The organism is Neobacillus niacini (assembly GCF_030817695.1).
GTDB classification, from domain to species: domain Bacteria; phylum Bacillota; class Bacilli; order Bacillales; family Cytobacillaceae; genus Neobacillus; species Neobacillus niacini_F.
In genome coordinates, this window is record NZ_JAUSZQ010000002.1 from 460,172 (window position 1) to 575,514 (window position 115,343).

A 115,343-nucleotide genomic window follows, 5' to 3' on the forward strand; every position below is an offset into this window, starting at 1 on the left:
GGGAATTTCTTCTCTCTTACTGGTCTCTAGTGAAATATACATTTCCTCTACCCGATTTTCAAGTTTTACAAGCGGGAAAAAATAAAACTGTAAAAACATACGGGCAGGGACAGTGAGAATAGAATTGACATGCTGTTCTATTAAAGAATCTTGGCTGTAATTGAGTATCCTTAGCAAAGTTTGATTAATCTCTATAATAAAACCATCTTCTGACAGAGTGAGAAATCCACAAGGTGCATGATTTAATTGTTCGTCCATTAAAGATGAACTCCTCTACCCGCTGGGCTGCTTTCTACAAATACAGATTTTTCGTTCAGGTATTGGGTGATTAGACGAATAGTCTCCTCGGGATGACTCATATGAGGGCAATGTCCCGTTGCATCCATTATTTTTAGAATACTATTAGGAAGCTGATGATGAATATACTCTCCCACTGCTAATGGAGCAATAATATCATTTGAACACTGTAAAATAAGTGCTGGTACTGTTACTTTTTTTAAATCGGAGCGGTTATCGGCGAAAAAAGCAGCCTCCGCAAATTCACGTGCAATAATAGGGTCAGTGGAACAAAAACGTTCTTCCAGTTGGCGTTTGACCTCTGGCAGCTCCGGATTATTGGTTACTGCCTGAGCAAAAACATTTGCCCAGCCTATGTAATTTTTCTCCATCATATCAATTAAGCCTAAAATCTCCTCTTTTTCAAAGCCGCCGTAATAATGCGGAGGATCATTTAGGTAGCATGGAGAAGGGCCGATCATAACGAGTCGAGAGAAGTACTCAGGATGACTCAACGACGCCAGCATACCAATCATACTCCCAACAGAGTGACCAACAAATACAGTATCTTTTAATTCTAAGGCTGTACAAACATCAAGTACATCTTGTGCGTAGCCTGCAAGACTACTATATCGTTTCGAGTCATAAGCATGTATGTCTGAACGACCCGAACCTACGTAATCAAGTAAAATGGTTTGGTAATCCTTTTCGAATGCTTCGGCAACTGACTTCCAAACAGTTTGGTCACAGCCAAAGCCAGGAGCAAAAATGATTGATTGTATACCTTTGCCTTTAATACTCACATTATTCCGAAATAGAATGTTCTGGTCCATCCTGATGTTCCTTCCTATTATTATATACATATATCATATCACTTACCTCCAAATAATGGGGTTTTCTCTCGTAGTACTTAAGACCTCACTTTAAATAAAGTTAAAGTTACTGCTCGTATTTGAAATATAACCAGGACAAGCTAAATGCTATAATCAAAATAGTAAAATGGTTAAGATGCCACGATGCGTATGGTAGGTGTTAATATTGGTTACGTATATAAGGACAAAGGACATATTGGAGAAATTTGATATTACGAGGCAGACGCTTCATAACTGGATAAAAAGTGAGAAAGTAACCCCGCCTGTAAAAGATTGGAGAGGTTGGAGAATGTGGACAAAGCAACATATGAATGACATAAATAACACTATAAATAAAAGAGAAGAACAATTGAGTCTGCCTGTAGTGGAAGAAGCAAAGCTCAATATAAAAAATCGGCGATATTTAGGCAGTAAGTATAAAATGTTAGAGTTTATATGGGAAGTAGTTAAAGAGAATTGTAGTGATGTTGAAACAGTAGCCGATATATTTGGAGGTACGGGTGTTGTAGCTGATCGTTTCAGGACCGAAGGCAAGAAAATACTGATTAATGACATCCTATACTCGAATTACCTTTCATATTGGACATGGTTTAGTGATGAAAAGGTTGATTATAAAAAGATAGAAAAAATGATCAACGAGTTTAATGCGGTAGAAGTAACCGAAGACAACTATATGTCAATTCATTTTGGTGATACCTACTTTACTATGGAAAACGCAAGAAAGATTGGATTTATTAGACAAAGAATTGAGGAACTTAATGATTCTTTGGGTTTCAGAGAGAAAGCGATTCTCATTACTTCTTTGCTGTATGCAATGGATAAGGCAGCTAATACCGTAGGACATTATGATGCATATAGAAGAAAATTGGATAGTACGAAGCAGATAAAACTGCTTGTACCTGAATACAAAGATACATTAAATACAGGAAACATTATTTTTCAAGAAGACGCAAATCAATTAGTGAGAGTGATAAAGGCAGACTTGGTATATATAGATACTCCATACAATAGTCGCCAGTATGGTGACGCCTATCACCTATTAGAAAATGTGGCTGAATGGAAAAAGCCCACTGTAACAGGTGTAGCTAAGAAAATGATTGATCGCCTGCAAATTAAAAGTGATTACTGCACGGCTAAAGCACCCACGGCCTTTGCTGACCTAATATCTCACATCGACAGCATATATATCTTAGTTTCTTTCAATAACATGGCTCAAAAAGGTGTGGGAAGATCGAATGCGAAGATATCAGCAGAAGAAATAATTGAAACTCTTGGTACAAGAGGTGATGTAAAAACATTTGACCTTGCATTTAATGCTTTTACAACGGGAAAAACAAAAATTGATGATCATAAAGAAATATTGTATCTTTGCAAAGTGAACAGAGGGATTCAAAATGATGGGACAAAAGGAAAGATATTATAAATCATGTTTTAATTATACAGGTGGAAAGCACAAACTTTTAAAGCAGATTGAGCCATTGTTCCCAAAACATATTGACCATTTTGTTGATTTGTTCTGCGGTGGAGCTAATGTCGCCATCAATGCAAATGCTAAAAGTGGAACAATGTGCATAGATAATCAAAAAGAAGTTATACGGCTGTATAATACATTAAAGGAAATGCCTATTAATGAGGTGTTTGAAACAATAGATTCAACCATACAGAGATTTGGATTATCAAATACATTCCGATTTGGATATGAAAAGTACAACTGTATGTCAGGAATTAGACTTTCCGAATATAACAAAGAAAAATACTTGGAGTTACGAGAGTTTTATAACAAAAGACAAGAAGACAGCCCATTTTTTGATATTGTTTTTTATGTATTAACTGTTTTTGGGTTCAATAATCAAATTCGCTTCAATAAAAAAGGGCAATATAATATACCTGTTGGAAAAAGGGACTTTAATGAAAATATCCGTACAAAATTAGAAGACTTTATTCAGATAATAAAGGATAAATCTATTGAGTTTAACGGAATTGATTTTAGGGATGTTGAAACAAGTCATTTAGTTGAAGGAGATTTCCTATATGCAGATCCTCCCTATTTAATTTCAACCGCTACTTATAACGAACAGAATGGTTGGACTGAAAAGGAAGAAAAGGATTTGTTATGTCTATTGGATAAGTTACACCAAAGAGGAGTAAAATTTGCTCTATCTAATGTCTTGGAACATAAAGGGATGGAAAATACCATCCTGATTAATTGGGCAGATGAACATAAAGATACCTACTTTGTGAACCATTTGGATTACAATTACACCAATTCTAATTACCAAATAAAGCAAAAGAAAACAAAGACTTCCGAAGTTTTAATCACAAACTATAATCCTTTTTAACAGGTAAATACTCTGAATATACAGGGTGTTTTTTTGCGATGGAATTTAGGCCGCATTTCTTAAATGGATGACGTTTCCAATAATTTTAAGTATAATGGCTAGTATATTAGGCTAATAGGACGTGAGTATAGGTTGAAAAAAGTAACAATAGAAAGCTTGGTTCAAAGGTTTTCATTAAAAGTATTAGCTGGAGAAAACCACTTGCAAAAGATTATTACACAGCCGCGGGTGCATCGTCCGGGATTAGAATTTGTCGGTCATTTTGATTTTTTTCCTACAGAACAAGTTCAAATTTTAGGAAAAAAGGAAATTACCTATTTACATAAGTTAAGTAGAGAGGAACGTAAAATTCGAATTGGAAACATTGTTCACTACCATCCACCATGTTTTATCATAACGGCAGGCGAAGAAGGACTAACCTATTTAATTCACCATTGTACTGAGCAGGGTATCCCTTTGTTAGTAACAAACCAGCCAGAGACAACATCGGAGTTTATCCCAAAATTAGATGCGTTTTTGGTAAAGGAACTAGCACCAGAGATTTCTATTCATGGAGTCTGTATGAATGTGTCAGGGATTGGAATTTTACTTCGTGGTAATTCGGGGGTAGGAAAAAGTGAGACGGCCCATACACTAATTCGTCGTGGACACCGGCTAGTATCGGATGATATTGTTGTCCTAAAGAAGCTCAGTAATCAAACCATTTTGGGTACTCATGATGGGAAAACAAAGGAATTTTTGGCGCTCCGGAGTATTGGATTGCTAAATGTGGTCCGCTTATATGGTCGTAAGGCTTTCCAGGACGAAACACGGATTTCACTTGATATTCATTTGACGAAGTGGGAAAAGGACGCTTTATATAATGATTTAGAACAAGAATATTATTATACCGACTATATGGGGGTTAAAATTCCTTCAATGGAAATTCAGCTGCAGCCCGGACGTGATGTGGCAGGGTTAATAGAGGCAGCAGCAAACAACTGGTATTTAAAGCAGCAAGGATATAGTGCAGTAGATGAATTCATGAGCCGGGTTGAGGCAGATATCATGAAATCTAGCGATAAGAAATGATTAGTGACAAAAAGAGGGAGAAATACCGGATGGTATTTCTCCCTCTCTCATTTTGAAGTGAAGATTTTACTCTTCCCCTACATCTGCCCATTTATATTCGTATGTTGCACCGAATGGGTTTACGAACACACCTTTAACTCTAGGAGAAATCAATTGTGCCCTAGAAGATTGGTAAACAGGTGCAATTGGTGCGTCCTCAAATAGCACTTTTTTTCAGCCTCTAAGAAGTTGTTATAACGTGCCACATTATCTGTAGCAAGTTTTGAAGCTGTATCAAATACTAATTGGTCGTATACCGGACTTGAATATCCTGTCCAGTTGTTTCCGCTATCCGTTGTCCATAGGTTCATGAAAGTAAATGGATCTAGGAAGTCAGGGCCCCATCTAGAAAGTTGAAGTTCATATTCCATATTGGAATCTAAATCAAGACGCTGCTCTTTTGGAACTTGTTTAATGTTTATCTTTAGTCCCTCTAAATTCGTTGAAAGTTGGTTGGCAACATATTCAACTAATAATTTAGTTGTTTTGTCATCGTCTGCTAAGAACTCAAGTTCAACAGAATCTGTACCTAACTCTTCCAAACCTTTTGCCCAGAATTCTTTTGCAGCTTCAAGGTCATATTTAACAAGGTCGCCGCTAACTTCGCGGAAATCCTTACCTGTTTCAGGCATTGGAGTAAAGTCTTTTGGAACCAATCCATTTGCAACAATGGAACCGTTGTTTAAAATTTCGTTTACTAAACCTTCTTTATCAAATGCTCGGCTGAGAGCCAAACGAATATTTTTATTTGCTAAAGCATCTGAAGTTGTTTGGTTAAATTTCAGGAAGTAGACAAATGTATCTGCTGAAACCAAATAATCATCATTTGAAGAATATTGGTCAACTAAATCGGATGTTAAATCCATACGATCAACTGTACCTTCTTCATATAAATCTAAAGCTGTTTGTGGATCTTTTACGACTTTGAATGTCAGTTTATCCATTTTTACTGTATTTGTATCCCAATAATCCTTGTTCTTTACAAGTTCCCATGTATCACTAGTACTAGACCAGTTGGCAATCGTGTAAGGACCGTTGGCTAATAAATTCTCTGAGCTAGTTGCGAAACTATCTCCCTTTTCTTCGACAAAATTTTTATTTAATGGAAGGAATGTTCCAAATGTCGTTAATGTTTCAAAGTATGGTGTTGGATTTTCTAATTGAACAACAAGAGTAAAATCACCTTCTGCTTTAACTCCAAGTTCTTCTACTGCTAGTTCACCCTTGCTTATTGCAGCAGCATTTTTGATTACGCCATTCATCATATATGGTCCATATTCGGATGCTGTATCAGGATTAACCGCACGCTGCCATGAATAGACGAAATCATGAGCAGTTACTGGGTCTCCATTTGACCATTTAGCGTCCTCTCTTAATGTAAAGGTCCAAGTCAGACCATCCGGACTTACTTCATGCTTTGTAGCAATCCCCGGAGTTGGTTGTGTTTTTTCATCTAAACGATATAAACCTTCCATTGTTGCAGCTAAATAGATGAAGGAAGACTCATCTGTAGCTAACGCTGGATCCATCGAAGGAATAGCTTCTGGGTTTAAAAAGTTAAGAACTTTTTCCCCCGTTTCCTCCTCCTTTGTATCTGTACCTGCTGGTTCCTTCGACTCATCGCCGGAACACGCTGCTAGTACACTTAGAAATAAACCAAATGTTAACAGCAATAACCAATGTTTGACCTTCATTCGTTTTTCCCCCTAATTAATTTAATTCTGAATATTATCTATCTACTGAAAATTGAGACTCTAAAATTGATTATACTTATTAACTTGTTTACTTGTAAAGTTTTTGGGTAATTTTTGAAATTACTTTTTAAAAGTCTCTCTATCTATCAAGTTGGATTTTTCTCTCTATGGAAGTTGCAAATAATAAGGAAATTTGTCAAAAAAGGAAGAAAAATATTTTGATAATTTTCAATTTTTAATCTTTAATTATTTCCGTATAGTTAGTATGATGAATACGTCTAAGAAGAATAAGGAGGAAAAAACATGAATCAAGGGTTTGACTTTTATGATATGTGGAAGGATTATTATTCACAAAGCAGTAAATTGTTTGATGAGCAAATCGGCAAGGACTTCCCGTCTGAAGGGATGGGACAAGTTTTGGAGATGAATCTCCAATTTAAAAAAATGATTGATGAATCAACTTTGAAGTACCTGGAGTTTATGAACGTACCATCTCGTAATGACATTGCTAACATTTCCTCATTGATCGTGAATGTGGATGCAAAGGTTGATGATTTAGAAGAAAGATTAGAAGAGAAATTGGATCAAGAAGGTAATCAGGAATCCGTTAGTAGAGAATTGTCGAATTTAAAAAAGGATATGAGGAGTTTAGACAATAAAATGACTCAAATTCTTACCTTATTAAAATCACAAGAAGTAACAAAATAGAAACGCATTACCTATTTTCATTAAAACTAGAAGGTCTTTAAAAATTAAATAATATATTGAGAGGATGGATAATATGGTAAGTTTAAAGGATAAAGTAGCAATCGTAACAGGAGGAAGCAGAGGAATCGGTGCAGCCATTGCATTGGAACTGGCTAAAAATGGCGCAAAGGTTGTCATCAACTATAATATCCGTAAAGAACTAGCAGATAAAGTTGTTGCAGAAATAAATGAATTTGGCGGAGAAGCATACGCAGTTCAAGCTGATGTTTCAGAAAGTAATGAAGCTACATACCTTGTACATGAAACAATCAAGCATTATGGCAAATTAGATATCTTGGTTAATAATGCAGGGATTACCAGAGACAGCACATTTAAAAAGTTGAACGAAGAAGATTGGAGAAAAGTAATTGATGTTAACTTGAACAGTGTTTACAACAATACATCTGCAGCTTTACCTTATCTTCTTGAATCAGATGCAGGACGAATCATTAACATTTCATCCATTATTGGACAAGCTGGAGGATTTGGCCAAACAAACTATGCTGCAGCAAAAGCAGGGCTAATTGGATATACTAAATCCCTCGCACTTGAATTGGCTAAAAGTAATGTAACCGTTAATGCCATTTGTCCAGGATTTATCGGAACAGAAATGGTCCAAGCCATTCCTGAAAAAGTTCTTGCAGGGATTGTCGAAAAAGTTCCTCAAAAACGCCTAGGTAAGCCAGAAGAAATTGCTCGTGGTGTTGTGTTCCTATGTAAAGATGGAGACTATATTACTGGACAGCAGTTAAATATTAACGGCGGACTTTACATGTAATTGTCATGAAGGTTCGGATTTATTAATAAATTGATAGAGTAAATAAATTATGTAAGGAGTGAACAGTCATTAGCGTACTGATGCCAACAGATTTGAATGAGTTGATCGAATTTACACCACAGCAATATAAAGAGGTGTTTCAACGTACAGTAAGGGCAAGTCAAGTACTAACCACTGATGCCGAGCCGGAAGTAGCACCTACTCCAAAAGAACTTGTTTGGACAAGAAATAAAACAAAGCTTTATCGGTATATTTCAGAAAGTCCAAAAAAACATAAGATTCCTCTTCTTTTGGTTTATGCCCTCATTAATAAACCATATGTATTGGATTTAACAAAGGGCGGGAGTTTAGTAGAATATTTGGTTAATCGCGGGTTTGATGTCTATCTCCTTGACTGGGGTGAACCAGGTTACGAAGATCGAAATATGAAACTAGATGATTACATTATGGACTACATACCGCGTGCAGTTCGTAAGGTACTGAGAAAGTCGAATGTTGACGAAGTTTCGATCCTTGGTTATTGCATGGGAGGAACGATGACGTCTATCTTTGCAGCGCTGCACCCAGAATTGCCAATACGCAATCTTATTTTTATGACAAGCCCTTTTGATTTTGAAAACACAGGGTCTTATGGTGCTATGTTAGATGAACGCTACTTTAATATTGATAAAGTAGTAGATACCTTAGGGGTTATTCCGCCTGAAATGATTGATTTTGGGAACAAAATGATCAATCCAATGGCAACGAACTATGGACCATTTATTAGTCTGTATGAACGTGCCGAAAATGAGAAATTTATTAAGAGTTTTAAACTATTGCAAAAATGGCTAAACGACGGTATTCAGTTCCCAGGTGAAGCGTATCGTCAGTGGATTAGAGATTTCTATCAAACGAACAAATTGATAAAAGGTGAAATGGTTATTCGTGGTAAGAAGGTCAAGCTTGAAAATATTAAGGCAAATGTCCTTAATTTAGCGGGTAAAAATGACCTTATCGCCCAGCCGCACCAAGTAGAAGCATTGATGAATGCCATTTCTAGTGGAGATAAAGAATATAAATGTTTACCAGTTGGGCATACTTCGATTACATTTGGCAGTCAAGCTGTAAAGATAACCTACCCAACGATCGCCGACTGGCTGGAGAAACGATCTAACTAATAATCTGAGGTAAATGAGGCAGTGTCCCAGGATATCATTTGGGGCACTCTTTTTTATTTACAAATAACACAAGAAAAACAAGGCAGAGACAGTGGTAAAGCTAATTATATTAAATATTCTGAATTTGGACAAGTATAATTGATAAAATGGTTATTTTTCCCTATTTTGATTACAGTGAATGGAGCAAAATTTCCATATTATGGGGCGGTATTAGAAAAAAAGAGACCGTTATCTAAATACGGTCTAATAGCTTCTCCCCTACATAAGGTAAACTTAATTTTCAGATATATTAAGTATAACCATATTTTACATAGTATAGTATAGGACAAGTAAAATGATTAGAAGAACAAGCATTGAAATTGCTTGGAATTTAAGGCGTTGATAGAGAGAAGCGTTAAACTTTTCCGAAGGCAATGGTTTATCACGCCATGATTCTAAATAGTCGTTTTTTTTAAACATGAGATTATTGAATCTTCTAAAGCCGAAGGTAACACCATCGAAAAATCCCCCTTTAGCCGTGTACATAAATAAAACGATAATGAGATAAAAAAAGCTAAGATAGAAAATTGAATTGATAAAGTTAAGGAGATTATAGGCTGATGAATAAATAAAAAAGATCAAAAGGACAATTAAAAGATTGAGTAAGAAAAACTTCCATTTATTTTTAAACATTTAATTTCACCTTATCTTTATAATATTATTTTAAACATGTAATAAAGAATAAGGGTATTTTAACCTAATACGCTGACAAAGTATACTTTATCCAATTTCCCCCAAATATTAAGAAAGCGCATTCTAATTTTAGAATAATTTTTTTGTTAAATAACCTGACAAAAAGTATTGATAAATCAACTGTAATGTTATTGTAATCTATAATGATATAATAATTTTTTGACTCTTTAATATATTTGGTCTTTACAAGGGTGGTAGAAAAATAGTATGCTTTCTATAGCTTCTTTTTTAAGAAGAAATTGACAGAAAAATAAAATAATAGGAGGTCATTTTTTTATGAAGAAAAAGTATGCTTGGCTTTTAGCTCTAAGCCTTGTACTAAGCATGTTCTTAGCAGCATGTTCAGGCGGCGAAGAGAAAACTGCTGATGATTCAAAAGACACAGCAGATAAGCCAAAAGTTGAACAAGTATTAAACTTTATCAATGGTGATACAATCCCTTCTATGGACCCATCTTTAGCTACTGATGAATATGGTTTCCAATTCTTAGGTGCTACTATGGAAGGTCTATATCGACTTGACGAAAATGGGAAAGTTTCTGAAGGTATTGCTACAAAACATGAAGTAAGTGATGACGGTAAAACTTGGACATTTACTTTACGTGAAGATGCAAAATGGTCAAATGGTGACCCTGTAACTGCAAACGATTTCGTTTATGCTTGGCAGCGTGCAGTTGACCCAGCAACTGGATCTGAATATGGTCCATACATGATGGGCGGCGTTATCAAAAACGCAACTGCTGTTAACAAAGGGGAAGTTCCTGTTGATCAATTAGGTGTTAAAGCTGATGGCGATTACACTTTAGTTGTTGAACTTGAAAATGCAACTCCATACTTTGAATCTTTAACAACTTTCGGTACATTCTTACCATTAAACCAAAAGTTTGTTGAAGAAAAAGCTGATACATTCGCAACTAGCGCTGACACTTTATTATCTAACGGACCATTCAAGTTCTCTAACTGGACTAGTACTGCTCAAGAGTGGGAATTAGTTAAGAACGATACTTACTGGGATGCAAAAACTGTAAAGTTAGAAAAAATGACATATGTTGTAGTAAAAGAATCACAAACAGCTGTTGACTTATATGAAAAAGGTGAAGTTGACCGTGCTGGTTTATCATCTGACCTAGTTGACCAATACTCAACTCATGATGATTACACAGTAGAACCTGATACTTCCGTATTCTATATTAAGATGAACCAAACTAGAAACCCAGCTCTTAAGAACGTAAACGTACGTAAAGCAATCTCTAGAGCATTTGATAAGGAAGCATTAGTAGATGAAATCTTGAACAACGGTTCTATCGTTGCTAACGGTTTAGTACCAAAAGATTTCGTTTCAACTCCTGATGGTAAAGACTTCCGCGAAGCAAGTGGGGATCTTGTAAAGTTTGATGTTAAAGAAGCACAAAAGTTCTGGGAACAAGCTAAAAAAGAACTAGGAACTGATACAGTAGAAGTCGAATTCCTAGGCGGCGACACAGAAGTTTCTAAAATGATGAACCAATACCTTGCAAACCAATTATCAACTAACCTGCCTGGTTTAAAAGTTACTTTAAAAGAAGTACCATTTGAACAACGTCTAGAATTAGACACAGCTATGGATTATGACATGCAGTTTGCAGGATGGGGACCAGACTTCCTTGATCCATATACTTATATGAATCTTTGGTTAACTGATGGCGGAAACAACAAGATGGGCTACTCTAACCCAGAATATGATAAGTTAGTAAACGAAACTGCCACAACTTTAGCTCAAGATGCAGAAGCGCGTAATAAAAACTTCTTAAAAGCAGAAAAAATCTTATTTGAAGATGCAGCAATTGCGCCAGTATATCAAAGAGCAACTGCTCTATTAGTTTCTCCTAAAGTACAAGGTGTGTTTACAAACGCATTCGGAGCAACTTACGAATACAAGTGGGCTAGCGTTGGTGCCGAAGAATAATAGTAGTAAAAAAATAGTATTAAAATTATAAAATTGAAGAGAGTGTATGCTTTTAAAGCATATACTCTCTTTCGGCTTCTGAACATGAATGTTCCGATTATAACAAAAATTTATAATCGAATCGATATAACATATAATAGAGATAAATTTAGGAGGTGCAAACATGACTCGATATTTACTCCGTCGCGTATGGTATATGTTAATAACATTATTTATTATTGCGACTTTCTCGTTCTTTCTTATGAAAATTTTGCCGGGTAGTCCGTTAAACGCTGAAGATAAATTGAGTGAAGAACAAAAAGAAATTATTCTAGAAAAGTATGGATTAAATGATCCAATACCTGTTCAATATGCCAAATATCTTGGCGGACTTGTACAAGGTGATTTAGGTGTGTCATTTAAATTTGATAATACACCGGTTACAACAATTTTGTTTGACAGAATCGGGCCATCTGCACTTTTAGGTTTTCAAGCGTTAGTGGTAGGTTCTATCTTGGGAATATTCCTTGGATTAATGGCTTCTATATTCCGGAATAGTCCGATTGACTTTTCATCGACGATCATTGCGGTTATAGGAACGTCGATTCCTTCGTTTGTATTTGCAGGATTATTGCAATATGTGTTTGCTGTAAAGCTAGGATGGTTCCCGGTAGCTCTTTGGGGTGAATTTGAACATACCATTTTGCCTACAATCGCGTTGGCTATCCACCCGATGGCAACTGCTGCTCGTTTTACCAGAACAGAAATGGTAGAAGTGTTACACTCCAATTACATCACAACTGCACGTGCTAAAGGTGTTTCTGAAACTGGAATTATATTAAAACACGGATTACGTAATGCACTCATTCCGTTAATTACAGTATTGGGTCCAATGGCAGTTGGTTTGATGACAGGTTCTATGGTTATCGAACAAATTTTTGCGATTCCTGGTATTGGTGAACAATTTGTTACATCTGTTATGGTAAATGATTACCCAACCATTATGGGTACAACATTGTTATTTGCGTTCGGCTTTATTGTGATTATCTTAATCATTGACCTCCTATATGGATTGATTGATCCTAGGATTAGACTAGCAGGAGGTAAATAAAATGGAAAAAAATAACCTGAATAATAATATACCAAAAGAGTTATTTGTTCCTCTGGTTCGCAAAGAGGATACAAGCGATAAAATTTCAGCTCCGAGCAGAACATTTTTTCAGGATGCGAAAAGAACACTTTTAGGTAATAAGCCTGCTGTTTTTAGTATGATTCTTATCCTGTTTATCATTATCATGAGTATCGTTGGTCCATGGATGAATGATTTTGGTTCAGATGAACAGGACTTAAAAAGGGCAAAAATGCCTCCGCGTGTACCAGTTTTAGAGAATGTCTCTTGGCTTGGTCTTGATGGAACATTATCTGCAACTTTCCAAGGGAAAGATGTTCAGCAGGCTACTGCCAAGGCGAATGCAAGATTTGATAATAAAGAAGAATTTATTGATATTGAAGTCATAAATAAAGGTGACGGCACTAGAAATTCTGCCGAGGTTGAAGCAACTTATCGTATATATGAAGCGAAAGATATGAAAGACACCTATTTCTGGTTTGGAAGTGACGCCTTAGGCCGTGACCAATGGACAAGACTTTGGGAAGGTACAAGGGTTTCTCTAATCATCGCTTTTGTTGCCGCAGTACTTGACCTTGTTATTGGGGTCGCTTATGGTGGGATTTCTGGATTTTATGGTGGAAGAGTCGATAATGTCATGCAGCGTATTGCTGAGATTTTAGTTGGTATTCCAAATCTAGTTATTATTCTATTAATGATGCTCGTTCTTAAGCCAGGTATTATTTCGATTGTCATTGCTTTATCGATCACTGGCTGGATTGGTATGTCCCGGATTGTCCGTGGTGAAGTATTAAAGCTAAAAAACCAAGAGTTTGTTTTAGCTTCAAGAACATTAGGAACTTCCAATGGTACGATTATTAGGAAACACTTAGTTCCAAATATTAGTGGTATCATCATTATTAACACGATGTTTTCAGTCCCAGGAGCAATCTTTTTTGAGGCATTCCTAAGCTTTATTGGACTAGGTATTGTTCCTCCAAATGCTTCACTGGGATCTTTAATTGACCTTGGGTTTGATAACCTCAGACTTTATCCATACATGCTTGTGTTCCCGGCAATTGTAATTTCTGTGCTTATGATTGCATTTAATATTGTTGGTGATGGTTTGAGAGATGCATTTGATCCGAAAATGCATAAATAAGAAAGTAGGTGTTTAATAAATGAGTAAATTATTAGAAGTCAAAGATTTAAAAGTATCATTTAACACCTACAATGGTGAAGTGCATGCTGTTCGAGGTGTTACCTTTGATTTAAATAAAGGTGAAACATTGGCGATCGTAGGGGAATCTGGATCTGGGAAGTCAGTAACCTCTAATGCCATCATGAGACTCCTTCCAGAACCGCATGGCTATATTAAAGAAGGTCAAATCCTTCTTGAGGGAGTAGACCTAGCCAAGAAATCCAGCAAGGAAATGCAAAAAATTCGCGGTAAAGACATTTCGATGGTTTTCCAAGATCCAATGTCATCTTTAAATCCAACAATGAAAATTGGAAATCAGATCATGGAAGGTCTGATCAAGCACCAAAATATGAGCAAACAAGAAGCAAGAAAAACAGCTCTTGAACTTCTAACTCTTGTTGGAATTCCAAGACCGGATGTACGTATAGATCAATACCCTCATCAATTTTCAGGCGGTATGCGTCAACGTGTGGTTGTAGCGATTGCATTAGCTTGTAATCCAAAGATTCTAATTGCAGATGAGCCAACTACTGCGCTTGACGTAACCATTCAAGCTCAGATCCTAGAGTTGATGAAGAGTATTCAACAAAAAACGGATAGTGCGATTATTTTTATCACGCATGACCTCGGTGTTGTTGCAAACGTTGCAGACCGAGTAGCGGTAATGTACGCAGGAAAAATTGTAGAAATTGGGACAGTAGATGATATTTTCTACAACCCTAAGCACCCTTATACTTGGGGATTAATAGGTTCTATGCCTACATTAGATAGCAGTGACGAAGAGCTTTTTGCTATCCCTGGCAGCCCGCCTAACATGCTTACTCCTCCTGTAGGGGATGCATTTGCTCCAAGAAACCAATTTGCTTTAGAAATTGATACGGTCATGGAACCGCCGATGTTTAGGGTTTCAGACACACATTATGCAGCAACCTGGCTGCTGCACCCAGATGCGCCTAAAATTGAGCCGCCTGAAGCTGTTAAGCACAGGATGCAAGGTTTTGCTCAAACAGGTACTAAAGGTGGTGGAAAACGGTGACAAGAGAAAAACTACTTGAAGTAAAAAACTTACAAAAACATTTTGCCGTTGGTAAAAATAATTCAATCAAGGCTGTTGATGGTGTAAGCTTTGATGTATATAAAGGTGAAACCTTTGGTCTAGTTGGCGAGTCTGGTTGTGGAAAGTCTACAACAGGGAGAACCATCATTCGACTTTACGATGCAACGGGCGGTGAAGTTAAATTTGCTGGTGAAGATGTTCACGGCAAGAAAAATAAGTCCGAACTGCTTAAGTTTAATCGTAAAATGCAAATGATTTTCCAGGATCCATCTTCATCCTTAAATCCTAGAATGACGGTATTAGATATCATTGCCGAGGGTCTAGACGTGCACAAGCTAGTAAAAAACGATGCTGAGCGTAAGGCGAAAGTTGAAGAATTACTAGAAGCCGTGGGTCTAAACAGAGAGCATGCTACTCGTTTTCCACATGAATTCAGCGGCGGGCAAAGACAGCGGATCGGTATTGCAAGAGCACTAGCCGTTGATCCTGAGTTTATCATTGCCGATGAGCCTATCTCTGCATTGGATGTATCTATTCAAGCACAGGTAGTCAATCTGCTTAAGAAGCTGCAAAAAGAACGTGGATTAACGTACTTATTCATTGCTCATGACCTTTCAATGGTTAAATATATTTCTGACCGTATTGGCGTTATGTATATGGGTAACTTGGTAGAACTAGCGGAAAGTGATGAATTATACAATAATCCTATTCATCCATATACAAAATCATTGTTATCAGCTATTCCTCTTCCAGATCCAAGATACGAGCGCACACGTAAACGTATCAGCTATGATCCAACTGTACATGACACAGATGGTGAATTTGGGCTAAGAGAAGTTACACCTGGCCATTTTGTACGTTGTACGGCAAAGGAATTTGAAAGATACCAAAATGAGCAAAAAAATAAATAAGCAGCAATTAGAAAAGAGTTTTTACCAATCTAACGAGTTCCGTTAACTATCGTAAACATTAAAAATGTAATGCAAAATGACCTTCAAATTGTATGTAATTTGGAGGTCTGTTTTTGTTGATTATAAAGGGATTTCGATCATTATTTTGGGAGAATTTATAGTGCAATTTTTATATTATAATGTGGGGGTACATAGCCTGTTACCGCAGCGCTACATTTTTACGTCAAATTGATATACATTGTTTTTTTTATTTAAGGTTAGGCTCTGTATAACTGAATGTTGATTTCGGCGCGTATGAAAAATAAACGGAAAAATTCCGGCTAAATTGGGAAATACCCATATTTCCTTTAAAATAAGGGGAGTTTTTCCGTTTATATCATCCAAAACTTTGGAATTTGTCTTATTTAGAGCAGTTAATCGGAATATCTCCGCTTATATCCGTTTCTTAAGCTTCCCCTATATACATTAGCAGGAAATTCTCCGCCTAAGAAATCGCATACCTACACAAAAATAGATACGGTGAGGGCGGAAATGGTTTGCATTTTCCTGTGCAAATTGACGTTTTGTGATAGGAAACGGAACCCGTTATGACGGGTCAATACTCTTTTTAATGACTAAAAATGTTTTATCTCGACACTTGCATTTTTGTCCTTTAGCACTTTATAAAGCATATCAATATGTTCGTTGTTTTTTGTTTCTACGGAAATATCAAGACCGGCATATCCAGGATAAATATTTTTGCCCATGCGATTAAGATTAACAGATTGAATATTCGCCTCTAAATCTGTTAGAGAGCTTAACACTTTTTGAAGTTCACCAGGTTTATCCTTTAAAGTGATTGTAAAAGTAGCATACCGTCCGGACTCAACTAAGCCGCGTTCAATAATCCTCGAAATAAAATTCATATCGACATTTCCACCGCTTAAAACCGCAACTACCTTCTTTTCCTTCAATTTTACTTTTTCATATAATAGTGCCGATAGTGAACAGGCACCAGAGCCTTCTACTAACAGTTTGTTTCTTTCTAAAAGCATAAGCATCGTTCTTGCAATTTCCATTTCATCGACACAATAAATATCATCCACATATTTTTGAATGATCTCAAACGTTCTTTGTCCTGGTTTTTTAACAGCAATCCCGTCTGCCATGGTTGGTGTGGATTCTACCATCACGGGTTTCTTCTCTTTTAAAGACGTTTTCATGCTTGGGCATGCCAGTGCCTGAACGCCATAAACAGAGATATGAGGGTTTTTCTCCTTCACTGCCATAGCAACTCCCGCAATCAGTCCGCCGCCTCCTACAGGGCAAATAATAGCCTCTACGTCTTCGAGTTGATCAAGTATCTCCAATCCGACAGTGCCTTGGCCGGCAATTATTGCCTCATCATCAAAGGCGTGAATAAAGGTGGCGTCCCTTTGCTCTTTAAGTTCCAAAGCATAGGCAAGTGCATCATCAAATGTAGCTCCTTCTAAGAGGACCTGTGCACCATATTGTTTTGTAGCCAACACCTTACTGAGGGGTGCTCCCTTTGGCATCACAATCGTACAGTCTACACCGAGCATTTGACTTGAATAAGCTACACCTTGAGCATGATTTCCCGCAGAAGCAGCCACAACCCCTTTTTGGAGCTCCTCCTGTGAAAGGGAAATGAGTTTATTGTAAGAACCTCTCGCTTTAAAGGACCCCGTTTTTTGGAGGTTTTCAAGTTTCAAATATATTTCATTATGAGAAAGCTGACTAAAAGTTTTAGAATAGTCCAAAGGTGTTGTATGGACAATCCCCTTCATCTTCTCCCGTGCAATGATAATATCATCTACATTCACATTTCTTCCTCCTGTTTACATAGTTTTCCTTAGGATGTGCTCCAAAAATTAAACTATGAATTATTTCCCAGAAATAATTCAATTGCAAAAATATCAGTGATTTTACCCGGATATAGGAGTATGGTGCTTTTGTTAGAGAGAAAACCTCCTAGAATATTCCTTTTATGAGTAAAAAGAAATAAAAAAAGTACATAAAAATCAGAACTTTAGGAGTAGATAGTTGTATCCAATTAACTATATATTCCAAAAATTCAATATGTTACTATTATTTGGAAAACATATAGATAAAAGGGAGGAATCAGAAGTTGAAAAAGAAAAAACTATTATCAATTCTATCGACTGGTGCATTAGCTCTATCACTTTTTGCTCCATTATCAGCTAATGATTCAAAAGCAGCGGCTGCTGAAGCTACAACACCAAAATGGGATGTTGAGCGTTATGGGGATCGAGTGGATATTGATGGTCAACTAAATCTACTAAGTAACGATTCTTCATACCTAAAGCAAGCTGAAAAGAAGATTGTTGAGCAAGGTGCACAAATTAATTTTAATAAGGTTGAAGCAGCAGAGGATAATTCAGCAGAAAGTACTTTTACATATGATGGGGGAACAAAGTACTTTTTAAACAGATTATTAGAATTTAAAACATTTACTCTTCGGAGTGTTGGAGAAAACGTTGAAATTTGGGTTGCTAATGATTTATCTTTTCCTGATGACCGTCCTGCGCATGTAGTTACACAGGAACAAGTAGATAAGCTTCGTGACGAATTCGACTCGAATATATATCCAAAAGCTACATCTTTCTTTGGTACACCAGATGTTCATGATGGATCCCATTCTCCTTTACCAGGTATGGTTGGACTTCCAGAGGGATACTATGAAGGCAGCGACAAAGTAATCATGCTAGTAGATAACATTATCGATGAAGGTTATACTAACCCTTCTTACCCATTCTTTGTTGCTGGTTTCTTCTGGCAAACACTAGAAAACTATATTGATAGAAATATCATTACCATCGACACAAATAGCTGGGAGACTCGTTTAGAGTCTACATTCTTTGGAACTACTATTCATGAGTTACAGCATTTAATTCATGCTGACAACGATGGTGCTGAAGAAACTTGGTTAAATGAGGGAATGTCTACTTTCTCAGAATATCTTGGTGGGTATGGGCATGATGATAGGTCTATTAACTTTTACTTAGATCATCCTGAGAATTCACTAGTAAATTGGGATGAGCACGTAGGTGCTAAGACAGGACCAGAAACAATTGCCGACTATGGTCAGGTATATCTATTTACGTTATATATGAATGACAAGTTCGGTCAGGAGTTTATTCGTGACTTAGCTTTGAAGGATACACAAGGGATTAATAGTGTAAACGAAGTTTTAAAGGCACATGGTTATGATCTTGATTTCACTCAAGTTTATCAAAACTTCATTACTGCATTAGCTTTAGACTCTGATAGAGTGGGTAATGGAGTATATAAGTTTGATAGCATTAACCTTCGGGATCTAACTGTTGATAATAATGGTACAAAACGTGGTAAGACGGTAGATTATGAAGATGCAGTTGAATTTGAAAAAGAAGGCGTTCCAGCATGGGGCGGAGATTTTAAAGAATTAGATTTCCAAGATAAGATTAGAAGTATTTCCTTTGATGGAGTGGATTTCCTTTCAACTCCATGGAAATCAGTTGCAGATCCTAAAGATGCTACAAACAAAGTATTATGGGGCAACGCGGGAGACGAAGCAGATAATGCAATTATTCTTGAAGCGGATTTATCAAGTGTTGATTCAGCTACATTAAACTTTGACCATTACCTTGATATCGAAGAACAATGGGATTTCGGAGTGGTTCAAGTATCAACTGATGGCGGTGATACTTGGAAGAGCTTAGCAAATGAAAATACCCGCACTGATGTTGTCGAAGAAGGCTACCCGAAAATTAAAGAAAACGTACCTGGTTTTACTGGTAATATCAAAGAATGGCAAGAGGAATCGTTTGATTTAAGTGAGTATGCTGGTCAAAAGATATTGGTTTCCTTCCGATACTTAACAGACTGGGGTCACACTGATAGTGGCTGGTTTATTGATAACATTGAAATTCCAGAAATCGGTTATACCAATGATGGGAGCTCTATCGACAGCTTCAAATCTTTACAAGAGATTGCTGGACAATATGTAAACTACACCGTAACATTTATCAACGAAAAAGAAGTTGGTAATAAAAAGGGTGCAAAAACAAATTACAAAGTAATCACAGTTGATCCCTTCAATGTAACAGAAGAGGATGCATTGACTCTAAGACAGTTATTCAAAGATGGAAAGAACTATATGATTACTTCTTACGCAGCACCTGCAGATGATAAAAATCCAGTAGCCTTTTCATATGAAGTACATTTGAAAGAGAAGTCTGCAAAGAAGAAATAAGATAAAGGCCGGATAATGACTTTAGAGTAGTCATTGTTCGGTTTTTTTATTATAAGGCTCTGTTATTATTTATTGTTGATTTTCGTGTAGGGTTGAGAATTCATAGGCGGAGAATTTCCGGCTATTGTATATAGAGGAAGCTTAAGAAGCTGATATAAGCGGAGATATTCCGGTTAACTGCTTTAAATAAGACAAAATCCAAGGATTTAGATACAATAAGCGGAAACGCTCCGCCTATTTTTAAGGAAATATGATTAAGTCCGTATAATTGTGTAAAAAGAAAAGGGGTCATTTTTATCCTACTTGGCTACAATGTTTAACAACGACGATAAACATAGAAAAGAGGAATAAAAATGACCCAATTACAGTTTAGCCTAGATATGGAAATTTTAAAAGACTCAGTAATGAATTCAAATATAGACAACGTTGTTAAATCAGCTGTTGTTCTGGTTTTGAATGAGTACATGGAGAAAGAAAGAAATGATTATTTACACGCTGCCGCGTATGAACGCTCTGATGAGCGTCGTGATTACCGAAATGGCTACTACGAACGTGACTTAACGATGAGTATCGGTAAAATAAAACTTAAGGTTCCTAGGACTCGAAATGGTGAGTTTTCACCTTCGGTTTTTGAGAAATATGCACGTTGTGACCAGGCATTAGTTCTCTCTATGCTAGAGATGGTTATCAATGGCGTTTCTACACGTAAAGTTACACATATTGTGGAACAACTTTGTGGTGAAAGTAAGTCAAAATCGTTTGTTTCTTCACTTACTCAGAAGCTTGATCCTATTATTAATGACTGGGCCAAACGGCCCTTAAATTTAAGGTATTATCCTTTTGTTTTCGTAGATGCAATGTACATAAAAGTGCGTGAACATCATCGTGTCGTCTCTAAGGCTGTTTATATCGCAACTGCTATCACTGAAAGCAAAACACGTGAAATTCTTGGGTTAAGTGTGGATCATGCGGAGAGTTATGAAAGTTGGAGTCGCTTTCTCCAACAACTTAAATCACGTGGTCTTCAATCCCCAAAGCTAGTCATTTCAGATGCTCACCAAGGGCTTCAAAAAGCGATTCAACGTGAATTTATTGGGACTAGCTGGCAAAGGTGTAACGTCCATTTTAAACGTAATATCATAGAAAGGCTTCCAAAAAAGGATTCAGCGGAAATACGTATGATGATTAAGCGTATTTTTGAAGCAGTCACAATTGAGGATATGCGGAATTTTAAAGGTGAACTGATGAGTCAGTTTGGGGATAATCCTAAATACGAACAAGCTCTGAAAATATTAGATGAAGGTTTCGAAGATACCATACAATACATGGAATACCCAGAAGAAATCCGGTGTCATATCCGTAGTACAAATTCTCTTGAGCGATTAAATCAGGAAGTCCGAAGAAGAGAAAAGGTAATTCGTATTTACCCAAATACACAATCTGCCTTTCGTTTAGTAGGAGCTGTTTTAATGCATTATCAAGAAACCAATTATTCAAAGCAGAAATCTATTAAAAGGTAGTTGTTTAATTTTCAACGTACTTCCATTTATGGATTATTCCATATCCAGTCAAGGCTATCAAAGGAAAAACCGCCTTTGACACCCTTGACTGGATATGGAGATTGAAACCCATGGAAGTAACGCTCGAAAAATGTTAAGGGGATAAGTCGGCTGATCATATATATTTGACATAACAAAATTTTGGTTGAAAACATTGTTTAGCAAATTTACACAAAATCAAGGACTTGACTGGAAATATGGGTATTTCACAATATAAACGGAAATTCTCCGCTTATTTTCCAAACACAGTGAAATCAACATTCAGTTTTAACAGAGCCTATTATAAAAATGACCCCGGCAAGCACCGGAGTCACCTAAAGTAGATTTTCAATTTTATTTAAAGATTAACACTTTACCAACAGTACCATCAGAACTTTCACCAACAACTCGGAATTTTAAACCGTAGTTTGGTACGTTACGTCCTGCGTCAACTAGACCAGGGTTACTGTAGTCTGCACTGTCATCGAATAGTGGGTTAAGTTGAGTATAGTTATCGGTCAAAGTAAATTGACCTGGATAGTTAATAAACATAGTATCCGCTTTGGTTAGACTGAAAGCAGCATCATGTACTTGGTAGCGAGTGGATGCAAGGGCCTTATTGCTCCAAGAAAGTGTATGTTGATCCGCGTCGACAACGCCTAAGAATCCATCACCAGGGTGCATTCCAGTCCAGTTATCACCATATGTTTCATCCACATACCAAACAACTAATCCTTGGTTATAGCTCATTAAGCTGGCACCACGGCGGATATGTGCTAAACCAGCATCAACTCCGTTGTGTGATCTCCATTCTAATAGGTAATAGTGAGCAGCTGTAGTTTTACCACTATCCTTTTTAAACCCATTAAAAATAAAGTTAGAATCTCCTTCAGCGCCATCAAAGAGTACTTCTTTTCCATCAGCGGTTATTAATATATTGTCAACATAGAAGCCTTCTAAATTAGCTCCCCAGTCTGACATAGAACGGAATTGAAGTTGAATTTTTTGCCCTGCGTATTTGCTAATATCAATAGTCTCATGAATCCAGCCGTTACTTGAGCCTGTGTAACCCGGGAGATTTTCGCTAATTGCTGGATATCCACCTTCAACTAAAGAAGAGGTAGTATTTGGTGATGATAAGGATTTCCATGTTGTTCCACCATCTGTTGACACTTGGACCATTGCAAAATCCCAATCTTCTTCAATATTATACCAAGCGTCAAAATCGAGTGAAGCTGAAGCAGTACCTGTTAAGTCGACAGTGGTAACCATTTTATGATCGACTTCATCACCTTTACCGCCATGGTATTCAAATTCACCCGCTGCTGGTATGTTTACCATGGTAACCTTTTTAGGTAAATCAATCCGTACAGCGTCATTATTTGTACCTTTGGAGTTTGCTTGGTCAAGCAGGATTTCTGTACCTTTACTAGAAACATCGTTAACATTTATTGTTGTTCCCGTTAGCCAGTTGCTTCCAGGCATAGAAGCTTGTAAAAATTCCCTTGCATACGGACTAAATCCAGTAGGTTCTGTTCCGGAAACATCACCTGCCCAGCTGCCGCTTGACATAATAGACCAATACTCTACAGGCTCACCTGCACCAGAGTAGATGGTATCATATTCATCAGGAAGACCTAGGTCATGACCATACTCATGTGCGAATACACCTGCAGCGCCATCTGCTGGTTCAATTGTATAGTCATAGGCGGCCATATTACCTCCCCAGTAACGTACGTCTGCTTTTGTACGAGGAAGTGTGGTTACTGCCCCAAGATCCCATCGGTGGGACCAAATGGCATCAGCCCCTAGGGAACCTCCTCCTGCTTCTTCACCAACACTAGAATGAACAATCATTAAATGATCGATTAATCCATCTGGCTCTCGCAGATTCCCGTCTCCATCCAAGTCATACCGATCTTCTTTATCGTAATTTTTTAGATTTACGCTTTTGTCATTTGCAACCGCTAGTAGTGCTTCTTTAACCAGCCCACGGGGATTTTTATCATTATCACTTGAATCATTTCCACCATAGTAGGCAGCTGGTTGAGAGGCTTTATACCAACCTGCAACTTGACCATTAATTGTATAACTGCCCCCAGATTGCTGCTCGTAATATTGTTTAACAGATACTAGAGTTTGACCGTTAGGTCCTTTATATCCATTGTCACCAAAAATCATATCTTCATAATGCTGTTTTGTATAGTCTTCATAGAACATATCTGTCTCATCTGACGTAATTCGACTTGCAGGAAAATCAGGATATTCAATAAGTAAAACTAATACATTATCAGTTCGTTGACTCCCATTCCAAGCTTCCTCTATAACTGGTTTAACTGTATTTGTTTGACCCAACTTATTACCTTTTCCGCTAACTAAGCCTGTATTTGTGAGGTTTTCCTTTAAAGTGCTTTGTAATTCCTTTTCGTGCTTATGGAGTTCACCAGTATCCTTTGAAGCACCGGCAGCTTTATTTTTAAGATATTTTTGTAATGCTATTTCAGCTTCTGCTGGGGTTGCATTAGTAGCTATTGTCCCATTCTTTTTTAACATTTCTATTAATCTCTCATCATTTGCAATTCCTAGGTCGATTGGGGCACCTGATGATGTAATTTTTCCAGTTATATCATTTGCTTTTACACTTGGTGAAAATGAAGCGACATTAAACAATCCTAGACCGAGTGATAGTGTAAGTGCAGTGGATAGTATTTTTCTCTTCTTCATATAGAACCTCCCTTTTTTGCTTGTACCCCTTTAAAAGACTGGTTATTCTATGTATTAATCCCTCCTTATCAAAAAGAATCTACTAATCTTAAAATGGTTCGAGTCCCTAAGAATATAGTAGTGTACTATGATGATATAATTTAGATTGAATATTGTAAATATTAAAATAACTAAATACAAAAATAGAAATAATACTACTTAAAACGACAACAGTATACGAGTATTAATGTGTTTATTTTACAAAAATTCGTTTTATAAACATTAGTGAAGGGGTTTACATCTGGTGAGAAAGGTAAAAACCTGAGCCCAAATCGACTCAGGTTTTTGTAGAATAATATTTTTGGTTAGCTTCACTTAACATTATAGACATTTTGCATGGTGCGATCTGGTGGAGGCTTAACACCGTTATATAATTTCTAGCATTTTTTTGTAATAGTGTTGAGGAATAGACTAAAGTGATGGAAGGTTGTAGATACTATAATAATGTTCTAAAAACGCGCCTATGCTAAGATAGAGAGTAAATAGAATGGGAGGAAGGTTACCAATGACAGAAGCATCTCCTGTATTGAAAAAGTTGAATTTTAAGGATCAGGGACAGCCCGTTTTAGTTATTAATGCTCCAAAGTCTTATGATGATATTAAGGCAGCGTTCGAAGGGGAGGTCCATCAACAGGCTGAGCTAGAGAAGTATGACTTTGTTCAAGTATTTGGAACAAGTAATCAAGAACTTCAATCACATGCCAAAAACGCAGTATCATACGTGAAAGAGGATGGTTTACTATGGCTTTGTTATCCTAAGAAATCATCGAAAGCCTACAAAGGATCAGATTGCAGCCGTGAAACAGTTATGTATATGCTCTCTGAAGAAGGTTTTGAGCCAGTACGACAAATCGCCATTGACGCTGACTGGTCTGCACTAAGGTTCCGAAGCACTGAAAAAATTAAGAAAATGGTTCGAACCTTTGCTGTTACAGAGGAAGGTAAAAAACGGACGGAGCAGAAATAGACTCTCTTGAATGGGGGGTCTATTTTTTTGTTTACAAAAAACGTTTACGTGTTTACGGTAATCGTACACATGTTTACAATCTTGTATACTTTGTGTTTACAAAAATGTTTACAAGTATACAAACCTGTACACATGCCGTTTTTAAGCTATGTGTACAGGTTTGTAATCGTTGTATACGAAAAATGTATACAACGATTACGTATTGTTTACAATTTTACACTTTGATTTCTTTAGGACTTCATGATTGAAGAATCTATCAAACTCCTATAATCTAAAGCTAGAGTGTTAAATACATATCTTCATTAACATCTAAAATTAGAGAATGAAAGGATGACAATTTTGAATAATACTAGAATTGCAGCCGTTGATGTTGGAAATGATTCGATTAAGGCAATATTTGGAGAAATGGAATATGAACTTAATATCCCTAATATTATTGCTAGAGATACGGAGGACCGCCCTGTAATTGGAATTGAAGAATTAGATGACAAAGATCCTCTTGATGGCATTCATATCAAAGTCCACTCCCCTGCTTTGAAGGACAACAATGCTATTTACCGTGTTGGTAATCTCGCAACTAAAAGTCCTAATGGAACAGAATTAGACCCTGGCAGCAGCAAGTCCGAGGAAGACCAAACTCTAGTGCTTCTTTTTACTACGCTCGCTTTGGATGCTGTTAAGGAAGGGAATAAAAATAATTTCCGTCAAACGAAAAACGTCATTGATGCGAACTACACGCTTGGAACGGGCCTTCCTCTTCGTGAAGTTAAAGAAGGTAAGGATGCAGGCTATCGTTCAAAGTTAATCGGGTCTGTTCACCAAGTCGAGTTTCTTGTCACACCTAAATACCAAGGTTTAAAGGTAAACATTAAGTTTGATGAAATAAAGGTATACCCTGAAGGATTTGCGGCTTACATTAACCTAGTTATGGATAATAACTCAAAAATCATTAATAAGGACTTAATCGATAAGCGTATCTTGATTCAAGATATCGGTGGATTATCAACAGATATCGCCGTTATAAAAAATAGAAATGTCGATGATGATAAAGCGCAGGGCTTTAATCTTGGGGTTTCAGAATCATTAGAAGCAATCCGTGAAGAAATTAGGACAAAGCACGGTGTTGAACTAGACAGCCGCCGAGATGTTGTTGAAATCATCACGAAGAAAAACGACCGCAATCATATCATGGTTAAAGGAAGCAGGACTAGTGTTCACGATATAACGGACCGTATTCTGCTAGATTTGGCAAAGAAACAATATCGTTTATTGCGAAATGTTTGGTCAAAGAATTCCCAAACAGAAATTTGCTATTTTGTTGGCGGCGGTGCGACCGTATTAAAGGATTATCTTAAAACATTAAATAATAATCTCGATGGCTTTAATATTGACTTCTTTGAAGATGAAAAAGAGAGTATTTGGATGATGGCAAATGCCTATTACAAGCTCATTATGGATTATGCGAGAAAAGCAGAGAAACAAAAAGTTGAACAAACGCAAACGAAAAAACCTGTTACCAATTAATAGGGTGATGATATGAAGAAGGCTGGTTCAACTGAAATTCAGCGGGGACAGGCTATTTCCTTCCGTGTCCCTTCTGACACACCTGACCATTTAATTAAGCAGCTGCAAAAATTAAAGGATACCGAAAGAAGAAATTTTTCAAGCAAAATCGCTGAGTTTGTGATGGAAGGTGTCAGTAATGTAAATGCAAGAGAACGCGAGATGATTACCGTTCCTCTGCCGAAAAAGCTGACGAAAGCACAACGCGACTGGTTGAAGCACGAACATTCAGAGGCGTTATTAGGAAGTATTATCTATCAATTGATATCGGATCCTGTCCGTTCTACTTCTCTGCTTGCAAGTTTAAATAGCAGATCTGTCGATATTGATGAAGCTTTATACCTGCAAGAAGAAATATTTCCTGAGAAACCTGAAATCAGCTCCTATCCAGATAACGATAGTGCTGTAGAGGAAATTGCTGCTTCTATTGATTTATCCGATATGGATGATGATTTAGATGAGTTTGATTGGGAAAATGCCAAACCTTTGTTACAAGAAGAAAAGGTTGAGGAAGAGCCTGATTTAGATGACCTGCTGGGTGGATTTTTAGCCAGTATGAATAAGTAAAAAAATATGGACCCCGTGACAAGGGTCCATATTTTTATTGAATCCAAAGTTTAAATAATCCTTCCGTTACTCCTAAGTTGTACATGTAATAGATACCAAACACTGTACTAATTAAACCTGTAACCTGAGTTAGGGTTCTATTTAAGCTAAACTTTTTCGCACTAAACACAAACGGAATTCCAATTAAGGTAGTAAAGAAAAGCATTCCAATTACCGTTCCGGCTCCAAAAATCAGGATATAAACAGCCGCTTCCCAAGGACTCTTTACTGAGCTCATTGTTAAAACAATCATTGCACCACTTCCTGCAAGTCCATGAACTAAACCAATCAACATAGATTTTAGGTAGGAAACTTTTTTATGCTGATGGTGATGTTCATGTGTCCCGCTATGTTCGTGAGAATGGAGATGTTTATGTAACTCACCATTTTGTTCGTGCTTATGTAAATGAATATTTTTAAAGGAAAGAATCGTAGTAATACCAAGATAAACGAGCATAATTCCTACTAAAAACTCTAATGACATCGCCCATTTTTCTGGAATTTCACCTTTCATTAGAATAAGGACTATTCCGATAATAAATAATGTTGCAGTATGACCGATCCCCCAAAATACACCAGCTAAAGACGACCGCAATAACTTTTTACTTTGACTGGCGATGGTGGATACAGCAATAACATGGTCCGGTTCAATGGCATGTTTGATACCAAGAACAAATCCAAAACCAAGTATGGAAAGTAAACCGATTTCCATCCATTCTCCCCCTTTATTTTTAGAAAACTGAAGTTAGGCTAATTATAGCATAGAAAAGGAATGATCTTATTTTTTAACTATTTGAACTTTAAGTAATTTCCTCTTCTATTGCAAATATAAATCGAGCAAAAAGATTCCTATATTAAAGCCGGTATCACGTATTATATGGTCTCGATTGATAATTTCTTTGTGGCCTTTATAGTTTATGTGTTCATGGCCGGTAAAGGTAAAGGAATTGAGTATGATGGAGCAATCAACACAAGCGGAGATAATGTTGCGGAAATGATGGTTTCTAGAATGGTTGAAGGCAGGAATTGGCTTAAGAAAACGGCATAAAAGAAGGGTGCCCCACTTTCGGAGCACCCTTACTATTATTTAGATAACACCTTGTGCAATCATTGCGTCTGCTACTTTAATGAAGCCTGCAATATTCGCACCGACAACAAGGTTGCCTGGATAGCCATATTCCTCGGCTGCATTCATGCTGTTACGATAGATGTTGATCATAATTTGGTGTAATTTCGCATCCACTTCTTCAAATGTCCAAGATAGTCGCTGGCTATTTTGAGCCATTTCAAGAGCAGATACTGCTACACCGCCAGCATTTGCTGCTTTCCCAGGAGCAAACAAAATATCATTTTCTAAAAATACCTCAACAGCTTCAAGAGTAGATGGCATATTAGCACCCTCTCCAACAGCTTTTACACCATTAGAAACGAGGATTTTTGCTGAAGCCTCATCAATTTCATTTTGAGTTGCACATGGTAAAGCAATATCACAAGGAATCGACCAAATGCCAGAACAGCCTTCGTAGTACTGAGCTTCTGGGTGCTCAAGGACATATTCACTGATTCTCTTACGTTCTACTTCTTTAATTCGTTTTACAGTCTCAAGCTTAATGCCAGATGGATCATATATATATCCATTAGAATCACTGCAGGCTACAACCTTTGCACCAAATTGAGTAGCTTTTTCAATCGCATAAATGGAAACATTTCCTGAGCCGGAAACTACAACCGTGCTTCCTTCAAAGCTATAACCTTTGTCAGCAAGCATTTCGTTTACAAAGTACACAGTACCGTAACCAGTAGCTTCTGTACGTCCTAAACTTCCGCCATAGCCAAGACCTTTCCCCGTTAACACACCTGCTTCATAGGCACCGCGAAGTTTCTTGTACTGTCCGAACATATACCCAATTTCACGGGCACCTACGCCAATATCTCCCGCTGGTACATCAACATCAGGTCCAATATGTCTGTAAAGCTCTGTCATAAAGCTTTGTGTAAAGCGCATTATCTCATTATCGGATTTACCTTTAGGGTCAAAGTCAGAACCGCCTTTGCCGCCGCCAATAGGCTGACCAGTTAAGGAATTCTTAAAGATTTGCTCAAAACCTAAGAATTTAATAATGCTGGCATTTACAGATGGGTGGAAACGTAATCCGCCTTTATAAGGACCGATTGCACTGTTAAATTGGACACGGAAACCGCGGTTAACTTGAACTTTACCTTGATCATCAACCCAAGGAACACGGAAGTAAATGACTCTTTCAGGCTCTACGATTCTTTCAAGAATATTGTGCTGGATGTATTTTGGATGTTTCGCAAAAACAGGAATTAGGGAGTCAAAGATCTCCTTTACTGCTTGGTGAAATTCGGATTCATATGCATTTCGGCATACTACCTTATTAAACACTTCATCCACATATTGAAGTGCTGTGCCTTCGGCATCTATTTTTAACTGTTCAATTGTTTTCAAGCTATCCACCTCTTTAATGGGAATGATTATTTTTTTAAATAATTAGATTATTAATATCAATTATTCTATAATTAAATAATAATCTTAACAATATTAATAATAGATAACATTCATCTCATAATGAGATGAATCGAGGTGGGTCATTTGGAATTACGACAAATTCAATACTTTATGGAAGCAGCCAAACGTGAGCATGTTACCGAGGCCGCGACGGCACTCCATATGGCACAATCACCCGTAAGTAGGCAAATCTTTAATCTCGAAAAAGAACTCGGCGTTAATTTATTTATCCGCGAGGGTCGAAATGTCAAATTAACCATGATTGGGCAGATGTTTCTAGAGCATATGGAACAAGCGATGAAAGTAATTAATGAGGCACAAAGAGAAATTGAGGAATACCTAGACCCAAGCTTCGTGAGGAAGCCTTTGTCTTGTTTCCAGAAGATTACATCCTAAGAGAAATTATTGTCCAAGCTTATGAACAGCTGGGTTTTCAACCAAAGGTGTCCTTTGAGGGTGAGGATATTGATTCGATAAAAGGGTTGGTTTCAGCTGGCCTGGGAATCACACTCATTCCGGAAATCACGTTAGTGGATGGGTTCCCTCGTTCAACCATAAAGGTACCGATTGTTGAGCCTGATGTTAACCGTACGGTTGGGGTCATAATTCCAAGAGAACGTAAAATGCTCCCCACGGTCAGGCTTTTTTATGACTTTTTAAAGGATTTCTTTTCAATATTGGATCGCTACCAAATGTAAAAGCCCAACCTAAACAGTTGGGCTATATTTTATGCTTTTTGTTCGAAAAGTTTCGTAATTTCAATGACAGTGTTGGTTGCTTTAATCATATTATCGACGGAAATAAACTCAAACTTACCGTGGAAGTTTTCACCGCCAGTAAAAATATTCGGGGTTGGCAGCCCCATATAAGAAAGCTGAGAGCCATCCGTACCGCCGCGGATTGGTTTAATAAGCGGTTTAATATTTAAGCTCTCCATTGCCTGTTGGGCAATGTCGACGATTTCCATAACCGGTTTAATTTTTTCACCCATATTGTAATATTGGTCTTTCATATCTAATAGCACGGTATCTTTTCCGTATCTTTCATTTAGCAGATCAACAATATCGTTGATTCTCTTTTTTCGAGCTTCGAAGATTTCTTTGTCATGATCCCGGATAATATAGTACAATTTCGTTTGCTCAACATCACCGTTGAAGGAGATTAAATGGTAAAAACCTTCGTAACCTTCTGTGTGTTCTGGTGCTTCTAGGGCTGGCAGCTGGCTATGTAATTCCATGGCAATCTTCATTGAATTCACCATTTTATCTTTTGCTGAGCCTGGATGGATATTAGTGCCATTAATCGTGATTTTAGCAGCCGCAGCATTAAAGCTTTCGTATTCTAACTCCCCTAGCGGTCCTCCGTCCACGGTATAAGCATATTTGGCGTTGAATGCCGCAACGTCAAACTTATGCGGACCTCTGCCAATCTCCTCATCCGGCGTGAACGCAACGCGGACCTTACCGTGTTTAATTTCTGGATGTTGAATGAGGTAAGACATGGCGGTCATGATTTCAGCGATGCCGGCTTTGTTATCGGCACCAAGAAGTGTGGTACCGTCCGTGGTAATCAGCGTATGCCCTTTATAGCTAGGCAGGCTTGGGAAATCCTTCGTTGTCATGGTGACGTTTGCATTAAGAGGGATATCGTTCCCGTCATAGTTTTCAATGATTTGCGGGTTCACGTTCTTGCCTGTGAAATCGGTTGCAGTATCGACGTGGGCTAAGAAGCCGATTGTTGGCACATCCTTATCCGTATTAGATGGAAGGGTAGCCATCACATACCCATTTTCATCGATAGTTACCTCTTGCATGCCAATCGACTTTAACTCCTCAACGAGCATATTCGCTAACGTAAGTTGTCCAGGTGTAGAAGGACAGCTTTCACTACTCTCATCCGACTGCGTATCCACCTTCACATAAGAAGTAAATCTTTCAATGATCTCGCTTTTCACTATTGCAGCACTCCCCTTTCAATTATTTACCACTTAATAATATCATGCCAGGTACGGTGGTGGAAATTGGAGGTTAGGGGTGTTGAAATAGGTATCTTTGGTTTAACACTTGCGGATAGCTGAGAATACTTGCGGATAGCTGAGAATACTTGCGGATAGCTGAGAATACTTGCGGATAGCTGAGAATACTTGCGGATGGCCGAGAATACTTGCGGATAGCTGAGAATACTTGCGGATGGCCGAGAATACTTGCGGATAGCTGAGAATACTTGCGGATAGCTGAGAATACTTGCGGATAGCCGAGAATACTTGCGGATGGCCGAGAATACTTGCGGATGGCCGAGAATACTTGCGGATAGCCGAGAATACTTGCGGATGGCCGAGAATACTTGCGGAATAGCAAGTATCACTTATTTTTCCTGAAGTCCATTCTATAGACTCTGTCTTTGAATGTTCCTTTGCTTACTAAATTCATGCTATTAAGTATCCGATTTGCTGTATAGATATCCACCCCCAAAAACTCCCTACACTCCCGATTGGTAATCGTTCTCTTTACCACTAAAAACCACTCGACCAAAGTCCCCCGATGGGCTAAATGGTTATTTACCTTACAAACCGGACAATGCCAGGTCCGAGGTAATTTCTTCATCCCTATTTTCCCGCATGATTCACACCTCACACCTGGTTGAATATCACTGGTTGGAACTTGATAAGATTCACAAATGGGTTTTGGAATGTAGGTTTGATGACACCTTAGAATTTCACCAGACAGTTTGTTAAAAGTAGAAGTATCCAGCCTCTTCCCTTGCTGTGGAAGTCCTTTGATAAAGGGCGGGATCAGGTTCGGGAATAATATCTTGGTATTGGCAGGGGGGATTTCCACATGTTGTTTCGGATAGGCTAATACAATGGCGCCATAAAGAGGTAAGTCAATATCTCTCTCTTCCAACCATGCCGAAAAAAGCTCGATATTGCGTTCGAATTGAACGACAGGGCTTTCGTAATATTTTATTTGTCCGTCTTCCCGTTTTTGGATAAGCTGTGGCGGATTATCCCTGTATTCTAAACTTCCTGCCATATTTTTGGTTTCTAAGATTACGCCATAATTGGGTGTTTTTAAAAGATGGTCAATTTGGAAGTAACTGTCTGAAGAGAGTGATAAGTCGTGGAATATATTATTTCTGAATGGGAACTTATACCTGTCGAGGACTTCTGCTACTTGTTGCTCCCCGTCAATCCCGGCCTCTATAATCGATTGTTTTGAAGCCAGTACTACTATCATTGGATGATTCGCAGGTAATCTACTTTGAGCCGCAATTAGGCCCCTTAATGTAAGTGAGTCGGATTGTTCTTTAGTAGTAATATTTTTCACCTCCACACGTATCCTAGCACATCCCTCACCCAAATTATATAAGGTTCATAATTTTGTAAAAAACATAACTTGTCTAATAGGGACCAGGTCATTATTATCAGGTGCCCTGATTGCTGCGCTGACAGCCGCGACATTTATTTTTTTAAATGTGTAAACATTTTTAATAACATGGTTATAGTGTTAAAATAGTGAAAGTGCAATTGGAAAAAGGAGGATAACAGTATGAGCCAAAATGAAAACACTACACTACCGCCAAAAACATGCTCGATTGAAAAATTAGTAACGATGGAGTCTGATGTAAAAAAGGTGCTTGCAGGAGAAAAGACAGCGACCCGCAGAAATGGAAGATATGCCGATCCAGGTGAAATCATGACGCTTGAAGGACGTCAATTTGTCGTTGAGCGCGTATATTCACAAAGCTTAGGTGAATTAACGGATGATGACGCTCGCCGCGAGGGCTACCCTACGGTCGAAGAATATAAGCAATCGATTCTATCCTACCATCCTGGGATGCCATGGCTGCCACAAATGCGTGTTTGGGTTCATGAATTTCGCCCGCTGGAAGATTAATTAAAAGTATGAGTTCTTATCATAGAACTCATACTTTTTTTTGCTATAATAGCTTTATCCATAAATTTGAAAAGATTTCCTCGAGGTGAAGGTTCATGGGGTTTTTAGCAAAATACATAAAGAAATATTGGAAGTCTTTTAGCTTAGCTGTTTTATTTTTAACCTTTGAGGCGATAAGTGATTTGTTAATGCCAACGATCATGGCAAAAATAATAGATGTGGGTGTCGCAGGCAGAGATTTAAACTACGTATTAAAAATGGGCGGATTAATGCTCCTGATTACCCTTTTTGGCGCAATAGCAGCCTCTACCAGAAGTATATTAGCCAGTATTGTCTCGCAAAGCTTTGGGTCCGAGTTACGGTCCGACTTATATAAAAAAATCCAAACGCTGTCATTCAAAAATATTGACCGTTTTGAACGCGCGTCGCTCATCACAAGGCTGACCAATGATGTGACACAGGTACAAGTTTTTGCCAATGGTTTAATGCGGATTTTTGTAAAATCACCGCTTTTAGCCATCGGCGGCTTAATCATGGCAACTCGGTTAAACCTTCATCTATCTGTTGTATTGGTAGTCGTTGTCCCCATTGTCGCGCTATTTATTATCCTAAATTTAAGACTAGGATTCCCCAAGTTCTCAAAAGTACAAAAAGCGTTAGATCGTGTTAACGGCGTCATGCGGGAGTACTTATCGGGCGTTCGCGTAGTGAAAGCTTTCAACCGTTTTGATGTGGAAGTGGACAAGTTCGATCAGACAAATGAAGAGTTTAAAAAGCAATCGATTTCTGCCATACGGTTAATGGCGGTATTCAGCCCAGCGATTATGCTGACAGTGAACCTTGGCATTGTCGCCGTCCTCTGGATTGGCGGTTACGGGGTGTCGAATGGCAATGTTCAGGTTGGGCATATTATTGCTTTTATTAACTACATGACGCAAATTTTGTTCTCATTAATGATGATTTCGATGGTATTTAATATGTTTGTCCGTGCGAAAACCTCTGCCGTCAGAATTAGTGAGGTTTTTTCCCAGGAGGATGATCTAACCTGGGAAAATGGACTAATCCCTCCTCCAATTGAAAAAGGAAGAATAGAGTTTAACAATGTCTCCTTTTCTTATGAAGGAACCAGCGGTGAACCCGTTTTGAAAAATATTAATCTATCAATCTCACCAGGTGAGACAGTCGGAATTATTGGCTCAACAGGCTCTGGGAAAAGCACCCTTGTTGGCTTAATTCCCCGTTTTTTATGATGTGAGTGCCGGAAGTATCAAGGTGGATGGTGAGGCGATACACCTTGTTGATCCTAAAAGACTGCGGGAAAAAATTGCCTTCGTTCCGCAAAAAACAATTCTTTTTACCGGAACTGTCGAGGAAAACATTAGATGGGGAAAGGAAGACGCTTCACCCGAAGAAATTATAAAAGCGGCAGAGATTGCCGGTGCGCATGACTTTATAAGTGCCTCACCTGAAGGGTATCAAACTAGAATTGGGCAAGGCGGAGTCAACTTTTCAGGTGGTCAAAAGCAGCGTCTTTCGATTGCAAGGGCATTAATTAAATATCCCGAAATTTTGATATTAGATGATAGTACCAGTGCGGTTGACGTCACCACAGAGGAAAGAATTAAAAAGGGTTTAAAAAAATATGCTAAAGGTCTTACCTGCCTTCTCATTGCCCAGCGGATTACCTCGATTATCGATGCCGATAAAATTGTTGTCATGGACCATGGGGAAATTGTTGGAATTGGAAAACACGAAGAACTTTTAAGTGACTGCAGGGTTTACCAGGAAATCTATCAATCACAAGTCGGTAAGGAGGTGGCCCTCTAATGTCGAAAACAGCCAATCAAACAAACAACACTCCTCCTCCTCTGTCCATCCCGGGAAGACCTGGCGGCTTTGGAGGCCATCGCCGGGGAGCACCGATTGTAAAACCAAGGAACTTTAAGGAAACTATTAAAAGGTTATGGCATTATTTTGGTAATGAACGAAAAATGCTGACCATTGTATTTTTGTTTATTTTATTGAGTTCAGGATTATCATTGCTTTCTCCGTTTTTAATTGGAAAAGCCGTTGACGCGATAAGCCTTGAAACACAAGTAGATTTTAATTTTCTTGAAATTTTGGTGATGATTCTAATATCGGCATTTATTTTAGATGGTGTGTTGACGTTTTTGCAGGGCTGGCTGATGGCTGGTGTATCGCAGCGCATCGTTAAACGGCTGCGTGATGCACTTTTTAAAAAGCTGCAAAAACTGCCCGTTGCCTTTTTTGACAAGCGGACACATGGAGAATTAATGAGCAGGCTTTCAAATGATATCGATAATGTTAGTAGTACCATCTCACAATCCACGACACAGCTGATGTCAGGTGTAATTGTTATTAGCGGTTCGTTGATTATGATGCTGATCCTAAGTCCGATTTTAACGGTGGCAAGCTTAGTAACAGTTCCGCTTGTCTTTTTGTTAACCAAGACGATTGCAAAAAGAACTAGTGTACTGTTTAAAGATCAGCAAATCCAGCTGGGAAAACTAAATGGACAAATTGAGGAAACCATTTCAGGCATAGAGGTAGTGAAAGCTTTTAATCATGAAGAAAAAGTGATTTCAGAGTTTGAAGAGGTTAATCAGAAACTGCGTGAGGTCGGTCTTAAGGCGCAAATTTGGTCCGGCTTTCTTATGCCAATCATGAACGTAATCAACAATTTAGGCTTTGCCATTGTGGCCGTAACAGGGGGATTTCTTGCTGTTGAAAACATGATTACTGTAGGTGCGATTGCGAGTTTTATCACCTACTCTCGACAGTTTGTCCGGCCGCTGAATGATCTTGCACAAATTTTCAATATGCTCCAGTCAGGTGTTGCCGGTGCGGAGCGTGTATTTGAAATACTCGACGAGCAAGAGGAGCCAGATGATGTGCAAGGTGCCGTTGTGCTAGACAATCCAAAGGGACATGTTGTGTTTGAAAATGTCAGCTTCGGCTACCGCGACGATGTACCGATATTAAAAAATATTAGTTTTGAAAGTGATATTGGCAGCAGTACGGCGTTAGTTGGACCAACTGGAGCGGGAAAAACGACCATCGTTAATTTGCTGACAAGATTTTATGATGTGACAGAGGGCAGGATTTTGTTAGACGGCCGTGACATTCGTGACTACACCCGCGATAGCTTAAGAAGCTGTTTCGGCTTTGTTTTGCAGGATACATATCTTTTTTCAGGGACGATTAAGGAAAATATTAAGTATGGAAAACCTAGTGCAAGTGATGAGGAAGTCATTACTGCTGCGAAGATGGCAAATGCCGACGCTTTTATTAGACGGCTGCCTAATCAATACGAGACAATTCTCTCAGAAAACGGCGGAAACCTTAGTCAAGGGCAGCGCCAGTTGATTGCCATTGCCAGGGTAATTCTCGCAAAGCCTGCAGTATTGATATTAGATGAGGCCACAAGCAGTATTGATACCCGTACCGAGCTTCATATTCAAGAGGCACTGCTATCTCTAATGGAAGGCAGGACAAGTTTTATTATCGCCCATCGTTTAAACACTATTCGAGACGCGGATAGAATTATGGTGATTGAAAATGGGAAGATTGTAGAACAAGGTAATCACGGGGAACTGATGGAGCGGAAAGGCAGATACTATAATATGTTCTTTAATCAATTTAAAAACGTGGAAATAGCAGTAGATAAATAATGAAAAATCATTAGGGAATAATGACACTAATGGTATTCAAAAAGGGGGCTGGTTATGAAAAAAGAGATTTCTACCCGGAGATTGCTCTGGGTTTCCGGTACAGGATGGATGTTTGACGCAATGGATGTTGGGATGCTTTCCTTCATTATTGCGGCATTAAGTGTGGAGTGGGATTTAACAGCCCAACAAATGGGCTGGATCGGCAGCATTCAATCGATTGGAATGGCTGTCGGGGCATTACTTTTTGGCTTAATGGCAGACAGAATTGGCCGTAAAAATGTTTTTATCATTACCTTATTATTATTCTCAATTGGAAGCGGAATTTCCGCATTTGCTACGTCGATTACCATTTTTCTTATCTTAAGATTTTTTATTGGGATGGGCCTGGGCGGTGAGCTTCCTGTTGCCTCGACACTTGTTTCGGAAAGCGTCCCAGCAGAAAAACGAGGTCGAATTGTTGTATTACTCGAAAGCTTTTGGGCAGCCGGCTGGCTGATTGCAGCAGTCATTTCTTATTTTATTATTCCGAAGTTTGGCTGGCAAACGGCCTTGTTAATTAGTGCAACACCTGCACTGTATGCCTTATATTTGCGTGTTGGATTACCGGACTCACCTAGATTTGAAACGATTAAGAATAAAGAGAAGATTTCCGCTTTCCAAAGTATCGCGAATCTATGGACCAATGAATATCGCCGCAGAACAACTATGCTATGGATTGTTTGGTTCTGTGTCGTCTTTTCCTATTATGGAATGTTCTTATGGCTCCCGAGTGTGATGGTGTTGAAAGGCTTTAGCCTTATAAAAAGCTTTGGATATGTTTTGATTATGACGCTTGCTCAATTGCCTGGTTATTTTACAGCTGCCTGGTGTATTGAAAGATTCGGACGCAAATTTGTTTTAGCTGTATATTTAATCGGAACAGCTATTAGTGCTTTTCTTTTTGGAAATGCAGAGTCGACAGCCCTGTTAATCACATCGGGTATTCTTTTATCGTTCTTTAATCTTGGGGCATGGGGCGGGTTATATGCCTATACTCCAGAACAATACCCGACTATAATCCGTGGGACTGGTTCAGGCTCAGCAGCGGCATTTGGCCGGTTAGGCGGGGTGCTTGGTCCGTTGTTAGTAGGATATCTAGTTGCACAAGGTACACCAATTTCCACCATTTTTACAATCTTTTGTATCTCGGTTTTCATCGCTGCATTTGCTGTTATCTTTTTAGGAAAAGAAACAAAAAATAAAATATTAGTATAATGTTTAGATGAGAGAGATTTCTTTTGAAGAATCTCTCTTTTACTTTTTAATACTGTACGGGTTTATCCCTTTAACGTGAGAAAGCCTTCAAAATTGACTGTTTAACCCTATGATTATAGTAGGAATTAAGAACTATATTAGATTTTTCAGAATTATATTAAAATAATGCAGTTCCTACTAGACGTATAGGAGTTTATTTTGTACAATGTTTTCAGAATATTATCTTTTTTTAAACATCTTGAGGATAATCATCGGTCTAAAGGAACTATACAAATTAGGGGGTATAGACAGTGAGGAAAGAAAAAGTTAGCAGGTATTTTTATGTCGTTTATGATGGCGGCAGGCGTTCTAGCAGGCTGTAACTCATCTAGTACAAGCGGTGAAAAGGATGGAGAAACGATCAAAATCGGTGCCAACCTTGAACTTTCAGGCGGGGTAGCTTCATATGGCCAGTCCATTGAAGAAGGTCTGAAATTGGCTATTGAAGAAATTAACAAAGACGGTATTGATGGCAAGAAGCTAGAGCTAGTAACCTTCGATAATAAATCAGACGCAGCGGAAGCAACAAACGGTGCCATTAAGCTGATTAGTCAAGATAAAGTTGCAGCTATTATCGGCGCAGCTACTAGTACGAATACATTGGCACAAGTAGAAATTGCACAGAAGAACAAGACTCCATTAATCACACCAACTGGAACGAACTCAACGATTACCTTCAAGGATGGGGTTCTAAATGATTTTGTATTCCGTACTTGCTTTATCGACCCATTCCAAGGGACTGTAGCGGCTAATTTTGCCTCGAAAGATCTTAAGGTTAAAAATGCAGCCATCATTATTGACAGCTCCAGTGACTATTCAAAAGGTCTTGCAGCATCTTTCCAAAAATCATTTGAAAGCAGCGGCGGCAAAATTGTTGCTGAGGAAGCTTATGTAGCAAAGGATACTGATTTCAATGCAATCCTAACAAATATCAAAGCTAAAAATCCAGATTTCATTTTCCTTCCTGGGTTTTATGAGGAAGTTGGCTTAATTATTAAGCAGGCTCGTTCACTTGGCATTGACGTTCCAGTTATGGGCGGCGATGGCTGGGATTCTCCTACTCTAGTAGATATTGCTGGTGCTGGTGCATTGAATAACACATTCATCACAAACCACTATTCTTCTGGAGACTCTGATCCAAAAGTACAAGACTTTGTAAAAGCATTCCAAGGTAAATATGATGGTAAATCTCCAGATGCTTTTGCAGCATTAGGTTATGATACTGCTTACTTCCTTGCAGATGCGATTAAGCGTGCTGGCGGCGGTGACCCTGAGAAAATCCGTAAAGCTCTAGAGGAAACAGATGGACTTCAGGTTGTATCTGGGAATCTAAAAGTTAACGAAAACCATGATCAGGTTAAAGCAGCCGTAATCCTTGAATACAAAGAAGGTAAACAAGAATTTAATACAAAGGTTAATCCGTAATTTTATAGAGAAAAAGAATAGGGAGAATGAAAGTCTCCCTATTCCTAATTAGATAATAGTTTCCTAATTTTAGGAGGGTCAAGACATGGAATTTTTACAACAGTTGGTTAACGGGGTGTCATTAGGCAGTATTTATGCATTGATAGCCCTTGGTTATACAATGGTCTACGGAATTGTAAAATTAATTAACTTTGCCCATGGAGACGTCTTCATGGTCGGTGCATTTATCGGTTTTTATTCTATTACTATATTAGATTTAGGATTTTTTCCTTCCCTTCTCATTTCCATGGCTACTTGTGCCATCTTAGGGGTTCTAATTGAAAGAATCGCGTACAAGCCTTTGCGTAATGCCACAAGGATTGCGGCTCTTATTACCGCAATTGGGGTATCACTGTTAATTGAATATGGAGTAATTTATGTACGAGGCGCACAGCCAGAAGCTTATCCTGGTGACCTTATCCCGGCAACAAGCATCGATTTCTTGGGTGTGAAGGTTAGCAGTCAGTCCTTGATGATTTTAGGTACTTCTGTAGTATTGATGATCTTATTGCAATTTATCGTTCATAAAACCAAAATTGGAAAAGCAATGCGTGCAGTTTCCTATGATATGGATGCTGCAAGATTAATGGGTATTAACGTTAACAATACAATTTCTGCAACTTTTGCGATTGGTTCAGCATTAGCAGGTGCAGCGGGTGTTGCTTTTGGAATGTACTATACAAAAATTGAGCCATTAATGGGGATTATTCCAGGTCTTAAGGCCTTCGTTGCGGCCGTACTCGGCGGTATTGGAATTATTCCTGGGGCCATGGTTGGCGGCTTGTTATTGGGTGTCATTGAGTCACTTGTAAGTGCTGCTGGCTTCTCCTTATGGCGGGATGGCGTAGCGTTTGTGGTACTAATCTTAATCCTGATTTTCCGTCCAGCCGGTTTATTCGGTAAAAATGTACGGGAAAAAGTGTAAGGGGGCTATAGCGATGAATATTCTCAAGAATGCGAAAGGTTTTTGGTCATCAATCGTTTTAGCCATTGTTTTTGGTGTGGTCATGCAGTTTTTAATTACCGGAGAAATAATTAATTTCTTTTATGTAAACACACTTTATTTTATCGGTATCAACATTATACTTGCTGCGAGTCTACATCTGATTATTGGAATTACCGGACAGTTTTCGATTGGACATGCAGGCTTCCTTGCTGTAGGCGCTTATGCCTCTGCAATTATTACAATGAAATTAGAGCTTCCTTTCTCGCTTGGATTAGTGGCGGGAGGAGTTGCGGCTGCGATTGCAGGCTTAATTATTGGAATTCCTACACTTCGGCTAAAAGGAGATTATCTAGCAATTGCCACACTTGGGTTTGGTGAAATTGTCCGGATTGTCTTTTTAAATATTGAATATGTAGGCGGGGCAAGCGGAATGACCGTCACGCAGCTCACTACATGGCCATGGCTTTTTGGAAGTATCCTTTTAACACTTCTTGTCATCAGGAACTTTACAAATTCAACTCATGGACGAGCTTGTATCTCTGTTAGAGAAAATGAAATTGCGGCTGATGCCATGGGAATTAATACAACTTACTATAAAGTTATTGCGTTTGTCATCGGGTCCTTTTTTGCTGGTGTCGCGGGTGCTTTATATGCACATAACTTTTTCATTATCCAGCCGACAAACTTCGGTTTCTTAAAATCTTTTGATATCTTAATCTTCGTTGTGCTTGGCGGGTTAGGAAGCATGTCTGGTGCAGTATTGGCAGCGATCCTTTTAACGATTGTTTCTACCTTCCTGCAAAGCTATCCTGAATTACGAATGATTATATATAGCTTAGTATTAATCATTATGATGCTTTATCGTCCACAAGGAATCATGGGAACAAGAGAATTAACCTCATTCTTTAAGATTGGAAAGTCTGCAAAAGGAGGAGTCAACGATGGCAGTAAAAACACCGTTGCTTAAAGTAAATAATGCAGGCATCCGTTTTGGCGGGTTAAAGGCCGTTTCTGATGTGAATCTCGAGTTAAAGCAAGGTGAATTAGTCGGCTTGATTGGACCGAATGGTGCTGGTAAAACGACATTCTTCAACTTGTTAACAGGTGTATATGTACCAACTGAAGGCAGTATTGAGTTGGATGGTGACAAATTAAATGGATTAGCACCCTATAAGATTACCAAGAAAGGAATCAGCAGAACCTTTCAAAACATTCGTTTGTTTAATGAATTGTCAGTGCTTGATAATGTAAAGGTGGCCTACCACTCTCTTGCAAAGCATTCGATTATGAGCTCGATATTCCGTCTCCCTAAGCACTTTTCAGAGGAAAAGTATATGGAGGAAAAGGCAATTGAGTTTTTGAAAATCTTTAATTTAGATAATGTCTTACATGAAAAGGCAAAGAATCTGCCGTACGGTCAACAGCGCCGTCTAGAGATTGCTAGAGCCTTGGCAGCGAATCCAAAGTTATTGCTGCTGGATGAGCCGGCCGCGGGTATGAATCCACAGGAAACAGAAGAATTAATGAATCTAATTGCCTTAATTCGTAAAAGGTTTGATTTAACCATTCTCTTGATTGAACACGACATGCTCCTTGTCATGGGTGTATGTGAGCGAATTTATGTGCTTGATCATGGTCAGCTTATTGCAGACGGGACTCCTGAACAAATCAGAAATAATCCAAAAGTCATCGAAGCGTATCTTGGGGAGGAAGTTTCGTAATGCTGAAAATTGAAGATATCAATGTATTCTATGGTAATATCCATGCCTTAAAGGGCGTTTCTCTCGCTATTAATGAAGGGGAAATCGTTACCTTGATTGGAGCGAATGGAGCAGGAAAAAGTACGCTGTTAAAAACAATCTCCGGGTTACTAAAGCCAAAAAACGGCAGCATTTTGTTTGAGGGTCAATCGATTTCAGGTAAGGTAGCACAGTCGATTGTGAAACAAGGTCTTTCACATGTTCCCGAAGGACGTCGTGTGTTTGCCAATATGTCTGTAGAAGAAAATCTTGAATTAGGGGCTTATTTACGAAAAGATAAACAAGGGATTAAGGAGGACTTCGAAAAAGTCTACAACCTGTTCCCGCGTCTGCTAGAGCGGCGTAAGCAGCTGTCTGGTACACTATCAGGCGGTGAGCAGCAAATGCTTGCAATGGGCAGAGCGTTGATGGCACGTCCGAAGCTTTTACTATTAGATGAGCCGTCTATGGGACTTGCTCCCCTTTTAGTAAAAACGATTTTTAGAATCATTGAAGAGATTAACAAGTCTGGTACTACCATCTTGCTGGTGGAACAGAATGCAAATATGGCATTATCAATTGCAGACCGGGCCTATGTTATTGAGACAGGAAAGATCGTCCTTTCAGGCTCTTCCGATGAACTAAACCAAAGCGACCAAATAAGAATGGCCTACCTTGGCGGACATTAAAAAGACGTGTGAATCACACGTTTTTTTTATTTTCTAACTGCCTTTATCTTACTATAATGATGGATTAATAGAGTGACGAACGGGTGACAACAACAATGTGGAGATTCCGTGGAAAACTATGTAATACAAAAGTAGTAAGGAAGAATAATCCTTTAGATGAATAGGAAATGAACCATTCCTTTGCCATAATAGTAACAACAAACCAAAACGGTTTGTCCCAGTATCGGTCAGTGAAAGTCATTGGACCGGTCTGGGCTTTTTTTGCTATTAATAATTTCCCAATTACACCTATAAAAAATAACTTGTTAACGAAGGGTGTATTAGATATATTGTTAACAGAATATTAAAACTTTTTGGCAATAGGGAGAGGAATAAATGATTGAGTCTTCAGCCTTACAGATAAAAGAACGTCGGTCTAAACTATTTTTACTGGTCATCTCGTGTGTCGGCGGCTGGTTTTTTGTAAAGCATGGTTTGTTAAAATTAGCAGAAACAAATGAGCTGATAATTTTGGTACTTCTAGTCATTTTCCTATTCATTGTGGAACTGTTTCCCCTTCCGGTATGGAAGGGAACGATAACCATTTCCTTCCCTCTTGTCTATGCTATTTATGTTATGGAAGGTCTTTCATATACCATTATTACCTATGCACTTGTTGTTTTTGCTGTAAATTTGTTCAGGAAACGGCCGCTTCGGATTGTTTTTTTTAATCCTGCTTTATTAATCGTCAGTTTTTATTTTGCCTATGTGATTGGTGATCAATTGTTTTCCCATTATTCTATAGATGGTAAACCAAGGGTACTAATAGGCATCATTCATTTCACCTCTATTATGGTTCCTTTTTACGTTATCAATAATTTAATTGCGGATCTCCTTTTAATTATTAGGCCGCAAACCTATAGTTTCCAGGATTGGAGGCAAAAAACAGGGCAGGAAGTTAATAGTTTAATTATTTCTTTTATCTATCTCTTTTTCTTTCATCTTTTTGGGAATCAAAACAGAGGTGATATCGATGCATTTTCATTTTTCTTCTTCTTTTTTCCACTTGTTTGCTTTGCCTTACTAAGTTCCATTATTGCAAATTTAAAAAGGGAAAAGGCTAAACTTAAAGCGCTGTTTAGTATTTCTTCAGAACTAAATAAGAAGATGGCTGCTGATGATTGGCTGGATTTTTTGAAGGACAATTTAAAGGAATTTATCGATGTAGATGCATGGGTATTGTTAAAAAAGGATAGAGAAAGTTGGAATTTAAAGTTTGCGGTAGGTTTGGCAGAAGAAAATCTATCTTTAAATGATGAAAGGACTCAGGGTTTCAATAAAATAAAAAGTTTAAGAGTTTATCCGAATACAAAAGAATCAGGGGGTCCTGCTAATGGTTTATTGGACCCTGAAATTCGTTCTTTATTATATGCGCCTTTAATGTTGGAGGAGGAGATCGTTGGACTATTTATATTTGGAAGAAGCCGGACGAAAAGTTTTGTTGAAGAAGATAAGCAGGCGGCTGCTACCCTTGCGAATCAATTAGCTGTATTAATTAAGACAAGGTGGCTGATTGCTGAACAAGAAAAAAGGTTAATCTTAGAGGAAAGAAACCGGATTGCCAGAGATATTCATGATGGTGTCGCACAATCACTAGCCGGTGCCATTATGAACCTTGATACAGCCAATCGAAAATTCACGAAAACACCGGATGAATCTCGTCAATTAATGAATGAGAGTACTCTGAAATTACGAAAGTGCCTAAAAGAAGTAAGGGAGTCTATTTATGCCCTTCGCCCATACCCAACAGAAAGAGAAGGACTTTTAGCAGCGATAGCAACAAAAATTAATGCCATCCAAAAGGAATCAAGTGTGATTATTAAGTTAGAAACAAGAGGGCCAAAGTTCCAGCTCAGTCCGATGGTAGAAAAAATTATTTTTGATATTTTCCAAGAAAGTACCCAAAACGCACTGAAACATGCAGAGGCAACAAAGATTGATATTTTAATTAGCTTCCAAAAGGAACATGTTCTCTTAAAGGTAAAAGATAATGGAAGTGGATTTTCACTTTTTCAGGCGATGATTAAAGCACGAAATCATCCTCATTTTGGGATATTACACATGAATGAAGCGGCAGAAAAAATACAAGCATCGCTGCAGGTAGATAGTAAAGAAGGGGCAGGTACGGAGATTACGTTAACTGTACCTAGAATGGGCATAGAGGGAGCGATAATCCATGATAAAGCTTATGCTGGTCGATGACCATGCCGTATTGAGGGATGGTCTAAAAAACATAGTGGGTATGGAATCAGATATTCAAGTAGTCTGTGAAGCAGTAAATGGAATTGAGGCACTTGGAAAAGTAGAAGAATTCAAGCCAGATGTCATCTTAATGGATATCAATATACCCGAAAGGAATGGGATTGAAGTTACCGGATTGATAAAAGGAATTTATCCTTCTATAAAAATACTAATCTTAACCATGTACAATCATGAAGAATATTTTCTTTCAGCCATTCGTCAGGGGGCAGATGGGTATTTATTAAAGGATGCACCCTCAGATCATGTCGTAGATGCGATTCGTGCTGTAGCGAAGGGACAATCTGTTATTCATCCTTCCATGACCAAAAAGTTTTTAAACTTTTCCTCTCCGATAAAAGAGAATGTGGCAGTGGAAAAAAAGGAGTCTTTGCTGACTGAAAGAGAAAAGGATGTACTTCTCTGCCTTGTAAAAGGAATGAATAACAAAGAAATCGCACAAAATCTATTTATTAGTGATAAAACAGTAAAAATCCATGTAAGTAATATTTTTAAAAAACTAGAAGTAAAAAGCCGCTCACAAGTAGTGATTTATGCAGTGCAAAATCAGTTAGTACCATTATCGTAAGACGACCAGTAATAGATTGGTTGTCTTATTTTTTAGCCAAGAGACTACTACCTTTGTATGAGATAAAATAGTACTTCTACCTTTCTTAAATACGCCCTTTGCGGAATAGTATGCCCTATTGAAATATTAGAAAATAGGTATATAAAGACGAGAGGGGTATGGAATTTGAAAAAATATGTATCAATTTTCCTAACTGCAGTTTTATTATTTATGTTGATGGTTCCTGGACTGTCAAAAGCCAATACAAGTACCGTTTCCGCTGTTATAGATAGCAGCCTAGTAAAGGCATTAGAAACGGCTGTTGAACCACTTCAAGTGATTGTAACATTTGAAGGAGAGGGTGCACCAACTGCGGATCATCTTAATCTATTAAAACAATTAGGGATTTCAACAGGAATCACAATGAAGTCACTACCGATTTCTGGGATTTTAGCCACAAAGGAGCAAATAAATAAGCTCGCAGCAACGCCGGGTATTAAATCAATCTATTTAAATAAAAGGTTGACGTATTCAAACTTTGACGCAAATAATCTAACAGGAGTAGATAAGGCAAGAACGGACGCAGCCATGCAAAAAGCAAATGGCGGACTGCCAGTAACCGGAAAGGGAATTGGCGTAGTCGTCAATGATAGTGGAGTAGACGGGACGCACCCAGACCTGCAGTTTGGCAGCCATCTTGTTCAGAACGTGATGGGCAGTACGAACCTAAATGCATGGTCTCCAGACCTGCTGCCAATCACTTATGTAGAAAATGTACCAAATACAGATACAAATTCGGGGCACGGTACGCATGTAGCTGGAACAGTCGGTGGAACAGGTGCTGCCTCAGGCGGTAAATATGAAGGAGTAGCACCTGGTGCAGACTTAATCGGTTATGGTTCTGGAGCAGCCCTCTTTGTTCTCGACGGGATTGGCGGGTTTGATTATGCTATTACGCACCAATCGCAATACAATATCCGTGTCATCACAAATTCATGGGGTTCCTCAGGTGATTTTGATCCAAATGATCCGATTAATATAGCAAGTAAGGCAGCTTATGATCGTGGTATTACAGTGCTGTTTGCGGCTGGAAATGAAGGACCAGGTGAAAACACTCATAATCCATATGCAAAAGCTCCATGGGTAATTTCTGTAGCGGCAGGTGAAAAAGATGGTTCGTTAGCAGACTTTTCATCCCGAGGTACAAAAGGAGTGGGCGGTACGTTTGAAATGGATGGTAAGACGTGGACATGGAAGGATGAGCCTAGCGTTACTGCTCCGGGAGTGGATATTATCTCAACGCGTGTCCTTGCTCCGGTCTCAAGCTTAGCCATCACTGCGGATGCTGAACTGATCGAGCCGGCTTATCTGCCATTTTATACATCGATGAGTGGAACCTCCATGGCAACGCCACATGTAGCTGGTATTGTTGCACTTTTACTAGAAGCGGACCCAACTCTTTCACCAGATGAAATTAAGAAGGTGTTACAAGATTCCGCGACTAATATGCCTGGGTATGAGTCATGGGAAGTAGGAACAGGCTATGTGAACGCATATGCAGCACTTGAGGGTGTTATGTTTGATAAAAACTACGGTGAAACAATCAATGCGTATCAAACCTTTAATAGCAATGCTAATGTGGAGGTAGAGCGTTCAGAGTTCCAGGTGGACTATAACCCATTGTTACTGTCATCGAACGCTTATTCATTTAATGTTGCGGAAGGTGTCGGACAAATTAGTGCAAGAATTGACGCCTCTGGTTTAATCGGGCAGACCGGGAATCCGTTAAATTTAATTCTTGTCGCACCAGATGGAACATCCTATAGCTCTGGAGTGAGCTTATTGTTTCCACTTTATTATGACCGCACCGTGTCCGTCACTTCTCCACAAGCTGGAGAGTGGCAGGTGAAGGTGGATGGGTTGCATGGGGATGCAGCTAATCCTGTCGGAGTTGGGCTTCCCGAAACGGTTCATGGTACTTTAGCATTCTCAAAGGTAGGCAGTTTTTCTGGGTTAAAAGATATCTCCGGTAATCCAGCAGCTTCCGCGATTCAAATGGCTGTAAGTGAGAGACTGATCGACGGCTATGCTGATGGAAGCTTTAAGCCAAAGCAGTATCTAACACGCAGTGAATTAGCCCGTTCCTTAGTGATGGGGACAGGTATCCGTCAAAGTCAGTCGGTTAATGTGAAGGATGTTTCAACAGGAGATTTACCTTTTGCAAAAGCGGTGGTTACAAAAGGAGCGGCAATCCGTGATGGAGTTCAAACGCAGGTCGGCGTCATGCAGCTAGACGCTTCAGGAAATTTTAATCCAAGTGGTGAGGTCGACCGTGCGGCGCTTGCATATTCACTTGTTCAAGCTCTTGGTTTAGAAAAACAGGCAAAGGATTTCACTGGGGATATTACTGTACAATATAAAGATGAGAGAATTCCTGTAAAAGATAGTGCCTCCGTTCCTGCTGCCCTTAAGGGTTATGTTCAATTAGCCCTTGATTTAAATATTCTAAATGCCAGCTTTTCAGTGACACAGGGTCCATACGATTTAGTCCCAAAGGTAGAGGCGAGTTTTAATCCAGCTAAAAAGGTGACAAGAGCGGATTATGCTGTTGCAATCACGCGCTATTACCAGGCATGGTTCCAATAAGAAGGTGGAGGAGAGTTAAAACTCTCCTCCTTTTTGGTATAATAAAGGAAAAATCTTAGGATGATGAACGTGGCAAAGGTCAAAACAAATGCAATTCGAATTCTCGATAGTAAAAAGATTGCCTATGAGGTGCTTACATACGATAATCAAGATGGAAAAATAGACGGAGTTTCTGTTGCGGTGAAGATAGGCAGAGACGCTCGTGAAGTATATAAAACGCTGGTAGCCCAAGGGGCAAGCAAAAGTATTTATGTATATGTGATACCAGTGGAAGCAGAATTAGATTTAAAAAAGGCAGCAAAGGCTGCCGGGGAAAAGAATGTTGAAATGATTCCTGTTAAAGATATTTTAAAATGGACCGGATACATTCGAGGCGGCTGCTCGCCAATTGGGATGAAAAAGGAATATAAAACATTTATCGATGAAAGTTGCTTAGAGCTTGAGAATATGGTGGTCAGCGCTGGAAAAATAGGCGTCCAAATCGTAATCGACCCCAAATTGTTAGTAGATCTGACAAAGGCTGAAACATCTGATGTTAGAAAATAATGTAATGGGCATTCACCTATAAATAGACATTGCATAAGATATGGTGAAATGAAAAGCGGAAGCGCCTTGTTCAGGAGCTTATGACCCCGAGCCCCTAGGCGCTGCAGCTAGACAAATGATACTTTGCTATGTCACGTAAAAGGGAGTGTTCGCAAGTGGCAGGAAAGATAAAAAATTATTTTGCAGGCGGCAATACAGCTAAGGGCTTTCATAACCTTTATGATTCTAATCTCCAAGGGCTAGAACGGCTCTACATTCTTAAAGGTGGACCTGGAACAGGAAAATCCTCTTTAATGAAGAACATCGGTAATGAGTGGCTCGAAAAAGGGTATGACATTGAGTTCTTACATTGCTCGTCCGATAACAATTCCATTGATGGAGTGATTATTCGTGCTTTAAAGGTAGGTATTGTAGATGGAACAGCTCCACATGTTATTGAACCCAAAGCTCCGGGTGCTGTTGAACAGTATATTAATTTAGGTGAAGCGTGGGATGCCAAAGCACTTGCTGGTGAGAAAACGAACATTCAGCGTTTAACCAAACAAATCAGTGCGTCCTTTAATTTAGCTTATTCAACCTTTAAGCAGGCATTGGATATCCATGATGATTGGGAAAAAATTTATATCGATAACATGGATTTTGAAAAGGCAGACCAGCTGACCAATAAATTAATTCAAAACTTTTTTGGTAAGTTAAAGTTAAATAAGCAATCCGATATCCGCCACCGGTTCTTAGGGGCGGCAACGCCAAAAGGTGCGGTTGATTTTGTCCCGAATTTAACGGAGGACATCGAAAAACGGTACTTTATTAAAGGACGCCCAGGTTCCGGAAAATCAACGATGTTGAAAAAGCTCGCGGCAGCGGCAGAAGCGAGAGGAATTGATACAGAGGTATATCACTGTGGATTTGACCCTAATAGCTTAGATATGGTTATTTTTAGAGAACTTGGCATTGCCATCTTTGACAGTACTGCCCCGCACGAGTATTTCCCAAGCCGTGCCGGCGATGAGATCATTGATATGTATGAGCTGCTGATTACCCCAGGGACAGACGAAATCTATGAAGATAAAATTAAGCCTATCGCAGAAAGCTATAAGGGTAAAATGAAAGAAGCGATCTCGTATTTAGCGAGAGCGAAAGAACTTCACGATCAGCTTGAAGCAATCTATGTTCCAGCAATGGATTTTGCCGTTGTCGAACATATACGGGCAAGAATCTCAGAGGAAATCAGACAAGTAGAACACGAAACAATTGAAAGTCCTCAGTAATAAAAAGGGAAAAAAGGATGTATGAGAACTGTCCCGAATAGGGGCAGTTTTTTATGTGATACTTATGTACATGGTTGGGGAAGATAACGATAATGTCCAAAAATTTTTCTGTAGAAGGAGCTATTTATCGTGAAAAGTGACGCAAATTCAGCAAATGACACAGTAGAAGCCAATATTAAAATCAATAAACAATTGGAAGATGGGAGTATTCATGAGCCCATACAATCAAAAACAGAAACGGAAAGAGCCAACATAGAGTTACAGAATCAGTTCGATAATAATGGGAATAAAGATATACGTACTTCTCCTGCAGCCATTTCTACACCTCAATAAACCTAAAAGAGTCGGCCTCCCTAAGTGGTAGGTCGACTCTTTTTTACAAAATAAGTATGAAACCTTGAACTTAGATAACTGTCTAGCTCCAGGCGCCATCGGCTCGGGGTCATAAGCTTGTCTAGTTTCGGCTCCTTGGGACTCGAGTCATAAGCCACCCCCTAGGAAAAATTGAACCGCATTTTTCCCTGAAGAAGGCAAAGAGCGCCTTCTTGCAGGGTTTGTCTTATGCCTTCGTCCCAGGGCAGTCGCCTCCACCTTTCTGACAATCCGTCAGAAAGGTTAAAAAGCAAACCTTTCCGCCGGCTCGTCTTATGCCTGTCGCCGATAAGCAGGCGCCTTCCGCTTTTCTATTCATGAGGATTGGTTTTGCTTTGCTGACCTTTATTTCGCTTATTTCCCTTGCTGTTATCTCCGCTGACAAATTCACTGGCGAATTCAGCTTCAGCATGTCCTGCGCGCGGTGAATTTTGATTTTTGCTGCCTTTATTAACCTTTTTGGTCATGATATCTTCTCCTTCCTTCAATTGGTACATTATAGTTTGGCAATTGCAACATTCTTTATGCATTTTCATAGAGGGGATAGCATGTGTTTATAGAATTACTAGGAGAGCTAAAATAGAACTATAGTAGTTTTTTTGGGGGTACCTTTTTGATTGAGAAACTGACATATTTGTATGAAAAACATCGGAATGAAGAAAATGCAGGTCCGATGAAAAAGTATATGAAGGACCACTTCCCTTTTTTAGGAATTAAGTCACCGTTACGAAAAGAGCTTGAAAAGCAATTTTTTAAAGAGACAGGGATTCTGAAAGAGGGCTTTAACAAGGACTTTGTGATAGGGCTTTGGGAAAAAGATGAACGTGAATATCAATATACCGCGATTACATATATGGGGAAATTCATAAAAAAATTGCCTAAAGACATCTTTCCTTTTTTAGAAAGGTTAATTACAACCAAATCCTGGTGGGATAGTGTTGATTCGATTGCCCCACTAGTGGGAGAGCTCGCCCAGAAGTATCCTGAAGTAATCGAAGAGACTATAGATAGTTGGTCGGTACATGATAACTTTTGGCTGCGGAGAACTGCGATTCTTTTTCAATTAAAATATAAACAGCAAACCAATGAAGACCTTCTCTATGACTACATCGTTAAGAATGCGGATAGTAAAGAATTCTTCATTCAAAAAGCGATTGGCTGGGCGTTGAGAGAATACTCGAAAACTAACCCTGTATCAGTTAAGGCATTTATGGAAGGAAACAAGCTTGCTCCATTAAGTGTAAGAGAAGGAAGTAAGTATGTTTCATGAGCAAATTGGTGAAAATGCATGTGGATATCTGATAAGATGGCAGTAACAAAAAATAGAAATAGGTGAACAGCATGATTAAGTGTATTGCGTCAGATATGGATGGTACCTTATTAAATTCGTACCAGCAAGTGAGTCAGGAAAATAAAGAATCCATTCTAAAAGCCCAGTCCCAGGGAATTGAAGTAGTAATAGCAACTGGGAGGTCTTATCAAGAGGTGCGATATATCCTGGATGAAGCAGATTTATATTGCCCAGCCATTTGTGTAAACGGTGCAGAAGTTCGCACAAAAGAAGGGGAAATCTTATCTGCTACACCAATTGAAAAGCAAGTAGCCAAAAAAGCTGCGGAAAAGCTAATGGAAAAGGATATCTATTTTGAAATTTATACAAACAAAGGTACATACTCCCTAGATCCTAATAAAGCCGTGGCCATTATAGTTGACATTGTAGTGAGTGCCAATCCTGACGTGAACCCAGAAGATGTGGTTAAACGAGCAGAGGAGCGCACTAGTCATGGTTTGGTCCATCAGGTTGAAAGTTATGATGTTTTATTTGATGATGAAACACACCAAATATACAAGCTTTTTGGGTTTGCATTGGATTCAGACAGACGTAAAGATGCAGAAAACGCACTTGAAGAATTAACAGAGTTGGCAGTTTCCAGTTCAGGCCATAACAATCTGGAAATAACTCATCGAAATGCTCAAAAAGGAATTGCGTTAGAAACGTTTGTGAAATCAAAAGGAATTGATATAGCAGAAACAATGGCAATGGGTGATAGTTTTAATGACATCTCCATGCTTGAGAGAGTCGGCAGGGCTGTTGCGATGGGGAATGCCGATTATGAAATAAAAGCTCTTTGTGATGTGATAACTGCTACAAATGATGAACATGGAGTAGCTAAGGCAATACTGGAAGTTTTATAGGAAAGGAAGAGATGGATGGTCAAAGTATGTTCCATTTTATTGTCAATACTCCTATTGATATCAGGCTGTTCTTCTTTAGAAAAAGAAAATCTGCAGCCGAAGGACCAGCAAGAGGATGAAGCGATTGTTTTGCAGCCAGAGATTGAAGTAGTTGTTGAATCGCTGCGTGTGCCATGGTCGATTAATAAGGTCAATGAGACTTTTTATGTGAGTGAACGAACAGGAAGTATCGTGAAAATTGATAATGGAAAAATGGAACGGCAGCAAGTGGAGTTGGAAAAACCGCTCGCGAAAGCTGCAGAAGCCGGCCTGCTTGGCTTTGTACTAGATCCGGAGTTTCCTGCGAATCAAAAGGCATTTGCTTATTATACGTATGAAAATGGACAGGGACAGTTTAACAGAGTGGTTGTATTGGAGCTTGAAGGGAATCAGTGGAAAGAAGAAAGGATTCTTCTTGATAGGATTCCGAGTGCCGCCTACCACCATGGAGGCCGTTTGAAGATTGGTCCCGATGGAAAGTTGTATATTACCACTGGAGACGCCACTACGCCGGAACTTTCGCAGGATACAAGGTCTAAGAATGGGAAAATCCTAAGAATGAATTTAGATGGCAGTATTCCCGAGGATAATCCCTTTGAAAATTCCTATGTTTACAGCTATGGACATCGCAATCCTCAGGGGCTGGTGTGGCTGGGTGAAACGTTATATGCGAGTGAGCATGGTCAGTCCGCACATGACGAGGTAAATCTAATAAAGCCAGGAGCTAATTATGGCTGGCCGGTAATCCAAGGGAATGAAGGGAACGCCGGAATGGAGACGCCTTTGTTTCAGTCTGGTAACGAAACCTGGGCACCATCAGGAATGGCGGTGCACGACGGTGTGTTATATGCAGCTACATTACGAGGAAATGCCATCCGGGAATTTGACCTAGAAAGAAATACGACAAGTCCAGTTATTACAGGTTTAGGAAGATTACGTGATGTGTATGTGGAGGGTGAATACCTCTATTTTGTCAGCAACAATACAGACGGCAGAGGAAATCCTGATGAAAAGGATGATAAATTGTACCGAGTATTGTTGAAGAATCTGAAGTAAAAGGGTAAAGGCTGGTGTAATTATGACGACAAAAAGCAATAAATTACAATATGGATGGACACTGATATCACATCCAACGTATCAAATCTTTACGAACAAAAACTCCTATGCCATCATTGACGAAGACAATGACGTCATGCTCAGATTTACCCTCCAAGAAAACGAAATCGAAATCCATGGCGCAAACTGGAACCTAAACTACAAAATCAACCTCGGCTTCAAAACCCTAAAAATCATAAATACACCCGAAGATTAATGGTGACAGGCACCAAATATACAAAAACCGCTGTTTATGCAGCGGTTTTTGTATATTTGGCAGTGGCGGTGGTAGTTGATGATTTAAAGGATTTTTATTTTCATTGAGTTTACTTGTGATACTAGGAGTTCTTCGTATTGCTTCTGGGCTTGGAAGTTGATTTCTTGCTGGCTCATGTTTGGGTTTTCTTTTTTTACTTTTTCGATCATGTCTTTTTGTACTTTTTGGGAGAGGACGATGAGTTGGTATTGCTGTTTTTCGGTTTCCCAGAATTTTTCTTCACCGTATTTGTTGATCATGGCTTTTGCCGATTCGAACTGGTCGTATTGGGCGCGAACCTTGTTGATTTCTGTTTCGATTTCCGCGTCGGTTGCCATGTGACCCTTTTCTTCTGCAAGCATGGCCATTGAGCGGAGGCGGATGATTTGTGTTAATAATTGATTTTGATCTTCAACCAGCTTTTCTTGCGACTCCCAGTAAGCTAATGCTTCTTTCAACTGATCGCCTGTGTAGCGCTTCTGGTCTGTTTCACGATTGATCGCAAGCTGGAGATAATTGATAAACTTATAAAAGTCAACGTCTTCATGAGTAATCCACTCCCCGTTAATCGATGCAACACCCTCGGGTTTTTCCACCTCATAACTGATTACCTTTTCATTCTTTTCGCCATCTTTTTCTAAGATAAAGAGGATTTCATATTTACCGGGCATCGGAAGTTCAACATTACCTGAATATTTCCCATCTTCACCTTCTGTTAATTCCACTTTCGTCATTCCGTGGTCCATATTGGTCATCGAGAATTCTGCTGAAACATCAAGTCCCGTTACACCCGCATCCTTTTCCTTAACTTGAATTTCAAAAGGCATTTCTTTATCCTGCTCCTGGTAGATTGGCTTTGTGATTTCAATATTGTACTCAGGGTCGGCACTACAGCCGGTTAGCAGTGCCAGTAACAGCAGTGCGGTCAACCTTATCGCTATTTTCATGATTCTATCCCTCCAAGATTATGTGTTTGTAAGAATTCCTCCACGGTGTATTTCTCCATACTTCCATTATTTAAATACGCTACATGTGTACAAACCTGTCTGATTTCATCGAGATGATGGGAGGAAAGCAGGATGGTCTTATCATGAAGCGACTTTAACACTTCTAAAATCTCCTTTCGTCCCATGGGGTCAATCCCGCTTGTAGGCTCATCAAGAATCAGAATACTAGAATCCTGATAAAGGGTGATGGCTAACCCAAGGCGCTGCAGCATGCCTTTTGGGGTTTCAACAAGATGAACGTTTTGTGAAAATTGTCACTACAAACTGTGAAGATTTTAACTACAATAGGGATATATTGGCGGAATCAGAGTATTTTCGAAAAATAGAAGGAAGGAGGGGCACGAATGAATCCCGTACATGCTTTAGAAGAACAGCCATTAGATAGAGTAAGAGAGTTGAAAATTGAGGACTTTCTACGGAAAATTGTCGTTTTTAGGGATTTATCTGAAGAGTCTCTGCGTCTTATCGCAAATCGGATTCAGCCGTTATCCGTTAAAAAAGGAGTACAAGTTATTTGTGAGGATGAAGCGGCCAAAGGAGTATTTTTTATTCATGCCGGAGCGGTAAAGCTAACAAAACAAGATGAAAGCGGAAATGAGATCATTGTTTGTATGAAGCAAAAGGGTGACGTATTTGCGGAGGCTTGTCTATTTTCAAAGACCTCTGGACTGTACCCGGCGACTGCCACGATGCTTCAAGATGGCCAGCTTTACTTTTTGGATAAGGTTGAATTAGAGAAGGGTCTTCATGAATATCCGGAGCTTGCTGTTCAAATGATTCAATATATGAGTGACTCGCTGCGCGAGATGACGTCAACATTAAGGGACGTGGCGCTGTTAGATGTTTATGCGAAGACAGTGAAGACGTTAGAGCGGTTAGGGAATAAATTTAATACCTCCGCATCGAGATGGAACATTGAAGTCCCATTGACGATACTGGAATTTGCAACTGTTGTGGGGACAACGAGAGAAAGTGTAAGCCGTGTATTTTCGAAATTGAAAAAAGAGGGAATCATCGAAATGAAATCAAGGAAAATTGTCATCCTTGATATGTGCCGGCTCTGTGCGCTGATGAATCAAACGTATTAAAAAACCCTTCGTCAATGACGAAGGGTTAGTTTTTGAATTTGTATGTCCAGAATCGTTCATTGTTGATCCAGACCATCATTTGCGGGTCTTGGTTTTTCAATTTTTCAGTTACGTCGCCAAACATTTGCTCCGTTTGGGAACGATGGGCCTGAATCGCAGCGAGCTTTTTATCGGCAACAGCACTAATATTATGGATGATGTCTGCCTCACCGAGCTCTTCAACACAATTGTTTGAAAAAGCAACACAGTGCAGTTTAGGTCTTGCGGCGGCAGGAAGCTTTTCTACTGCCCTAACAACGGCCGCACCGGTGGCGTCATGGTCAGGGTGAACAGAGTATCCTGGGTAAAAAGTAATAATTAATGATGGATTTACCTCATTTATTAACGACAACATCGCATTCGCTAGTTTTTCGTCGTCTTCAAATTCAACCGTTTTATCACGGTACCCTAACATACGCAAATCTTGAATACCGATGGCAGCGGCTGCTGCTTTTAACTCTTCTTTTCTGATTTTTGGAAGATTTTCTCGATTAGTAAAAGGGGGATTCCCCATATTGCGTCCCATTTCGCCCAAGGTTAAACAAGCATAAGTGACAGGAGTACCATTCTGTACATGAGTGGCAATGGTTCCTGACACTCCAAAAGCTTCGTCATCCGGATGTGGAAAGATGACTAATACATGACGTTCTTTTTCCATAATAGGCTACTCCTTTCTTTACTCAAACGGTGTAGCGCTGATTTCAAGAGCGACCGCGAGTTTTCCTTTGTTATCATGACCGGCTAGCAGCAAACGGTTTTGCTCATCCACTTCAAAATGAGTAAGTCCCTCTGCGTAAATCCAGCCAAGGTTTATTTTTAAGCCAACACGATAGGGATCATTTCCCGTGATTTTCCCAATTTCGTATCGTACTAATGCGTTGCGGATATAGGCACCTGCTGAAAAGAAAGTTTGATCATGATGAGATGCATAGGCACCATTGGTTGTTTCCAGGTGAATATATACATCTTGATTCGCGAATGCGTTAATCGCTTCTTGAACCTGGCGATAATCCTTAATCGGTTCCATATTCTTTCTCCTTTCCCTGTGCAAGGTATGTAATCAAAAACAAAGTTTATTTAATAATGTAACTATCATACTAAAATCACATTCAAAAAGCGAAATCCTTGCCTAAAAAAAAGCCGCTCAAAGTGAACGGCTTAGGTTTTAACAATCTGTGCAGTATTCGGTTTTTGCACCGCGGTAGGCACCGTGCCATGTAGGTCCAACGAATTCGTTTAAGCGGAAGCCTTGGCTGATAGCAGCTGAGATGAAGTCTTTTGCAACCTCAACCGCTTCAATAACAGAGCTGCCTTTTGCCAATTCTGCAGTGATAGCGGAAGAGAAGGTACAGCCAGCGCCATGCGTGAAGTTAGTCTCAATCTTGTCTGATTCAAAAATCATGAAGTCTTTACCATCGTATAAAAGGTCAATGGACTTTTCTTCTGTTAAAAGCTTGCTGCCGCCTTTAATGACAACATACTTTGCACCTAAATCGTGAATTTTCACAGCAGCTTCTTTCATCTGCTCTAACGTTTTAACCGGTCCAGTTTGAGCTAATTGGCCTGCTTCAAATAGGTTCGGTGTCACAACTAATGCACGCGGCAATAAAAGTTCACGCATTGCGTCGGTTGTTTCCGGATTTAATACCTCATCCTCGCCTTTACAAACCATAACAGGATCGATGACGACGCGCTCTAGTTTACGTTCATCAATAACCTTGGCCACTAACTCAATGATCTCAACGGTACCGAGCATACCTGTTTTCATTGCGTCAATTCCTACAGATAAGACAGTATCGATTTGTGGCTTTAAGGTCTCAACGGAGATTGGAAACACACTATGGTGCCAATCCTTTGGATCCATCGTAACGATTGTTGTAAGTGCAGTCATTCCATAAACACCCAACTCTTGGAATGTTTTGATATCCGCTTGAATCCCTGCTCCTCCGCTCGTATCCGAACCAGCAATTGTCATAACCTTTTTGATTGTCATATGTACTCCTCCTAAAAAACGAGTTGATGAATTTCACTATTCCTATTATAAAACAAACCTGAAAATATAGCAGAAATTTTACAAATGCATCGATTTTGTCAGAAAAATGACAAATGAGCGTTTTTACACTAATTAAAAGATTTTATGTGATAAATCTTACTTCAGAGAAAAAGGACTCATCGTACGATAGTACTAAAGATACAATTTATTGATTGTAACCGCTTACAAACTTATAGATAACAAGCATTCGGCAGTGCCAAATCAGTTGAGTTAGGCAAAAAATTTCAATAATTCGACACAAAATGGACCGAAATTCGTCAAAGTCATGAAGGTAAGGCATCAGTATTTATTTTAAATTTAATTACAATGGCTAATTTGTTTCGCTAAACATTGTGACAAATGTCGCTGAGAAGGCTTGGTAACATTATTACAATTGAAAAGCCTGAAAGGAGGGAAAAAAATGTACCGCAAAGGATGTCCTGATGAATATCCCATCACCTTAGTATTAAACGGTTATAAGATTGCCGTATTTCAACTAACCAAACATGATTTAGAGGATTGGGCCTATGGTTATTTGTTTTCTGAAGGATTTATTCACGGATCGGGTGATATTGGTTCCATTAGTATAAATGAAGAATCGGGCAGTATTCATGTTTCACTTTTGAATGGCTTTAATGAAGAAGAGTTGTTTTCGAAGAAAAAGCACTATACAGCAGGCTGCGGCCGCGGAATTACCTTTTTCTCAATGACAGATGTGAAAAATTTTCAAAAGGTGTCTTCTGAACATCGTTATAAATTGAGTTATTTGTTAAAAAAGCGAAGTGAATTTGCCCAAAATTCACCGTTTTACTTGGAAACCGGCGGTATGCACGGAGCCTGTATTATAGACGAAGCAGGCAATATCACCGTCCGTGAAGATATTGGGCGGCACAATGCAGTCGATAAGATCATTGGCCACACCATACGAATGGGTTTACAGCCTGAACGGTTAGTTTTATTAACAACCGGAAGGGTTTCATATGAAATGCTCTCCAAAGCAGCGAAATTTGGCTTTCCTGTTATTGGATCACGAACAGCGGCCACTAAGCAGGCTGTTCAACTGGCTAAATTCTTGAATATAGAGGTAATTGGCTATTTACGAGGGAAAATGGCTAATATTTATACCTCAACAGGTCGAGTTGAAAATGATTTAGTGGAAATAGCCGCTGTAGAGATGCATTGAAGGGGGGAATCAAAAGGACAAGGTTTATATATTAGATAAAAAAAGGGATGTTCTGATCAATAATGGGAAGGGGATATAAAAAATGGTTGAAATCAACTTAAACCGCAGGCAATTCTTGAAGTTGTCTGGTGCTACTGCGGTCACTTTAGCGGTAGTTGAGCTAGGTTTTAATGAGAAAAAAGCTTATGCCAGCACAAAAGAATTCAAAATTGCCAAATCAACTGTTACACCAACCATTTGCTGCTTTTGCGGCGTTGGCTGTGGAATTTTAGTCCATACAAAGGACAACACAGTGGTTTATACGGAAGGGGATCCGGATAACCCAATTAACGAAGGTAAGCTATGCAGTAAAGGAACAACAATCAGACAATTATACACTTCTGATAGACGTATTAAGAAACCGCTTTATCGCGCACCTGGCAGCAATAAGTGGGAAGAAAAAGATTGGGAATGGATGTATGAAACCATTGCTAAGCGGACAAAAGAAACGCGAGACAAATCATTTGTCGTATCAGAAGATGGTATGACAGTGAATAAGACCGAGGCGATTGCAAGCATCGGCGGAGCAGCTCTTGATAACGAAGAGACATACCTAATTTCAAAATTAATGAGAGGGCTTGGTGTCACTTATTTAGAGCACCAGGCACGAATATGACATAGTTCTACGGTTGCCGGTCTGGCACCTTCATTAGGTCGTGGAGCAATGACGAACAGTTGGAATGATGTGCAGTATACCGATTGTGCATTGATTATGGGTGCAAACCCTGCTGAGAACCATCCAATCAGCTTTAGATGGTTAACAAAAGCGAAAGAAAATGGCGGAAAAATAGTAAGCGTTGACCCTCGTTACACTAGAACATCGTCAATGTCAGATATTTATGCACCATTACGCTCTGGAACGGATATTGCGTTTATCGGCGGGATGATCAAATATGCACTAGAAAATAATCTTTACCACAAAGAGTATGTTGCTAAATATACAAACGCAAGCTTTATTGTAAAAGAAAGCTATAAATTTGAAGATGGCTTATTCTCTGGATATATTGCAGATAAGCGCTCTTATGATAAGACACAGTGGGCTGTTGAAAAAGACGCCGAAGGAAACCCAGTCAAAGACGCCACTTTAGAGCATCCTAGATCTGTTTTCCAATTAATGAAAAAGCACTATTCTCGCTATGATGTTGACACAGTTGTAAAAGTTACCGGAACACCAAAAGAAGATTTATTAAAGGTATATGAAGCGTTCTGCGCAACGGGTGAAGTAGGTAAAGCAGGAACGATTTTGTATGCAATGGGAACTACCCAGCATACAGTTGGTACACAAAACGTTCGTGCGTTTGCAATCATTCAGCTTCTATTAGGTAACATTGGTGTACCTGGCGGCGGATTGAACGCAATGCGCGGTGAGTCTAACGTTCAAGGTTCAACAGACTTTGGATTATTATATGGAAACTTAACTGGCTACCTAAATGCCCCTTCTTCCAAAGTTCCTGAGAACGCAACACTTGCAGGCCACTTGGAAAAAGAAACACCAAAAACAGGATATTGGAGCAATAAACCTAAGTTCATCGTCAGCTTATTAAAAGCATGGTATGGACCAAACGCACATGCCGAGAATGAATTTGGCTATCAATATCTGCCAAAAGGTAACAAGAACTACTCACACATCAACCTATTTAAAGCGATGTATGATGGAACAATAGAGGGAGCATTCCTATTTGGAACAAACCCAGTTGTCGGCGGACCAAATGTCGGAAAAGAAAAAGAAGCACTTGGCAGCCTGAAATGGTTAGTAGCGATCGATCTTTGGGAAACAGAATCAGCTGCCTTCTGGCAAGAAGAGGCTGGCAACGACCCATCTAAGGTCAACACAGAAGTATTCCTACTTCCTGCATGTTCTTCCTACGAAAAAGAAGGAAGCGTATCAAACAGCTCCCGCTGGATGCAGTACCGCTGGCAGGCAATTAAGCCGCTGGGTGAATCAAAAGCTGACTTAGAAATTGTTAATGAGTTTGCAACAAGAATTAAGGCACTTTATAAAAATGAATCAGGTCCTGCAGCAGCCCCAATCAATGCATTGTATTGGAAATTTGGTGAAGGACATCATCCCGATATCGATTTAGTATGCAAAGAAATCAATGGCTATGATGTGAATACAGGAAAATTAATCGCTGGTTTTGGTAATCTGAAGGATGACGGATCAACATGTTCAGGTAACTGGATTTATTGCGGATTCTACCCTGAAGAAGGAAAGAACCGTGCGAAAAACCGTGACAAAAAAGATACAGGAATGAGTTTATACCTTAACTGGTCGTATGCTTGGCCAATGAACCGCCGGATTCTTTATAACCGTGCTTCATGTGATCCAAGCGGTGTACCATATAACAAAGAAAAGGCTGTTGTCTGGTATGACGCTGTACAAGGCAAATGGACAGGAGTTGACGTTCCGGACTTTGTGGCAACAAGAAAGCCGGGAGATGCCGGCTTTGAAGATCCATTTATCATGATGAATGACGGAGTTGGGGGATTATATGCACCAACATTGAATGATGGTCCATTCCCTGAACACTATGAGCCATTTGAAAGCCCAACCAAGAATCTATTCTCAACCCAAGAAATAAACCCAACCATTCAACTATTTGACGGTGAATTCAACAAGCGCGGATTCAAGGCAGACTTTCCAATTGTCGCAACAACGTACCGGGTAAGTGAGCACTGGCAGTCAGGAACAATGACTCGTAACCAAGCATGGTTATCGGAGCTTGTACCTCATATGTATATTGAAATGAGCGAAGAGCTAGCCAAAGAAAAGGGCATTAAAAATAAAGACGAGGTTATTGTCAGCTCTGCTCGCGGTGAGGTAAAAGCATACGCGATGGTGACAAAACGCTTTAAGCCTCATAAGATCGATGGCAAAGTTGTTCATCAAATCGGAATGCCATGGCATTTTGGTTACAAAGGTATCGCAACTGGGGAAACAGCTAATCGCCTGACACCTCATATCGGGGATGCAAATACAACCATTCCTGAATATAAGGCATTCCTCTGTGACGTAAGGAGCTCGAATCTGTTGTAGAAAAATCATATCAAAATACATCTAAATTATATCAAAATGGAACCCAATCATTTTGTATATGGCTGGTCCGTGCTCTCTAGCCTCAGTGAGTGTAGTTTCCTGAAAAGGAAATAGCGCGATGAACTACGTTAGTGGATAAGGTAAAGAAACACCTGCGGATATGTCCACCAGTCTGCTGCTCTGTTAGCTATGAGGAAGACCGTTTCCTAGGGTTTGGAAACCAAACACCAAAATAGCATGTCCTGTCCATTGACTTTGGCAAGGAGGAAAATTCCCGTAATGGAGGCTGGTCAGAAATGACCTATTGTTTTGTGTTAGATGCACAAGGCAGCAAATTATCTCCAACAAAAGAAAACCGTGCATGGTACTTAATTCGGAAACAAAAAGCAATTTTGAAAAACAAATTCCCAATGGTTATCCAACTGAAAAAGGAAATCCCTGTTGCTGAAATCGATTCGACACCCGTTCATCTGGGAATTGACGATGGTTCGAAGTTTGTAGGTATCGCTGTGGTACAAGAATGCAAGAGAAAAAACAAACCCCTTTTCAAAGGAACGATTGAACTTAGAACAGATGTGAAAGATAAAATGACGGTAAGAAGAGGGTATCGCCGTTACCGAAGATATCAAAAAAAGTATCGGCCAGCTCGGTTTAACAACCGATCATCTTCTAAAAAAGAAGGACGGCTTGCCCCTAGTATTAGGCAAAAGAAAGATTCCATTTTACGAGTGATTAACCAACTCAATAAATGGATTCGAATTCATCATGTTTCTTTAGAAGATGTCTTAATCGATATCCGCGCATTGGAAAAGGGTCATAAACCCTATAAATGGGAATATCATCAGAGCAATCGACTAGATGAAAACATTCGAAAAGCAGCTGTGCTTCGCGACCACAACTGTTGTCAGGATTGTGGAATAACAAACACTAGAATGGAAGTTCACCATATTATTCCGAGACGATTAAATGGCAGCGATTCTATTAATAACTTAATAACTCTTTGTTCAACTTGTCATGGTCATGTAACAGGTGATGAGTTACACCATAGTGGAAGGTTACTTAAAAAAGTAAAGGGGAGAAATATTTCATATAACGATGCCATGCATGTAATGCAAGGAAAATCTTATCTCCAAAATGAGTTGAAAAAAATAGCCCCTTTATCCCTTACATCAGGAGGGGACACAGCTAATAAACGGATTGATTGGGAAATTGATAAATCGCATGCAAATGATGGGATTGTTATTTGTAATTTAAAGGTGAAGCCTGATCAATGTGAACTGAAAAATTGGACCATAAAAACAATGAGAAAACGGTCCAGTAAAAAAATAGAGTCTGCAAATGGTTTTCATCATCGAGATTTTGTTAAATATACGAAACGGAATGGTGAAACATATCTGGCATATATCACAGCTATCTATCCAAAAAAGAACCAATGTAATATGACCACGATTGATGGGAAAATTCTGAAAAGATATGGTCTTTCAAGACTATCTTTAATATGGCGCTTTTCCAAAACATATTGGTTATAAAATCTAGTAAAGGAGGTGAGGCCTGGTAACAAATAAGGAAGTGTAGCGCGTTCCTACGGATTTTTGTTACCAGTGCTGATTAATGGCTACTGAATATGTAAAATTTGTCGATGTAACCAAATGCGATGGCTGTCGTGCTTGTATGGTGGCTTGTAAGAATTGGAATGACCTTCCAGCAGAACCGCAAGATTTCCTCGGAAGCGCTCAGTCACATGCAAAAACAACCGCTGATACATGGAATGTACTGCAATATATCGAGCATGAGAACTCAAAGGGTGGTCTTGACTATCTTTTCCGTCACTCCGCTTGCTTCCATTGTACGGACGCTGCCTGTGAAAAGGTTTGCCCGGAAAATGCGATTAGCTACACGGATTTTGGAACAGTTGTCATTGATCAAGAGAAATGTGTCGGCTGTGGATATTGTGTAAATAACTGTCCATTTGAAGTCATTTCACTTAAGGAATATGTTGATAAAAATGGAGATAAATACAGAAAAGCCCATAAATGCACAATGTGTACAGACCGCCTTGAAGAAGGCTTACAGCCTGCCTGCGTAACTACTTGTCATACAGGTGCAATGGAGTTTGGCGATAAAGCTGCCATGATCAAGAAAGCAGAAGATCGTGTGAAACAAATTAAAGACCGTTACCCAAATGCTATGGTCTATAATCCACAAGGTGTTGGCGGAACCCATACGGTTTATGTACTGGCAGAAAAGCCATCTGTATACGGCTTACCTGAAAACCCTAAGGTTCCAACCTCTGCTGTAGTTTGGAAGGATTATGCACAGCCAATTGGTAAAATGATGATTGGTGCAACTACAATGGCAGTTGTAGGAGCATTTATTACCAACACGATTATTAGTAAGAAAAAGAATGGTAAAAACGAAGACGGAGGTGAGCGCCATGAGTAAACCTCAAAATTCGGCAGTAAAGGTAAGACGTTTTTCAAAGGCATTTGTTTGGGCGCATGCTGTTAACGCGATTTCATTTCTGGCCTTATATATCACAGCATTGCCAATGTACACAGAGTTTTTTGACTGGTTATATCCGATTCTTGGCGGACCAGAAGGTGCACGTCTGCTCCACAGGATATTTGCTGTTACGTTCTTATTACCAACGTTCATCTGGGTCATTTTTGACTTCAAAGGCTTTAAGCTATGGATCAAAGAACTTGTTACCTGGAAAAAACGTGATATAGAGTTCTTTACCGAGTTTGTTAAGGACCTTTTTGGTTTCAATTTCAAGCACGTTAAACAGTCATTCTTTAACGCTGGTGAAAAGATTAACTCTATCATTCAAATTTTCACAGCAATCTTAATCATTGGTTCAGGCTTCCCAATGTGGTTCCCTGAATTGTTCCCAAGAGCGGTTGTTCAGTGGGGATATTTATTACACAACGTCGGTTTCGGCCTAGCGATTGCGGTAGTAGTCGGACACATCTATCTATCTGTTATACACAAAAACTCTAAACCAGGTTATACCGGTGTCATCACAGGTGAAGTACCTGCATGGTGGGCACATGAACACTATACAGAATGGTATGAGGAAGAAGTCAAAAAGGGCAACTTCCCTAAACTAGACGACCCGCATAAACCTACTAGCCCAAACAAGAAAAAGAGAAAAGGCGCTTAATCTAGTAAAAATAAATACGATAAAGGCTGTCTCTTGCAGGACAGCCTTTATTAAAAAAATGGCTCTGTTAAAACTGAATGTTGATTTTACTGTGCTTGGAAAATAAACGGAGAATTTCCGTTTAAATTGGGAAATAACCATATTTCCTTAAAAATAGGCGGAGTTTTTCCGCTTATTGTGTCCAAATCCTTGGAATTTTTCTTATTTAAAGCAGTTAACCGGAATATCTCCGCTTATATCTGCTTCTTAAGGTTCCTCTATGCACAATAGCCGGAAATTCTCCGCCTATGAATTCTCAACCCTACACGAAAATCAACAATAAATAATAACAGAGCCAAAAAAATAAAAGAGGTGTACAGCAATGAAAAAATCTGTTGTTTCGAAAGAATATCAGAATTTGCAGAAGGATATTTTAACCCTTCAAGAGAATTGGAAGAAGAGTATAGATTCAGAATCTATTATTCCTAACCCGGATAAAGCAGCAATGTCAGCAGGAGTGCCTGCGGCGGCGTTAACGTCTATTAATTTTAAAATTACACTATTCTTACAGTGGATAGAGGAGATAAATGCACTTTTAATCAAAAGCATTCCTGAATTGGAATCAAAGTTAGCTGGTATTAGCACTCTATTAAACGAAGAAACAGCAATTCGCTGGATTGACGAAGCCTTTTCTTTTAACAGTATTTATTTTGCAAGTTTTGCTGATGAAAATGGACTTGAGGAATGGATTCCGCAATTTCTTGCTGAAACAGCACTAAGATCTTACCTGCAGCTAACAGCAGAAAAAATCCAGCACGAAATCACTCATGCAGTTCCAGGAGCAGGATGTCCCGTTTGTGGAGAACCAGCTAGACTTGCTGTTCTAGAAGACGAAGGAAAAAAAGTGATGACTTGTCCTCGCTGTCTTGCTCATTGGAATGCAAAACGGATTGAATGTGCACACTGCGGCAATGATGACCATAACACCATTCAGTTTATAACCATTGAAGGTGACACTTCCTCTCAAATTCAGGTTTGCGAAAAGTGTACAGGATATATTAAAGTGATAGATACCAGACAATATCTCAGCAAGCCGTCACCTGCTATGCTGGACTTAAATACGATTCACCTCGACTTCGTAGCCCAAGAACAGGGATATCAAGCGGTGGGAGAACCGAAAAGCGGAAGCGCCTTGTCCAGGGGCTTATGACCCCGAGCCCCTAGGCGCTGTAGCTAGACAGATAAAACAAACAAATTAAGAAGGTGCGCTATTCATGAAAGCTGGAGCTATTATTTTATCAGGTGGAAAATCAAGCAGAATGGGCACGAACAAGGCTCTCCTAAAATTAAATGAAAAAACAACAATAGAAAGAATGGTTGATATTCTTAAAGTCTATTTTGATGACATCATTCTTGTTACCAATGATATGGATTCCTATCAATCCTTAGGGGTAAAAATGGTGGCAGATCATTATCCTGGAAAGGGGCCGCTGGCAGGCTTTCATGCCGGCTTACTGGCTTCTGACTATGATGTAAACTTCATTGTAGCGTGTGATATGCCATTTATTTCTGGAGAACTCGCTTCGACACTTGTGAAAAAGATTGACCACTATGATGCCTTAGTACCAGTTATTAATGGAAAAATGCAAACCCTATGTGCAGTTTTTAAAAAGAAGACGGTAAATAAAATTGAAGAATGTATTGAAAATGGACGTCTTCCAATAAAACATCTGCTGGAGCATTTAAGCGTACTTTATGTTACGGAAAAAGAATTAGAGGTTTATAGCCACTTCGATATGGAGCGTATCTTTTTCAATATGAATCACCCGCATGAGTATGAGGACGCAAAAAAATGGCTGGCAGCTGATGAAACAGGAAGGATGTAAAACACAGTGCAATTTTTCAAAGTAAAAACAGTTGAAGAAACATTTGCAATGATTGAAGAAAACGTTCCAGCTATAAAAGATACCGAAGAGCGCTCGCTTGAAGAGGCTCTCCATTATATAACATCGGCGTGCGTCACCGCGAAGGAAAATGTCCCAGGCTTTGACCGCTCAACCGTTGATGGATATGCCGTTAAAGCAAAAGACACGTATGGATCCTCCGATTCTATGCCCGGGTTTTTAAATGTGGTTGGTGAGGTGAAAATGGGTGAGGGTGCTGCCATTCCTGTCGGACAGGGGGAGGCAGTCTATGTGCCAACAGGAGGGATGATTCCTCCAGGAAGTGACAGCGTTATCATGATTGAGCATTGTGAAGACCATGATGGTCTATTAAACACCTACAAGTCAGTCGCACCCGGTGAAAATATTATTCGCAGAGGGGAAGACATCCGTGAAGGGGAAGTTGTTCTTCCGGAAGGGACAATACTTAGACCTCAGGAGTTAGGTGCAATTGCCTCGCTTGGTATTAGTCATGTTACAGTTTATCGCAGGCTTAAGGTCGGTTATCTATCATCTGGTGACGAAATTGTTCCCTATCAAACAGAAAAACTTTCAGAAGGGCAAATCCGTGATATTAACTATTTGACGATCGCCGGCCTCGCAAAACAGTGGAATGTTGAGGTTGTTTACGGCGGAATTGTAAAGGATGACTTTCAAGAGTTCCAGCACAAAGCCCGGGAGCTTTATGATCAGGTTGACTGCTTAATCCTCTCAGGAGGAAGTTCAGTTGGTGCGAAGGATTACACTACAGACGTGATTCAGTCTCTAGGTTCGCCAGGCGTGTTCGTCCATGGTATTTCTATCAAACCGGGAAAACCTACTATTCTTGCAATGGCAAATGGAAAGCCTGTCATTGGTTTGCCGGGACACCCGGCCTCTGCGATGATTATTTTTATGCTTTTTGGCGAAAAAATCCTTCGAAAATTAAAAGGTGAGAAAATCGACAAAAAACCTAATCGGATTTTTGCTCGTATTACAAAGAATATCCCTTCGGCACCGGGCCGCTCTGATTATATACGTGTCCGCTTGTTCGAGAAAGAAGGAGAATGGTGGGCGGAGCCTATTATTGGGAAATCAGGCTTAATTACTACTTTAGTGAAAAGCGATGGAATTGTTGAGATTAGTTCAGAAAAAGAGGGTATTTCACAGGGAGATTACGTACCTGTGATTGCAACACGATGAGGGGGAAAATAGATGGACCAGAAACGCTATAAACGGAAAATATATTTAGAGGACAAGCCCCGATCGGAAGCGAAACGAGAAATCCTTGAGGCGTTTACTTTGCCCCTTGAAATAGAAATGATACCAACAAGTGATGCTCTTGGCCGTGTAACGGCTGAACCGATTTTCGCTAATGTGTCTATGCCTCATTACCATGCCTCTGCCATGGATGGAATTGCGGTAATCGCTGAAAAAACGTATACCGCTCATGAGCAAAATCCGCTTCAGCTAAAGCTTGGTATTGATTTTGCCATTGTCGATACAGGAAATGCCATTCCAGCTCCATTTAATGCGGTAATCATGATTGAACATGTCGATATGATTGATGAGGAAACGATTGAAATTATTGAACCGGCAACTCCTTGGCAGCATATCCGCCCTATTGGCGAAGATATTGTACAAGAGGAAATGCTTTTTCCGCAAGGACATATTCTTAGACCGGCGGATTTGGGCGTTCTTTTAGCATCGCAGCAACTTCAGATTCCTGTTGTGAAAAAGCCGGTTGTCGCGATCATTCCCACAGGTAATGAGCTGATTGAAGCCGATAGCGAACTTTCTTCTGGGAAAATTATTGAATTTAACGGTACGGTATTTGCAAATTTTATAAAAGAGTGGGGCGGCGAGCCAAGACTTCACCGGATTGTGAAGGATGACCCTGAAAAAATTAGGTCTGTCTTGTTAGAAGCAGCCGATAACTCCGATATTATCGTTATCAATGCCGGATCGTCGGCAGGTTCAAAGGATTATACCGTTCATATTATTGGTGAAATTGGAACCGTCTTTACCCATGGTGTGGCCGCTAGACCAGGGAAACCGGTTATTTTAGGAAAAATAAACGAGAAGATTGTCGTTGGTGTTCCAGGATATCCTGTCTCCGCCTTTTTAGCATTAGAATGGTTTGTCCGGCCATTGATTTGCAGGTATTTGCAAATACCTGAGCCAAAACGTCAAACGGTTACAGTTAAGCTTGGCCGCAGGATTGTATCAGGTATGGGTGCGGAAGATTTTGTACGAATGAATATCGGCTATGTGAATGGACAATTTGTTGCCAACCCGCTGACAAGAGCGGCAGGTGTAACCATGTCCTATGTTCGAGCAGATGGCCTTCTAGTCGTACCAGCCAGCGTAAGTGGCTATGAACAAGGCGAATTTGCCGAGGTAGAGCTTTTTAGGCCGCTTGAGGAAATTAAAAACGCCATTATGTTTTCTGGAAGCCATGATTTAACCATTGACCTTTTATCATCTCAATTAAAAAGGGTTCGTGCTGATATGAAAATAGTCTCCTCCCATGTTGGAAGTATGGCTGGTATTATGGCGATTCGAAAAGGAGAGGCCCATGTAGCGGGCATTCATTTGCTTGACCCTAAAACAAAGCAATATAATATCTCATATGTTAAGAAAATATTAGCTGGCTTGGATGTTATACTCTATCCATTTTTAAAAAGAAAGCAAGGATGGATTTTAGCAAAGGGAAATCCCCTGGGTATTGAAACGGTCACAGATATCTTTGAGAAAAAAGCAAGCTTTGTTAACCGTCAAAAAGGCGCAGGCACGCGGATTCTCTTCGATATACTGCTAGAGGAAAACGGTATTTCATCAGAAGAGATTACCGGTTACGACCGTGAAATGTTTTCACACTTAGCGGTAGCAGCAGAAGTAAACGGAGACAGCCATGGAGCCGGACTAGGAATCTATCCAGCGGCAAAAGCTATGAACCTAGATTTTGTTCCAGTCGCGGACGAAGAGTACGATTTAGTGATGACGCGGAGCTTCTATGAAAGTGAAAGCGGCAAACTGTTAATTGATATTATCCAATCACCAAACTTTAAACAGCAGGTCGAAAAGATCGGCGGCTATGAAGTGGTGGAAAAGGCAGAGCCAAAGAAATTGGTCTGAAGAGGTGCATAAAATGAATTTTCAAATTTCAAAAGAACCGATTGATATTCAATCTGTAATAGATAAGGTTGTTCAGCGAAATGCTGGTGCAATCACTACTTTTATTGGAACCGTTCGTGAATTAACGAAAGGAAAAAAGACATTATTTTTAATATACGATGCGTATGAAGCGATGGCAGTGAAAAAATTGGAGCAAATCGGCAGGGAAATCGAGGAGCGATGGGAAGGTTCTCAGGTAGCCATTACCCATCGGGTGGGCAGGCTGGATATTACCGATATAGCGGTCGTTATTGCTGTTTCTACTCCCCACCGTGCTGACGCCTATGACGCAAATCGCTATGCCATTGAGCGTATTAAAGAAATCGTGCCAATTTGGAAAAAAGAACATTGGGAAGATGGCGAAGAGTGGATGGGCAACCAGCTCGAAACCGTTGCTTATCCAAGTGGAAAGCCTGAGGAGGACGATTTAAATGAATAAAGTATTATTTTTCGCTCATTTACGCGATGCAGTCGGGGAGGAATTCCTTCGGATAGATGCTGCTGGCAAGACTGTTGCTGAATTAAAAGAAGAATTAGTTCGTAATTACAATCTTCCAAAATTAGATACCGTTATGACGGCTGTTAACGAAGAGTTTGCCCAGGATGATGAAGTGATTCAAGATGGTGATGAAGTCGCCTTTATCCCGCCAGTAAGCGGCGGTTGATACGGTTTTTGGGAAAGGGGAAAACAGCATGGACGAACGATATTCACGGCAGGTCCTCTTTCCAGGGATCGGAAAAGAAGGACAAGATAAAATAAGTGAAAAACATGTGTTAATGATTGGCGCTGGCGCCCTTGGGTCTGGTAATGCAGAAGTGCTTACCCGGGCAGGGATTGGCCGGCTTACAATCGTCGATAGAGATTATGTTGAGGCAAGCAATCTGCAGCGCCAGCAGCTTTATACCGAAGAGGATGTCGCTGAGAAGCTTCCGAAGGCGGCTGCAGCTAAAAAGCGCCTGCAGGTAATCAATTCAGACGTGGAAGTGAATGCGATTATCGGTGATGCCACTCCCTCTATGCTGGAGGAGTTGGTGAAGGATGTGGATGTTATCATTGATGCGACTGATAATTTTGAAACGCGGATGGCGATTAATGATGTTTCACAAAAATATAGGATACCTTGGATTTATGGGGCGTGTGTTGGCAGTTATGGGATGAGTTTTTCGATTATTCCAGGGAAAACGCCTTGTTTAAATTGTTTGTTGCGGACCATCCCTATGCAAGGGTTAACCTGTGATACCGGTGGAATTATTTCGCCGGCTGTCCAAATGGTAATTTCTCATCAAAGTGCAGAGGCACTGAAAATGCTTGTCGAGGATTGGGATGCGGTTCGAACTTCGTTTGTTAGCTTTGACTTATGGCGGAACCAATATACGAGTTTGAAAATGGGAAAAGCCAAATTTTCCGGCTGTTTATCGTGCGGCGAGGAAAGGACTTATCCTTACCTAGACTCGGAAAATATGACAAAGACAACTGTTTTATGCGGCCGGGATACCGTGCAAATTCGCCCGTCCACACAAGGGGAAATATCGCTTGAGAAGCTCGCAGGACAGTTGAGCACACTCGGATATACCGTAAAGGGTAATCCGTATCTGTTATCAGTTGAAATGGGTTCTGAGCGAATGGTCATCTTCAACGACGGCCGTGCTCTTATTCACGGCACAAAAGATCTAACCCATGCTAAATCTATTTATCAAAGAATATTAGGATAATGTGAAAGGAAGCTGCCAGTGATTCGATTGGCGGCTTTTATGGCTGTGCTAAAGCTAAATATTGATATTGGCACTCTGTTGATTTGTGCGGAAGGCACGAAGACTCCTGCAGGAGTACGGAGCAGGTGAGACCCCACAGGCGCGCTAGCGCCGAGGAGGCTCACCGCAACGCCTGCGGAAAGCGAAGTGCCTGGAGCGCAAATCAACAGACTAATCAACAGAGCAGTTTTTATAAATCGACATGTTTCACGTGAAACATGTCGAATTTCTATTTGGCTGGAAATTTGGTATGATGAAATAGAGAGATTGGAATAGAGGAGTTTATAATCGTGAATATATCGGTGGAAAAATTGCTAAGAAAAATCGAAGAGGAATTAACGCTGGCAAAAAACAGCACAAAGCAAGAAAACTTGCGGGAAAAAGTGTACTCTATTAAAATATTATGCGAGCTGATCCTGGATGAGAAACAAAGGCAGCAGGAAGCACCACTAAATCCTGTCCCTGCCTATCAGCCTGTAACCGTACAGCCATCCTTTCAGCAGCCAGTAACATTAAATCAACCAAAAAAACTAGAAATGGAAGACGAAGCAAACGGCGATTCGTTATTTGATTTTTAACTGAAAAGAGTAAGCGCTTTGGCGCTGAAACTAGAAAAGGGGGAGAGTAAATGAAGACATTTATTATCATCGGGGCGATAAACGCTTTTTTAGCGGTGGCGCTAGGGGCATTTGGTGCTCATGGACTTAAGGATAGGCTAGATCCCTATTACCTAGATATTTGGAAAACAGGTGTTACCTATCAAATGTTTCACGCAACTGCACTTTTAGTGATTGGAATCCTGCTAGGTAAAGTGGCAGCGAGTACATTCTTCACTTGGTCAGGCTGGTTATTTCTAATCGGCATTATTCTTTTTAGCGGCAGTCTCTATGTTTTAAGCTTAACGAAAGTAGGAGTGCTGGGTGCGATTACACCGCTTGGCGGAGTTTGCTTCTTAGCAGGATGGATCTTAATGATTATTGGTACAGTAAAAGATTTATAAAATAGTAAAAGGCATTGGACACAGGTTCCAATGCCTTTTTTACTATTATCTTGGCGGGAAAGTACTTAAACCAGGTCCAGCCCCAAAAGGATATTCGTATTCAAGCTCTTCATCAAATGTAGCGTAATCGAAAGCTACCATTGGGATGAGGGTACGCTGACCTGTTTGTGGATCACTTAAAATTAGATGATCGCGTCCTGCTGCTTCAATAATTCCAACAAAATTTTTGGCATTCCATTGGTTGTTGCCTTCAAATGTTGCATAAACAGATGCTAACTTCCCTTTGTTTAAGCGTAAAATGTTTTCGATGTACGATTGCTCAATTGGCAGCATCCCCTGCTGCAGTGAAGCTCCAGGAGTCCCTGCAGGAGCTCCTTGTTGAGGAAACTGTGGAAACCCTTGCTGTTGCTGACCAGGAAAAAATCCTTGCCCTTGCTGGCCAGGAAAAAATCCTCCTTGGCCTTGGAACTGATTTCCTCCTTGCTGTCTAACGGGATTAGGCTGATACCCTTGTTGATTATAATATTGATTCATCTTTTTCCCTCCTAAAAAATGACTAAACGAATGCCCAACAGTCTATTCATACTCCACAAACCCTTAATTGGTGACAATCGGAATGGTCCAGATATGAGCTGATTCGGAGCTAAAACTTAAGACTCGCTGTTTTATTAATATGAAGAGGAAAAGGGAAATATGACTTATGAAAATGACAAAAAAAGTCCTCAGCATAAGCTGAGAACTTTGGTATTAAACGTGTAAGAATCGAGCAACGCTTTCTTCCTCTAATAGGTTGCCGACAAAGAAGGCACCAAATTCACCGAAGCGTGCACTTACTTCATCAAAGCGCATTTCGTAGACAAGCTTTTTAAATTGAAGAACATCTTCAGCAAAAAGCGTTACGCCCCATTCATAGTCATCAAAGCCAACGGATCCTGTAATGATTTGCTTTACTTTCCCTGCATATGTACGGCCAATCATTCCGTGGCTGCGCATCATATTGCGGCGGTCTTCCATCGGAAGCATATACCAGTTATCGCTGCCCTGACGGCGCTTGTCCATTGGATAGAAGCAAACATGCGCTGTTTTAGGAAGCTTAGGGTAGAGACGAGCGAGAATTTGCGGGTTTTGGTATGGATCCTCACCGGCAGGCAGGTAGTTACTTAATTCCACTACAGACACATAAGAATGAGCAGGAATGGTGAACTCTGCTAATTTTGTTTTATTAAATTCTGTTTCAATTTCATTTAGTTCTTGCATTGTTGGGCGTAGGATCATCATCATGAAATCAGCTTTTTGACCAACAATTGTATATAAAGCATGGCTGCCTTCGTTACGTTCTTGCGTGTGATTCCATTTTTTAACTAGACTTAAAAACTCGTGAATCGCAGACTGGCGTTCGTCACTCGAAAGCATTTTCCAAGTTGTCCAATCAACTGTACGGAAATCATGCAAACAATACCAGCCATCAAGCGTTTGAGCTGCTTCACTCATTACAATCACTCCTAAATAATCATTCTTCTTATTTACAATCTTTACTATAACATAGTTTGACCAAGACACGCTTGAATAAACCACTAGGGATATTTTTTTAAAAAGAGGGAAATAGTAAGTGAGTGTGAAATTTTTTGAATAAAAGAACATTTGTCATGAAACCGCTACATAAGTTGAATTTTTCAACAGGTAAAGTATGCTAAAATAGGTAGAATTATTTAGGGAGGATTTAATGTGGCTGATTTATTTGAAGGCTTAAAACAAAAATTATCTGGTCGTGATATGAAAATCGTTTTTCCTGAAGGGTTGGACGAGCGAATTGTTAGGGCAGCAAGCAGACTAGCAGGGGAAAAGCGATTAACCCCTATTTTAATAGGAAATATCGAACAAGTTCAGGCTAAGGCCCAGGAGCTTGGGGTTTCCTTAGACGCAGCAGAAATCTATGACCCGGCAAGCTATGCGGGAATGGACGAGCTAGTAGCAGCGTTTGTTGAACGTCGTAAAGGAAAATCAACGGAAGAAGATGCACGAAGAATTTTATTAGATGAAAATTATTTTGGGACTATGCTCGTTTATTTGAATAAAGCTGACGGTTTAGTGAGTGGTGCAGCACATTCTACAGCTGACACGGTTCGTCCTGCATTGCAAATTATTAAAACAAAAGCAGGCGTAAAGAAAACATCCGGCGTCTTCATCATGGTTCGTGAAGATGAAAAATATGTATTTGCTGATTGCGCTATTAATATTGCTCCAGACAGCAATGATTTAGCAGAAATTGCGGTGGAAAGTGCGAAAACGGCAAATATGTTCGATATGGAACCACGTATCGCAATGCTAAGCTTTTCAACAAAAGGCTCTGCGAAGTCCTCAGAAACAGATAGAGTCTCAGGTGCCGTTGAAGAAGCAAAGCGCCGTGACCCATCTTTAGTCATCGATGGGGAATTCCAGTTTGACGCTGCATTTGTTCCATCTGTTGCGAAAAAGAAGGCACCAGATTCACCACTTCAAGGGGATGCAAATGTATTTATTTTCCCAAGTCTTGAAGCTGGAAACATCGGCTATAAAATTGCTCAGCGTTTAGGCGGGTTCGAAGCAGTTGGACCGATTTTGCAGGGATTAAACAAGCCGGTGAATGACCTATCACGCGGCTGTAATGAAGAAGATGTCTATAAATTGGCATTAATTACTGCAGCGCAAGGAATAAAATAAGATTTTGAGAGCCAGTCCTAGGGGGCTGGCTTTTTAAATTTGGGGTTTTGGACTTTTTTTCTAGGGTTATGGACTATTTTGAGGTGGATTTGGACTATTTTCGATTGGTTATGGACTTTTTGGAGACCCATTTGGACTTTTTTAAAGGGGTTTTGGACTATTAGACATTTTATGGAAATCAAAGCCAGCTGTTTTATTAAGATTCTTTTTGTTAAAATAGGCTTACTATTTCTTTTGAGGAGAAAACCAATATGGAAGGTTTATTGCGTCAGCCAGAATGGCGAATTATCGATCAGTCAACTGCTGGCAGGCATTTTCAAGCATTACAGTCTTTTGGGATAGATGATACTCTATGTGCCTCAGTCGGTTCTGGACAGGCTCCGGCAACGGCACGAACCTGGGTCCACCACAATACCATCGTTCTCGGGATACAAGATACCAAACTGCCATTCTTAAAAGAAGGAAGGCAATTTCTCGAAGCACAGGGCTACCAGTCTATTGTCCGAAACTCTGGGGGTTTAGCCGTCGTTCTCGACGAAGGGGTTCTAAATATCTCATTGATTTTGCCTGAAAAGGAAAAAGGGATTGACATTAACCGCGGGTACGATACGATGTGGCAGCTTGTTCAAAACATGTTTGCCGATTACAACGACACAGTTGAAGCTAGAGAAATCGTCGGCTCCTATTGCCCGGGAAGCTATGACCTTAGTATCGGCGGTAAAAAATTTGCCGGTATTTCGCAGCGCCGCCTCAAAAAAGGGGTAGCGGTTCAAATCTATTTATGTGTTAATGGCAGCGGCAGTAAGCGTGCTCAGGTAATTCAGCAATTTTATGAGATTGCAAAAAACGGGCAGCCCACGAAATTCACATATCCGGAAATTGTACCGGACGTAATGGCATCACTATCTGAGCTATTGGCAACGCCTTTAACGATTTCGGATGTGATGCTGCGTCTATTAAACCAACTAAAAAATAACTGTGACCATCTTTATGCTGGTCAATTGAATGAGTTTGAGCTGGAGGTTCTCCCTGGGTATTACCAAAGGATTGTGGAGAGAAATGAAAAATTGAATGAAATGTAAAAGCCGTAAATCTAAATTGGATTTACGGCTTCTTTTAAGAGGATATTGTTCTTCTCCCAAGTTTTGTTGTCTAGCGCAAGCGGCTTAAGGGTCCGGCGCTTCCGCTTTTCGTTTTACTCAGCGACTTTTTCTAGGTTCCCGTTACGGTCCATTTTGAATTTTGTCGCAGGTCTTTCTTCTTCTTCGAATAATACAAGCTTACGAGCGCGGTTCATGATTTTCATGAGTGTCTCGTAATCTTCCTGGATGGTTTCGGTATTTTGCTCGAGACCTTCAATTTTTGCTGCCATTTCTTCATTTTGCTTGCGCAGCTCTGCAATTTCACGCTTCAATCTTTCATTCTCACTTTTTAATGCTTCATTTTGCAGATTCGCATGATTAAAGTTTTGTAAGTAATCAATTACGCTATCAAGCGATAAACCTGCTGCTGGTGCCGATGGTCTGTACGTTTGAACGGGCTGCTTTACATAGACTTCAGGCTTTACATATGTTTCAGTTGCAGCTTCCGCCGTTAAATCTGGCATTTCATAGGAGGAAGCTTCCATTGGTACTTCCACTGGTGGTGCTGATAGTGTTTCAAAGTCATCAGCAGCAGGTACTGGTGGATTGTAGAGTAACTTTTTCTTTCCACCTTGGTCCTTACCCAACACTCTTTGTCTTTGTTTACGCTGTTTTTTTGCTAATTGCAATGCTTTTTCATAGCGGTGGCGCACAACCGCATTCCATCTGAATCCACAGGCTGCAGAGGTCCGGTTTAGCTTGTCGCCCACCTCTTCAAAAGCGTTCAGCTGGGTACTGCCTTCACGTACATGGCGAAGGACGGTTTCAGCTAACAAAAGATCATTTTCATCTGTCCATGCATCTTGCCGTACTTTCATATTTTTTCAACTCCCTAAATAATAATTGCGATTAACTCAAGATGAGTTTTTAAAAGTTCTAGTCTTATCTTGGACAAGTTTTTCAAGCTTTATACCAAAATGTCTGCAAGGATAATAGTTTTTTTAACTGAAAGAGTTACTAGGATTTCAAAAGAAAAGCAACTTGCAATGGATTGAAAGAAATTGTAATATATCTAAGGAGTTAAACGATAATTAAATTGGCTAAAATAGTAGGAATAGATAAGAAAGGGTGGAAGTAATGTCAAATGAATTCCGCGTTTGCGATGATTGTCAGGCCGTGAATCTAAAGACATTAATCCCTCGTTTGAAAGAATTGGATCCCGAAGCTGAAATTAAAATTGGCTGCCAATCTTATTGTGGACCTGGCCGGAAAAAAACATTTGCCTTCGTCAATAACCGCCCGGTTGCTGCCCTAACGGAAGAGGAATTAATGGAGAAAATAAATAAAAAGTTAAAATAATCACCTTTGTCCTGAGCGCTAAGGTGATTTTTTCTTTTCATGCCCTTGTCGAAAAATCCTGCGGAAAATTGCTGGAAATTGGGATATAATAGAAGAAAGTTTAGAGGAAGAGGGAAAGCAATGGTATATTCGGCGGAAAAACTGAGTGAAGAAAAAGTGTTTAAAGATCCTGTTCACCGTTACGTTCATGTACGTGACCGGGTAATCTGGGATTTAGTCGGGACAAAAGAGTTTCAGCGTTTACGCCGTATCAAACAGCTTGGAACCACGTTTTTAACATTTCATGGTGCTGAGCACAGCCGCTTTAACCATTCTCTCGGAGTATATGAAATTGTCCGCCGCATCATTGATGATGTATTTGCAGGCAGACCGGAATGGAATGACGATGATCGCCTCCTAACCCTATGTGCCGCACTTCTCCACGATTTGGGGCATGGCCCATTTTCCCATTCGTTTGAAAAAGTGTTCGATTTTGACCATGAAGATTTTACCCAGAACATCGTATTAGGAAATACAGAGGTTAACGCCGTTTTAACAAAGGTTAGTCCTGACTTTCCCCAGCAAGTTGCTGAAGTCATTGCGAAAACGTCTGCCAAAAAGCTGGTGGTCAGCTTGATTTCCAGCCAAATTGACGCCGATCGGATGGATTATTTGCAGCGGGATGCTTATTTTACCGGAGTGAGCTATGGTCAATTTGATATGGAGCGAATTCTTCGTGTCATGAGGCCGAAGGAAGACCAAGTGGTGATAAAAAAGAGTGGTATGCATGCAGTTGAAGATTATATCATGAGCCGCTATCAGATGTATTGGCAGGTCTATTTCCACCCTGTGTCCCGCAGTGCCGAAGTTCTTTTGACCAAAATCCTCCATCGTACCAAACAATTATATGAAAACAACTATTCTTTTAAAAATGACCCGATTCACTTTTATTCCTTCTTTACCGATCAGGTAACATTAGAAGACTATTTAAAGTTAGATGAATCGATTATGATGTATTATTTTCAAATCTGGCAGGACGAAGACGACGCAATTTTAAGCGATCTTTGCCGGCGATTTGTGAATCGTAATCTCTTTAAATATGCCGAGTTTGATCCGGCCAAGGAATATAAGAAGCTCGCTGAATTGAACCGTCTTTTTGAAAAAGCAGGAATTGACCCGGACTATTATTTAGTTGTCGATTCTTCATCGGATTTACCTTACGATTTTTATCGTCCTGGTGAGGAAGAAGAACGTCTGCCGATTCATTTGTTAATGAACAATGGGGAATTAAAGGAACTATCCCGGGAGTCTGAGATTGTGGACGCCATCTCTGGTAAGAGGAGAACCGACCATAAACTTTATTACCCTGGTGATTTCTTAGCGGACGAATCCTCGGAAAAAGAGATAAAAAAACAAATACGTACCCTATTAGAGATATAACCCTGGAGTAGGAGATGACTGTGTTGTTAAAAGATCATGCCAAGCTGATGCAGGCTGTTTTAGTATCCGGAGAAATCATCGGGAGAAAAAAGCTGCAGAAGATGATATATATTGCAAAAAAGGTGAGCTTTCCGTTCCATGAGCGGTTTCAGTTTCATTTTTACGGCCCGTATTCGGAGGAATTAACGCTGCGTGTCGAAGAACTGTGCAATATGGGGTTTCTCAATGAAATCAAGGAGAAAAAAGGCGGTTATTTTCAATATCGCTATACCCTGACAGACACAGGAAAAGAGTTTTTGAGTTTAAACGAAGTTGAGATGCCATTTTTACAAGACTGCCTTGAGGACATGAATGAACAGAATGCTAGATTCCTCGAGCTAGTTTCGACGGTTTTATATTTTGATAATCTATCAAAAGAAGAAGTATCCGAGAAAGTATTTACGTTAAAAAGCAGCCAGCGCTATACAAAGGAAGAAATTGACCAAGCCTATGCCTATATTGAGGCACTAAAAGCAAAACTAAATTAGAAAAGTGTCCGTGTTTTTGAAGGGCTGCCTTCAAAGATACGGACACTTTTTTGATTACTTGTCGCTAGCTCTAACGCCCGCAACACCGTAATGTTCCTTCTGCATTTCCTCAATGAAAACGACAACAGCCTCTTTTGGAGCTCCAGTTGTTTCGCTGACAGCATCCGTTACTTTCTCAACAAGTGCTCTTTTCTGATCATCTGTACGTCCTGGAAGCATTTTTACTGTAACATATGGCATGATTTATTCCTCCCTTTGATCACTACAAGGATAGTTTAGCAAACATTTTCATTTTATATCCAGTTTAAGGTATACTTATAGGAAAAAAGAGGAGAAATGAGGAAACTAATTTGGAAGGATTTCTGGCATATTCATTAAGGGAAATTCCCTATGTAGCGATTACGTTAATGATTGCGTTCACGTTTCATGAATTTGCACATGCTTATGTGGCCTATAAGTTCGGAGATTATACGGCACAAAAGCAGGGGCGTTTGACGTTGAATCCGCTGAAGCACCTCGATCCATTTGGGACAATTTTAATTTTTATTGCCGGATTCGGCTGGGCTCGTCCGGTGCCAGTTAACCGTTTTTTCTTTAAAAAGCCGCGCCTGGCAGGTATATTAGTTTCTGTAGCCGGTCCTCTTAGTAATCTTGTTTTGGCAGCACTAGGATTTTTACTCGCATTCGGATTAGCGCGGACAGGGTTAGCAGTAAATCTCCCAGGTGTTTTTGAGTTTTTTGAGATCTTTAACTGGCTCAATTTAGTGCTGTTTGTGTTTAATTTATTGCCGTTTCCACCTTTGGATGGCTATCGAATTGTGGAGGATCTAGCACCAAATCATATTCGGGCAAAAATGACTCAATACGAACAATACGGGGTATTAATCTTTTTGATTCTGGTCATTACTCCTCTAGACAACTACACGATTCAGCCAATCTTTGATTTCATTATCCCTGGAGTATGGCAGGGACTAAATAATTTCTTTTATAATTTGTTTTTTTAACATAGGAGGTTTCGAGCTTTAATGGAAGAAAATAAGAAAAAAATCGGCTTTAATATTATAAAACCTGATCCGACTGATGGACACAAAGGCTTTGGCAAGGGGGCGTTAAGCCTTGATAATGTTTCTCCGGTGATTATTGATGTCGAGGCTGGTGACGCGGTCATTGATGTTGGGGCAATGCATGCCCGCAGCGTGGTTGAAAAGGGGATTAAATTCCTTAAGACCAAAGAAGAGGTTCCTAACGCGAAACCGTACTGGCTGGTGTGGGTGACAGTAGACAGAAGGCAAGAGGGTCCTTATTATGCTGGAGTTACGGCCTGCGAAATGACGGTGGACCGTGAAATCCGCCGCGGTTACAAATCACTTCCTGAGCACGTGAATAGGATGGATAAGTCATTGAAACGTCATATCATCGTCGACCATATGGACGCTAAATCGAAAAAAATCTTATCCGATTTCCTCCAGAACCACAATCAGGAAATGTGGGACAATTCAGCTGAAGAGCTAAAAACGGGCTTAGCAGTCGAATAATCATTTTTTACAATAGCAATTTTTGGCGAAAAGTTGTAAAATATATGCAGTGTGAAAACACTGTAAGACTAGGACAGGAAAAGCTCCGGAGACCAATCCCCGGAGCTTTTTCCATTTAATCCAGCTGTAACACCTAGTCCGCTATTTAATTACCCCAATTAAAAATCCTCTTATACCAAGGGTCCTTTGTTTCCTGTTTCTCTTCTTTTGGTTTACCTTCTTTATGATCTAAATGATCGGTACAGTATTCTGTCGGTTCTGTCCCGGCGACAAAATAGGTAAAGCGGCGGACCGGGCAATCCTTTGAAGCAAGTTTGCCGTTTTCAGGATTCACGTAAACACCTATGACTCCCTCTTTCGGAGGGGTAAATGCCTTAACTGGTTTACCTTTTAAGGATTCCTCCATAAAGTTTACCCAAATCTTTTTGGCATAGCTTTTTTCCGCGGTAAGGGTAATCGGTTTCCCCACATCATGACCAGCCCAAACAGCAGTTACCAGCTGTGGTGTAAAACCAATCATCCAGCTGTCTGTTTCGGTAGAGCCTGATTTGCCGGCATATGTCCGTGTAATTTCATCAATAAGGGAGTTACCCGTTACTTTTGCATAACCGTTCAGCTTTTTGTCGAACATGCCTGTCATCATGTGTGTCATAACAAAGGCTTTAGCAGGATCCAGTATCCTTTCAGCTTCCTGATTACTTTCAAAAATAACATCTCCATTATAATCTTCTACTCTTGTAATCAATGTAGGAGTTACTTTTTTTCCGCCGTTGGCAAATAGACTGTAGGCATTTGCCATGTCAATGACCCGAACGCCTGAGGTCCCTAAAGCCAGCGACGGGACTTTATCCATTTTTGTAGAGATACCAAACTTTTTAACATTATTAATCAGCGTTTCAGCGCCCATAAAAAGGTGAGTTTTGACAGCATAAATGTTATCAGATACTGCAAGGGCCTGAGCCAGTGTAATTTCTCCATTAGCATACTTGTTATTAAAGTTATGCGGCGAGTATTCTGTTTGGCCATCATCCAATTTAAAGGTGGTTAGTTCGCTCCTCATTGTAGAGGATGGCGTAAAGCCTTGACTAATTGCACCATAATACAAGATTGGCTTTATGGTTGAGCCTGGTTGTCTAACCGCTTGAACGGCTCGATTAAAAGGGCTTTGTTCATAATTGCGTCCGCCGACCATCGCTTTAACATAACCGTTTTTCGGATCCATGGCGATGAGACCCACTTGAATCTCAGATTCACTTGCGATGGTATCTTGAATTTGTTTTTCAGCTTCTTCCTGCTGTTTTAGATCGAGCGTTGTATATACTTTTAAACCGCCAAGAGCGATTGTCCGGTCATCTAGCTTGAGTTGATTTTTTAAGGCATTTTTAACAGCATCTTGAAAATAAGGTGCGGCCTCCACCCGCTTATGTGGATGTTCGCCTACAAATGTAAGGGGAGTTTCCTTTGCCTTTTGAGCTGTTTCTTTTTTAATATAGCCGTTTTCTGCCATGGCGTTTAAAATAATTCCTTGGCGCTTTGTAGCATTTTCTAGTGATTCCAGTGGCGAATAGTAACTAGGACCTTTTGGAACACCGGCTAACATCGAGCTTTCAGCCAAGGATAACTCAGAAGCATTTTTTCCATAATAAAATTGGCTGGCTGCCTGGACACCGTAGGCGCCGTTACCATAATAAATAGTGTTTAAATAGCCTTCCAAAATTTCTTCCTTCGAATAATTCATTTCAATCCGGATGGCATAAAACGCTTCATGTAATTTCCGTGACCAGGTTTTATCATGTTCAAGGAAGAGATTTCGAGCGTATTGCTGGGTAATGGTGCTGGCGCCTTGAACCTTCGCTCCCGCTTTGATATCGGCAAGGATGGCACCCGCTATTCGTTTATAGTCGAAGCCATTATGCTCATAAAAGTTTTTATCTTCAATGGAAATGGTCGCATTGATTAAATCTGGTGAGATTTCCTCGAGGGGAACCCAGTATCGCTTTTGGCCGCTGTTGCTCTCACCGATTAACGTCCCGTCATTGGCAAAGAACAGAGTAGATTGCGGGACAGCAAGCGGCGGTGCACCAAGTATTTTGGCGTAACCTAGAATCCCAAGAAAAACAACCAGCATACAGCCAAAGCCTATCAAACTAATGATAATAAACGCACGCAAGTATTTTATCGTTTTCCGAAATCCATGATTCGTCATTACTTCCACAGCAATACCCTCCTTCGCCAATTTGTAAAATGCCCATAGTTACAGTATTGAAACAAGAGAGTGTTTTTAAACTAGCAAAAAGAAAATATTTCTAGAAATTTTGATAGATTATGCTAGACTTTTCTTTATGTTTGTAATTCAATAGTTTGGGTACCATAAAAATGGAATGAATTCATGGTAATAAGGGCTTTACGAAAATAAACCGGAGGGATGATGAACATGGCAATTTGGTTTACAGAAAAGCAAACTGAAAACTTTGGTATCACCATGAAAATCAATAAAACCTTACATACAGAACAAACAGAATTTCAAAAGCTTGATATGGTGGAAACAGAAGAATGGGGCAATATGCTTCTATTAGATGACATGGTTATGACTTCAGTTAAAGATGAGTTCGTTTATCACGAAATGGTGGCACATATACCATTGTTTACACATCCCAATCCAGAGAACGTTTTAGTTGTCGGCGGCGGCGATGGCGGCGTTATTCGCGAAGTTTTGAAGCACCCAAGTGTGAAAAAAGCAACGCTTGTTGACATCGATGGAAAGGTAATCGAGTATTCTAAAAAGTTTTTGCCTGAAATCGCTGGAAAGCTTGATGACCCTCGCGTCGATGTTCGCGTTGATGACGGCTTTATGCATATCGCAAAAAGTGAAAATGAGTATGACGTGATTATGGTTGATTCTACGGAGCCAGTAGGTCCAGCTGTAAACTTATTTACAAAAGGATTCTACGCTGGGATTTCGAAGGCGTTAAAAGAAGATGGTATCTTTGTGGCACAGTCCGATAACCCTTGGTTTAAAGCAGATTTAATCCGTCACGTACAGCGTGACGTTCGTGAAATCTTCCCAATTACCCGTCTATATGTAGCCAACATCCCTACATACCCAAGCGGACTATGGGCATTCACCATCGGATCCAAAAAATACGACCCGCTCGAAGTAAGCGAAGACCGCTTCCACGAAATCGAAACCAAATACTACACAAAAGAACTGCACAAAGCAGCATTTGTGTTACCTAAGTTTGTTGGGGATTTATTGAAGTAATTTTCGGTGCCTGTCACCGCTCGTGGACACTGTCCACCTCAGGCGGACAGTTAACGGAGCGACTAAATAGATTAGTTATTACATAGAAGTGAGGGAATTAACATGCGTTTTGATGAGACTTATTCTGGGAATGTGTTTATTAAGAGTCATCCGAGTTTTGAGGAGAGTCAGGTTGTCCTTTATGGGATGCCGATGGATTGGACGGTCAGCTATCGTCCGGGCTCACGCTTTGGCCCAGCTCGTATTCGTGAGGTTTCGATTGGTCTGGAAGAGTACAGTGCCTACCTAGATCGTGAACTCGAAGACGTGAAGTATTTTGATGCCGGCGATATTCCGCTTCCTTTTGGGAATGCGCAAAAGAGCTTGGATTTGATTGAGGAGTTCGTTGACCAAGTGTTGGCAGCTGGAAAGTTTCCATTCGGTATGGGCGGCGAGCACTTAGTGTCTTGGCCAGTCATGAAGGCAGTTTATAAGAAATACCCTGATTTAGCGATCATTCATATGGACGCCCATACAGATCTTAGAGAGAACTATGAAGGTGAACCATTATCCCACTCCACTCCAATCCGCAAAATTGCGGAACATATCGGGCCGAAAAACGTCTATTCGTTTGGAATTCGTTCCGGGATGAGGGAAGAATTCCAATGGGCGAAGGAAAACGGCATGCATATTTCAAAATTTGAAGTGCATCAGCCGTTGAAAGAGATACTTCCTGAGCTTACTGGACGTCCTGTTTATGTAACGATTGATATCGATGTTTTGGACCCTGCACATGCACCGGGTACTGGTACTGTTGACGCCGGCGGGATTACTTCTCGTGAGCTGCTTGCATCAATTCATGAAATTGCCCGCTCTGGTGTGAACGTAGTCGGCTGTGACCTTGTTGAAGTTGCTCCAATTTACGACCCATCTGAGCAAACGGCGAACACTGCAAGCAAATTGATTCGTGAAATGCTTCTTGGCTGGGTGAAATAATAACTTTTTTCGTGCCTGTCCCAATTGCGGGGCAGGCATGTTTTGAATTGTGTACATACTATAGGTATAATAGAAAAAGTGTGTTTACTATAAATTTTCTAAGGACCTGCATAGGGTTCATTTTTAAAAAGGGTGTGCGTTTTAGTGTCAATCCCTGAAGTACCGGTAAAAATTAACGTTAAAACGACCATTAATCACGATGAGACTTTTGAATTGATGGTATTTGGTACATACTTTGAAAAAGGAAATGCTGCTTATCTTCGATATGAGGAAGCGGTGGATGAGGGAAATGTACGGACGATTGTGAAGATGGCCCATAATGACGCCCTTATTTTACGCGGCGGTGCGATTAAAATGCGTCTGCCGTTTGAGTTAAATCGTAAGTTAAATGGCAGTTATGAAATGCCGTTTGGCCAATTTGCAACCGTGACAAAAGCAAAAAGAATAGATTATTCCTATGAAAATGGTAAAGGCCACTTCGGTGTTCTTTATGATTTTTCCATGGAGGGTGCAGAGGCAAGTACATATCAGTTAGAAATAGCGTTTCAGGAGGAGAAGAAATGAACATAGTTGAACAGGTTCAAAGTCGTTTAAAAGAGGAAATCCGGGCAGCGGTTGTGAAGGCGAATCTTGCCACAGAAGAACAGATTCCAGATGTAATTCTCGAGATCCCAAAGGAGAAGGCGCACGGCGATTATTCAACCAACATGGCAATGCAGCTTGCACGTGTTACGAAGAAGGCGCCGAGAATGATTGCGGAAGCACTCATTGAAAATTTCGACCGCTCAAAAGCTTCCATTGAAAAAATCGAATTAGCAGGTCCAGGGTTCATCAATTTTTATATGAATAATGCTTACTTAACGGATTTAATTCCGACGGTTCTAGAAGCAGGGGAAAAGTATGGAGAGACTATGGTTGGCGGCAAGCAGAAGGTTCAAGTGGAGTTTGTTTCAGCAAACCCAACGGGCGACCTGCACCTTGGCCATGCACGTGGTGCTGCAGTCGGCGACTCGCTTTGCAATATTTTAGCGAAGGCTGGCTATGATGTTTCGCGTGAGTACTATATTAATGACGCCGGTAATCAGATTAATAATCTGGCATTGTCTGTTGAGGCGCGTTATTTCCAAGCACTTGGTCAAGATAAACCAATGCCGGAGGACGGCTACCATGGTGCGGACATCATTGGGATTGGAAAGTCGCTGGCAGAAGAATTTGGCGATAAATATGTGAATGTAGATGAGCAGGAGCGTTTTGAATTTTTCCGTGAGTACGGCTTGAAATACGAAATGGCGAAATTGCAAAAGGATCTCGAGGATTTCCGTGTTTCATTTGATGTTTGGTACTCTGAAACTTCTCTTTATAAAAATGGCAAAATCGATGAGGCGTTGAAAGTGCTACGTGAACGCGGCTATATTTATGAGGAAGAAGGCGCGACCTGGCTTCGTTCAACAGACTTCGGTGACGATAAGGATCGCGTGTTGATTAAGCAGGATGGTTCATATACGTATTTGACACCAGATATCGCTTACCATAAAGACAAGCTAGACCGCGGCTTTGAAAAGCTCATCAATATTTGGGGTGCGGACCACCACGGATATATTCCACGGATGAAGGCGGCGATTCAGTCACTTGGCTATGCGGCGGATGCCCTCGAGGTCGAAATCATCCAACTTGTTCACCTTTATAAAAATGGTGAGAAGATGAAGATGAGTAAGCGTACAGGTAAAGCTGTCACTATGCGTGATTTGGTGGATGAGGTCGGCCTCGACGCCACTCGTTACTTCTTTGCGATGAGAAGTTCGGATACTCATATGGACTTTGACCTAGACTTAGCGGTATCAGAATCGAACGAAAATCCAGTGTATTATGCTCAATATGCGCACGCAAGGATTTGCAGCATCCTTCGTTCAGGTGAAGAGCAGGGCATAAAAGTTGATAAGAATGCCGATTTCTCACTAATTGGTGCAGAAAAAGAAATCGAGTTATTGAAAAAACTTGGAGAGTTCCCGCAGGCTGTAGGTGAAGCGGCATTGAAGCGCGTGCCGCACCGTGTCACGAACTATATCATGGAACTAGCGTCAACCTTCCATAGCTTCTACAATGCCGAAAAAGTACTTGACAGCGAGCAGCCAGAGCGCACTAAGGCGCGCCTCGCGTTAATCAAAACCGTTCAGATCACACTGCGCAATGCCCTCGCATTGATCGGTGTATCAGCACCTGAAAAAATGTAATATTTGATGGCTCCCTTTAGGGGAGCCATTTTTACTATTCCCATTGGGGTAGTAGTGTCCATATGAGGTGGAAAGTGTCCACGAGCGGTGAACACCTTTTAGGTGTCACCTTGGTGACAGGCACCGAAAATCACCAAATATTCATACTGAATATTTATCCGGTTTTTGGCAAATATTATAGAGGTAATTTTATGATGAGGAGTGGCCCTGATGAATGTGGGAAGAGCGAAGGAAATTGCTGAGTCGATGGATATGATTAATGTTACGTATGAGGGAACGCCTGTGATTATTCAGCATGTGGATGACAACACGAAGATGGCGCGGGTTTATGCGAAGTCTGACCCGGAGAATGAAATAGAAGTTCCAGTTTTGAATTTAATTGAAGAGTAAAAGAGTCTCCTGCGAAGGGAGACTCTTTTAGGTTAAACACCTTGTGAGTGCTTATGGTTTGGTAATTTGCTTTCTGGGTCGTTGTTGCCATGCTTTTGATTTTTCTTCTGCTTCTTTTCATTTTCTGCTAATTTTTGTACGAATTGGCCCGTGCTTTCCATCGAAAATCCCTCCTTGTGTGAATCTGTTGTTACTTTAACCATTACCCTTTGAAAAAATGCTGGGAGTTATTTCACCTCAATGGTGGCCCCGCTGATTCGCTTAAAGCCGCGAACCTTACTAATATCCTCGACTAATTTCAATGTTGCCTGGTCCTTTGCCTTTGCCTCAATCATGAAGTCTACATCTTGTCCAATTTCTTTTAACATTTTTATAAACGGCATGATAAATTCGAGGTCTACAAAATCTGCATGTGACCTGAATTCTTTTTCGCCTTTGGGGGAGGAAATGTGAATTTTTGGTAATAAGTCAACATGATCCCATGTTTTAAAGACCCTCGGCAGTAACTCCTCAAGCGGTGGTTCGCAAAGGTTCGCCATGTGATGATGATAATCGAATACAAAGGGGATGGTCTCTTTTTCACAGGCAATCAAGGTTTCTTCTGTATTGTAGGTTTTGTCATCATTCTCCAAGGTCATCGCACGTTTAATATGCGGCGGAAGCTTTTTAAGATTCTCATGAAACCGGACAATCGTTTCCACCTTATCACCATAGGCACCGCCGATATGGATATTCATCATACCTCTACCCTCAACACCCATCGCTTCAAACATTCGATAATGATATTCCATATCGATCACGGCATTATCGGTTATTTTAGCTTGCGGAGAGGTAAATAACGTGTATTGATTTGGATGGAAACTAACACGCAAATTATTCTTTTTGATTAGCTGACCAATTTCCTTCCACTGCTTCCTAAAGGGTGTAACAAAATCCCATAACACGTCTGGATGGGTAGCTAACGGTACAATTGAACTCGAAAGCCGGTACAATTCAATTTCATGGGCGAGATTAAAATAGAACATTCGGAGCGTATGGGCTAAATTGAGCCTTGTGAGCTCAAGTAACTTATTTTTACGCTCCTTTTCAGATAACTGCTGATATCGAGTAAACGTAAGTGTCTTCGATGGAGAAGCATCCCACAGAGTAATAGCTGTTGAAACATAGCCGAAACGAATCTTCATCGCAATCACTCCTTACTATAAAAAGAATGAAATAGCCCCGGCAATGACTTCCTTTACGGACCTGTATAAATATTTTTTATTGAGGTCCTCCAGCTTCAATGGTTTTGAATCAAGAACATCCTTATGGAGGACATCCCTAAACCGATCCACAAAGGCAGGATCAAAAAAATAACAATTAATTTCTTTGTTTAAAAACAAACTTCTTTTATCAAAATTAGCCGTACCGATATCACACAGATGATCATCGATAATGATTGATTTGGCATGGTAAAAACCATTCTTATACTGAAAAGCCTGTGCTCCTGCTTCCAACATCAAACGTAAATATCGGTATGAAGCTTCTTGTACAAGCATATGATCCGTTATATAGGGCACAACGATGGTAATCTTAATGCCGCGCTTTGCCGCACGAAGCAGTTCATGGATGAGTTTTTTACTTGGAATAAAATACGGAGTACCAATGGTAATCGACTTTTTTGCGTTTTGAATTAAGTTGAAATACTTATCTTCAAGGCGTCCTGCCTCCGTCGGAACCAATTGATGTGGTATTGTCCCTTTGGGCTGCTCAGGAGCATAACGAGAATCTACAATCACATGATCAGAAGCGTACTCATTCCAATCAACAAAAAACTCACGCTGCAGGTACGGCACACTTTCACCAGTAATCTTTAAATGGTAATCACGCCAGGGACTCAGCTTCGGATCTTGATCGATATATTCTTTACCAACATTAAAGCCGCCAAGATAACCAATTTTGCCATCAATAATGGAAATCTTACGGTGGTTTCGCACCTGGGAGGAATAGAAAAGGAATGGAAGCCGTAATCGATTGCTAAAGGCAAATTGAACTCCTGCATTACGCAATTCTTTTATTGCCGGCTTTTTCACCTGATAACTGCCAACCCGGTCGACCAGCAGTCTAACTTCGACGCCTTCCTTTGCCTTTGCTTTTAAAATATCGAAAAACTGCTGGCCAAAATGATCATCCCTAACGATGTAAAAGAGGATATGAATATGGCTTCGTGCCATTTTCAATTCATGAAAGTAATCAGCAAACAGCCCTTTTCCATGCGGAAAAATATCAAAGTCTCCGTACAAAATCGGCGTTTCCCGTTTGCTGAAAATTGAACGATGCTTTTTTCTTCCTAAGGTAAGATCGAGATAAAACCATACAATAATAAGAAGTATAAGAGCAATGACGATGGATGGTAAATTCATCAGTATCGTTCCTCCAATCATTTCTTTTAGGTTTGCCAAACAGAGTCTATAGTATGAATTTCAATAAATGTCGAATCATTTTTTAATAAAACCATTTGACTGAATGCTCATTCATTATATAATGGTGGTAACAGTAGTCAGAAAATTTTATTGTTTTGAAATTTTCTACCTAAAACAAACAATTTAGGAATAGAAAAAACAAAGGGGGCGTATTGAATGAATGGGCTTTTATGGGTGAACCTTATTGCATTCCTAACTGTAACCGCTTACGCTGTCAGTCTATTCGTTTATGTAGTTAAAACGAGGATTGAATTCATTAAGCTGGGGAAAAAAGTCGAGTTTGACAACAAAGTCAAAGAACGAATGCAGAAAATCTGGGTCAATGTTTTTGGTCAGAAGAAGTTATTAAAGGACAAAAAGAGTGGAATCATGCACGTCATGTTCTTTTATGGATTTATTCTTGTCCAATTTGGTGCGATTGATTTCATTTGGAAGGGATTAGTACCAGGCTCTCATTTACCGCTTGGGCCGCTGTATGCAGGGTTTACCTTTTTCCAGGAAATTGTGACACTGATGATCCTAGTTGCGGTCATATGGGCTTTTTATCGCCGTTATGTGGAAAAGCTTGTCCGCTTGAAGCGCAATTTTAAATCAGGTCTTGTGTTGATTTTTATCGGCGGGTTAATGCTTTCCGTTCTTGTAGGAAACGGAATGGGCATTATCTGGCACGGCCACGAAGCTACTTGGACAGAGCCAATTGCGTCGTTAATTGCGCTTATTTTTTCAGGCATTGGTGAAACCGCTTCAATTGTCATCTTTTATGTGGCATGGTGGGTACATTTATTATTCTTACTAACCTTCTTAGTGTATGTTCCACAATCCAAACACGCACATTTAATTGCCGGACCGGCAAATGTATATTTTAACCGTTTAGAAAAACCAGGTAAGTTGAAGAAGGTCGATTTTGAGGACGAGTCACAAGAATCCTTCGGGGTTGGAAAAATTGAAGACTTCACGCAGCACCAAATGATTGACTTCTACGCTTGTGTAGAATGTGGACGCTGTACCAATATGTGTCCTGCAACAGGTACAGGAAAAATGTTGTCACCAATGGATTTAATTGTGAAAATGCGTGATCATCTAACCAATCATGGTGCGGCTGTTACCTCCAAACAACCGTGGGTGCCGACCTTTGCGTTTGGTAACACAAGGGGGAACCAAATCGCACTTGCTGCAAGTGGTCAAGGTGCACAAGAATCAGCAGCAACGCTTGCTTATAATCCAAGCTTGATTGGCGATGTCATTACGGAAGAGGAAATCTGGGCGTGTACGACTTGCCGTAACTGTGAGGATCAATGTCCAGTTATGAACGAACACGTTGATAAAATTATTGACCTTCGCCGTTATCTTGTTTTAACAGAAGGAAAGTTAGATGCAGACGCTCAGCGCGCGATGACCAACATCGAACGTCAGGGTAACCCTTGGGGCTTGAACCGAAAAGAGCGTGAAAGCTGGCGTGAAGTTCGCGAGGATGTTGAGATTCCGACGGTAAAAGAAATGAACAAAAAAGGCGAAGAGTTCGAATACTTATTCTGGGTTGGGTCGATGGGATCCTACGACAACCGCAGCCAGAAAATTGCTCTTTCCTTCGCCAAGCTATTAAATGAAGCAGGCGTGAAGTTTGCGATTCTCGGAAATAAAGAGAAAAACTCTGGTGATACACCGCGCCGTCTCGGCAATGAGTTCTTGTTCCAAGAGCTTGCAACGAAGAATATCGAGGAATTCGAAAAGGCTGAGGTTAAGAAGATTGTTACGATTGACCCGCACGCCTACAATATTTTCAAAAATGAATACCCGGACTTCGGGTTAGAGGCAGAGGTTTACCATCATACGGAAGTACTTTATCAGTTAGTTCGTGATGGAAAACTTATTCCGAAACATGCAGTCAACGAAAAAATTACCTTCCATGATTCATGTTACTTAGGTCGTTACAATGATGTGTACGATCCACCTCGTGAGATTTTAAAATCAATCCCAGGTGTACAGCTGGTGGAAATGGAACGAAACAGGGAAACCGGAATGTGCTGTGGTGCAGGCGGCGGCTTAATGTGGATGGAGGAAGAAACCGGACACCGTATTAACGTTGCCAGAACCGAGCAGGCTCTTGCCGTGAATCCTTCTGTGATCAGTTCTGGATGTCCGTACTGTTTAACGATGTTATCGGACGGAACAAAGGCAAAAGAGGTAGAAGAAAAGATTTCAACCTATGATGTGGCAGAATTGCTAGAGAAAGCGGTTTGTGGGGAAGTAGCTTAATTGTTTAAGGCAGAAGTTGATTCCGTTATTTGAATTCATAAAATTTTAGGAATTTTGTGTAAAATAATTCAACTTCTGCTCTTTTTTATGTAAAATAGATAGTGGGTAGTGAAACGCTTACATTTTTTTTAAACAGAAATCGAGCGAGCGTTCAGTCAATTAAAGGATTAAAGAATAGGGAGAGTGCGTGGAATGGGGAAAACAGTTATTTTGAGCGGCGTTAGAACACCATTTGGGAAATTTGGCGGAGCACTTAGCAGTCTGACAGCTTCACAGCTTGGCGGCATTGCGGTCAAAGAGGCGATTGCACGCGCTGGAGTGAATCCTGAAGATGTACAAGAGGTTATTTTAGGTACGGTTTTACAAGGCGGCCAGGGGCAGATTCCTTCACGCCAAGCAGCAAGAGAGGCTGGACTGGCTTGGGAAGTAAAAACAGAAACCATCAATAAAGTTTGTGCTTCGGGAATGCGCAGTGTCACGTTAGCTGATCAAATCATCCGTGCAGGCGATGAAGAGTTAATTGTTGCAGGCGGTATGGAATCGATGAGCAACGCCCCATATATTTTACCAAAGGCACGCTGGGGATTAAAAATGGGCGATTCATCAGTTAAGGATTTAATGATTCATGATGGCTTAAGCTGCAGCTTCACAGGGGTCCATATGGGAACCTACGGAAATTCAACAGCAAAAGAAATGGAAATCAGTCGTGAAGCGCAGGATGAGTGGGCCTTAAGAAGTCACCAAAAAGCAATTGCCGCAATCGAAGGCGGTATTTTTGCAGAAGAAATCGTGCCTGTCACCGTCCCACAGCGTAAAGGTGCGCCGGTTGCAGTTGAGCATGATGAATCACCACGAAAAGACACCTCTATCGAAAGACTTTCAAAATTAGAACCTGTTTTTAACTCAGACGGAACAATCACAGCAGGAAATGCACCTGGAATCAATGACGGTGCGGCGGCTCTTGTTTTAATGAGTGAGGAAAGAGCCTTACGCGAAGGCCTGAAGCCGGAAGCTGTTATCCTAGGGCATGCAGCAGTAGCGGTTGAAGCAAAGGATTTCCCTCAAACACCAGGACTTGTCATCAACAGCTTATTGAAAAAAACTGGAAAAACCGTAGAAGAAATTGACTTATTTGAAATCAATGAAGCATTTGCAGCTGTTGCCTTAGCAAGTGGAAAAATTGCAAACCTTGATCCAGAAAAGGTCAATGTCAATGGCGGTGCGGTCGCGTTGGGTCATCCAATCGGCGCGAGCGGTGCCCGGATTATTATCACGTTAATGCATGAATTGAAACGCCGTGGCGGCGGAATTGGGATTGCCGCGATTTGCAGCGGCGGCGGTCAGGGTGATGCGGTGATGATTGAGGTTCCGAGGGTTTAAGGGATTTCCAGAAAATGTCTAATTGTCCAAAAGGGCTTAATAATAGTCCATAACGACAAGAAAAAAGTCCAAAAGGTCATGAAAATGGTTCAAAACACGTTGGAAAAAGTCCAAAATACGCTGAAAAAGGTCCAAAACTCAAATATGCCCAAAAAACTAGAACTATAAAGGGGGCTTGAATGCATTTCAAGCCTTAATTGGAGGGGAAGTAATGAAGGTTGAAAAGGTAATGGTTATCGGAGCGGGGCAAATGGGTTCCGGGATTGCTCAGGTTTGTGCCCAGGCTGGCTACACGGTGTACCTCAATGATTTAAAGCCGGAATTCGTGGAGCGCGGGTTAGGTGTCATCAGCAAAAATTTATCCAGAAATGTGGATAAAGGCAGAATGACAGAGGAGCAAAAACAAGAGGTTCTGAATCAAATCACTGCCTCTACGGATCTGAATGATGCCCGTACGGTTGACCTCGTGATTGAAGCAGCGGTTGAGAATATGGAAATTAAAACAAAACTCTTCGCGCAGTTAGATGAAATTGCGCCAGTACATGCGATTTTGGCGAGCAATACTTCATCTCTGCCTATTACGGAAATTGCTGCAGCAACGAAACGTCCGGAACAGGTAATTGGCATGCACTTTATGAATCCGGTGCCCGTTATGAAGCTAGTGGAAATCATTCGCGGCTTAGCTACTGCCGATGAGGTTTACCAAGTGATTGAGGATATGACCAAGACGCTCGGCAAGGTTCCTGTTGAAGTAAATGACTTCCCTGGATTCGTTTCAAACCGAATTCTCATGCCGATGATCAATGAAGCGATTTATACGCTGTATGAAGGTGTGGCAACGAAGGAAGCCATCGATGAAGTCATGAAGCTTGGGATGAACCACCCGATGGGACCGTTGACGTTAGCTGATTTTATCGGACTTGATACTTGCCTTTATATTATGGAAACCCTCCATGAAGGCTTTGGCGATACAAAATACCGTCCATGCCCGCTACTGCGAAAGTATGTTAAAGCTGGCTGGCTTGGTAAGAAATCCGGTCGAGGCTTCTACACATACGAATAGTTGGGAGTGTTACTATGAATCTAAGATTTACAGAAGAGCAGGAAATGATGCGGAAAATGGTTCGCGATTTTGCTGAAAAAGAAATTGCCCCGTTTGTCGAGCGGATGGAAAAGGGCGAATTTCCACGTGAAGTTCTTCGAAAAATGGGTGAGCTCGGTTTGATGGGAATTCCGGTTCCTGAAAAATACGGTGGTGCTGAGATGGATTTTGTCTCTTATATCATTGCGATTAACGAGATTTCCCGTGTCAGCGCGACCGTAGGCGTCATTCTTTCTGTTCATACATCGGTCGGAACGAATCCAATCTTGTATTTTGGCTCGGATGAACAAAAGCAACGGTTTTTGCCGAAATTGGCTTCAGGAGAGTATTTGGCGGCGTTCTGCTTAACGGAGGCGGGTTCAGGATCGGATGCAAAAAGCATGAAATCCCGCGCGGTTAAAAAGGATGACCATTATGTGATCAACGGCTCGAAGATGTTTATCACGAATGGCGGCGAAGCGGATGTTTACATCGTCTTTGCTTCCACCAATCCTGAATTAGGCAGTAAAGGTATCTCGGCGTTTATTGTGGAAAAAAACTCACCTGGCCTTGTGATTGGCAAGGATGAACATAAGATGGGACTTCATGGCTCAAGAACTGTACAGCTATCTTTTGAAGACATGCGCGTGCCTGTCGAGAATCTTCTGGGTCAAGAAGGAGAAGGCTTTAAAATTGCGATGGCCAACCTGGATGTTGGCCGAATCGGGATCGCGGCTCAAGCATTAGGGATTGCAGAAGCGGCACTTGGTGCGGCGGTGGAGTATGCAAAAGAACGTCAACAATTTGGAAAGCCTATAGCAGCACAACAAGGAATTGGCTTTAAATTGGCCGACATGGCGACGAACGTAGAAGCTGCTAGACTGTTACTCTATCGTGCGTCGGACCTGCGGGCACAGGGTATGAAATGTGGCATGGAAGCTTCGATTGCAAAGTTATTTGCTTCGAAAACCGCTGTGGAGACGGCAACAGAAGCGATTCAGGTGTTTGGCGGATATGGCTATACAGAGGACTATCCAGTCGAGCGCTATTTCCGCGACGCAAAAGTGACCGAGATTTATGAGGGAACGAGTGAGATTCAGCGGATAGTGATTAGTAAATATCTTTAATTGGTAGATTAGTAGTTTGTGGATATATGGTCATATGTGTAGATATCGTATTGAAACCTATAGATTCTCTAGCTAATTGTAGAAGCTGTATGGTTTTATGTAGAAGCTGTATGGTTTTTTGAATAAACTGTACGCTTTTTTGTAAAAACTGTACGGTTAATGAGAGCAGTTACCCTTAAGGAGGACGTATATAATGAATTTTCGCTTATCGGAAGAACATGAGATGATTCGGAAAATGGTTCGGGATTTTGCTCGAAATGAGGTCGCTCCAACAGCGGCTGAGCGTGATGAGGAAGAGCGGTTTGACCGTGAGATTTTTGACAAGATGGCGGAGCTTGGCTTAACAGGGATTCCGTGGCCAGAGGAGTACGGCGGCATCGGCAGCGATTTTCTAGCATATTGTATTGCAGTTGAAGAGCTCTCAAGAGTTTGTGCGTCAACAGGCGTAACATTATCCGCACACACTTCACTAGCGGGCTGGCCAATCTATAAATTCGGTTCCGAAGAACAAAAACAACAATACCTTCGTCCGATGGCGGAAGGAAAAAAAATCGGAGCGTACGGGTTAACAGAACCAGGCAGCGGTTCGGACGCCGGCGGGATGAGAACAACAGCAAGACGTGAAGGCGATCATTACGTCCTCAATGGTTCAAAAATTTTCATCACGAATGGCGGAGTAGCCGATATTTACGTGGTTTTTGCCTTAACAGATCCATCGAGCAAACAAAAAGGAACCACCGCATTCATTGTTGAAAGTGATACACCAGGCTTCTCAGTAGGGAAAAAAGAAAAGAAACTTGGCATTCGTTCTTCACCAACAACCGAAATTATTTTTGAAGATTGCAAGGTGCCTGTCACCAACAGATTGGGTGAAGAGGGGGAAGGTTTCAAAATTGCGATGATGACGCTTGATGGCGGCCGTAATGGGATTGCAGCGCAAGCGGTTGGAATTGCACAGGGTGCGCTTGACGCTGCGGTCGACTATTCAAAAGAACGCCAGCAGTTTGGGAAACCAATTGCTGCAAACCAAGGAATTGCCTTCAAGCTTGCGGATATGGCGACAAATATTGAAGCAGCAAGACTATTAACCTATCAAGCGGCATGGCTTGAGTCGCAGGGTCTGCCGTACGGTAAAGAATCAGCAATGTCAAAATTATTTGCTGGCGACACAGCGATGAAGGTGACTACGGAAGCCGTACAGGTATTTGGCGGGTACGGTTATACCAAGGATTACCCAGTGGAGAGATTCATGCGTGACGCAAAAATCACGCAAATTTACGAGGGAACACAGGAAATCCAACGCCTCGTTATCTCGAGAATGGTAACGAAATAAATATAAAAGCGGAAGCGCCTTCGGAACAAGCCAAGCCTTGTTCCTGTGAGGATTAATCTAAGTAGCTTTCCTTAGTGCACAGGGGCGAAAGGCATAAGACGAGCCGGCGAGAAGGTTGTTCTTTAACCTTCTTGACGGATTGGCTTATGACCGAGGAAAAAGCGACTTTCTTTTTCCACGAGCCCCTAGGCGCTGGAGCTAGCAAGGTGGTATCGGGGATGAAAAAGCGAGAAGTGCAGGCTTCAGTAAAAGATGAACGCCTTGTACAAAGAAGACGGGATCAGATGATCAAAGGGGCCGTATCACTTTTTAAAGAAAAAGGGTTCCACCGAACGACGACAAGGGAAATAGCGAAGGCAGCAGGTTTTAGCATAGGAACCTTATATGAATATATTCGTACGAAGGAAGATGTTCTTTACCTAGTTTGTGATAGTATTTATGACCACGTAAGCGAGCGGCTTCAGGAGGACCTTGAGCATAAGCAAGGCACACTGGAAAGCCTGAAGCATGGGATTGCCAACTATTTTCGGGTTATTGATGAAATGCAGGAGGAAATCTTGGTCATGTATCAAGAGGCCAAATCGCTCACCAAGGATGCCCTTCCCTATGTATTGAATAAGGAAAATGAAATGGCGGCGATGTTCGAAAAACTCATCACTCTGTGTGTGGAAAACGGCGAACTGAATTTGTCTGAAAAGCAAATTAGAATCCTTTCTCATACGATTATTGTCGAGGGGCAAATGTGGAGTTTCCGCCGCTGGACACTGCAAAAATTATTTACCTTAGAAGAATACATTGAAATGCAAACGGAGTATTTATTTTCAGGGATTAACGGAGTAAGTAAGGCATTGCAAAAAGGGACGATTACGAAGTGAATTTTTCCAAACAAAGGGGGAGACAAATGAGCACGACGGAGGTTTATCAGCCGAAGCATCATATTCGTTTTGTAACGGCGTCTAGTTTGTTTGATGGTCACGACGCTTCGATTAATATTATGAGAAGAATTCTGCAGGCGAGCGGAGCAGAGGTCATCCATCTTGGCCATAACCGTTCGGTCGAAGAGGTTGTCAATGCGGCGATTCAAGAGGACGCGCAGGGAATCGCGATTTCTTCTTACCAAGGGCGGGCATGTTGAATACTTTAAGTATATGTACGATTTACTGAAGGAAAAGGGTGCGCCGAACATCCGCATTTATGGCGGCGGCGGCGGTGTCATTATCCCGCGTGAGATTAAGGAGCTTCATGATTACGGAATTGCCTGGATTTTTTCACCTGAGGATGGAAGGAAGCTGGGGCTTCAAGGGATGATTAACCGGATGCTGGAGGAATGTGACTTCCCGACCGTTACGGCTGATCATGCTGAGCATATCGAAAAGCTGCCTACTGGTGATGTTAATGCAATATCAAAATTAATTACCCTTGCCGAGCTTCATGTTGATAGCAACCGGGAAGCGGCTGCGGCTGCTGAAAGCCTTCTTGAAAAAGTAAAATCGTTAACAAAGGAGATTCCTGTTGTCGGAATCACCGGTACAGGCGGAGCGGGTAAAAGTTCATTAACCGATGAATTGATACGCCGATTTATCAATGAACTGCCGGATAAAAAAGTGGCGATTCTATCCGTTGACCCGACCAAGCAAAAAACAGGCGGCGCATTATTAGGCGACCGGATTCGAATGAATGCTATCTTTAATCCAAATGTTTATATGCGAAGCCTGGCCACCCGATCCTCAAAATCAGAACTATCGCTTGCGATTAAAGACGCCGTTTCAGTCGTGAAGGCAGCTGGCTTTGACCTAGTAATTGTCGAAACGAGCGGTATCGGTCAGGGAGACGCGGAGATTACCGAAATTTGTGATGTTTCCCTTTACGTCATGACCAGTGAATTCGGTGCACCTACACAGCTGGAAAAAATTGATATGATTGACTTTGCGGACTTAATTGTCATTAATAAATTTGAGCGCAAGGGTTCTGAAGATGCACTTCGTCAGGTGCAAAAGCAATTCCAGCGCAGCCATATGCTGTTCGAAAAAGACACAAGTGAAATGCCTGTATATGGTACGATTGCTAGCCAGTTTAATGATCTTGGCACCAATGCCCTGTTTGCGGCGTTAATTGAAAAAGTAAATGAAAAAATGGGTACCAATTGGGTTACCTCTTTTACTAAACACGCGTTAGTAGAAAAACAAAATGTGATCATTCCAACAGACCGCCGTTATTATCTCCGGGAAATATCGGATACAGTCCGCCGCTACCATCAAAAGGCTGAAGAACAGGCAAATATTGCCCGAAAAATATTTCAGCTCGAAGGCGCCATTGCGGCGGTTAAAGAGACAGATGCAAACGGAGATGTTCTTGCTTCCCTCGAGACGATTAAGCAAGCAACAGAAGAGAAATTAACACCAGAGTCTAAAAAAATACTCAACGGCTGGGAGAAAACAAAGGCTGCATATAAAGCGGATAAATTTGTCACGAGAATCCGTGATAAAGAGATTATTACCGTTCTAAAAACAAAGAGTCTTTCTGGCATCGATATTCCAAAGGTGGTTTTACCGAGGTATAAAGATTACGGAGAGATCCTTCGCTGGGTGTATCGCGAAAATGTACCAGGTTCTTATCCGTTTACAGCGGGAGTGTTCCCGTTCAAACGTGAGGGGGAAGATCCGAAACGTCAATTTGCCGGGGAAGGAACGCCAGAGAGAACGAATCGCCGCTTCCACTATCTTTCAAAAGATGATACAGCGAAACGTTTAAGTACGGCATTTGACTCGGTGACATTGTATGGGGAAGACCCGGATTATCGTCCGGATATTTTTGGGAAAATTGGTGAAAGCGGAGTCAACGTTTGTACGCTGGATGATATGAAAAAACTTTATGATGGCTTTGATCTTTGTCATCCATCTACATCCGTGTCGATGACGATAAATGGCCCTGCGCCGATTATTTTAGCGATGTTCATGAATACGGCGATTGATCAGCAGGTGAAGAAGAAAGAAGAAGAGCTTGGCCGCGTGTTGACCGTTGAGGAATTCGCGCAAGTAAAGGCTTATACGTTAAAAACCGTCCGCGGTACGGTACAAGCGGATATTTTAAAAGAAGACCAAGGTCAAAACACATGTATTTTTTCAACGGAGTTTGCGCTTAGGATGATGGGCGATATTCAACAGTATTTCATCGATAAGCAGGTGCGTAACTATTATTCTGTTTCGATTTCTGGCTATCATATTGCCGAGGCAGGCGCTAACCCTATTTCGCAGCTGGCGTTTACACTTTCAAACGGTTTTACCTATGTGGAGTATTATTTAAGCCGCGGAATGAAGATTGATGATTTTGCGCCAAACTTATCGTTCTTTTTCTCCAACGGTTTGGATCCTGAATATACCGTTATTGGACGGGTGGCACGCCGCATTTGGGCGACAGTTATGCGCGATAAATATGGTGCGGCTGAGCGCAGCCAAAAGCTTAAGTATCATGTTCAAACATCCGGTCGTTCCTTGCACGCACAAGAGATTGACTTTAATGATATCCGTACAACGCTGCAGGCATTGATGGCGTTGCACGATAACTGTAATTCCCTTCATACCAATGCCTACGACGAAGCGATTACAACACCGACTGAAGAATCCGTTCGCCGCGCGATGGCAATTCAGATGATTATTACAAAAGAGCATGGGTTAACGAAAAATGAAAATCCACTCCAGGGTTCCTTTATTGTTGAAGAATTAACGGACCTTGTGGAGGAAGCCGTTCTGCAAGAGTTTGAACGCTTAAATGACCGCGGCGGTGTGCTTGGTTCGATGGAGACGCAGTATCAACGCGGAAAAATTCAAGATGAATCGATGTACTATGAAATGAAGAAGCATACGGGTGAGCTTCCGATTATCGGCGTCAATACGTATTTAAATCCAAATCCTCCTTCAGAAGAAGACATTGACAGCATGGAGCTGGCGAGAGCGTCATATGAGGAAAAAGAATTGCAAATTACCAATTTACGTGCCTTCCAACAAGCACATTCAGCGGAAACTGCAAAAGCATTAGAACGCTTGAAAGCAGCAGCAGTGAACAACCAAAATATTTTTGCAGAACTAATGGAAACCGTACAAGTAGCAAGCCTCGGCCAAATCACAAAAGCACTATACGAAGTAGGCGGGCAATATAGAAGGAATATGTAATTCTTATAACAATGGCTTATGCTAAACTAAGCCATTGTTTTTTGTGTAAAAATAATTTTTCTACTAGTACTAAAATTGGCTATTTTTCTTATATAATAGATGAACGAACATCAATGGATCCCGGGGCAGGTGTTGACAATGAAGATAAACAATACGTTTTTATTTTTTATACTATTTGCCTGGCCGTTATACTATCTCTATCAACACCAATTAGGTGCCATTTCCTTTCTAGTACTGGCAATTTTCTTCTTGTTAAAGGCACTGAAAGAGCTGAAAATGCTAAAAAAAGAGGAAAAACCTGATGATAACCAGCCAAAACGGGAAAAAATCAAGCAAAACAGTAGATAGAACTAGCATAAACGGGAGAATATTGTTTATAATGAAGAATATGTCAAAAAACTAGCACTCTGGTGCTAAAATTTTTGCCCGTTATCACTCATTTTATAGAGTGTTAAATAGAGAAAGGAAGTGCCGATATTGAGTTTACAAAATTTCTCAAAAGAGCAATTAAAAGAGTTATCCCTCATTGAGATGGCGTATGAATTTCTAAAAGGCAGCAAACAACCAATTGCCTTCCACGATTTAATTAAAGAAATTGCTGCAGCTACAGAAATCACAGAGGAACAAATCAAATCAAGAATTGCACAATTCTATACAGATATAAATATCGATGGCCGTTTTCTTTCATTAGGTGATAACCGCTGGGGTCTTCGCGTATGGTATCCAATCGATACACAGGAAGAAGAAGTGGTTACCGTTATTAAACCTAAGAAGAAAAAGGCGAAGAAGGTTGTCGATGAAGACGAACTTGAAGACTTCGATGATATTGATGAGGATTACGAGGAACTGGATGACTTCGTCGATGAAGATGATCTCCTAGACGACGAAGAGGACGATCTCCTTGATGACCTCGACGATGTCGATGATTTGGACGATGACGATGATGTAATCGATGATGACGATGAATTCGATCTTGATGAAGAAGAAGATCTTGACGAAGTCATTGATGATGAGGAAGAAGATTTAGATGAAGTTGAGGATGAAGAGGGCGACCTATTATAGGCTTGACTTTTTATCTCTCGGCTTGTAGAATCTTTTTTGGGCTCCTTTTAAAAGGAACGGATCATAATTTGCTTATTGAGCGCTCCCCTTACATTGCGTAAGCGGAGTGCTTTTTTATTTTGTCAGCCAATGATACACAGCTCTTTCGGCAATCTTTACTAATAAAATTTTTTTATAAAACAAGCCTTAAACAACATGAAGATTGCGCAAACTGATTTAGAGGAGGATTTATTTATGACTAAGTATATTTTTGTAACTGGCGGTGTGGTTTCATCGTTAGGAAAAGGAATTACCGCAGCCTCTTTAGGACGGTTGTTAAAAAATCGCGGGTTAAATGTTACGATTCAAAAATTTGACCCTTATATTAACGTGGACCCAGGAACAATGAGTCCTTACCAGCACGGCGAAGTGTTCGTAACCGGTGACGGCGCGGAAACGGATTTAGACTTAGGACACTATGAACGTTTTATCGATATTAACTTAAATAAGTACAGTAACGTGACGACTGGGAAAATCTATTCTACTGTTTTACGTAAAGAACGCCGCGGTGATTACTTAGGCGGAACGGTTCAGGTTATTCCACACATTACGAATGAAATCAAAGAACGTGTTTTTCGTGCGGGTAATGAAACAAATGCGGATGTTGTTATCACTGAAATTGGTGGAACAGTAGGGGATATTGAGTCGCTTCCATTCCTAGAAGCTATCCGTCAGATCAAGAGTGATATCGGGAGCTCTAACGTCATGTACATCCACTGTACATTAATTCCTTATATTAAAGCGGCGGGCGAAATGAAGACGAAGCCGACACAACACAGTGTAAAAGAGCTTCGCAGTCTTGGTATTCAGCCAAATATCATCGTCGTTCGTACAGAAATGCCAGTTTCACAGGATATGAAGGATAAAATTGCTTTGTTCTGTGATATCGATGCAAAAGCCGTTATTGAATGCCGTGACGCAGATACGCTTTATTCAATTCCATTGGCGCTTCAAGAGCAGCATATGGACCAAATTGTTTGTGACCACTTGAAGCTAACAACACCAGAACCAGAAATGACCGAATGGAAAGCATTAGTTGATAAGGTTTTAAATCTTTCAAGTAAAACACGCATTGGTCTTGTTGGTAAATATGTTGAACTTCAGGACGCGTATATTTCTGTTGTTGAAGCGATGAAGCATGCAGGCTATGCGTTTGATGCCGATGTAGAAATTAAGTGGATTAATGCTGAACATGTGACAGCTGAAAATGTCGCAGAACTTTTGGATGACGTGGATGGAGTCCTTGTTCCTGGCGGCTTTGGTGACCGCGGGGTTGAAGGGAAAATCCAGGCAACACGTTACGCACGTGAAACGAAAAAACCTTTCCTTGGTATTTGTTTAGGAATGCAGCTGGCAACGATTGAATATGCACGCCACGTTCTTGGTTACTCAGAGGCGCACTCTGCAGAGTTTGTCCCTGAAACGAAACATCCAATTATTGATTTACTTCCTGAACAAAAGGATGTTGAAGATTTAGGCGGAACATTGAGACTAGGTCTTTATCCATGCCGAGTGGTTGAGGGCACAAAAGCGTTCGCTGCCTATGAGGATGAAGTGGTATATGAGCGTCACCGCCACCGTTATGAATTTAACAATCATTATCGTCAAGAAATGGAAGAAGCAGGCTTTGTCTTCTCTGGTACAAGCCCAGACGGCCGTTTAGTTGAGATTATTGAGCTTCAAGATCACCCATGGTTTGTTGCGTCTCAGTTCCATCCGGAATTTGTCTCAAGACCAACACGTCCACAGCCGCTATTCCGTGATTTTATTAAAGCTTCTTTGCAAAAATAAGATAGTTGGGCCAGTTCTCTTTGTCGGAGGACTGGCCTTTTTTATGGTTGTTGTTTCCATAAAATGTTAAAAAGTCCAAAACCCTTTCAAAAAAGTCCAAAACATACTGAAAAAAGTCCAAAACCCCTTAAAAAAGGTCCAAAACCCTTCTAAAATGGTCCATAACCCCCTAAATATAGTCCAAAACAAAAAAACGACCCCATCAAGGTCGTTCCTTATCACTCATATTCCGCTAAAATCTCATCAATTGTAAATTTTAAGCCATAATAAACGTACAAAGCTGCCATTGAAGACGGATATCCATAGCGATTTCCGAAATCATCGGGCAACAATCCCTTTTTAAGCTGTAAATTAATATGAACATGTGCTAATTCTTCAAGTTTTCCGTCCTCCGATACCGATGTGGATACGGCTACAAAGGGAACACCTTTTTCATGAAGCCCAACAGCTAATTCCACAGCTTCCAGGTCATCGGAATGACGTGTAAACAGAATCACCCTGTCGGCACTGGTCGCAGCATCGACATTTGTTAAAGCGCCTTTTAATGGTTCTGCGCCCTCTAAAGCTTCAAACTCAACTGCCTTCATTTCCTTAAAGCCAACAACATAAATATTCTGACCCTGGGCGAGCAGGCGGGCACCGTCCTCAAAGGAAAACTCCTCTTTTTCTTCAATCCGCTTAAATAATCCGGTCAATTGGGTCGTAAACATTTTCATCAATCAAAACCCCTCCTTCACAAAAATATTATAGCCGTTTATAATGAAAAGACAATTACCATAAAATACCTCAAACCAAATAGAGGATTTTTAGCGGTAATGTCGAAGATTAACTAGTGGAAGATATAGGAATCATTTATAGATAAAACTAGGGTGAAAGAGGTGGAGTTATGAAGGAGAAAATTTTAATTGTTGACGATCAATTTGGGATCCGCATTTTATTAAATGAGGTGTTCTCAAAGGAAGGATATCAAACCTTCCAGGCGGCAAATGGAATACAGGCACTCGATATTGTTACGAAGCATGACCCAGATCTCGTCCTATTGGATATGAAGATACCGGGTATGGATGGTATTGAAATTTTAAAGAGGATGAAAGTCATTGACCCGGATATTCGCGTGATTATTATGACGGCTTACGGTGAACTTGATATGATTCAAGAGGCAAGAAATCTTGGAGCCATTACCCATTTTGCAAAGCCGTTCGATATTGATGATATTCGTGCAGCGGTAAGAAAACACATTCCTCAAAAAGCAAATTAGGCATCTTCAATAAAAAAGTAATTGTCGAAAACTGTTGCCGCTTTCATTGTGAACGTTTATAAAATTGCGTTTCTTTAATGGAATTTTACGATTCTGTTTGGTATGATACTTATGAACTTTTACTTGTCACTTTATCTTTCTCGAATATACATAATCAGTAAAATGTCAGGAAATCCTTAATAGGAAACCCTAATTCGAGAGGATATAAACCATACCAAGGAGGAAATAAAATGCCTTTAGTTTCAATGAAAGAAATGCTCATCAAAGCAAAAGCAGAGGGCTATGCAGTTGGGCAGTTCAACTTAAATAACCTTGAGTTTACCCAAGCTATTTTACAAGCAGCAGAAGCTGAAAAATCACCTGTTATTCTTGGTGTTTCTGAAGGGGCAGCTCGTTACATGGGCGGCTTTAAAACCGTTGTAAAAATGGTAGAAGGTTTATTAGAAGATTACAAAATTACGGTTCCTGTAGCAATTCACTTGGACCACGGTTCAAGCTTTGAAAAGTGTAAAGAAGCAATCGACGCAGGCTTCACTTCTGTTATGATTGACGCTTCTCACCATCCGTTTGAAGAAAACGTAGCAACTACTTCTAAAGTGGTTGAGTACGCTCATTCTAAAGGTGTTTCTGTTGAAGCAGAATTAGGTACTGTTGGCGGACAAGAAGACGATGTTGTTGCTGAAGGCGTTATTTACGCAGATCCTAAAGAGTGTGAAGAGCTTGTTAAGCGCACTGGTATCGACTGCCTAGCACCTGCATTAGGTTCTGTACACGGTCCTTACAAAGGTGAGCCAAAGCTTGGTTACCCAGAAATGGAAGCAATCGGACAAGCTACTGGATTACCACTAGTACTACATGGTGGTACTGGTATTCCAACACATGATATCCAAAAGTCTATTTCTCTTGGAACAGCAAAAATTAACGTAAACACTGAAAACCAAATTGCATCTGCAAAAGCAGTTCGTGAAACATTAGCAGCGAAGCCAGAAGAGTATGATCCACGTAAATACTTAGGCCCAGCTCGCGATGCCATCAAAGCAACTGTTATTGGCAAAATGCGCGAATTCGGTTCATCAGGTAGAGCTTAATAATTTTTTGAGGACATTGTCCTCTTGAAAATACTATCCTATGTTGATACATTGGTAGTAAATTTGAAACCGCCCTTTAACGAATGGGCGGTTTCAAAATGCAATAAATAAACTGAAAATTTGTGAAATTTGTTGAATTTTTAGGAAAGACGGCTAAATTTACCATTTTTTAAAACTTTTTTTGATATTGATACATGAAAATAAAATATTGGTGTAAACTAGATGATAGACAAATTGTCGGATTATGTAAGTTGCTGTTGGAAATAATTACCTAAAGACAAGTGGATTATCAATTTAGTTGTTTAATAAAAGGTCACATTCCATCCCAATGGCATAGAAGGGAGTCGAAAATGGAAAAACTTAAAATTGCGGGCGGATATCCGCTTAAAGGAACCGTAAGAATAAGTGGTGCAAAAAACAGTGCAGTTGCGTTGATACCAGCGACCATTTTAGCAGAATCACCGGTAACAATTGAAGGGCTGCCGGATATTTCCGATGTGGAAATTTTGAAGGACCTGCTCGAGGAAATTGGCGGGAAAGTTGAGCTTTCGGATGATTTTGATATGACGGTGGACCCATCGACGATGATTTCAATGCCATTGCCAAACGGAAAAGTGAAGAAGCTTCGTGCATCTTACTATCTTATGGGGGCGATGCTTGGCCGTTTTAAAAAGGCTGTCATTGGTTTACCTGGTGGATGTCATCTAGGACCGCGTCCGATCGATCAGCATATTAAAGGCTTTGAAGCACTTGGCGCTCAAGTCACAAATGAGCAGGGCGCTATTTATTTGCGTGCGGACGAGCTTCGCGGCGCACGTATTTACCTCGATGTGGTCAGTGTTGGGGCTACGATAAATATTATGTTAGCAGCTGTTCGAGCAAAAGGCCGGACCATTATTGAAAACGCTGCAAAAGAGCCTGAAATTATTGATGTCGCTACCCTTCTTACAAATATGGGCGCAAAAATAAAAGGTGCTGGAACAGATGTTATTCGTATTGATGGCGTTGATAGTCTTCATGGCTGCCGTCATACGATTATTCCTGACCGAATCGAAGCAGGAACTTATATGATTTTAGGTGCGGCTGTTGGTGAAGGTGTATTAATTGATAATGTCATTCCACAGCATTTAGAATCGTTGATTGCCAAGCTTCGGGAAATGGGTGTAAAAATTGAAACAAGCGATGACCGGGTGTTTGTTAACGGTTCAGATAAGCTGAAGTCTGTCGATATTAAAACACTCGTTTATCCTGGTTTCCCAACTGATTTGCAGCAGCCTTTTACCACTCTGTTAACGAAAGCTGAAGGTTCGAGTGTGGTAACGGATACGATTTATGGTGCCCGTTTTAAACATATTGATGAATTAAGAAGAATGAATGCGAACATTAAAGTGGAAGGCCGCTCAGCGATTATTAGCGGACCTGTGAAGCTTCAAGGTGCAAAAGTAAAGGCCAGTGATCTACGGGCAGGTGCCGCGTTGTTTATTGCGGGTTTAATGGCCGAAGGAATCACGGAAGTGACTGGCCTCGAGCACATTGACCGTGGTTATAGCCAGCTCGTCGAAAAATTAAATGGGCTTGGTGCAACCGTTTGGCGTGAAGCTTTATCAAAAGAAGAAGTCGAACAGCTAAAGAATACGTAAATAAGCTATACTAATCCCCCGAATATGTTATACTATTTATATTGACATACATAATAGAAAATTTGGGGGGACTTGGAACATGGAGAGAAGTCTATCAATGGAGCTTGTCCGCGTAACGGAGGCTGCTGCACTTGCTTCTGCACGCTGGATGGGACGCGGTAAAAAAGATGAAGCGGATGGTGCTGCAACCTCAGCAATGCGCGATGTGTTTGACACAATCCCGATGAAGGGAACAGTTGTCATCGGTGAAGGCGAGATGGACGAGGCTCCGATGCTTTATATTGGTGAGAAACTTGGAACTGGATACGGACCTCGTGTAGATGTGGCTGTTGATCCACTTGAAGGTACCAATATTTTAGCTGCTGGCGGCTGGAACGCTTTAGCTGTTTTAGCGATTGCTGACAATGGCAACCTGCTTCATGCACCTGATATGTATATGGAAAAAATTGCAGTAGGTCCTGAAGCAGTAGGTCTAATCGATATCAACGCTTCTGTTCTTGATAACTTAAAGGCAGTTGCCAAAGCAAAAAACAAAGATGTTGAAGACGTTGTTGCAACGGTGTTAAACCGTCCGCGTCATGAGCATATTATTGCTCAGTTACGAGAAGCTGGTGCTCGTATTAAATTGATCAATGATGGTGATGTAGCAGGGGCCATCAATACCGCGTTTGATAACACAGGCGTTGACATTTTATTCGGCTCTGGCGGTGCACCGGAAGGCGTGATCTCAGCTGTTGCCTTAAAATGTCTTGGCGGCGAGATTATCGGAAAATTGCTTCCTCAAAGTGATGCCGAATTAGAGCGCTGTGTGAAAATGGGACTAGATGTCAATAAGGTGCTTCGCATGGAAGACCTTGTTAAAGGAGACGACGCCATTTTTGCTGCTACAGGTGTAACCGATGGTGAATTACTGCGCGGTGTTCAATTTAAGGGGTCATATGGCTCTACCCATTCTATCGTTATGCGTGCCAAATCAGGTACCGTTCGTTTTGTTGAAGGCCGTCACAGCTTGAAAAAGAAACCGAATTTAGTGATTAGATAATTTTTTATAGCAAATACTTATAGTAAGAGGCTAGAAGCAGATTCTAGTCTCTTATCTCCATAAGAGTAGATGACCCCCGCAAATAGAAAATTTCCAGTTGATTATTTTTTTACACTAAGGGTACAATAGATAGTGTTTTATCAAAAAAAGATTCTGCTATTCTATTCATTTCTACAATTTCCTCAATTTTTTTATTATGATGAGACCCTCTATTATACTTAATGTAACTCCGGGAACGGAATAGAGTAAAAATTTTAAAGTGTGGTGTACTATGGAATTAACAATATCAAGTTTAGAAAACATGAAGCTGAAAGAGCTTTATGAGCTTGCGCGCGAATTTAAGGTGACGTATTACAGTAAGTTATCGAAAAAAGAACTTATTTTTGCCATCTTAAAATCACGTGCGGAGCAGCAAGGTTATTTTTTCATGGAAGGCGTACTAGAAATTATCCAGTCAGAAGGATTTGGATTCTTACGCCCAATTAATTATTCTCCAAGTTCTGAAGACATTTATATCTCTGCATCACAAATCCGTCGTTTTGATCTTCGAAATGGGGATAAGGTATCCGGTAAGGTGCGACCTCCAAAAGAAAACGAACGTTATTACGGACTTTTACATGTAGAAGCAGTTAACGGTGAAGACCCAGAATCAGCAAAAGAACGCGTTCACTTCCCAGCATTAACTCCTCTCTATCCAAACAGACACATGAAACTCGAAACCACTCCAAAATATATCTCTACAAGAATTATGGATGTAGTTGCTCCAGTTGGTTTTGGACAAAGGGGCTTAATTGTTGCGCCGCCAAAGGCGGGGAAAACGATGCTGTTAAAAGAAATCGCTAACAGTATTACGACAAATCACCCTGAAGTGGAATTGATTGTCCTGTTAATCGATGAGCGTCCAGAGGAAGTAACCGACATTGAGCGCTCGGTTGCAGGCGATGTTGTCAGCTCGACGTTTGATGAGGTTCCAGAAAACCATATTAAAGTTGCTGAGCTTGTCCTTGACCGTGCTATGCGTTTGGTTGAGCATAAACGCGATGTCGTCATTCTGATGGACAGTATCACGCGTTTAGCTCGTGCGTATAACTTAGTCATTCCGCCAAGCGGCCGGACACTTTCCGGTGGTATCGACCCAGCGGCTTTCCACCGTCCAAAGCGTTTCTTCGGTGCTGCCCGAAACATAGAAGAAGGCGGAAGCTTAACGATTCTGGCAACAGCATTGGTGGACACAGGATCACGTATGGACGATGTCATTTACGAAGAATTTAAAGGTACCGGTAATATGGAACTGCATCTTGACCGTGCACTTGCAGAACGCCGTATATTCCCTGCACTTGATATCCGCCGCTCAGGCACAAGAAAAGAAGAACTGCTTCTTCCAAAAGACCATCTGGACAAGCTATGGGCCATCAGAAAATCCATGTCCGACTCACCAGACTTTGCCGAGCGCTTCTTGAAAAAACTAAAACAAACCAAATCCAACGAAGAGTTCTTCGCACAGATTGGGGAAGAATTAAAAGGCAGAAGATCGTAGAATTTTATGCTGTGTTAAGAAGGAATACTATTGGTTTTAGAACCTGTTGATTTGTGCGGAAGGTGCGAGACTCCTGCAGGAGGACGGGACAGGGGAGACCCCGCAGGCGCTTTAGCGCCGAGGAGGCTTCCCGAACCGCCTGCGGAAAGCGAAGCACCTGGAGCACAAATCAACAGCCTTATATAAGGCTGAATAATGTTTAAATCCATTAAAACCCAACTTGCCAAAATAGATACACCTTGTTATAATGTGAACAGTGTGTTTTTAGTATTTGATGCCGATTTTTAAGACAGGCATGTATATAACTCTGTTTCGAATGATTCAGGGCGGAAGGAGATGAAAAGAATGAAAGCAGGAATTCATCCAAATTATAAAATGGTACAGGTGACTTGTGCATGCGGAAACACTTTTGAAACTGGTTCAGTGAAAAAAGAAATTCGCGTTGAAACTTGTTCAGAATGTCATCCATTCTATACTGGTCGTCAAAAATTCGCTGAAGCTGGTGGACGTGTAGACCGTTTCAACAAAAAATACGGACTTAAAGATCCAAACGCGCAACAACAATAATTTCACAAAACAGGCAAGCAGAAACACTTACTTGCCTGTTTTTTATTGAATAAAACATGTTAAATTTTAAAAATATAGACGTAATAGGTTTCGTACATAGGAAGGAGACGCCGATTTATGTATTTAATGAAGCAACTCGGATGGGTTGAGGTTATCTGCGGCAGTATGTTTTCAGGAAAATCAGAGGAATTGATCCGCCGCGTAAGAAGGGCTCAATTTGCTAAACAAAAAATAGCAGTTTTCAAGCCGAAAATTGACAATCGTTATAGCGAACAATCTGTCGTATCTCATAATGGCAACTCTTTTCATGCGAAGCCGATTTCCCATTCGATTGAGATTTTACACCATGTAGAGGCGGATATCGACATTATCGCCATTGACGAGGTGCAATTTTTCGATGAAGGAATTGTAAGAGTGGTTCAACAGCTTGCTGACAGCGGACATCGCGTAGTCGTAGCAGGGCTGGACATGGATTTCCGCGGCGAACCTTTCGGACAAATGCCAGCTTTAATGGCGGTTGCTGAAACGGTAACAAAGCTTCAGGCTGTCTGCAGTGTTTGTGGTTCGCCATCAAGCCGGACACAGCGCTTAATTGACGGAAGACCGGCATCTTATCATGATCCTGTTATCTTAGTTGGGGCTGCAGAAGCATATGAGCCTCGCTGCCGTCACCATCATGAAGTACCTAAAACTGCATCGTACCGCATACATGAACCTGTGGTGAAATAAGATTGGAAACCGTCTGAGATTCGTCAGGCGGTTTTTTGGAATAATCTTACTAGAACGTTCCTTCAACCTCTTGGGAAAGATAGTTGTAGGAGGTGTAAGCTTTGAAAAAGTGGATAATCCCTTCGTTGTTATCTGTTGTCATGCTAACAGCTTGTATGAAAGGAAATGACACTGAGAATACCGCCTATGACTTGCGTAAAGACACGATAAACCCGAATTATATGTCAAACAGTGTCAATCAAGATGTGGGTCCGATGTCCGACCAAAACCCGAACTTCCTCAATTTGACAGGAACGAGAATGAACGACGCCTCAAATAGAAACAATACCGGCAGAGATATAGATATAGCCAGAGATATTGTAAATGATACCGGTGATTTTAGATCGGAATCGATATGGATTAACAACGCAGGTGATCGAATGACCGTTACAGTAGATAACAGAGGAGGGCTGAATGGCCAAAACCGTGATGACGCCATCGCCAAGCTTCGTACCAAACTGAAACAGTCCCTACCGCGTTATTCATTTGAAATAAGAGAACAATAACATGCTCTGGCTTCAGGGCATGTTTTTTCGTTTTTGTGCTAAAGACCTTCAAAAAACACTCCAAAAAATTTTTCCGGATGAATTTGGTTTTGACGGGGGTTTTCACCTATACTATAATTAGAATGTTATGGAAAAAAACTAGAGGTGAATAACTGTGTTTGATCGTCTTCAATCCGTTGAAGATCGCTACGAAAGATTAAATGAACTTTTAAGCGATCCGACCATTATTA

The 115,343-nt window shown here is 40.5% G+C and carries 105 protein-coding genes and 4 pseudogenes (2 of these 109 running past the window's edge); 83 read left to right on the forward strand and 26 right to left on the reverse strand.

The window, feature by feature from the left end:
• Nucleotides 1-258 carry the 5' portion of a SpoIIE family protein phosphatase gene (locus tag QFZ28_RS02560; protein ID WP_307193197.1) on the reverse strand. The gene continues 951 nt to the left of window position 1, outside the view, so the window shows 258 of its 1,209 coding nt (coding positions 1-258); the start codon lies at nt 256-258; its stop codon lies beyond the left edge, outside the window.
• Complete coding sequence (locus QFZ28_RS02565; RefSeq protein ID WP_307193198.1) at nt 258-1,109, reverse strand: alpha/beta fold hydrolase; 852 nt, start codon at nt 1,107-1,109, stop codon at nt 258-260. Before QFZ28_RS02565 ends, QFZ28_RS02560 begins: the two co-directional genes overlap by 1 nt.
• 328 nt (nt 1,110-1,437) lie before the next feature.
• Here QFZ28_RS02565 and QFZ28_RS02570 point away from each other — a divergent pair, with 328 nt between their 5' ends.
• The 3 genes from QFZ28_RS02570 to hprK all read left to right on the forward strand — a co-directional run bounded on the left by QFZ28_RS02570 (nt 1,438) and on the right by hprK (nt 4,558).
• Nucleotides 1,438-2,571 carry a DNA adenine methylase gene (locus QFZ28_RS02570; RefSeq protein ID WP_307193199.1) on the forward strand — a complete coding sequence of 378 codons (1,134 nt, stop codon included), beginning with the start codon at nt 1,438-1,440 and terminating at the stop codon, nt 2,569-2,571.
• A complete protein-coding gene (locus QFZ28_RS02575) occupies nt 2,543-3,487 on the forward strand; it encodes a DNA adenine methylase (protein ID WP_307193200.1) in 945 nt (314 codons plus the stop codon). Before QFZ28_RS02570 ends, QFZ28_RS02575 begins: the two co-directional genes overlap by 29 nt.
• Nucleotides 3,488-3,619: 132 nt before the next feature.
• Nucleotides 3,620-4,558: an HPr(Ser) kinase/phosphatase gene (hprK, locus tag QFZ28_RS02580; RefSeq protein ID WP_307193201.1), complete on the forward strand. Its 939-nt coding sequence runs from the start codon at nt 3,620-3,622 to the stop codon at nt 4,556-4,558.
• Between the two features lie 66 nt (nt 4,559-4,624).
• Here the strand turns inward: hprK and QFZ28_RS02585 are convergent.
• Nucleotides 4,625-6,291 (reverse strand): annotated as a pseudogene (locus QFZ28_RS02585) (peptide ABC transporter substrate-binding protein).
• Nucleotides 6,292-6,594: 303 nt separating this feature from the next.
• Here QFZ28_RS02585 and QFZ28_RS02590 point away from each other — a divergent pair.
• The 3 genes from QFZ28_RS02590 (at nt 6,595) to phaC (ending at nt 8,973) form a co-directional block, all read left to right on the forward strand.
• Nucleotides 6,595-6,999: a polyhydroxyalkanoic acid synthase subunit PhaR gene (locus QFZ28_RS02590; protein WP_307193202.1), complete on the forward strand. Its 405-nt coding sequence runs from the start codon at nt 6,595-6,597 to the stop codon at nt 6,997-6,999.
• Nucleotides 7,000-7,072: 73 nt separating this feature from the next.
• Nucleotides 7,073-7,816, forward strand: coding sequence for a 3-oxoacyl-ACP reductase (locus QFZ28_RS02595; protein WP_307193203.1), 744 nt, complete (start codon nt 7,073-7,075; stop codon nt 7,814-7,816).
• 80 nt (nt 7,817-7,896) lie between these two features.
• Nucleotides 7,897-8,973 carry a class III poly(R)-hydroxyalkanoic acid synthase subunit PhaC gene (phaC, locus tag QFZ28_RS02600; protein WP_307193204.1) on the forward strand — a complete coding sequence of 359 codons (1,077 nt, stop codon included), beginning with the start codon at nt 7,897-7,899 and terminating at the stop codon, nt 8,971-8,973.
• Nucleotides 8,974-9,279: 306 nt separating this feature from the next.
• Here phaC and QFZ28_RS02605 read toward each other — a convergent pair whose 3' ends face one another.
• Nucleotides 9,280-9,645, reverse strand: coding sequence for a DUF3899 domain-containing protein (locus tag QFZ28_RS02605; protein ID WP_307193205.1), 366 nt, complete (start codon nt 9,643-9,645; stop codon nt 9,280-9,282).
• A gap of 336 nt (nt 9,646-9,981) precedes the next feature.
• Here QFZ28_RS02605 and QFZ28_RS02610 point away from each other — a divergent pair, with 336 nt between their 5' ends.
• From QFZ28_RS02610 to QFZ28_RS02630, 5 genes are all read left to right on the forward strand, one after another.
• On the forward strand, nt 9,982-11,649 hold the full coding sequence (locus tag QFZ28_RS02610; RefSeq protein WP_307193206.1) for a peptide ABC transporter substrate-binding protein: 1,668 nt from the start codon (nt 9,982-9,984) through the stop codon (nt 11,647-11,649).
• 163 nt (nt 11,650-11,812) lie between these two features.
• Nucleotides 11,813-12,739: an oligopeptide ABC transporter permease gene (gene opp3b / locus QFZ28_RS02615; RefSeq protein WP_307193207.1), complete on the forward strand. Its 927-nt coding sequence runs from the start codon at nt 11,813-11,815 to the stop codon at nt 12,737-12,739.
• Nucleotide 12,740: 1 nt separating this feature from the next.
• On the forward strand, nt 12,741-13,898 hold the full coding sequence (opp3C, locus tag QFZ28_RS02620) for an oligopeptide ABC transporter permease (RefSeq protein WP_307193208.1): 1,158 nt from the start codon (nt 12,741-12,743) through the stop codon (nt 13,896-13,898).
• A 19-nt stretch (nt 13,899-13,917) separates the two neighbouring features.
• Complete coding sequence (locus tag QFZ28_RS02625) at nt 13,918-14,973, forward strand: ABC transporter ATP-binding protein (protein WP_307193209.1); 1,056 nt, start codon at nt 13,918-13,920, stop codon at nt 14,971-14,973.
• Entirely contained in the window at nt 14,970-15,905 is a 936-nt protein-coding gene (locus QFZ28_RS02630) for an ABC transporter ATP-binding protein (protein ID WP_307193210.1), read from the forward strand. Before QFZ28_RS02625 ends, QFZ28_RS02630 begins: the two co-directional genes overlap by 4 nt.
• A 614-nt stretch (nt 15,906-16,519) precedes the next feature.
• On the opposite strand, the gene ilvA is transcribed toward QFZ28_RS02630, so the two are convergent.
• Nucleotides 16,520-17,692: a threonine ammonia-lyase gene (ilvA, locus tag QFZ28_RS02635; RefSeq protein ID WP_307196932.1), complete on the reverse strand. Its 1,173-nt coding sequence runs from the start codon at nt 17,690-17,692 to the stop codon at nt 16,520-16,522.
• A gap of 341 nt (nt 17,693-18,033) precedes the next feature.
• Between ilvA and QFZ28_RS02640 the strand changes: the two genes are divergently transcribed.
• Both QFZ28_RS02640 and QFZ28_RS02645 read left to right on the forward strand, forming a co-directional pair.
• The gene (locus QFZ28_RS02640) at nt 18,034-20,160 is read left to right on the forward strand and encodes a choice-of-anchor J domain-containing protein (RefSeq protein ID WP_307193211.1); all 2,127 of its coding nucleotides are present in this window, start codon (nt 18,034-18,036) and stop codon (nt 20,158-20,160) included.
• Nucleotides 20,161-20,513: 353 nt separating this feature from the next.
• A complete protein-coding gene (locus tag QFZ28_RS02645) occupies nt 20,514-21,680 on the forward strand; it encodes an IS256 family transposase (RefSeq protein WP_307193212.1) in 1,167 nt (388 codons plus the stop codon).
• Between the two features lie 372 nt (nt 21,681-22,052).
• Here QFZ28_RS02645 and QFZ28_RS02650 read toward each other — a convergent pair whose 3' ends face one another.
• Nucleotides 22,053-24,422 carry an immune inhibitor A domain-containing protein gene (locus tag QFZ28_RS02650; RefSeq protein ID WP_307193213.1) on the reverse strand — a complete coding sequence of 790 codons (2,370 nt, stop codon included), beginning with the start codon at nt 24,420-24,422 and terminating at the stop codon, nt 22,053-22,055.
• Between the two features lie 544 nt (nt 24,423-24,966).
• Here QFZ28_RS02650 and QFZ28_RS02655 point away from each other — a divergent pair.
• The 3 genes from QFZ28_RS02655 to QFZ28_RS02665 all read left to right on the forward strand — a co-directional run bounded on the left by QFZ28_RS02655 (nt 24,967) and on the right by QFZ28_RS02665 (nt 27,558).
• Entirely contained in the window at nt 24,967-25,428 is a 462-nt protein-coding gene (locus tag QFZ28_RS02655) for a DUF3052 domain-containing protein (protein ID WP_307193214.1), read from the forward strand.
• A 339-nt stretch (nt 25,429-25,767) separates the two neighbouring features.
• Nucleotides 25,768-26,952, forward strand: a complete 1,185-nt coding sequence (locus QFZ28_RS02660) for a ParM/StbA family protein (RefSeq protein WP_307193215.1) — start codon at nt 25,768-25,770, stop codon at nt 26,950-26,952.
• A gap of 12 nt (nt 26,953-26,964) precedes the next feature.
• The gene (locus QFZ28_RS02665; protein WP_307193216.1) at nt 26,965-27,558 is read left to right on the forward strand and encodes a hypothetical protein; all 594 of its coding nucleotides are present in this window, start codon (nt 26,965-26,967) and stop codon (nt 27,556-27,558) included.
• A 34-nt stretch (nt 27,559-27,592) separates the two neighbouring features.
• Here the strand turns inward: QFZ28_RS02665 and QFZ28_RS02670 are convergent, their stop codons facing one another.
• Complete coding sequence (locus QFZ28_RS02670; protein ID WP_307193217.1) at nt 27,593-28,309, reverse strand: HoxN/HupN/NixA family nickel/cobalt transporter; 717 nt, start codon at nt 28,307-28,309, stop codon at nt 27,593-27,595.
• A gap of 165 nt (nt 28,310-28,474) precedes the next feature.
• Between QFZ28_RS02670 and QFZ28_RS02675 the strand changes: the two genes are divergently transcribed.
• Nucleotides 28,475-28,645 carry a hypothetical protein gene (locus QFZ28_RS02675; RefSeq protein ID WP_307193218.1) on the forward strand — a complete coding sequence of 57 codons (171 nt, stop codon included), beginning with the start codon at nt 28,475-28,477 and terminating at the stop codon, nt 28,643-28,645.
• A gap of 39 nt (nt 28,646-28,684) precedes the next feature.
• Here QFZ28_RS02675 and gdhA read toward each other — a convergent pair whose 3' ends face one another.
• Nucleotides 28,685-30,067, reverse strand: coding sequence for an NADP-specific glutamate dehydrogenase (gene gdhA / locus QFZ28_RS02680; protein ID WP_307193219.1), 1,383 nt, complete (start codon nt 30,065-30,067; stop codon nt 28,685-28,687).
• 144 nt (nt 30,068-30,211) lie between these two features.
• Here gdhA and QFZ28_RS02685 point away from each other — a divergent pair.
• Nucleotides 30,212-30,825 (forward strand): annotated as a pseudogene (locus QFZ28_RS02685) (LysR family transcriptional regulator).
• Nucleotides 30,826-30,854: 29 nt separating this feature from the next.
• Here QFZ28_RS02685 and pepT read toward each other — a convergent pair.
• Together pepT and QFZ28_RS02695 are read right to left on the reverse strand one after the other, a co-directional pair.
• Nucleotides 30,855-32,081, reverse strand: coding sequence for a peptidase T (pepT, locus tag QFZ28_RS02690; protein ID WP_307193220.1), 1,227 nt, complete (start codon nt 32,079-32,081; stop codon nt 30,855-30,857).
• Nucleotides 32,082-32,487: 406 nt separating this feature from the next.
• Nucleotides 32,488-33,453 (reverse strand): nuclease-related domain-containing protein, encoded by a 966-nt coding sequence (locus QFZ28_RS02695; protein ID WP_307193221.1) that lies wholly within the window; start codon nt 33,451-33,453, stop codon nt 32,488-32,490.
• Between the two features lie 222 nt (nt 33,454-33,675).
• Here QFZ28_RS02695 and QFZ28_RS02700 point away from each other — a divergent pair, with 222 nt between their 5' ends.
• The 15 genes and pseudogenes from QFZ28_RS02700 (at nt 33,676) to QFZ28_RS02770 (ending at nt 51,484) form a co-directional block, all read left to right on the forward strand.
• Nucleotides 33,676-34,023 (forward strand): ASCH domain-containing protein, encoded by a 348-nt coding sequence (locus tag QFZ28_RS02700; RefSeq protein ID WP_307193222.1) that lies wholly within the window; start codon nt 33,676-33,678, stop codon nt 34,021-34,023.
• 95 nt (nt 34,024-34,118) lie between these two features.
• A pseudogene (locus QFZ28_RS02705) lies at nt 34,119-35,850 on the forward strand (ABC transporter ATP-binding protein).
• Entirely contained in the window at nt 35,850-37,715 is a 1,866-nt protein-coding gene (locus tag QFZ28_RS02710) for an ABC transporter ATP-binding protein (RefSeq protein WP_307193223.1), read from the forward strand. The pseudogene QFZ28_RS02705 and the gene QFZ28_RS02710 overlap by 1 nt, the downstream one beginning before the upstream one ends.
• 54 nt (nt 37,716-37,769) lie before the next feature.
• Nucleotides 37,770-38,969, forward strand: a complete 1,200-nt coding sequence (locus QFZ28_RS02715; RefSeq protein WP_373428034.1) for an MFS transporter — start codon at nt 37,770-37,772, stop codon at nt 38,967-38,969.
• A gap of 321 nt (nt 38,970-39,290) precedes the next feature.
• The gene (locus QFZ28_RS02720; RefSeq protein WP_307193224.1) at nt 39,291-40,433 is read left to right on the forward strand and encodes an ABC transporter substrate-binding protein; all 1,143 of its coding nucleotides are present in this window, start codon (nt 39,291-39,293) and stop codon (nt 40,431-40,433) included.
• A gap of 85 nt (nt 40,434-40,518) precedes the next feature.
• Nucleotides 40,519-41,397: a branched-chain amino acid ABC transporter permease gene (locus QFZ28_RS02725; protein ID WP_307193225.1), complete on the forward strand. Its 879-nt coding sequence runs from the start codon at nt 40,519-40,521 to the stop codon at nt 41,395-41,397.
• 13 nt (nt 41,398-41,410) lie between these two features.
• A complete protein-coding gene (locus QFZ28_RS02730; RefSeq protein ID WP_307193226.1) occupies nt 41,411-42,385 on the forward strand; it encodes a branched-chain amino acid ABC transporter permease in 975 nt (324 codons plus the stop codon).
• On the forward strand, nt 42,360-43,139 hold the full coding sequence (locus tag QFZ28_RS02735; RefSeq protein ID WP_307193227.1) for an ABC transporter ATP-binding protein: 780 nt from the start codon (nt 42,360-42,362) through the stop codon (nt 43,137-43,139). The genes QFZ28_RS02730 and QFZ28_RS02735 overlap by 26 nt, the downstream gene beginning before the upstream one ends.
• Nucleotides 43,139-43,846, forward strand: coding sequence for an ABC transporter ATP-binding protein (locus tag QFZ28_RS02740; protein ID WP_307193228.1), 708 nt, complete (start codon nt 43,139-43,141; stop codon nt 43,844-43,846). The genes QFZ28_RS02735 and QFZ28_RS02740 overlap by 1 nt, the downstream gene beginning before the upstream one ends.
• 375 nt (nt 43,847-44,221) lie before the next feature.
• The gene (locus QFZ28_RS02745; protein ID WP_307193229.1) at nt 44,222-46,087 is read left to right on the forward strand and encodes a GAF domain-containing sensor histidine kinase; all 1,866 of its coding nucleotides are present in this window, start codon (nt 44,222-44,224) and stop codon (nt 46,085-46,087) included.
• A complete protein-coding gene (locus QFZ28_RS02750) occupies nt 46,062-46,712 on the forward strand; it encodes a response regulator (protein WP_307193230.1) in 651 nt (216 codons plus the stop codon). The genes QFZ28_RS02745 and QFZ28_RS02750 overlap by 26 nt, the downstream gene beginning before the upstream one ends.
• 165 nt (nt 46,713-46,877) lie before the next feature.
• Nucleotides 46,878-49,337, forward strand: coding sequence for a S8 family serine peptidase (locus QFZ28_RS02755; RefSeq protein ID WP_307193231.1), 2,460 nt, complete (start codon nt 46,878-46,880; stop codon nt 49,335-49,337).
• Between the two features lie 69 nt (nt 49,338-49,406).
• A complete protein-coding gene (gene ybaK, locus QFZ28_RS02760; RefSeq protein WP_307193232.1) occupies nt 49,407-49,883 on the forward strand; it encodes a Cys-tRNA(Pro) deacylase in 477 nt (158 codons plus the stop codon).
• A 155-nt stretch (nt 49,884-50,038) separates the two neighbouring features.
• Nucleotides 50,039-51,151, forward strand: coding sequence for a PRK06851 family protein (locus QFZ28_RS02765; RefSeq protein WP_307193233.1), 1,113 nt, complete (start codon nt 50,039-50,041; stop codon nt 51,149-51,151).
• 129 nt (nt 51,152-51,280) lie between these two features.
• Entirely contained in the window at nt 51,281-51,484 is a 204-nt protein-coding gene (locus QFZ28_RS02770; RefSeq protein ID WP_307193234.1) for a hypothetical protein, read from the forward strand.
• 350 nt (nt 51,485-51,834) lie between these two features.
• Here the strand turns inward: QFZ28_RS02770 and QFZ28_RS02775 are convergent, their stop codons facing one another.
• Nucleotides 51,835-51,990: a hypothetical protein gene (locus tag QFZ28_RS02775; protein WP_307193235.1), complete on the reverse strand. Its 156-nt coding sequence runs from the start codon at nt 51,988-51,990 to the stop codon at nt 51,835-51,837.
• Nucleotides 51,991-52,136: 146 nt separating this feature from the next.
• On the opposite strand from QFZ28_RS02775, the gene QFZ28_RS02780 reads away from it, so the two are divergent.
• The 4 genes from QFZ28_RS02780 (at nt 52,137) to QFZ28_RS02795 (ending at nt 55,070) form a co-directional block, all read left to right on the forward strand.
• Entirely contained in the window at nt 52,137-52,793 is a 657-nt protein-coding gene (locus QFZ28_RS02780; protein ID WP_307193236.1) for a DNA alkylation repair protein, read from the forward strand.
• 71 nt (nt 52,794-52,864) lie between these two features.
• The gene (locus tag QFZ28_RS02785) at nt 52,865-53,719 is read left to right on the forward strand and encodes an HAD family hydrolase (protein ID WP_307193237.1); all 855 of its coding nucleotides are present in this window, start codon (nt 52,865-52,867) and stop codon (nt 53,717-53,719) included.
• Between the two features lie 15 nt (nt 53,720-53,734).
• Nucleotides 53,735-54,814 carry a PQQ-dependent sugar dehydrogenase gene (locus QFZ28_RS02790; protein WP_307193238.1) on the forward strand — a complete coding sequence of 360 codons (1,080 nt, stop codon included), beginning with the start codon at nt 53,735-53,737 and terminating at the stop codon, nt 54,812-54,814.
• 22 nt (nt 54,815-54,836) lie between these two features.
• Complete coding sequence (locus QFZ28_RS02795; RefSeq protein ID WP_307193239.1) at nt 54,837-55,070, forward strand: hypothetical protein; 234 nt, start codon at nt 54,837-54,839, stop codon at nt 55,068-55,070.
• An 83-nt stretch (nt 55,071-55,153) separates the two neighbouring features.
• Here QFZ28_RS02795 and QFZ28_RS02800 read toward each other — a convergent pair whose 3' ends face one another.
• Both QFZ28_RS02800 and QFZ28_RS02805 read right to left on the reverse strand, forming a co-directional pair.
• Complete coding sequence (locus tag QFZ28_RS02800) at nt 55,154-56,056, reverse strand: FixH family protein (RefSeq protein ID WP_307193240.1); 903 nt, start codon at nt 56,054-56,056, stop codon at nt 55,154-55,156.
• Nucleotides 56,053-56,328, reverse strand: a complete 276-nt coding sequence (locus tag QFZ28_RS02805) for an AAA family ATPase (protein WP_307193241.1) — start codon at nt 56,326-56,328, stop codon at nt 56,053-56,055. The genes QFZ28_RS02800 and QFZ28_RS02805 overlap by 4 nt, the downstream gene beginning before the upstream one ends.
• A gap of 132 nt (nt 56,329-56,460) precedes the next feature.
• Between QFZ28_RS02805 and QFZ28_RS02810 the strand changes: the two genes are divergently transcribed.
• A complete protein-coding gene (locus tag QFZ28_RS02810; RefSeq protein WP_307193242.1) occupies nt 56,461-57,204 on the forward strand; it encodes a Crp/Fnr family transcriptional regulator in 744 nt (247 codons plus the stop codon).
• 25 nt (nt 57,205-57,229) lie between these two features.
• On the opposite strand, the gene bshB2 is transcribed toward QFZ28_RS02810, so the two are convergent.
• The 3 genes from bshB2 to pdxK all read right to left on the reverse strand — a co-directional run bounded on the left by bshB2 (nt 57,230) and on the right by pdxK (nt 59,236).
• The gene (gene bshB2 / locus QFZ28_RS02815) at nt 57,230-57,901 is read right to left on the reverse strand and encodes a bacillithiol biosynthesis deacetylase BshB2 (protein ID WP_307193243.1); all 672 of its coding nucleotides are present in this window, start codon (nt 57,899-57,901) and stop codon (nt 57,230-57,232) included.
• Between the two features lie 18 nt (nt 57,902-57,919).
• Nucleotides 57,920-58,270: a YojF family protein gene (locus tag QFZ28_RS02820; RefSeq protein WP_179598805.1), complete on the reverse strand. Its 351-nt coding sequence runs from the start codon at nt 58,268-58,270 to the stop codon at nt 57,920-57,922.
• Between the two features lie 138 nt (nt 58,271-58,408).
• Complete coding sequence (pdxK, locus tag QFZ28_RS02825) at nt 58,409-59,236, reverse strand: pyridoxine/pyridoxal/pyridoxamine kinase (protein ID WP_307193244.1); 828 nt, start codon at nt 59,234-59,236, stop codon at nt 58,409-58,411.
• 460 nt (nt 59,237-59,696) lie between these two features.
• Between pdxK and fdhD the strand changes: the two genes are divergently transcribed.
• The 14 genes from fdhD (at nt 59,697) to QFZ28_RS02895 (ending at nt 74,527) form a co-directional block, all read left to right on the forward strand.
• Complete coding sequence (fdhD, locus tag QFZ28_RS02830) at nt 59,697-60,458, forward strand: formate dehydrogenase accessory sulfurtransferase FdhD (RefSeq protein WP_307193245.1); 762 nt, start codon at nt 59,697-59,699, stop codon at nt 60,456-60,458.
• 91 nt (nt 60,459-60,549) lie between these two features.
• Nucleotides 60,550-63,534 (forward strand): formate dehydrogenase-N subunit alpha, encoded by a 2,985-nt coding sequence (gene fdnG, locus QFZ28_RS02835; RefSeq protein ID WP_307196934.1) that lies wholly within the window; start codon nt 60,550-60,552, stop codon nt 63,532-63,534.
• Between the two features lie 296 nt (nt 63,535-63,830).
• Entirely contained in the window at nt 63,831-65,063 is a 1,233-nt protein-coding gene (gene iscB, locus QFZ28_RS02840; protein ID WP_307193246.1) for an RNA-guided endonuclease IscB, read from the forward strand.
• An 82-nt stretch (nt 65,064-65,145) separates the two neighbouring features.
• Entirely contained in the window at nt 65,146-65,976 is an 831-nt protein-coding gene (locus tag QFZ28_RS02845; protein ID WP_307193247.1) for a 4Fe-4S dicluster domain-containing protein, read from the forward strand.
• On the forward strand, nt 65,969-66,697 hold the full coding sequence (locus QFZ28_RS02850; RefSeq protein WP_307193248.1) for a formate dehydrogenase subunit gamma: 729 nt from the start codon (nt 65,969-65,971) through the stop codon (nt 66,695-66,697). The genes QFZ28_RS02845 and QFZ28_RS02850 overlap by 8 nt, the downstream gene beginning before the upstream one ends.
• Nucleotides 66,698-67,058: 361 nt before the next feature.
• Complete coding sequence (locus QFZ28_RS02855) at nt 67,059-67,886, forward strand: formate dehydrogenase accessory protein FdhE (RefSeq protein ID WP_307193249.1); 828 nt, start codon at nt 67,059-67,061, stop codon at nt 67,884-67,886.
• 64 nt (nt 67,887-67,950) lie between these two features.
• Nucleotides 67,951-68,562, forward strand: a complete 612-nt coding sequence (gene mobA, locus QFZ28_RS02860; RefSeq protein ID WP_307193250.1) for a molybdenum cofactor guanylyltransferase — start codon at nt 67,951-67,953, stop codon at nt 68,560-68,562.
• Between the two features lie 6 nt (nt 68,563-68,568).
• A complete protein-coding gene (locus QFZ28_RS02865) occupies nt 68,569-69,801 on the forward strand; it encodes a molybdopterin molybdotransferase MoeA (protein WP_307193251.1) in 1,233 nt (410 codons plus the stop codon).
• 12 nt (nt 69,802-69,813) lie between these two features.
• On the forward strand, nt 69,814-71,736 hold the full coding sequence (locus QFZ28_RS02870; RefSeq protein ID WP_307193252.1) for a molybdopterin biosynthesis protein: 1,923 nt from the start codon (nt 69,814-69,816) through the stop codon (nt 71,734-71,736).
• Between the two features lie 13 nt (nt 71,737-71,749).
• On the forward strand, nt 71,750-72,214 hold the full coding sequence (locus QFZ28_RS02875) for a molybdenum cofactor biosynthesis protein MoaE (RefSeq protein WP_095247481.1): 465 nt from the start codon (nt 71,750-71,752) through the stop codon (nt 72,212-72,214).
• A complete protein-coding gene (moaD, locus tag QFZ28_RS02880) occupies nt 72,207-72,440 on the forward strand; it encodes a molybdopterin converting factor subunit 1 (RefSeq protein ID WP_307193253.1) in 234 nt (77 codons plus the stop codon). Before QFZ28_RS02875 ends, moaD begins: the two co-directional genes overlap by 8 nt.
• A gap of 28 nt (nt 72,441-72,468) precedes the next feature.
• Nucleotides 72,469-73,488, forward strand: a complete 1,020-nt coding sequence (locus QFZ28_RS02885) for a MoeB/ThiF family adenylyltransferase (RefSeq protein ID WP_307193254.1) — start codon at nt 72,469-72,471, stop codon at nt 73,486-73,488.
• A gap of 329 nt (nt 73,489-73,817) precedes the next feature.
• A complete protein-coding gene (locus QFZ28_RS02890; RefSeq protein WP_307193255.1) occupies nt 73,818-74,105 on the forward strand; it encodes a YwdI family protein in 288 nt (95 codons plus the stop codon).
• 50 nt (nt 74,106-74,155) lie between these two features.
• Nucleotides 74,156-74,527, forward strand: coding sequence for a DUF423 domain-containing protein (locus QFZ28_RS02895; protein WP_307193256.1), 372 nt, complete (start codon nt 74,156-74,158; stop codon nt 74,525-74,527).
• Nucleotides 74,528-74,572: 45 nt separating this feature from the next.
• Here QFZ28_RS02895 and gerQ read toward each other — a convergent pair whose 3' ends face one another.
• A complete protein-coding gene (gerQ, locus tag QFZ28_RS02900) occupies nt 74,573-75,061 on the reverse strand; it encodes a spore coat protein GerQ (RefSeq protein WP_307193257.1) in 489 nt (162 codons plus the stop codon).
• A 213-nt stretch (nt 75,062-75,274) separates the two neighbouring features.
• Complete coding sequence (gene hemQ, locus QFZ28_RS02905) at nt 75,275-76,018, reverse strand: hydrogen peroxide-dependent heme synthase (protein ID WP_307193258.1); 744 nt, start codon at nt 76,016-76,018, stop codon at nt 75,275-75,277.
• Nucleotides 76,019-76,252: 234 nt separating this feature from the next.
• Here hemQ and pta point away from each other — a divergent pair, with 234 nt between their 5' ends.
• Together pta and QFZ28_RS02915 are read left to right on the forward strand one after the other, a co-directional pair.
• On the forward strand, nt 76,253-77,227 hold the full coding sequence (gene pta / locus QFZ28_RS02910; RefSeq protein ID WP_307193259.1) for a phosphate acetyltransferase: 975 nt from the start codon (nt 76,253-76,255) through the stop codon (nt 77,225-77,227).
• 251 nt (nt 77,228-77,478) lie between these two features.
• Complete coding sequence (locus QFZ28_RS02915; protein WP_307193260.1) at nt 77,479-78,309, forward strand: lipoate--protein ligase family protein; 831 nt, start codon at nt 77,479-77,481, stop codon at nt 78,307-78,309.
• Between the two features lie 113 nt (nt 78,310-78,422).
• Here QFZ28_RS02915 and QFZ28_RS02920 read toward each other — a convergent pair whose 3' ends face one another.
• On the reverse strand, nt 78,423-79,187 hold the full coding sequence (locus QFZ28_RS02920; RefSeq protein ID WP_307193261.1) for an RsfA family transcriptional regulator: 765 nt from the start codon (nt 79,185-79,187) through the stop codon (nt 78,423-78,425).
• A 259-nt stretch (nt 79,188-79,446) separates the two neighbouring features.
• On the opposite strand from QFZ28_RS02920, the gene QFZ28_RS02925 reads away from it, so the two are divergent.
• The 3 genes from QFZ28_RS02925 to QFZ28_RS02935 all read left to right on the forward strand — a co-directional run bounded on the left by QFZ28_RS02925 (nt 79,447) and on the right by QFZ28_RS02935 (nt 81,614).
• Entirely contained in the window at nt 79,447-79,668 is a 222-nt protein-coding gene (locus QFZ28_RS02925) for a DUF1450 domain-containing protein (RefSeq protein ID WP_307193262.1), read from the forward strand.
• A gap of 120 nt (nt 79,669-79,788) precedes the next feature.
• Complete coding sequence (locus tag QFZ28_RS02930) at nt 79,789-81,087, forward strand: HD domain-containing protein (RefSeq protein WP_307193263.1); 1,299 nt, start codon at nt 79,789-79,791, stop codon at nt 81,085-81,087.
• A gap of 23 nt (nt 81,088-81,110) precedes the next feature.
• Entirely contained in the window at nt 81,111-81,614 is a 504-nt protein-coding gene (locus tag QFZ28_RS02935) for a YwgA family protein (protein ID WP_307193264.1), read from the forward strand.
• A gap of 54 nt (nt 81,615-81,668) precedes the next feature.
• Here the strand turns inward: QFZ28_RS02935 and QFZ28_RS02940 are convergent, their stop codons facing one another.
• Entirely contained in the window at nt 81,669-81,854 is a 186-nt protein-coding gene (locus QFZ28_RS02940) for a 2-hydroxymuconate tautomerase (protein ID WP_045515968.1), read from the reverse strand.
• 110 nt (nt 81,855-81,964) lie between these two features.
• Here QFZ28_RS02940 and QFZ28_RS02945 point away from each other — a divergent pair, with 110 nt between their 5' ends.
• The gene (locus QFZ28_RS02945; RefSeq protein WP_307193265.1) at nt 81,965-82,618 is read left to right on the forward strand and encodes a site-2 protease family protein; all 654 of its coding nucleotides are present in this window, start codon (nt 81,965-81,967) and stop codon (nt 82,616-82,618) included.
• A gap of 21 nt (nt 82,619-82,639) precedes the next feature.
• Nucleotides 82,640-83,149: a YwhD family protein gene (locus tag QFZ28_RS02950; RefSeq protein ID WP_307193266.1), complete on the forward strand. Its 510-nt coding sequence runs from the start codon at nt 82,640-82,642 to the stop codon at nt 83,147-83,149.
• 145 nt (nt 83,150-83,294) lie between these two features.
• Here the strand turns inward: QFZ28_RS02950 and QFZ28_RS02955 are convergent, their stop codons facing one another.
• On the reverse strand, nt 83,295-85,364 hold the full coding sequence (locus QFZ28_RS02955; protein ID WP_307193267.1) for a transglycosylase domain-containing protein: 2,070 nt from the start codon (nt 85,362-85,364) through the stop codon (nt 83,295-83,297).
• Nucleotides 85,365-85,583: 219 nt separating this feature from the next.
• On the opposite strand from QFZ28_RS02955, the gene speE reads away from it, so the two are divergent.
• The 5 genes from speE to QFZ28_RS02980 all read left to right on the forward strand — a co-directional run bounded on the left by speE (nt 85,584) and on the right by QFZ28_RS02980 (nt 90,007).
• Nucleotides 85,584-86,411, forward strand: coding sequence for a spermidine synthase (speE, locus tag QFZ28_RS02960; protein ID WP_307193268.1), 828 nt, complete (start codon nt 85,584-85,586; stop codon nt 86,409-86,411).
• A 102-nt stretch (nt 86,412-86,513) separates the two neighbouring features.
• Nucleotides 86,514-87,386: an agmatinase gene (gene speB / locus QFZ28_RS02965; RefSeq protein ID WP_307193269.1), complete on the forward strand. Its 873-nt coding sequence runs from the start codon at nt 86,514-86,516 to the stop codon at nt 87,384-87,386.
• Nucleotides 87,387-87,530: 144 nt separating this feature from the next.
• Nucleotides 87,531-87,950 (forward strand): DUF1934 domain-containing protein, encoded by a 420-nt coding sequence (locus QFZ28_RS02970; RefSeq protein ID WP_307193270.1) that lies wholly within the window; start codon nt 87,531-87,533, stop codon nt 87,948-87,950.
• Nucleotides 87,947-89,617, forward strand: a complete 1,671-nt coding sequence (argS, locus tag QFZ28_RS02975) for an arginine--tRNA ligase (protein ID WP_307193271.1) — start codon at nt 87,947-87,949, stop codon at nt 89,615-89,617. Before QFZ28_RS02970 ends, argS begins: the two co-directional genes overlap by 4 nt.
• 210 nt (nt 89,618-89,827) lie before the next feature.
• Nucleotides 89,828-90,007, forward strand: coding sequence for an H-type small acid-soluble spore protein (locus QFZ28_RS02980; RefSeq protein WP_307193272.1), 180 nt, complete (start codon nt 89,828-89,830; stop codon nt 90,005-90,007).
• 32 nt (nt 90,008-90,039) lie between these two features.
• Here QFZ28_RS02980 and QFZ28_RS02985 read toward each other — a convergent pair whose 3' ends face one another.
• The 3 genes from QFZ28_RS02985 to cls all read right to left on the reverse strand — a co-directional run bounded on the left by QFZ28_RS02985 (nt 90,040) and on the right by cls (nt 92,409).
• Nucleotides 90,040-90,168: a DUF4023 family protein gene (locus QFZ28_RS02985; RefSeq protein ID WP_307193273.1), complete on the reverse strand. Its 129-nt coding sequence runs from the start codon at nt 90,166-90,168 to the stop codon at nt 90,040-90,042.
• Between the two features lie 66 nt (nt 90,169-90,234).
• A complete protein-coding gene (gene uvsE, locus QFZ28_RS02990; protein ID WP_307193274.1) occupies nt 90,235-91,191 on the reverse strand; it encodes a UV DNA damage repair endonuclease UvsE in 957 nt (318 codons plus the stop codon).
• Nucleotides 91,192-91,206: 15 nt separating this feature from the next.
• The gene (gene cls, locus QFZ28_RS02995; protein WP_307193275.1) at nt 91,207-92,409 is read right to left on the reverse strand and encodes a cardiolipin synthase; all 1,203 of its coding nucleotides are present in this window, start codon (nt 92,407-92,409) and stop codon (nt 91,207-91,209) included.
• 216 nt (nt 92,410-92,625) lie between these two features.
• Between cls and QFZ28_RS03000 the strand changes: the two genes are divergently transcribed.
• From QFZ28_RS03000 to QFZ28_RS03045, 10 genes and pseudogenes are all read left to right on the forward strand, one after another.
• Entirely contained in the window at nt 92,626-94,725 is a 2,100-nt protein-coding gene (locus QFZ28_RS03000; RefSeq protein WP_307193276.1) for a 4Fe-4S dicluster domain-containing protein, read from the forward strand.
• A gap of 192 nt (nt 94,726-94,917) precedes the next feature.
• Nucleotides 94,918-96,105 carry an acetyl-CoA C-acetyltransferase gene (locus QFZ28_RS03005; RefSeq protein WP_307193277.1) on the forward strand — a complete coding sequence of 396 codons (1,188 nt, stop codon included), beginning with the start codon at nt 94,918-94,920 and terminating at the stop codon, nt 96,103-96,105.
• Between the two features lie 211 nt (nt 96,106-96,316).
• Complete coding sequence (locus tag QFZ28_RS03010) at nt 96,317-97,168, forward strand: 3-hydroxybutyryl-CoA dehydrogenase (RefSeq protein WP_307196935.1); 852 nt, start codon at nt 96,317-96,319, stop codon at nt 97,166-97,168.
• 14 nt (nt 97,169-97,182) lie between these two features.
• Nucleotides 97,183-98,313 (forward strand): acyl-CoA dehydrogenase, encoded by a 1,131-nt coding sequence (locus QFZ28_RS03015; protein WP_307193278.1) that lies wholly within the window; start codon nt 97,183-97,185, stop codon nt 98,311-98,313.
• 193 nt (nt 98,314-98,506) lie between these two features.
• Nucleotides 98,507-99,646, forward strand: a complete 1,140-nt coding sequence (locus QFZ28_RS03020) for an acyl-CoA dehydrogenase (RefSeq protein ID WP_307193279.1) — start codon at nt 98,507-98,509, stop codon at nt 99,644-99,646.
• A 218-nt stretch (nt 99,647-99,864) separates the two neighbouring features.
• Nucleotides 99,865-100,521, forward strand: a complete 657-nt coding sequence (locus QFZ28_RS03025) for a TetR/AcrR family transcriptional regulator (RefSeq protein ID WP_307193280.1) — start codon at nt 99,865-99,867, stop codon at nt 100,519-100,521.
• A 26-nt stretch (nt 100,522-100,547) separates the two neighbouring features.
• Nucleotides 100,548-103,815, forward strand: a pseudogene (gene icmF / locus QFZ28_RS03030) (fused isobutyryl-CoA mutase/GTPase IcmF).
• Nucleotides 103,816-103,953: 138 nt separating this feature from the next.
• Complete coding sequence (locus QFZ28_RS03035; protein ID WP_307193281.1) at nt 103,954-104,163, forward strand: hypothetical protein; 210 nt, start codon at nt 103,954-103,956, stop codon at nt 104,161-104,163.
• A gap of 129 nt (nt 104,164-104,292) precedes the next feature.
• Nucleotides 104,293-104,877, forward strand: coding sequence for a DNA-directed RNA polymerase subunit delta (gene rpoE / locus QFZ28_RS03040; RefSeq protein ID WP_307193282.1), 585 nt, complete (start codon nt 104,293-104,295; stop codon nt 104,875-104,877).
• 234 nt (nt 104,878-105,111) lie between these two features.
• On the forward strand, nt 105,112-106,707 hold the full coding sequence (locus QFZ28_RS03045) for a CTP synthase (RefSeq protein WP_307193283.1): 1,596 nt from the start codon (nt 105,112-105,114) through the stop codon (nt 106,705-106,707).
• Between the two features lie 218 nt (nt 106,708-106,925).
• On the opposite strand, the gene QFZ28_RS03050 is transcribed toward QFZ28_RS03045, so the two are convergent.
• The gene (locus tag QFZ28_RS03050; RefSeq protein WP_307193284.1) at nt 106,926-107,426 is read right to left on the reverse strand and encodes a DUF2529 domain-containing protein; all 501 of its coding nucleotides are present in this window, start codon (nt 107,424-107,426) and stop codon (nt 106,926-106,928) included.
• Between the two features lie 167 nt (nt 107,427-107,593).
• On the opposite strand from QFZ28_RS03050, the gene QFZ28_RS03055 reads away from it, so the two are divergent.
• The 5 genes from QFZ28_RS03055 (at nt 107,594) to rho (ending at nt 113,272) form a co-directional block, all read left to right on the forward strand.
• Nucleotides 107,594-107,965, forward strand: a complete 372-nt coding sequence (locus tag QFZ28_RS03055; protein WP_045515921.1) for a response regulator — start codon at nt 107,594-107,596, stop codon at nt 107,963-107,965.
• A gap of 230 nt (nt 107,966-108,195) precedes the next feature.
• Nucleotides 108,196-109,053, forward strand: a complete 858-nt coding sequence (locus QFZ28_RS03060) for a class II fructose-bisphosphate aldolase (protein ID WP_307193285.1) — start codon at nt 108,196-108,198, stop codon at nt 109,051-109,053.
• 350 nt (nt 109,054-109,403) lie between these two features.
• Nucleotides 109,404-110,693, forward strand: a complete 1,290-nt coding sequence (locus tag QFZ28_RS03065) for a UDP-N-acetylglucosamine 1-carboxyvinyltransferase (protein ID WP_307193286.1) — start codon at nt 109,404-109,406, stop codon at nt 110,691-110,693.
• Nucleotides 110,694-110,772: 79 nt separating this feature from the next.
• Nucleotides 110,773-111,735 (forward strand): class II fructose-bisphosphatase, encoded by a 963-nt coding sequence (gene glpX / locus QFZ28_RS03070; protein WP_307193287.1) that lies wholly within the window; start codon nt 110,773-110,775, stop codon nt 111,733-111,735.
• A 271-nt stretch (nt 111,736-112,006) separates the two neighbouring features.
• Nucleotides 112,007-113,272: a transcription termination factor Rho gene (rho, locus tag QFZ28_RS03075; RefSeq protein WP_307193288.1), complete on the forward strand. Its 1,266-nt coding sequence runs from the start codon at nt 112,007-112,009 to the stop codon at nt 113,270-113,272.
• Between the two features lie 14 nt (nt 113,273-113,286).
• Here rho and QFZ28_RS03080 read toward each other — a convergent pair whose 3' ends face one another.
• Nucleotides 113,287-113,499 (reverse strand): hypothetical protein, encoded by a 213-nt coding sequence (locus QFZ28_RS03080; RefSeq protein ID WP_307193289.1) that lies wholly within the window; start codon nt 113,497-113,499, stop codon nt 113,287-113,289.
• A 118-nt stretch (nt 113,500-113,617) separates the two neighbouring features.
• Between QFZ28_RS03080 and rpmE the strand changes: the two genes are divergently transcribed.
• From rpmE to prfA, 4 genes are all read left to right on the forward strand, one after another.
• On the forward strand, nt 113,618-113,839 hold the full coding sequence (gene rpmE / locus QFZ28_RS03085; protein WP_045515911.1) for a 50S ribosomal protein L31: 222 nt from the start codon (nt 113,618-113,620) through the stop codon (nt 113,837-113,839).
• A gap of 117 nt (nt 113,840-113,956) precedes the next feature.
• Nucleotides 113,957-114,568, forward strand: a complete 612-nt coding sequence (locus tag QFZ28_RS03090; protein WP_307193290.1) for a thymidine kinase — start codon at nt 113,957-113,959, stop codon at nt 114,566-114,568.
• A 101-nt stretch (nt 114,569-114,669) separates the two neighbouring features.
• Complete coding sequence (locus QFZ28_RS03095; RefSeq protein WP_307193291.1) at nt 114,670-115,113, forward strand: hypothetical protein; 444 nt, start codon at nt 114,670-114,672, stop codon at nt 115,111-115,113.
• Nucleotides 115,114-115,267: 154 nt separating this feature from the next.
• A protein-coding gene (gene prfA / locus QFZ28_RS03100) for a peptide chain release factor 1 (RefSeq protein WP_307193292.1) crosses the window boundary here: on the forward strand, nt 115,268-115,343 show its 5' portion. 998 nt of this gene lie beyond the right edge of the window; only the first 76 of its 1,074 coding nucleotides appear in the window; the start codon lies at nt 115,268-115,270; the stop codon falls past the right edge of the window.

Excerpts from the sequence above, each read along its gene's own strand:
- QFZ28_RS02740 (WP_307193228.1), top strand. The coding sequence starts at position 43,139 with ATGCTGAAAATTGAAGATATCAATGTATTCTATGGTAATATCCATGCC.
- hemQ (WP_307193258.1), bottom strand. The coding sequence starts at position 76,018 with ATGAGTGAAGCAGCTCAAACGCTTGATGGCTGGTATTGTTTGCATGAT.
- iscB (WP_307193246.1), top strand. The coding sequence starts at position 63,831 with ATGACCTATTGTTTTGTGTTAGATGCACAAGGCAGCAAATTATCTCCA.
- QFZ28_RS02925 (WP_307193262.1), top strand. The coding sequence starts at position 79,447 with ATGTCAAATGAATTCCGCGTTTGCGATGATTGTCAGGCCGTGAATCTA.
- phaC (WP_307193204.1), top strand. The coding sequence starts at position 7,897 with ATGCCAACAGATTTGAATGAGTTGATCGAATTTACACCACAGCAATAT.
- QFZ28_RS02930 (WP_307193263.1), top strand. The coding sequence starts at position 79,789 with ATGGTATATTCGGCGGAAAAACTGAGTGAAGAAAAAGTGTTTAAAGAT.
- QFZ28_RS03090 (WP_307193290.1), top strand. The coding sequence starts at position 113,957 with ATGTATTTAATGAAGCAACTCGGATGGGTTGAGGTTATCTGCGGCAGT.
- moaD (WP_307193253.1), top strand. The coding sequence starts at position 72,207 with ATGAATAAAGTATTATTTTTCGCTCATTTACGCGATGCAGTCGGGGAG.
- opp3C (WP_307193208.1), top strand. The coding sequence starts at position 12,741 with ATGGAAAAAAATAACCTGAATAATAATATACCAAAAGAGTTATTTGTT.
- rho (WP_307193288.1), top strand. The coding sequence starts at position 112,007 with ATGGAATTAACAATATCAAGTTTAGAAAACATGAAGCTGAAAGAGCTT.
- QFZ28_RS02710 (WP_307193223.1), top strand. The coding sequence starts at position 35,850 with ATGTCGAAAACAGCCAATCAAACAAACAACACTCCTCCTCCTCTGTCC.
- QFZ28_RS02785 (WP_307193237.1), top strand. The coding sequence starts at position 52,865 with ATGATTAAGTGTATTGCGTCAGATATGGATGGTACCTTATTAAATTCG.
- QFZ28_RS02810 (WP_307193242.1), top strand. The coding sequence starts at position 56,461 with ATGAATCCCGTACATGCTTTAGAAGAACAGCCATTAGATAGAGTAAGA.
- QFZ28_RS02885 (WP_307193254.1), top strand. The coding sequence starts at position 72,469 with ATGGACGAACGATATTCACGGCAGGTCCTCTTTCCAGGGATCGGAAAA.
- mobA (WP_307193250.1), top strand. The coding sequence starts at position 67,951 with ATGAAAGCTGGAGCTATTATTTTATCAGGTGGAAAATCAAGCAGAATG.
- QFZ28_RS03005 (WP_307193277.1), top strand. The coding sequence starts at position 94,918 with ATGGGGAAAACAGTTATTTTGAGCGGCGTTAGAACACCATTTGGGAAA.
- QFZ28_RS02805 (WP_307193241.1), bottom strand. The coding sequence starts at position 56,328 with ATGCTGCAGCGCCTTGGGTTAGCCATCACCCTTTATCAGGATTCTAGT.
- cls (WP_307193275.1), bottom strand. The coding sequence starts at position 92,409 with ATGAATTTACCATCCATCGTCATTGCTCTTATACTTCTTATTATTGTA.
- QFZ28_RS02700 (WP_307193222.1), top strand. The coding sequence starts at position 33,676 with ATGAGCCAAAATGAAAACACTACACTACCGCCAAAAACATGCTCGATT.
- QFZ28_RS02725 (WP_307193225.1), top strand. The coding sequence starts at position 40,519 with ATGGAATTTTTACAACAGTTGGTTAACGGGGTGTCATTAGGCAGTATT.
- QFZ28_RS02655 (WP_307193214.1), top strand. The coding sequence starts at position 24,967 with ATGACAGAAGCATCTCCTGTATTGAAAAAGTTGAATTTTAAGGATCAG.
- QFZ28_RS02595 (WP_307193203.1), top strand. The coding sequence starts at position 7,073 with ATGGTAAGTTTAAAGGATAAAGTAGCAATCGTAACAGGAGGAAGCAGA.
- QFZ28_RS02590 (WP_307193202.1), top strand. The coding sequence starts at position 6,595 with ATGAATCAAGGGTTTGACTTTTATGATATGTGGAAGGATTATTATTCA.
- QFZ28_RS03025 (WP_307193280.1), top strand. The coding sequence starts at position 99,865 with ATGAAAAAGCGAGAAGTGCAGGCTTCAGTAAAAGATGAACGCCTTGTA.
- glpX (WP_307193287.1), top strand. The coding sequence starts at position 110,773 with ATGGAGAGAAGTCTATCAATGGAGCTTGTCCGCGTAACGGAGGCTGCT.
- QFZ28_RS02790 (WP_307193238.1), top strand. The coding sequence starts at position 53,735 with ATGGTCAAAGTATGTTCCATTTTATTGTCAATACTCCTATTGATATCA.
- QFZ28_RS02605 (WP_307193205.1), bottom strand. The coding sequence starts at position 9,645 with ATGTTTAAAAATAAATGGAAGTTTTTCTTACTCAATCTTTTAATTGTC.
- ilvA (WP_307196932.1), bottom strand. The coding sequence starts at position 17,692 with ATGAAGGGGATTGTCCATACAACACCTTTGGACTATTCTAAAACTTTT.
- rpmE (WP_045515911.1), top strand. The coding sequence starts at position 113,618 with ATGAAAGCAGGAATTCATCCAAATTATAAAATGGTACAGGTGACTTGT.
- QFZ28_RS03000 (WP_307193276.1), top strand. The coding sequence starts at position 92,626 with ATGAATGGGCTTTTATGGGTGAACCTTATTGCATTCCTAACTGTAACC.
- QFZ28_RS02775 (WP_307193235.1), bottom strand. The coding sequence starts at position 51,990 with ATGACCAAAAAGGTTAATAAAGGCAGCAAAAATCAAAATTCACCGCGC.
- QFZ28_RS02920 (WP_307193261.1), bottom strand. The coding sequence starts at position 79,187 with ATGAAAGTACGGCAAGATGCATGGACAGATGAAAATGATCTTTTGTTA.
- QFZ28_RS02565 (WP_307193198.1), bottom strand. The coding sequence starts at position 1,109 with ATGGACCAGAACATTCTATTTCGGAATAATGTGAGTATTAAAGGCAAA.
- QFZ28_RS02570 (WP_307193199.1), top strand. The coding sequence starts at position 1,438 with ATGTGGACAAAGCAACATATGAATGACATAAATAACACTATAAATAAA.
- gerQ (WP_307193257.1), bottom strand. The coding sequence starts at position 75,061 with ATGAATCAATATTATAATCAACAAGGGTATCAGCCTAATCCCGTTAGA.
- QFZ28_RS02915 (WP_307193260.1), top strand. The coding sequence starts at position 77,479 with ATGGAAGGTTTATTGCGTCAGCCAGAATGGCGAATTATCGATCAGTCA.
- QFZ28_RS02625 (WP_307193209.1), top strand. The coding sequence starts at position 13,918 with ATGAGTAAATTATTAGAAGTCAAAGATTTAAAAGTATCATTTAACACC.
- QFZ28_RS02715 (WP_373428034.1), top strand. The coding sequence starts at position 37,770 with ATGAAAAAAGAGATTTCTACCCGGAGATTGCTCTGGGTTTCCGGTACA.
- QFZ28_RS02820 (WP_179598805.1), bottom strand. The coding sequence starts at position 58,270 with ATGGAACCGATTAAGGATTATCGCCAGGTTCAAGAAGCGATTAACGCA.
- bshB2 (WP_307193243.1), bottom strand. The coding sequence starts at position 57,901 with ATGGAAAAAGAACGTCATGTATTAGTCATCTTTCCACATCCGGATGAC.
- QFZ28_RS03055 (WP_045515921.1), top strand. The coding sequence starts at position 107,594 with ATGAAGGAGAAAATTTTAATTGTTGACGATCAATTTGGGATCCGCATT.
- QFZ28_RS03065 (WP_307193286.1), top strand. The coding sequence starts at position 109,404 with ATGGAAAAACTTAAAATTGCGGGCGGATATCCGCTTAAAGGAACCGTA.
- QFZ28_RS02645 (WP_307193212.1), top strand. The coding sequence starts at position 20,514 with ATGACCCAATTACAGTTTAGCCTAGATATGGAAATTTTAAAAGACTCA.
- pdxK (WP_307193244.1), bottom strand. The coding sequence starts at position 59,236 with ATGACAATCAAAAAGGTTATGACAATTGCTGGTTCGGATACGAGCGGA.
- argS (WP_307193271.1), top strand. The coding sequence starts at position 87,947 with ATGAACATAGTTGAACAGGTTCAAAGTCGTTTAAAAGAGGAAATCCGG.
- QFZ28_RS02735 (WP_307193227.1), top strand. The coding sequence starts at position 42,360 with ATGGCAGTAAAAACACCGTTGCTTAAAGTAAATAATGCAGGCATCCGT.
- fdhD (WP_307193245.1), top strand. The coding sequence starts at position 59,697 with ATGTACCGCAAAGGATGTCCTGATGAATATCCCATCACCTTAGTATTA.
- QFZ28_RS02950 (WP_307193266.1), top strand. The coding sequence starts at position 82,640 with ATGGAAGAAAATAAGAAAAAAATCGGCTTTAATATTATAAAACCTGAT.
- QFZ28_RS02980 (WP_307193272.1), top strand. The coding sequence starts at position 89,828 with ATGAATGTGGGAAGAGCGAAGGAAATTGCTGAGTCGATGGATATGATT.
- QFZ28_RS03020 (WP_307193279.1), top strand. The coding sequence starts at position 98,507 with ATGAATTTTCGCTTATCGGAAGAACATGAGATGATTCGGAAAATGGTT.
- QFZ28_RS02650 (WP_307193213.1), bottom strand. The coding sequence starts at position 24,422 with ATGAAGAAGAGAAAAATACTATCCACTGCACTTACACTATCACTCGGT.
- QFZ28_RS02665 (WP_307193216.1), top strand. The coding sequence starts at position 26,965 with ATGAAGAAGGCTGGTTCAACTGAAATTCAGCGGGGACAGGCTATTTCC.
- QFZ28_RS02985 (WP_307193273.1), bottom strand. The coding sequence starts at position 90,168 with ATGGAAAGCACGGGCCAATTCGTACAAAAATTAGCAGAAAATGAAAAG.
- QFZ28_RS02855 (WP_307193249.1), top strand. The coding sequence starts at position 67,059 with ATGAAAAAATCTGTTGTTTCGAAAGAATATCAGAATTTGCAGAAGGAT.
- opp3b (WP_307193207.1), top strand. The coding sequence starts at position 11,813 with ATGACTCGATATTTACTCCGTCGCGTATGGTATATGTTAATAACATTA.
- QFZ28_RS02895 (WP_307193256.1), top strand. The coding sequence starts at position 74,156 with ATGAAGACATTTATTATCATCGGGGCGATAAACGCTTTTTTAGCGGTG.
- QFZ28_RS02795 (WP_307193239.1), top strand. The coding sequence starts at position 54,837 with ATGACGACAAAAAGCAATAAATTACAATATGGATGGACACTGATATCA.
- QFZ28_RS02940 (WP_045515968.1), bottom strand. The coding sequence starts at position 81,854 with ATGCCATATGTTACAGTAAAAATGCTTCCAGGACGTACAGATGATCAG.
- QFZ28_RS02845 (WP_307193247.1), top strand. The coding sequence starts at position 65,146 with ATGGCTACTGAATATGTAAAATTTGTCGATGTAACCAAATGCGATGGC.
- QFZ28_RS03045 (WP_307193283.1), top strand. The coding sequence starts at position 105,112 with ATGACTAAGTATATTTTTGTAACTGGCGGTGTGGTTTCATCGTTAGGA.
- QFZ28_RS02750 (WP_307193230.1), top strand. The coding sequence starts at position 46,062 with ATGATAAAGCTTATGCTGGTCGATGACCATGCCGTATTGAGGGATGGT.
- QFZ28_RS02575 (WP_307193200.1), top strand. The coding sequence starts at position 2,543 with ATGATGGGACAAAAGGAAAGATATTATAAATCATGTTTTAATTATACA.
- QFZ28_RS02870 (WP_307193252.1), top strand. The coding sequence starts at position 69,814 with ATGGACCAGAAACGCTATAAACGGAAAATATATTTAGAGGACAAGCCC.
- QFZ28_RS02875 (WP_095247481.1), top strand. The coding sequence starts at position 71,750 with ATGAATTTTCAAATTTCAAAAGAACCGATTGATATTCAATCTGTAATA.
- QFZ28_RS03060 (WP_307193285.1), top strand. The coding sequence starts at position 108,196 with ATGCCTTTAGTTTCAATGAAAGAAATGCTCATCAAAGCAAAAGCAGAG.
- QFZ28_RS02800 (WP_307193240.1), bottom strand. The coding sequence starts at position 56,056 with ATGAAAATAGCGATAAGGTTGACCGCACTGCTGTTACTGGCACTGCTA.
- QFZ28_RS02610 (WP_307193206.1), top strand. The coding sequence starts at position 9,982 with ATGAAGAAAAAGTATGCTTGGCTTTTAGCTCTAAGCCTTGTACTAAGC.
- uvsE (WP_307193274.1), bottom strand. The coding sequence starts at position 91,191 with ATGAAGATTCGTTTCGGCTATGTTTCAACAGCTATTACTCTGTGGGAT.
- QFZ28_RS03015 (WP_307193278.1), top strand. The coding sequence starts at position 97,183 with ATGAATCTAAGATTTACAGAAGAGCAGGAAATGATGCGGAAAATGGTT.
- QFZ28_RS02675 (WP_307193218.1), top strand. The coding sequence starts at position 28,475 with ATGGTCTCGATTGATAATTTCTTTGTGGCCTTTATAGTTTATGTGTTC.
- QFZ28_RS03035 (WP_307193281.1), top strand. The coding sequence starts at position 103,954 with ATGAAGATAAACAATACGTTTTTATTTTTTATACTATTTGCCTGGCCG.
- QFZ28_RS02745 (WP_307193229.1), top strand. The coding sequence starts at position 44,222 with ATGATTGAGTCTTCAGCCTTACAGATAAAAGAACGTCGGTCTAAACTA.
- QFZ28_RS02720 (WP_307193224.1), top strand. The coding sequence starts at position 39,291 with ATGTCGTTTATGATGGCGGCAGGCGTTCTAGCAGGCTGTAACTCATCT.
- QFZ28_RS02670 (WP_307193217.1), bottom strand. The coding sequence starts at position 28,309 with ATGGAAATCGGTTTACTTTCCATACTTGGTTTTGGATTTGTTCTTGGT.
- QFZ28_RS02730 (WP_307193226.1), top strand. The coding sequence starts at position 41,411 with ATGAATATTCTCAAGAATGCGAAAGGTTTTTGGTCATCAATCGTTTTA.
- QFZ28_RS02850 (WP_307193248.1), top strand. The coding sequence starts at position 65,969 with ATGAGTAAACCTCAAAATTCGGCAGTAAAGGTAAGACGTTTTTCAAAG.
- QFZ28_RS03010 (WP_307196935.1), top strand. The coding sequence starts at position 96,317 with ATGAAGGTTGAAAAGGTAATGGTTATCGGAGCGGGGCAAATGGGTTCC.
- speE (WP_307193268.1), top strand. The coding sequence starts at position 85,584 with ATGGCAATTTGGTTTACAGAAAAGCAAACTGAAAACTTTGGTATCACC.
- speB (WP_307193269.1), top strand. The coding sequence starts at position 86,514 with ATGCGTTTTGATGAGACTTATTCTGGGAATGTGTTTATTAAGAGTCAT.